The following is a 115,343-nucleotide window of genomic DNA, read 5'->3' as shown; positions in this document are numbered from 1 at the left end:
ATTGCGCTCGTACTAATCGTTGCGATCGGCTCGATTGCTGACCTTATCGGAAAATGGATTAAAAGTAAAGAACGCTCGAAAAAATATGACATTGAACTGTTACAAGAACAAGTTAAACTCGAACAATTAAAATATGACAATTACGTAATTGAAACAGAAAAACTAAAATTACAATTACAAAAAGATTTACAAGAAGCACCTTCTAAAGAAGACTTACTACAATTTCACTCTCAAAAAAGATATTTTGCGCATAAAGATTCCTAAACATTTCAGACGTAAAAAAACCTTCCATAATAGGAAGGTTTTTTCGTTTAAACCGGATAAACACCGTGTTTTTTCGTAGATTGAATGACATAATGATTGCGATAGAAATCAAAGCGTTTAATGAGCGTTTCTCGCAGTGCATTCGGTTCAATAATATCGTCAATAACGAGCTCAGAAGCTAATTTATACAAGTCAATTTCCTCTTGGTACGCTACACGTTTCTCTTCGATATAAGCTTGACGTTCTTCTTCTGGCAATGCTTCAATTTTATTCGCATATACAGCATTCACAGCTGCTTCAGGACCCATGACAGCAATTTGTGCAGTCGTTAACGCAATACAAGCGTCTGGTTCGAATGCTGGTCCTGCCATTGCGTATAAACCTGCACCGTATGCTTTACGTACGATGACTGAAATTTTCGGTACGGTCGCTTCACTCATTGAAAATAACATTTTCGCACCATGACGAATAATGCCTGCTTTTTCAACTTGTGTTCCAATCATAAAGCCCGGTACGTCCGATAAAAATAAAAGTGGAATATGGAATGCATCACATAAGTGAATGAACTTCGCTGCCTTATCTGCCGAATCCGGGAATAAGACGCCACCTTTTGCTTTCGGTTGATTCGCAATAATGCCGACCGCATGACCATCTATTCGGGCAAGTACGGTAATTAATTCTTTTGCAAATAATTTTTTGATTTCAAAAATAGACTGCTCATCGACAATGTTTTCAATGAGCTTCATCATATTGAATGCGGCATTTTGGTTTTTTGGAATGAGTTGTTCATTCGTTTCATTAGAATGCAACGGATTTTTTACAAACTCAAGTGGCGGTAGCCTTAAATGATTGTCTGGCATGAAGCGGAAATAATTTTTTGCTGCGAGTAACGCTTCTTCTTCTGTTTTCGCAAGTACGTCTCCACAACCTGAAACGGAACAATGCATTTTTGCACCGCCCATCGTTTCTAAATCTACTTTCTCTCCGATGACTTTTTCAGCCATTCGCGGCGATCCTAAGTACATCGATGCATTGCCTTCCACCATAATCACGATGTCACAAAAAGCGGGAATGTACGCGCCACCTGCAGCAGATGGGCCGAAAAGAACACAAATTTGTGGTACGACACCAGAAAGTTTAATTTGATTGTGGAAAATTCGTCCTGCTCCGCGGCGACCCGGGAACATTTCTAATTGGTCTGTAATTCGCGCACCTGCAGAATCTACTAAATAAAAAATAGGTAACTTTAATTGAATCGCTTGCTCTTGCGTACGAATCATCTTTTCAACGGTTCGCTTCCCCCATGAACCTGCTTTAACAGTCGAGTCGTTGGCGATAATACAAACCGGACGCCCATCAATTTTACCGATTCCTGTCACGACCCCGTCTGCTGGAAAAGTCGGGTCTTGATTGTTCGCAAATGCACCGTCCTCCACAAAGCTATCTTCATCTATAAGTTGTGCAATGCGTTCACGTGCAAACAATTTATGCTGCTGTTTATTTTTTTCGTGATAGCGTTCTGCCCCGCCACGCTCAATTCGACTTTTCTCTTCTCCGTAAAATGACGTCATGTCTACACCTACTTCCCTTCATAGTTCGGTTTTCTTTTTTCTTCAAATGCACGTAAACCTTCTTTACGATCTTCCGTATAAAGTAGCTTTTCATACGCTTCTCGCTCAATGACAAGTCCTTTTTCAATCGGTACTTGCATCCCTTGCTGTAGTGCTCGTTTCGCTTGGCGTAAAGAAAGCGGCGCATTTCCGGCAATTTCTTTCGCTAATTCCATCGCCTTTTCATGTACAAGTTCTTTCGCGAAAACATGTTCTACGAGACCAATTCGATGCGCTTCATCTGCAGAAATACGGCGTGCCGTGTAAATCAATTCTTTTGCGAGACCTATTCCAATTAAACGAGGAAGTCGTTGTGTCCCTCCTGCACCTGGAATAATCCCGAGTGATGTTTCGGTAAGTCCGACTTGTGCAAATGCATTCGCAACACGCAAATCACATGCAAGTGCTAATTCCAAGCCGCCACCGAATGCGCTCCCATTTAAAACGGCAATCGTCGGTTGCTTCAACCTCGCTGTAATATCGACCGCTTCTCCGATTAAAGAAACCGTCTCCATTACTTGCGATTCCGGCATTTTTTTCCGTTCTTTTAAATCTGCGCCTGCACAAAATACATGCTCGCCAGCCCCTGTAATGAGCACAACACGAATCGTCAAATCTTGTTCAATTTTATGCAATGTTTCAATGTATTCATGGAGCAAGTCAATCGATAATGCATTAGCCGCTTCTTGTCTGTTCAAAACGACTGTCGCAATATGTTGGTCAACCGTATACGTAACGAGTGTCATTTAATTTGCTCCTTTCCGAATTTGTAATTGTTTTGATGGCAGTGTGCGTTGTAATTGCATCGCTAACCATTCGCTCACATCAACGATTTTTTTCTCGGTTCATGCCTGTATGAATGTTCATTTTCTCACATAAATAAAGGAGATCTTCTGTTGAAACATTTCCTGCCGCCCCTTTAGCATACGGACAACCGCCAACACCCCCGACAGAACTATCAAAAGTCGTGATGCCATATGGAAAACTAGCAACAATATTCGCAATGGCCATGCCGTAAGTGTCGTGAAAATGCATCGCTAATTGATTCGGTCGAATCGTAGGAATTAGTTCATCAAGTAAAGCTTCTACTTGATTCGGTGTTGCGACGCCAATCGTCTCACCGAGTGACACCTCTCGAACACCACATTCCAATAAAAATTCCGTATATTTTTCGTAATAGCTGGTTCAATATAACCTGCATAGGGGCAAGAGATGACCGTCGATAAATAGCCTCGAACGGTTTTACCTGCACGAGTCGCTTCTTCTACGACTTCTTTCACAATCGGTAACGTTTCTTGAATAGAGCGGTTTAAATTCGCTTGATTATGCGCTTCAGAAGCAGAAAAAAACACACTCACTTCATCAACATCCACTTCCATCGCTCGTTCGAGTCCTTTCATATTCGGAACGAGTGCCGCATACGTCACGCCCGGTTGCCGATCAAGTCGTTTTAGTACGTCCATACCGTCTGCGAGTGGCGGCATCCATTTCGGGTGTACGAAACTTGCTACTTCGACGTACGTAGCTCCGGCATCCGTCAGCTGCTGAATCATCGATAATTTTTGGTCCGTCGTCAAAATCACTCGTTCATTTTGCAAGCCATCACGCGGTCCTACTTCATTGATCTGAATTTTTGTCGGCAGCTTCATACGCTACTCCATTTCAACGAGCGGTAAGTCCACTTCAACAAAGTCTTCTTCATTTACGAACACTTTTGCCACGACGCCTGCTTCTTCGGCCTCTACAGGAATTTCCATTTTCATCGATTCAATAATGACAAGCGTTTGTCCTTCTTCTACTTGGTCCCCTGGTTTCACGAGTACTTTCCAAATTGTTCCTGCCATTTCTGATAAAATTGTTGTCATATTTTTCTCCTCCTAACAGCCTAGTTGTCGCGAAATAACGACACGTTGTATTTCTGATGTTCCTTCGCCAATTTCCATTAATTTAATATCTCGTAAGTGCCTTTCGACATCGTACTCTGCCATATAGCCATATCCACCGTGAATTTGCACCGCTTGATTACACGTGCGGAAACCCATTTCAGAAGCAAAAAAGTTTCGCAATTGCCGCTTCTTTTTTAAACGGTTTATTCGCATCTTTCAGCGTAGCGGCTTTCCATACGTAAGTACGTGCCAATTCAATTTCCATAGCCATATCTGCTAACTTAAACTGAATGGCTTGAAGCTTCGAAAGCGGCTGTCCGAATTGCGTGCGCTCTTTTGAATAAGCAAGTGCTTTTTCAAAGGCCGACTGTGCAATACCGACCGACAATGCCGCAATCGAAATACGACCACCGTCTAATGTGTTTAAAAATTGATGGAATCCTTTTTTTTCATCTCCGAGCACAGAATCTCTCGGTACACGTACATTTTCAAGTACGATTTCACACGTATTAGAGGCACGGACACCTAATTTTTCATAAGGCGTTCGAATCGTCATACCCGGTGTGCCAACAGGAACGATGATTGCTGATATTTGTTTTTTACCGCGGTCATCTTTACCCGTCACAGCCGTTACGACTACTTGATTCGAAAAACTCGCATTCGTAATCCACTGCTTTTCACCATTGATCACCCATTCGTCCCCATCTAAAATAGCTGTCGTCTGCGTACCACCTGCATCCGAACCCGCATTCGGCTCGGTTAACCCGAATGCTCCTAGCGTCTTCCCTTGTGCGAGGGGCACTAAATACTGTTCTTTTTGCGCTTCTGTACCGAAATGGTAAAAAGGTGTAGCGCCTAAACTAACCGCCGCTGCATACGACAAGCCTGTTCCGCCACACGCTTTACCAATTTCCTCTACAGCCAAAATGAACGATAACGTATCGCCTCCTGCACCTCCGTACTGTTCTGGGAATGGAATACCGAGTAACCCAAGCTCTCCCATTTGCTTGAAATTTTGCTCTGGAAATTCATGATGCTTATCTCTTTCTCTTGCAAAAGGTGCTAGTTCCTCCTGTGCAAAATCCCTTGCCAATTTTTGAATCATTTGTTGCTCGTTCGTCAATTCAAACATTTCTTTTCCCCCTTACGAATAAAAAGCGAAATGTAAACGCTTTCATATGTAGCGGCCAAAAAACGAGTGAGACATCCAATAATTGTGTTGCTACTTTATCGTACCCTATTTCGAACAAAAATAGCCTTAAAAAATAAAAAAATTGCATGAATTGTTAAATAATGTATAACAATTCATGCAACGTTATGTTTATTAAGTTTCATACGTTAATTCATCGCACGTATGCTTTTGATTATGCATATTGAAAATTCATTAAAAAACTTCCATCTGTTGAAGATACTTTTTCAGTACGTCTTTAGAATCTTCTATTCCTTGCTTCACTTTCACGTATTGCTCTGTCTGCATCGTTTCCCGTAGTTGATGCCAAATGCGTTCACTAATTGGAACGAATTGATCTACTGTAATACGGGACGGCCAATAACTTGAGAAATAACTTGGAAATTGATGAATCACTTGATCACTAATGAACAACATATTTTGATACGTCAAAATAGCTGTTGCCGCATGTAAATCATGTTGTCCTTCTTTACAAACGAGTACAATTTCATCAATTTCATCATTTTTCACGAGGCGCACATATACGTCTTGTAGCAACTTGTACAATTCGTTTCGCTCCATTACTCGGTCATCCGTTAACGCACCTTTTCTTCTTTCAAAATCAAGTTGATACAAGCGACATTCCACAACGTTCAATGCTTCACCGATACGTTGTTCATTCATAGCATCGAGATTCATTCGTCATCTGCCCCTTCTTGAAAAGTATGTCTCTCATTATACAGGGGTATTGCACAATTCTCTATGAATTTGCTTGAACGACGAGAAAATTCGTCGAAAAAAAGAAATTTTATACACGCTTCATTCATTCCTTCTATTCGTCTAAATTAATAATTAAATAAATATTCCAATTACTATAAAAATTAACATATACTCTAATTATCCCCTCATTGTTTTTTCCAACAAGTAGTGGGTATGTTACAAAACGTATAGAAAATAATCAATCGAGTTACGTGTACGTTAATAAATGGACCATTTAGAAAGGGAGAAGACTATGACAAAACAACAGTTAATCGAAATGATGGAAGCAAATGAATTACAGTTTGAAGAAATAGCGAAAAATATTTGGGAACACCCGCAACTTGGCTATAACGAAACGTATGCCTCTACACTTCAGCAAGACACGTTAAAAGAAGCCGGTTTCCGAATTGAAGCAAATGTTGGGAATGTCGAAACCGCCTTTATCGCAGAAGTTGGAGAGGGTCATCCAATCGTCGGTATTTTAGGCGAATTTGATGCACTTCCAGGTCTTTCTCAGCACGTACAACCGACGAAGAGCCCAATCGTGGACAATGGCCCTGGACACGGGTGTGGCCATAATTTACTCGGCACAGCAGGTGTTGAAGCAGCTATCCACTTGAAAACATATATGGAGGAACATCAAATAAAAGGAACACTTCGCTATTATGGCTGTTCTGCAGAAGAATTACTTTCTGGCAAAACATTTATGGCTCGTGCTGGTGTGTTTGATGATTTAGACGTCGTATATACGTGGCATCCTGGTAGCGTTGCGATGACGACGAATTTATCGATGCAAGCTCTCTCAGGTGTAGAGTTCCACTTTTTCGGGCGTACAGCGCATGCTGCAGCCGCTCCGCATCTCGGTCGAAGTGCCTTAGATGCAGTCGAGTTAACAAATGTTGGTGCGAATTATTTACGCGAGCATGTTCCGGACGGATCACGTATTCATTATCAAATTACAAACGGCGGACAAGCACCGAATGTCGTGCCAGACAAAGCAAGTGTCTTTTATTTCTTACGCGGAAAAAACCGTGCCGAAGTTGATGATTTACTACGCCGTATGAAACTCGTAGCAGAAGGGGCTGCCATGATGACGGAAACACGTGTAGAAGTTGTCATTACAGCTGGTTGCTACGATACGTTACCGAATATGACGTTAAATGAATCGATGTACGAAAATGCGCAACTGCTAAAACCGATTACGTACACGGCAGAAGAACAAGCCTTTGCTAAAACGTTGCAACAAAACATCGAACCAAGTGTTGTAAACGGTTCAAAAAATGCAACAAGCGCAACTCGGTATTCAACAAGATGGCGATTTAATTTCAGGATTTTATCATATTCCGCAAATGTTCCGCATGACGATGCCGGGTTCTTCGGATATTGGAGACGTATCGTGGATTACACCGATGGGACAAGTAACGACCGTTTGCGCGCCCGCTTCTGTGCAGCTACACACATGGCAAGCAACTGCTTCATTCGGTTCTTCTATTGGGATGAAGGGCATGCACAATGCCGCTCAAATTATGGCACTTTCTGCTTTAGATGCTTTTACAACGCCTCAAATTATTGAAGATGCACGTGCCGAATTCATTAAAAATAAAGGAAATCATACTTACAAAGCGGCTATTCCTTCAAATGTCGAAGCACCGAAACCGCTAAACGTATAATATAAAAATAAAAAAACTTACACTCCTACCTGAGCGTAAGTTTTTTATTTATGAAAAAATTGGAAATTTTATCTCAGTTGCTTTTTTACCGATCGGACGTCTTGTATAATGAAAGGAGAACGTATTGGCGTAATACAAATTTTCAAGTCAATGCGATACATTTACTAAGGAGATGCTTATGAAAAAAATACAATTCACCGTCAGTACGATTATCTTACTCGTTCCATTCATTTATGCAGGCATGCATTGGTCAGAGTTTCCAGATTCTGTCCCTATTCATTTCAACGCATCAGGTGAAGCAGATGGTTTTGGCTCAAAAGGTTTTGTATGGCTGCTGCCCATCGTCAATGTCATCATTTGGTTGTTCATGCTTGCAGCTTACAAAGTACCTCGACTGTTAAACATGCCTTATTATAATGCGGACAATGTTACGCACCGAAAAATTGCCGCTCATTTACTCGGTTGGTTTCAAATTCTCACCTCTCTATTTATAACAATTTTGTCGATTCAAACGAGTTTTGCCGCACTCGGCAATGAAACGAATATCGCGATTATGCCTATTATTTTATTTTTAATTGTTTTAACCGGGCTTATCATTTATTACGCGCGACAATTTAAAAAAACACGTTAGAAAGAAGGCCTGAATATGGACGGCTTCCGCCTTTATGATACATATCATCTCAGCTGGCTCGCATTCACTTTACTCGCGGTCTTCATTTCTTCTATCTTTTATAAACACGCACCTACAACTAGGCGGACAACAATACGCAAAGTACTCGCATGGAGCCTCATTATTGGCGAATGTATTAAAAATGTCTACGTCGCTATTTTTTCTACTTTAACAGTCGACCATTTCCCTTTTGCCCTTTGTAGTTTCGCGATGTTTTTCGTTTTACTTCATGCGTACTATCCTAATCAAACAGTCGGCAATATGCTTTTTAATTTATTTTTACCCGGTGCTCTTTCTGCACTGCTATTTTGTGACTGGACGATGCAGCCGATTTTCAGCTTCATGACGATTTTTAGCTTCGTCTATCATATCGTACTCGTCGTTTACATTACGATGGTACTCATAACGAAAGAAGTCATTCTAGACATACGCAAAATAGGGGGTTCTGTTTTATTTTTATGTAGTAGTGCCCCGGTTTTATATAAATTCAATAAATTGTATGATACGAATTTTATGTTTTTAAATACCCCATCTCCTGGCTCACCACTCATTCCACTTGCGAATATTTTTGGCAATCCAGGCTATATTTTCGGACTAGTACTCGTATTATTCGCACTTTGGATCATCATGTATACACCGGTTGAATTAAAAAAATGGATTACTTCTTATCGGTTAAAAAAATCACAATCCTAAACAATCGCCACGATACGACGTTTACACTTTTTTAGCATTACTAAGACTTAGTAATGCTTTTTTGTATGTGCGAACTAAAGCCCCCTCCAACGACATACTATCGCTAGAAGGGGCATTCATTTTTATTTTTCGAGTAATGCAGCCGCTTCATCATACGTCGCCATCTCATTTACCATTGCGAGTGCCGCATCTAAAATAGGAAATGCGAGCGCTGCACCAGAGCCTTCACCTAAACGCATATTCATGTGCAGCATCGGCTCTACACCGAGGCGCGCAGCCGCTATTTTAGCACCTGGCTCTTCGGATGCATGAGAAGCAATCATATATTGTTTAGCTGCAGGTGCGAGTGTCGCTGCGATCAATGCTGAAATCGTAGAAATGTACCCGTCGATTACTACCGGTTTTCGTGCAGCGGCAGCCGCAAGCATAACGCCTGCCATCGCACCGATTTCGAGTCCACCTACTTTCGCTAATACGTCAATGATGTCAGTCGCGTCTGGTTGATTTTGTGCAATAGAGCGGTCGATCACCGATGCTTTGTAAGCAATTCCGCCTTCTCCAACACCTGCACCGAACCCCGTCACGTCGATGGCAGGACGGTTTTCTAATACCGCTAATATCGCTGCACTCGGCGTCGTATTACCGATTCCCATCTCGCCTGTCGCTAATACGTCCGCACCAGCAGTAATTTGGTCCAAAGCGGTTTCAATTCCAACTTCAATCGAACGAATGGCTTCTTCATACGTCATGGCAGGTCCTTTTGCCATATTGTCCGTTCCATACTTTACTTTTTTCAAAATAACCCCTGCATCTTCCGGTAAGTCTTCTTTCACACCGACGTCTACAACGACGACATTCGCTCCGACCGATTTAGCGATTGCGCAAACGCCCGTCTTCCCTTTTGGAAAGCTAAGCGTTTGGAATACGGTAACAGACTGTGGATTTGTCGTCACACCTTCCTCGCAAACACCGTGGTCGCCTGCACAAACGATGACAGTTTTATTCGTCAACTTCGGAAACCCTTCTCCGTGAATGCCCGCTAATTGTGCAGCAAGCTTTTCTAATTTTCCTAAGCTTTCTGGCGGCTTCGCTAACGAATCAATATAGGCCTTTCCTTTTTCGTACGCGTCTGTATCCAGCGGTTTAATTTGAGCAATTGTTTGTTGTAATAATGACATCTTCGTTCCTCCTTTAATGCTACAAAAAAGCATAAAAGTCTGTAGTTTATCCGTTACAAATAAACTACAGACTTTTCCATCATCTATACCGTGCAGCGATTAGGCAGGTCTCCTGGCTCCAGTTCATCGTCTACTAACACCTTCCCGATTTTTCAGTGGTATGTCGTTAGTGACTCGCTGTTACAGTGGCGGGTCCGCTAAAGTTTTTCACTTTATTCCCTATTCTCTCTTCATGTAAGAGCACCTAATGCTTTATGTAGTTGCATTTAACGTATCGAAAAATTTGTCTTTCGTCAATACTATTGTAAGAATATTCTTAATTCAAAAAGAAAATACGTACAATCCTATGAAAAAGTTATTTTTTTCGTATACTTAAAATAAGAATTTTTTCATAAGATGGAGGACATTTTGATGAACAAAAAGTTTACGATTGGTGAAGTGTCTAAAATCGTCAACATGCCGATTCGCACACTACACTACTACGATGAAATTGGTATTTTTAAACCTGCAGAAGTCGATAAAATAACGAACTATCGCTATTACAATGAGTCACAAATCGCCAATATGGATTTGATTAAATCATTAAAATACATCGGAACGTCTTTAGCGAACATTAAAAAAGCACAACAAATGACGCCGAATGAATTGCTTCACTTTTTATCCGAACAAGAAGAACTCGTTCAAGTCAAAATGAAGCGGATGCGTGACATACAAGACATGTTAATTAAAACGAAAAAACAGCTGCAAGAACAAATTAGCATTCCGAAGTTTCATGAAATTTATTTTACGACAGAAGACCCACAGCGTGTTTTATCGCTAAAAGTGGAAAATGCGACGCTGATCGACGTGCCTTCTACGTATTTTAGTGAAATGACGTATACGATCGAAAAAGGTGGGAGCGTCCTATCCAATCGGTACGGCGCCATATTCCCGCTTAAGAAATACGAAAGTGGTGAACAATTTGTTTACACACATCTTTATACAGCTTTATTGACAGAACATAGGATAGGTCAACTTTCTGACCAAATGACGATTAAAAAAATGGAGGGGGGCAACTACATTTGTATTGCTTTCCCGTTTACAATCGAAACTTACGTAGAAAACTATCAAAAACTATACGATTTCATTATTAATCATCAGCTACATGCCGTTTCAGACGTTTACGAACTGTTTTTGCCGACGAAATTCTCGCCAATTGAAGAACCTGATTACGTCGTTGAATTAAAAGTGCGAATAAATTCATAATTTTTCTTGACCCTACAGTTACTGTAAGGTTTATGATGATGTACAGCAACATCAACTTAAGGAGAACACATACTATGAAAAAAACAGGATCATTAACGCTATTTTTACTTTTATTTAATTTGTTTATTGCGTTTTTAGGAATTGGTTTAGTCATTCCCGTGCTGCCAACGTTAATGAACGAATTAAACATTAGTGGGCAAGTCGTTGGTTATTTGACAGCTGCCTTCGCTTTAACACAACTAATCGCTTCCCCTCTTGCAGGGAAAGCTGCTGATAAATTTGGACGAAAACGTATGATTGTACTCGGTTTATTCATCTTCGGCTTATCAGAATTACTATTCGGTTTCGGGAAAACCATCGATGTCTTATTTATTTCTCGAATTTTAGGTGGCTTAAGCGCAGCTTTCATGATGCCAGCTGTGACAGCTTTCATCGCAGACATTACAGACGAAACATCTCGTCCGAAAGCACTTGGTTACATGTCTGCGGCAATTAATACAGGGTTTATTATCGGTCCTGGTATCGGTGGTTTCTTAGCGGAAATTGGCACGCGTGTCCCGTTCTATTCTGCAGGGGTACTCGGCTTAGTTGCTGCTCTTTGCTCCACTATTTTATTACGCGAGCCTGAACGTCAAGAAGTACCAAAAGACGATCGTCAACAACAGTCAAGCATTCGTAAGCTACTTATGCCGATGTTTTTAATCGCTTTTATCGTCATCTTCGTTTCAAGCTTTGGACTAGCAGCATTCGAATCATTCTTTAGCTTATACGTCGATCATAAGTTTAGCTTCACGCCTTCTGATATTGCGATTGCTATTACAGGCGGTGCCATTTTAGGTGCTGTATTCCAAGTCGTTTTCTTCGATCGCTTAATTAAATGGCTCGGTGAAATTAAATTAATTCGTGTAATGCTCGTGTTATCTGCCATTTTAGTTTTCTTAATGACGGTCGTTCACACACATTGGCTTATTTTAGGCGTAACGTTCGTTGTCTTTATCGGTTTTGATTTAATCCGACCAGCTGTCACGATGTATCTTTCACGAATTGCAGGAAGTGACCAAGGGTTTGTCGGTGGGATGAACTCGTTCTTCACATCACTCGCTAACGTGATTGGACCCGTCATCGGGGGGATTTTATTCGATATCGATATCGACTATCCATACTACTTCGCAACCGTATTTATTATTCTCGGTCTCGTATTTGCGATGTTCTGGAAAGAACCAAAACGTCAGTTTTAACCTCCAATAAAAAGGCTAAGTAAAAATGTTAGCCAAACAAAAAGGGCCGGTATGCTATTAACAGCATACCGGCTCTTTCATATTGTTCATCATTTGCCTAACAAACGATATAGCTGATGATTTATTGTTTACTTTGAGGTACGTCTTTTTTAATGACGACACCACCAATAAGTAAGAAGATAATACCGATGACGCCTCCGACTAATTCATTCATACCTACTTCACCGTGACGAAAATAGTTCATAATGAAGTTCCCTCCGAAAATAACGAGTAACAATAAGCCGAGTGTATTAAAAAACTTTTTCATTTTTTTCTTTTTTCTGCATTCATTTTGTTCACCTCTTTAATGGACGAGCGCATTTTGTTGCATGCGTAATTGTCTTTTGTTAACGATTGAACGAATGATTCCGACAATCGGTAATAAATATAAGTAACAAGCAAATAAAATACTCTCAATTGGCGCCCCTACTGTCGTAAGTGGCACGACACTTGCGATGCTCCAAGGAATTAATGCCGGAATGACAATCGCTGTGTCTGCTAACATACTCGCCGTCTTTTGATCATCTTTATACAGCTCTTTGTTCAATTGGTACGTTAACATAACCGCTAACGTTTGGTTACATGAAATCATAATCGCTACAATCGATACGAGCGTACTCGTCACAAAATTTGTCGTCTTATGAGCTAGCTTTTCAATTTGTGCTTCTATTTGTTTCAACATGTTCGTCCCATTGAATATACCAAAATAAGACGACGATAAACAAATAATCGCAATAATTTTAACCATGGACAAAATACCACCGCCATTTAACATCGCACCGAGTTCCTCCGTCGGTGCAACGTAGCCACGCCATAATGTAAGTAGCCACTCACTCACAGCCATATGTTGGACGAATAAACAAATCATACTACCTACTATAATACTCGCTAACATCGTCTGCTTAATCGATACGCGTGCTGCTAAAAGAAGTACGATGACAATCGCTGGCAGAAGCGTCCAAAAACTCAATGAAAAATGTTGTGAAAACAACAGAGAAACACTGGAATCAGCTAGATGACCTTGATCAACAAACCCAAGAGCGACATAAATCACAACCGTCATAACGAGCGGAATCCAAGCCGTACGAATCATTTGCCGAATGTGGTCAAATAATTTCATATGGGTTAATTCACAAATTAACAGCGCGCTCGTAGACATTGGTGAGCAGCGGTCCCCAAAATAAATCCCCGATAAAATGGCACCTGCTACAAACAGCGTATTTTCCCCCATAACGTTGGCAATCGTCATACTAATAACGCCGACGGTCGCCACCGTGCCAAATGCCGTACCCGTTAAGACCGATACGAGACAGTTCAGTAAAAAGACGACGATAATAAACAACGATGGTACGAGTAACCCCATCGTACTATCAATAATTTTAGGAATCGTCCCTGCTCCTCGCCAAACGGCTGTCATCATACCAATTAAGAAAAAGATCAACAGCATACTTTTCACTTGGCGAATACCGTCCCACGTAAACTGAAACATTTGTTTCATCTTAAATTTCTTTAACAACCCATATGTAAAGAACAACATAAATCCTACTGCTAATGCGTATAAAATCGGTAATTGAAAGCTTACGCAGCCGATTAAACATAACGCAAATAACCCGAGAATTATAAACTCCATTCATCCCCACTGCTTTCTTATTAGAATGACGGTATCATAGCATAGTAGCGAAAGAATGCGAGGCAATCGGTGAAAAAAGGCGAATTTCCGCATAATTAATGCTTTTTTCATCCATTGGAATCCGTTCCATTCACATAGAAGTATTTTTCGTGTTACGATAGCTATTATAGTAGACATAAAGGAGTTTTGAACATGGCAATTGTACAAGCAACCGACCAAACATTTTATGAAGAAACGAAAGAAGGCTATATTTTAGTCGACTTCTGGGCGACATGGTGTGGACCGTGTAAAATGTTAACACCCGTTTTAGAACAATTAGATGCAGACAATAGCATTTCTAAAATCGTCAAATTAGAAGTAGATGCGAACCCTGTTATTGCACAAGAATATGGCATCATGTCTGTTCCGACCATGCTTCTTATGCGCGACGGTGAAATCGTTGCTAAAACGATGGGTTACCAACCGAAAGAATTGTTACAACAATTTATCGCCGATCACCAATAAAAAAGTTCTACATCACCTGTTAAAGTGACATGATTTGAAAAACCAAATCATGCCACTTTTTTATTTATTTCGGACGAATACGTTCCGTTAGGCGTTCTCGTCCTTTCCGAAATAAATCATGTACATTAAAAAAACGCCCTATACAAGGCGTTTTTTCCATCTATAAAGAAACGTTACACTTTCGCCAATTTACTCATACAAATTAAAGTACAAATGACTTGGTTTTCTACGTACACACGATTTGGCGACGTATTATATTTTTGAATTAACTGTTGCTGAATGAACTCCGCTTCTTCATTTTGTAGTCGAAACTCGACCATCGTTAAAATCAATTGACGTAAATCGTCTTCACATTTCATTTCAGAATCTGTTGCTTGTGTTAACAAATCAATTTCAAACCATTTCATTTGTCTTAATTCACCCATTGTCACTTCAATCGCCGCATTTAAATCTGGAACTTCCGAAAAATAGAGGTTTTTCTTCAATAATTCAAATTCACGTTCCGTTGACTTTTTCCATAAATAAGCAAAAACAACTGTATTCGTACAAAATTCATCAATTAATTCAATCCACAAATCACTCAGCCTGTTCCACTCGAGTTTTCCAACATATGTATTAATTCGTTGAATTTGATGTTGATGATCCACTTTTTTTCATCCCTCCACTCTATTTAAATTGTCGAACTTTTTCACGTTCCCCCATTCTACAATAAATTCGCTATTTTTTGTACATTTTTTCTAAAAAACAATCCATTTCACTTACTTACGCTCTTTTTTAAAATGCTATTAGGCATATATTTTTTCTAAAAAAGAATCTTTTGTCTCGAATATTTTAAATTATTAATGAGTAAATAAAAAACTTATATGGTAAAATATTCAATAAAATGATTGAGGAGGTTTCGCCATGTTTTTACGTACTAAAGCGGTCCCAGTTGTACAATCTACCGATTTTCAGAACGCCGTTTCACACATTATTCAGCGACAGAAAGTTGTTTTTACAGACTATGAACTCACAGAAGAACAACAGATACTACTACAAGTCCTTTCTACTACATTTGAACAAAAAGAACGTAATACGACACAGCTTCTAGCACTTTGTGAAAAGGTGACGAACAGTTTTTGCTGGTCTGCAACGCTTCATGACGGTGATTTATGGAAAAAAGAGACTACTTTTACGTTTAGCGATGCGATTTTACCGTTGCTTCCTACGCAGCAAGAAGACATATCCATTTTAGAGCTCATTCATCCGAGTGACCGTGATCTGGTACAACGAGCTATTCACGCATGCGTAGCTCAGCAACAAACCGATATTTCATTGAAATATCGATTTCATCTACCGAATGATCAATGGATTCATGTAAAAAATGATTTTGAGTTTACATATGAAGAAAACATCGCGACAAGCTGTTACGGAATTATACAAAATATATCCAATGAAATTTCTCAGCAACTGCAATACGATCGTGAAGTTGGGAAGTATGAACTCATTACAGAAGTAATGCACGAATCCCCTTGGCATGTCGCTATTGAAAATGCGCAAAATTTAAATGACCCGAGCAATCACGTTTGGTTTTCTACTCAATTTTTAAACGCATTTGGTTTCACAAATACGACCCGTCCTACGAGTTATGCGGATTTTTCTCTTCTTATTCATCCAGAAGATACAGCTAAAATGAATCCGCTTTTCATTCAATGTTTGCGCGATGCGAAACAAAATGGCAAAGCTGTTTGCGAACTCATTTATCGCATTCAAGATGCGGTCGGTCATTATCACCCGATTAGCAATCGTGTACTAATAACAGCGCATGAAGAAGTCATCACACAAATCGTCGGTGTAATGCGTGACGTTCGTCTCGAACAACTTGAAAAGGAACGGACTACTCAAATGCAAGCAGGCATTCAACAATTGAATAGTAGTATTGAAGAAATGAGTGATGCGATGCGAAATATGAGCAATCACGTATCCGAATTAACTATCGCCCAACAATTGTCTGCCCATGCTGCGAATGAAGCACACCAAAGTGCCGACAATACGAAAAAGATTTCGACGCTCATTCGAAACATTGCCGATGAAACGAATTTACTCGGTTTAAATGCAGCAATTGAATCCGCACGAGCCGGCGAACACGGAAAAGGATTCGCTGTTGTTGCCGACCAAGTACGTAAACTCGCTTTAAATAGTGCCGATGCTACAGGCGAAATCGAAATTAGTTTAGGTGAGATGAAGTTATTAATTGATACGATTTTGGAACATATGGCGAGAAGCAATGAACTCGTCTCTACTCAAAATGAATTGAGCCATTCTGTAAACGAAGCCGTTCAACAAATTCAAAATATGAGCAGACAATTAGCACAAGCTGCAACGATTCCTTAAACAATATATTGACTTAAAATAGCATATAATGGTAAATTAGAGAAAAATATTAGGTGGCGATTATATGGTAGTAGCGGTAGATCGATTTTTAACGAAGATTTCAAATGATGGAGAAGGATTACGCGGATACAATTCGATTATTCAATTTTATTTCAAAGATATAGATGAAACAGTGAACGTTTCTTTTGAGGGGACATCCGCTTCACTCATAGAAGGTGTCGAACATCCCGCTTGTAAAATTGTCGTTTCAACGCAAAATTTCGAAAAGTTAACGAACGGTCAACTCAATCCTCAAACTGCTTTTCTTATGGGGAAACTCAAAGCAAAAGGTGATATGAGTCATTTGTTGAAATTAAGCCAAATTTTATCGTATTACGCTTAATCGTACTAAACATAAATAGCTAAAGCGTATGACATAAAATGATGTCCTACGCTTTTATTTTGACCTTTTTCCATCTATTTTTTAAATTATTTTCCATTTCATCATATTTTCCTTTGTTTTCCCTATTATTTTAGTTTTATTTTTAGTATTTTAGGAAATGTACCAATTAGTATAGTTTTTCTAAAGGAGTGTGCAAATGGACTATCTGTTAAACCCTAAGCTTTGGAGCTTCCTCATACTCGTCGTTAATATATTGTTAGCGATTACGGTCGTTTTTTGGGAACGCAAAAAACCAACGTCTGTCTGGGCATGGATTTTAATTTTATTTTTCTTACCTTATCTTGGCTTTATACTATACATTATTTTCGGGAAGCCACTTCGCAAAAAACATTTAAAGCGCTGGATTCCTCAAAAAAGTATCGGCATTCAGCAAATGATCGACGAACAAAAAGAAAAAGCCACAACGAGTTCGCTCCATGTAGAAAACATTGAACAAGCACATCAGCTCATTCATATGAACCTCGCAACGAACGATGCGATCGTCACAAAAAATAATGATATTCATCTTTTCCATGATGGTGACGATAAATTCAACCAACTGATCGAGGACATTAAAAATGCCAAAGACCACATTCATATTCAATATTATATTTTCAAATTAGACGGTCTCGGCAAACGAATTTTAGACGCTGCAACAGAACGTGCAAAAGCTGGTGTCGAGGTGCGTATTTTGTACGATGAACTCGGAAGTCGAAGTACGAAAAAAAGACATTTCAAAGAGTTAATCGAAGCCGGTGGCGAAGTAGAAGTGTTCTTCCCTTCTATTTTACCGGTCATCAATTTACGACTTAATTATCGAAATCACCGAAAAATCGTCGTCATCGACGGTACGATTGCCTATTTAGGTGGTTTCAATGTCGGAGATGAATACATTAGCTTAGACCGGAAATTTGGTTATTGGCGCGATACGCATATGCGCATTCAAGGACATGCTGTTTATGCACTACAAGCTCGTTTCATGGCTGACTGGAACCAAGCCGGTAACAGCTTGCAACTGGAGTACGAAGATCATTACTTCCCTACACCAGTCGTAACGGGAACTACGGCGATGCAAATTGTTTCTTCTGGTCCCGATACGAAGTACAAATCGATTTTAGATACTTACGTCAAAATGATTTTGCAAGCAAAAAAATACGTCTACATTCAGTCTCCTTACTTCATACCAGATGAAAGCTTTTTATCGGCCATTAAAATTGCACTGCATTCAGGTGTCGACGTACGCATTATGATTCCAAATATGCCCGACCATCCTTTCGTCTATCGTGCCACATGTTCTTTCGCCGGGGAATGTATGCTTGAAGGGGCGAAAGTGTATCATTATGCAAAAGGCTTTTTACACGGCAAAGTGATGATTATCGACGATCAAATCGCCTCTGTCGGTACAGCGAATATCGATAACCGAAGCTTTGAGCTTAACTTTGAAGTCAACGGTCTCATTTACGATACGAAAATTGCGACAGAACTTGCCGATGTTTTTATGGAAGATATGAAGCAATGTACAGAAATGACAAAAGAGACACATCAACAACGTTCTCTTTGGTTACGCTTTAAGGAAAGTATTTCTCGCCTATTAGCGCCTATTTTATAAAAATAGCCCATGAATTCTATTTTTGAGAATTCATGGGTTTTTATGTGTATTTTTTACTTTAAAGCAAGTAATTAGTTTAGTTTTTAAAATGGCGACAATAACTTAAAATTCTCTTTCACACATTTTTTTATCGTTATATCAAAAAAAATCACTTTGTGTCATTTTCACTGATTTATTATTATTTTCACGCAATTTTCAATATAAATAGTATTTAAAATAGCGTTTTTATCAGAAAACATTTACTTTTTATCATTTATTTATTTTTTTGTGAATTGTATTGAAACTTTATTCTTATAATTTTAATATAGTTAAAGATTCGTTTTTTTTACATAAAAAACGGCGACAAAAAAATAGAAAAAAGATTGAGGTATTTAAACAAATGTCCATTTTAATCGGAATTATCGGTCTAATTCTTGTATTAGCTGTTGCGTATGCAATGAGTAATAACAGAAAAGCGATTGACTTCAAAGCGATTGTTATCATGATTATTTTACAAATTATCTTAACGCTCGTTATGTTCAAAACATCAGTTGGTTTGAAAGTAATTGAATCAACAAGTAATGGCTTAACAAAAGTTCTTGACTATGGTCGTGAAGGAATTAACTTCATCGTAGGTGGTTGGATTCCTGAAGGTGGTTCACCTTTCTTCGTCAACGTATTATTAATTTTAGTATTCACTTCCATGTTACTATCATTACTTACGTACTTACGTATTTTACCGTTAATCATTAAATACGTCGGTGGATTTTTATCAAAAATTACAGGTTTATCTAGCGTTAGCACTTTCCATGCAATCAATAATATTTTCTTCGGTCAATCTGAAGGGATTTTAGCGATTAAAAACCACGTTCTTAAAATGGATACGAATAAATTAATCGTCATGTCTGTTACATCTATGGCTTCTGCTTCTGCATCCATCATGGCATCATACATTACGATGTTACCTCCAAAATATGTTCTTGGTGCAATGGCATTAAACGCATTATCAGGTTTAATCATCGGTATTATGATTGCTCCTGATACATCAAAAGAAAAAGAAGTTATTTCAATTAAAGATGCAAGCCCTGCTAAATCACTTTTCGATTCTATTTCTTTAGGTGCATTAGACGGCGGTAAAGTAGCATTAATCGTCGCTGCAATGTTAGTTGCTTACGTCGGCTTAATGGCTGCAATCGATGCTCTATTCAATGCAGTTATCGGTATGACACTTACTGAAATTTTAGGCTACATCTTCGCTCCAATTGCTTGGATTATGGGGATCCCTGCTTCTGAAGTTCTCGTTGCGGGTCAAGCAATGGGTACGAAACTAGCAACAAATGAATTCGTAGCGATGTTACAATTCAAAGATCAAATCCCTCATCTTACAGAAAAAACAGTCGGTGTTGTTTCTGTATTCTTAATCAGCTTCGCTAACTTCAGTTCAATCGGTATCATTAGCGGTACTTTACAAGCAATCTCTGGAGAAAAAGCAGCGATCGTTACGAAAAAAGGATTAAAAATCTTAATTGCTGCAACACTTGTTTCAGTTTTCACTGCAACATTAGTTGGTTTATTTATTTAATTTGTATCGCATCAATCTTCTATACAAAAAACGAACTCCGTTTGGAGTTCGTTTTTTTTTCGCCTATAATTACCGTACCATTTTTGGAATATCTACTTTTTGTGTTAACTGTAAGGCGATTCGTTTCGCAAATACACGGTCATCTTCTTTCGTATCGTGTGCCCGTTCAATAAATGCACCGTACAATCCCCAACTTAGAAAAACAGCAATTAGCTTTTCATCTGCAGGTAATTTCTTTTCAAACAATTCAATGAGCTGACTTTTAATTTTTTCCTCAATCATATGATTAAACGTCGCATACCCTCTTCTACAGCCAACATTCATTTTTTCATGAATATGCATAATCGATAATAACACTTTTTCAAGCAATTCATGATCGAGAGGTGCATCATCTTTAAAATACGGTTCTAAATCATTCCACGTAATCGCATGTAATGCCGTTTCTAATAACTCGTACTTATCGATAAAATGGGCATAAAACGTCGCACGATTAATGTGCGCAAGTTCGGTAATATGCGTTACGGTAATTTGTTCAAAATACTTCGTTTGAATAAGTTGTTGGAAAGCATCAATAATTTGTTGACGCGTTTTAACAGCGCGTGGATCTAATTTTTTATTCATTATGGCATCCTTTCTACAACAATTTTCATCTTTTGTCGTTTAGCTCCTACAAAAAAGGGAGCATTCTTTGTTCTTTTCCTTCTTCCCTTATATGATAAACACATACCAACAAACAAGCAAAACTAAAGGAGGAAACAAATATGTTACACATTCAAAAACTACAACAAATCGTACTTCAAGATGGAGATGGTCGCCACCTTCGTTACGTTTTACGATTAGAAGATCCGATGCAAAATGACCCGTTCTTAATTTTAGCAGACGACCGCTTTGCACATAATACATTTGCAGACCACCCTCATAAAGGGATGCAAACTGTCACATATGTCGTAGACGGTAGCTTAGAGCATTATGACAATGCAACAGGCGGTGGTGGACGATTAAAAGAAGGTGATTTCCAAATTATGAACGCTGGTAGCGGCATTATTCATAATGAAAATCCAGACCGCGGTGAAGATGTTCGCGTACTCCAACTTTGGGTAAATTTGAGTAGTGAACATAAAAAAACACCTGGTAGTTATCAAGATTTACTGAAAGAAAATGTACCCGTAAAAGAAATCGAAGGAGGACGTGTTGCCGTGTATGCAGGACAAGTAGAAGACGTCGCTTCTCCTCTTACACTCCATACACCGTTCATCTATAGCGTAATCGACTTAGAAGCGGGTGCAAGCTATCGCTTCCCGATTCCCGCAAACTATAACTCATACATGTATAGTTTAGAAGGTGACAGCATCATTGACGGTCAAACGGTTCGTGCTTTCGATACAGCACATTTCGATACTCGTTCAGAAGATGACTTCATTGAAATTCATGCGACAACCGCGACACAAATCGCTTTATTTAGCGGATTGCCAATTCAAGAACCTGTCGCTGCAAGAGGACCATTCGTTATGAATACAGACGATGAATTACGAGATGCTTTCCGCTCTTACAGAGAAGGTAGCTTCTTAGGTGGCAAACCATACCCCCATTAAGTAAGGACATACGTAAAAATTATAGCCTCTACTAGAGAAGGTGATGTCGAATTTGACACTCCCTTCTCTATTTTTATGCGCAAAACAAAGAACAATACAAATGCGCATATGAAAAAGACACTTCTTTTAAGAAGAATGTGACGGACGCTTTGGCTGGGGCATGGCGTGGAACGTTTCAATTAATTTTTCTTCAAACGGTCCTTTTCCAATACGATCTTGTTTACCGAGTAGTTGTTGTAAACGATATAACTTTCCTTTGATAAAGTTGCCTGTCATTTTTAATCCCACATTCGTTCATCATTTCATCTTCATTACTTTCATTTTTGTTTCGTATGAATATTTTTTCCCATCAAAAAACACTTCCAAAGATTTGATCCCTTTGAAAGTGTCTTTTTCTTTTTATGTTGTCTCAGATTTTAGGTCAGTTCCTGATTTCAACATCATGACGACCCTTTCTATTTGGCTAGGATTTTATCCCGTCTACCATTTGTATATTTGTTTACAAATATACTTATTTATTTGTAATCACTTTTTTATAGTAGCGTACAGACATCCAAGCGAATGCTCCGTATAAAAGTGCATAGACGATTAATACGGTTATAAATGGCAACTCAAAATCTGTTCCGAATAACATCCAGCCCGATCTCACAGCAAAATAACTATGGGCAATACCGATAACGAGTGGGATACCGAAGTTGAACCATTGTTTTTGACGAACGCCACGCATCACTTCCTCTGTCGTGAAACCGATTTTGCGTAGCATTTCGAATTGCGGTGCTTCTTGGTCTGCTTCACTCATTTGTTTAAAGTATAAAATACTTCCTGTCGTTAATAAGAAAGCTAAGCCAAGGAATGCCGCAACGAAAATAAGAAGTCCCATCATTTGGAAATTATTTTCATAATACGCGCTTTGCGTTTTCAAATCGTATGTGACCGTATCATTGGAATCTTTCAACTTAATAATCATTTCTCCGTCATTCGTCTTTTCACGATACAATTTTTCCGCTTGATCTAAATCTTCTTCATTTAAAATCGTATACCCTGTGAAACTTGTCACTTCTGCACCCTCAGTAACATCTTGCATTTGTGCATACACATCATCTGTTACGACTGCGACAGGACTTCCGAAAGATAAAACATTCGGTACAAACATGTCTTCTGACAGTGTTGTTAACGTAAATGATTGCTTTAACTCAACAGCTTCTACTTTTTTGTCTGTTTGCATAGGTGCGAGTAAATTTTGCATTTTCGTATAATTGTAAAAAGCAATTTCATTTTCCTTCAATGAAAGGTTCTTTACTTTTTGTTGGACTTCACTTTGTTTCATGACATTCATCGTAGAAGTCGTTAGCTCTTCTTCTGTTTTAGATAATTCATTTTTCATAATGTCTTTGTAATTAAATTCAACCGTTTTGAAATGATACGTATTTTTTTCAAAAGCGATGTCTTCTTTTGAAAGTGCTTTTTCAAATTCTTGTCCTAATCCGTTAAAGACACCCATATCATATGGCATACTTTGTTGACTAGACGTTTTGACAGATGAGTATGAAATGTATGCAAGTGATAATACCCCGATAGCAAGTGCTGTTAACGTCGTAATAAGCGTTAAAGATAAGGCACTCGATTTCATACGATGCATCATCGGCGTCAACGCGACAACGTCCCCTACCGTCACATGCCCATTTCTTCTCTTACGAATAAAGTTCGCAATCGTAGCAACCGTATAGCGGAAAAATAAAAAGCTCCCAAAGATGGTTGAAAATAAAATAAGACCCATACGAAACAGCAATTCATTCATCGTTACCGCTTCAGTCAGTGTGAATAAAATTGTTGCACGATAATAACCGAAAATCATTAAGGCAATACCGATTAGCCCCATAACGGTACTAAATAAAGACCATTTTTTGACACGTTGTTCCGTTTTATTCGCGGCATGGAACAAATCAATTAATTTCGAACGCCATACGTAGCCAACGGATTGTACGTACATTAAGGCAAATAAAACGATGAAGACAATGATCGATTGTACGACTGAATGCGTCGTAAATTGTAATGAAATAACGCGTTCCATATGCGTCACTTTCAAAAATAGTAAAGCAAAAAAGCGACTGAAAATAAAACCACAGCTAATACCAATCGCAATCGCGAGTATCCATAATACGCTATTTTCTAAAAAAGCATACGTGCAATACGCGGTTTTGATAAACCGATTAATTGATAAAGACCAAATTCTTTACTACGTCGTTTTAAAAATAATTGGTTCGCATACAATACGAAGAAAAAGACAATCGCTACGAGTAAATATGAAGCAACTTCAAAAACAGCGCCTGCTTTCACGCTTTCTGAGTTCATTTTAATAACGCTCGGATTGTCTGCTAGCGTTAAAAAAGCAAAATAAAGACCGCTACTAAATAACAGCGCGAAAAAATATAAGCTATACAACTGGCTATTTTTTAGCATCGTACGAAAGACGAGTGTTCTAAGCTTCATTCAGCTCACCGCCTAAAACTGCTTGCGTTTGTAAAATATGTTCGAAAAATTGTTTGCGTGACTGTGTTCCTTTGTATAACTCGGTATACAATTTACCATCTTTCAAAAACAATACGCGGCTACAATAACTTGCGGCAATCGCATCATGTGTCACCATTAAAATCGTCGTTTTTTGGACGGTATTTAAACGTTCAAGATGTTGTAGTAAATTCGTTGCTGACTTCGAATCAAGTGCGCCCGTCGGTTCATCTCCGAAAACAATCGCCGGCTCTGTAATTAAAGCACGTGCTGCAGCTGTTCGTTGTTTTTGTCCACCTGATAATTCATTTGGATAATGATCTGCTAATTTTTGAATATCAAATTGTGTCATTAACGTTTGAACGCGTTGTTCGGCTTTTTCTTTTGAAATTTTACTAACGGCTAAAGGAAGCAAAATATTTTCTTTTACCGTTAATGTTTCGAGTAAATTGTAATCTTGGAAAATAAAGCCCATTTCCGTACGGCGAACGTTCGCTAATTTTTTCGCTGACAGTTGTTGCAGTGATTTTCCATTCAATATGACTTCCCCGCCCGTTACTGTATCAATCGAGCAAAGAACGTTCAATAATGTCGTTTTCCCCGAACCGGATGGCCCCATAATTCCGACAAATTCACCTTCTGTTATCGTGAAGTTAATGTCTTGTAACACTTCTATTTGTTTTTTTCGCTTTCCGTAATTTTTATAAATATGTTTGCTTTGCAATACGTCCATGCAAATTCCCTCCAGTTGTTTCGATCTATTGCTAGTTTAACTGGAAATGCCGAGCGTTACCTTCGATTGACGTGACAATTTGAGCTTCGTAAGTGACATTCATGTCACATTAGCGTATTCGTATAGTCATTTTGCTTCGGTAGTTGTAAATAAACGGTCGTTCCGACATGAATTTCGGACGTCGCAAACAGTTTTGCGTGGAGTTGTTCGGCAGATTGTTTCGCTAAATACAAGCCCATCCCTGTTGATGCCGATTGCTTGCGACCATTCGTTCCTGTAAAACCTTTGTCAAAGATCCGCGGTACATCTTCTTCTAAAATGCCCATGCCCTCATCTTGAATCGCTAAACAACGATTTTTATACGTAATCGTTAGCGTGCCACCTTTATTGCTATATTTCAAACTATTCGATAAGAGCTGTCGAATAATAAAACTCAACCATTTCGCATCCGTCACGACCTCGTCTTCTTCAATGTCTAAATCAATCGCCACGTCTTGTATACGACACCAGCTTTTCAACATTTTCACTTCATCAATTAAAATACGTTTCATATCAATTTTGCGAAATAATAAATCATTCTCTGCAGCATTTAAGCGTAGCGAATGTAGCGATTGGTCGACGAGTAAGTTCATGCGCATCCATTCAAGTTGGAGCAATTGCTTTTGTTCAGATGCCGGGAGTTTATCGATAAGTAACTGCATCGTCGTCAACGGCGTTTTTAATTCGTGCCCCCAAGAAAATTGAATGTCCGCACGTTCCTCGATGGCTACTTTCGTCTCTAACAACTCTTTCGTCATTTGGCTTTCTAGTTGTTCGGTATACTGCTGAAATACAGCGATATAATTCGCTTCTTCTTTTTGTTCAAATGACTCGAGTTGACGTGCGTCTTTCCAAAATAGGCGTCCGAAAAAAAGAAGTGCGAAAAATAGTAGCGTCCCATTTAAATAACTAAATCGGGCGAAGCCAAATCCGTTGTCAATTAGTAATAAGACGTTCATCCATACGGCACAAAATAATAAGAAGGCAATATACGATAGACGTTCTCTTAAAAAAGTTTAATCATTTGTCTTAACCAACTTATACCCTACACCTTTTTCGTTTCAATCATTTGCGGTGCGCCGAGCTCTGTTAATTTCGTACGAAGACGATTGACGTTCACGGTTAATGTATTGTCATTCACGAAGCGGGCATCGTCCCAAAGTTTCGTCATGAGTGTATCGCGTGTTACGACTTCGTTCGGTACGTCTACTAACACATTTAAAATAAACGCTTCATTTTTCGTCAGTGAAACGACTTCCTCCCCTTTCGATACGGTCATACTTGCCGCATCAATTTGCAATCCATTGATTCGTTGTGTAGATGGTGTGCTCACTTCTTGATAATCGTACGCTCGTCTAAGCAGTGCTTGCACTTTCGAACGGAGGACGTCCATATGAAATGGCTTTTGAACGTAATCATCTGCCCCCATTTGCATTGCCATCACCATATCCATCGGTTGGTCGCGCGAAGACAAAAATAAAATAGGTACGTTGGAGTTTGCACGAATTTGTCGGCACCAATGGAAACCGTCGAATGCAGGTAGCTGAATGTCGATTAATACGAGATCCGGTTGTAAGCGTTCATATTGTTCATACACGTGTTGAAAATCTTCCACGAGATGTGTTTCTAGTTGCCAATGCGAAAAATCTTCCGCAATTTGTTGTCCGATGACACGGTCATCTTCTATTAATAATAATTTCACGTCATTCACCTCTTTTATTAATCGTAAAGCGTGTAGCGAATTGTGTCAAAGTAAAGTCGCTACACGTATAATGCGATTCACTTTATTACGAATTACGAATCAATAGAAACTTTAAAAAGGATTAAATTGTTATTTTTTTGATGTAAAGGGTATATCATTTTTACAAACAAAAATGAAGGATGTGATAAAGATGTCGCTGATCGTTCATCGATTGCCACCCATTCACCAAAAATTAACGATTATCTCAACGATTGTATTCGTAATAGAAGTAGTATGTATCACGGCGTTTGAGCTCCCACTCTTCGTTGTTTTTTTATTGATTGTTGACGCTGTTCCTTTCGTTATGACCACTCTTTTATACGCGCTTAAAGGAAGTGTCGCTGCTATTCCGCTCACAACGATTTTCAGCATCATTTACATGCTTTTAGACAGTTTTTATCAAAAATTTCAAAGTGAGCGTACGTTAATTCGTCTATTCGTTATGCAAAGACAAGCAAATGAAACGAATGAACAAATCATGCCGCTTCAACGAAACTATCCAGATATCGTTTATACGTATCGCTTGCTACAACTTATTGGAAAAGAATCCTTAACGAAACAAAAGACCGTTCTGCATGCTTTTGAAAATCAATTTGAAAATTGTCATCGCCAAAACTTAAAAGTACTCAATGATTTCGGGACGTCTGCGAAGATGATTTTATCTTTCTTAACGAATGGGCAGACGAGTGTTTTCATGTACCGAAGCTTGTATAAAAAAGAAATTATTCATTGGTATGAAGCGCTTGAAGAAACGCTTGAAAAGTCCGTAAATCAGATTGCTTCTTAGCATTCCCTTACAAAAAATTGCGCTCGCATTTTACAAAGTGAAGTGGTAGCATTAAAGTATATTTAGGAGGTGCTTTATGGGCAGAGAAAAGAAATTTTCTAAGCAACAATTATGGCAAGTAACCCACGACCTCATATTAGAAAAAGGCTACCAAGGATTCACGATGAGCATTGTCGCATCGCGCCTTGACGTTTCCCGTGCCGCCATCTACAAGCAATACCCAAATAAGGAAGAGTTAATCGGTGCTTTTATGATTCATGAGATGAAAAGAAGTGTTGATTTATTACAAGGTGTCGATCGTACACAATCGTTTGAACACCAATTACGTGACTTATTAACGCGTATGTTTTCTATTAAAGATTTACATCATATTTTAGGGTTAGCTTCTACGATTGAAGACGTATCGGATGTCGTAACGAAACAAAAAGAACAATTGTCGAGTATGCACCACGGGCTATATGAACCTTTCCTTTCTTTAATCCAATTAGGAAAAGCGGAGAAATTAATTGATGAATCGCAAAATGATTTCATTTTACTCGGATTTATCTTTCAATCAATCGATATTCCAAACTATGCAAAAATGTCAGATGAGGACTTTTTAAATAGTGTTCAGAACTTACTTTTGAACGGATTATCAAAAAAGTAACACAACTGTCACTTTCTTTAGTTACACAAGTGTAACTTTCATGTATAATACATTGGTATCCTACTTTTAGGGTACCAATTTTTTATTGGAGGTATTCGATGTTTTTAGCTTTAAAAGAATTAAGACATTCCAAATTGCGTTATACGATGATGTCGATCATCATTATTTTAATCGCTTGGCTCGTGTTTATTTTATCGGGTCTCGGTAATGGACTTTCTACACTAAGTGCAGCAACACTTAAAAACATTCAAGCAGAACATGCCGTATTTGAAAATACAGCAGATTCTACTTTTGCGAAATCAATTATTTCAGAAACAATTATCGATGACTTGAAAAAGGTTGACAACGTAGAGGACGTAACACCATTTGGTGCTTCTACAATCTCTGTCGGTAAAACAGACTCAAAAAATGCAGAGGATAAAGAAGATATCGCTTTAATCGGTTTAGAAGATGAAGCATTTATCATGCCGACAATTACAGAAGGCAACACGATTGTTAAAAGTCATGCAGAAGGTGCTGTTGTCAACGACACACTGAAAGACGCTGGCTATAAAATCGGTGATAAATTAAACGTATCTAACTCAGAAATGACGCTACGTATCGTCGGCTTTGTAAAAGGTGAAACGTTTAACCATTTACCTGTCGCATTCGTTCCAATGGACACATGGCGTGCGTATCAATACGCAGCACCTGGTTCTGATAACGGGATTAAAAAACCTATTCAAGCTGTTTTCATTAAAGGTGAAAACGTCGATCCTGCGGCAGTTGACGCAGCAGCAAACAACATTAAAACCGTCGAAAAAGCAACAGCCGTCAACAAAATGCCTGGTTACACAGCAGAAAACGGTACGATCTTAATGATGTTAGCATTTTGTATCGTCATCTCAGCATTCATCATCGCCGTATTCTTCTATGTTATTACGATGCAAAAAACACAACAATTCGGTGTTATGAAAGCAATCGGCGCAAGCAATGGCTTCATCGCGAAATCTATCGTAGCGCAAGTAGCATTCCTTTCAGCTTTCGGCATCCTTGTCGGTATCGGACTTACGTACTTAACAGCAATGGCGCTTCCAGAAGGGATGCCTTTCAACTTAGATCCAATGCTCGTTACGACGTATGCAATTGTACTATTCATCATTGCCCTATTAAGCTCACTCATTTCTGTACGTCAAATCGTCAAAATTGATCCGCTTACGGCATTAGGGAGAGTGGAATAATGACTGTTTTATCATTAAAAAATATTTCAAAAACTTACAAACAAGCTGGCAATGAAGTGCACGCATTAAAAAATACTTCTCTTGAAGTAGAAGCAGGTGAACTCGTAGCAATTATCGGACCATCTGGTTCTGGTAAAAGTACATTGCTTTCTATCGCCGGTGCTCTATTGCAACCGTCAACAGGTACAGTCGAAATTAACGGTCAAAACATCGCTGCTTTATCAGAAAAACAATTAGCGAAATTCCGTTTGAATGAACTCGGCTTTATTTTACAAACATCTAACTTAATCCCTTATTTAAACGTCCTAGATCAATTACTACTCGTGAAAAAAATGGGTGGTTCTGTAACGAAAGCGGATCGCCAATTCGGTATCCAATTACTTTCAGAGCTTGGCTTAGATGCTAAAATCAAAAAAATGCCACATGAACTATCTGGTGGTGAACGTCAACGTGTCGCAATCGCACGTGCGTTCATGAACAACTCAAAAGTAATTTTAGCCGATGAACCGACAGCAAGTTTAGATTCAAAACGTGCCGTTGAAGTCGTTGAATTGTTAGCAAAAGAAGCGAAACAACGCGGGAAAGCGGCCATCATGGTTACACATGATGAACGCATGCTTCCTCTTTGCGATCACGTTTATCGTATGGAAGATGGCAATTTAGTTCAACAATCTTAAATATGTAAAAGAGGCTTAGACGTAAGTAAAAATTTCGGTCTCTACTAGAAGAGATGCCGTCGAATTTGACAGCACCTCTTCTATTTTTATACGCGATACTGGAATTAGCTTTTTTGATAGGAATATACAAAAGTTGTTCGTAATGTCGGTCAAAACACCAAAAACAACTGTTAACAACCTCTTTTCCTCATCACTATTCCGATAAAAAACATATCATTTCCAACTTAAATGACGTGAATAATTGATTTCCATACATTTTACTGATATAATGAGTCGTTAATCTTATCAGGTATATCCTGCAAATATATTGAGATAGGTGGAAAATTATTATGGATTATCGCGTTTTACTTTATTATCACTATACTACAATCGAAGACCCTGCTGCCTTTTCACAAGCACATTTAGCTGCTTGTAAAGAGATTGGCTTAAAAGGACGTATTCTCGTTGCGACTGAAGGCATTAACGGAACCGTTTCTGGTACAGTCGAACAAACAAATGCTTACATCGCTATGATGGAAGCTGATCCACTATTTGATGGCATCGTATTTAAAATCGATGAGGTAGAAGGTCATGCATTCAAAAAAATGCACGTTCGCCCTCGCCCTGAGCTTGTCAACCTTGGATTAGATGAAGATGTCAATCCGTTAGAATTAACAGGTCGTCACTTATCACCTGAGGACTTCTTAGCTGAAATGCAACGTGAAGATACAGTCGTTCTTGACGTTCGTAACACATATGAATATGATGTCGGTCACTTCCGTGGCGCGATTCGCCCTGACGTTCAAAACTTCCGTGACACACCTGAATGGGTGCGTGAAAACCGTGAACTATTTGAAGGCAAAAACGTTCTTACGTATTGCACAGGTGGTATTCGCTGTGAAAAATTCTCTGGTTGGATGAAACGTGAAGGATTCGGCGATGTCGGTCAACTTCACGGCGGTGTTGCTACTTACGGTAAAGACGAAAAAACAAAAGGTCAACTTTGGGACGGTAAAATGTACGTATTCGACGAACGTTTAACTGTGCCAATTAACCATGTTGAACACGTAATCGTCGGTCGTGACCACTTCGATGGAACACCTTGCGAACGTTATATTAACTGCGCAAGCCCTGATTGTAACAAACAAATTTTAGCGTCTGAAGAAAATGAAGCGAAACACTTAGGTGGTTGTACAATGGCTTGTACAACAGACCCTCGTAACCGCTACATCGTGCGCCACAACTTATCAGAAGAACAAGTTGCTGCGGCAATTGAAGCGTTAAAAGAAACGGCGAAATAAACGATTGTACATCGTATACTAGTAAAAACTCCTTTCAATTTGAAAGGAGTTTTTGTTTTAACTGGAACTTTCTAGCATACAACTTCGTACTTACTTTATAAGGAGGCGAACGATTTGTTAAAAAAGACGACTTGGTTTCACTATATGATTTTTGCCATCATCTGTGCAGTTGCCCTGCGCACCTTTTTGTTCTCACCGATTACCGTACTCGGCGCTTCTATGCAGCCAACGTATCATAATCAAGATAAGGTGATGATTATGAAAAATATTCCACTCAAACGTCAGGACGTAATCGTTTTTTCATCCGCTTCGACAGATGAAAATTTCATTAAGCGTATTATCGGTGTTCCTGGTGATACAATCGAAGTAAAAAACAATACGATTTACGTTAATGGTAAACAACAAAAGGAACAATATTTAAAAAATGTCCCTACTACGTATGAACAAACGACAGGCAATGCTTACACATATGACTTCACCTTAAAAGAAGTTACTGGAAAATCTATCGTACCGAAAGGACATTATTTCGTTCTCGGAGACAATCGACCGAATAGTGAAGATAGCCGATCGTACGGATTCGTTTCTGAAGAGCAAGTGTACGGGAAAGTTATTTTTAAATATTTTAAAAATGAATAATTGCATACGAAACGCCCCCTTTTCGAAATGAAAAGAGGGCGTTTTTTTTACCATTCATGCAAAAAGAAAAAAGTATAAAGCGCAGCGATACATGCCGCAATACATGTTAAAAGAGAACCAGTGTAATAAAATACGGTCAGCGTACAAACGAGACAAATGAGCGAAATGCCATACAACAGTTCTAACCATACTGTGGAAACGTACGTCAGCTGAATTTGCCACATAATAAACCCAATTCCCCCAATAAAAGCGACGAGTAATAGAGCAGGCACGAGCCAAATAGACGTCCCGTTAAAAAAAGAGCCACTTAAGAGAAGCGTCGCTGCAACGAGCGTGCCGATGAATAAAAATGTCACCGGTATTTCCCATTTCGCCACAAGAAATCCTATTTTTTGCTGAATAAAAAAGAGGCTGCCTGCAAAGAAAATAGCACCGACTGCGAGACAAAGTCCAACCCATGACCATTCCTTTATGTGACGAATGAGCATAAAGCCCGCAAAGAAAAATAAACTAGCCATAAGGAATGCTCTTTCCATGACGACCGACGTACGCTCTTGAAAAGCATGTGTGTCAACGAGTCCATACAAAGCAATGATCACCGCACATACACTTACCCATTCTAATTGATGCGTGTCAAAAGAAGCAGTTTGTTGTTTTGCACCTACGTACAAAAAGGCAACGAGTGTGTTCAAAACGAGGCTGACCATGAAAATCATGCGAATCATTCGTAAGCTCTGTTCACGTAAAGAAAGGTCGTACTTCCGGTGCAATATGGCCCACGCAATCGCAACGCAACTTGCCACTACGAGTACGACGATTACAAGCGTCGACGTATGTGGACGAGAAAGGCTATAAAGCGGAATGAATAAAAGTGCCGCCAAAATCACGACTACACAATACGGCAGCCACCGTTTAAGACGTATCATTACGAACCACTTCCTTTCGTATACGTCACATATTCGGGGTTGCCCGTAAGCCATACGTCCGGTGCAATGCGATACCACGTACCGCGTTGTTCATATACGGGATAACTGAGTCCTTCATACGTAATACCGACGATTTCCGCTGTCGTTGTCGGTGCAGAACGCACGTTTAGCGGTGCATTTAACCGCACTTGAACCGTTCCATAAACAACTTCATCACTCACTTGTTCTTTATAGACAGAAAGGACATTCATCTCCGCTTCCTTTATAGACGCAATCGAGACAAATTGCCCATTTTGAAGTTGATACGTTTCGTTCGTCTCTTTCATAACACCGTATGTATCTTTCGCAAAAATATGTCCTGAAAGTACTTTTCTATTCGAAGCGGTATACGTCGGAATTTGTTCTTCCGACTGTCCATCCCCTTGTAGTAAATACACCGCGTCTACACTGTAAGCGTGGTCCCCCGCGTACGTTTGTAATTTTTGTACTTCCGTTACCGTTTTTTTCGACTGTTCTGCCTGTTGAAAAATCAACGTTGTCGGCATCGCATAACTTTTTAGTAAAAGCGCCATTCCGATACCGAGTACAAACAAAGCAATATAGAGCCACTTCAATGAATACGTTGCACGTTCTTTTTTGATCGAACGCGGTTTTTGTGCTTTTTGTACGCGTTTAACGGTCGTTACATTTTCTGGCACTTTTGTTTGTTGTTTTTTCACAGGAGGCTGTGTCATTTTTTTCGGCAAAGCTGTTTTCTTCGGCAACATACGCGCAGTCTTTGCTGCCTCTATTTCTTTTGCTTTTTGAGTCGCTTCTTGCTTTTGACGCTTTTCGATTAACGAGTCTGGCGTTTTTTTATCTACTCGGCGTAGCGGCTCTTCTTTCGGTTTCACTTCTTTCTTCGGTGTTTCTATTTGTTGTTGATGCAACATCGGCTTTTTAAAAGGTGGAATGCGCTTCTCTACTTGGTCCAGTTCTTTTTTGATAAACCACGTGCTTAGTTGGTACGCTACACTTAGTAGAGCGACCGCTTCATCTGGTGTCCCGTACATCGCATTATGCGCTGCTTTGTTTCCTTTCACGCGCAATTCATGAAAGTAAAACGTCACTTGTCGGTCAATCATATCGTTTTCTTCCAGTTGTCGAATTCGTTCAAATTGCGAAATCGACTCAACGACCGGAAATTGATGACGTTGCCACAGTTCTTGTGCCATCATTTCACCGAAAGAACGCAATTTAAACATCGCCGCATTCGGGTCGGTGAATACCATTTTTTCTGCCGCTTCTGCAATTTCACGATAGGGCAGCCATGGCCCATCAAACATATCAAAATTTCCCATGCCTTGCCCCCTAATCATTTACTTTCTTCTATTTTCGCATATTTTCAAAAAACAATATACCGATAAACGGCTCATTTTCACGCAAAAAACATCCTTAAACAAAAATTCATTTAAGGATGTTCAATGAGTGAACTTTTTTCCATGTAAAAAATAATAACTAATACGTGCAAGTAAACCGATACATGCCATCATGTCATACATTACTGTAAATCCGACGAACGGAATAATTAATAAAATTTATGAAATGGCTGTTTCTAAAATCTATCGTAACGAGTGTTATGCTCGAGAATGACCATTACATCGAAACGAACAAAATAAAAGCGATTCCGCTTACCAGAACACCGATTAACTATTCGTTAACTTCTTATACCGCCTACGATGCCAATAACGGGAAACGGGCACTTATTGAAAAATTTTTATCGTACATTCATTCTTACATTGCATACGAAAAGGCTGAGACATCTAATTGTCCCAGCCTTTTTATAATGTATTTAATTAAATTTCGTATTCGATATTTGCTGCTTGGCTATTGCGGATATTCGGTGATGGTTGCGAGTTATACACACGTGAATACGGAACGACCGTATGTGTTAACCAAATGTTTGACCCTAAAATAGAGTCGTGACCGATTTTCGTATTCCCACCTAAAATCGTCGCATTCGCATAAATAACGACATTGTCTTCGATATCTGGGTGACGTTTAATCCCTTTAATCGGATTCCCATCATCATCAAGTGAGAAGCTCAATGCACCGAGCGTCACCCCTTGATAAATTTTAACGTTATTCCCAATCGTACACGTTTCTCCGATAACAACACCTGTTCCGTGGTCAATAAAGAAAGAATGACCGATTTCGGCTCCTGGGTGAATGTCGATGCCTGTTAAGTCATGCGCGTGTTCAGACATAATACGTGGAATAATTTTCACATTTAATTTGTACAATTCATGTGCAATACGATGTGTGCACACAGCTTGAATAGAAGGATAGCTCAGTAAAATTTCTTCTGTTGACGCTGCTGCAGGGTCCCCGTTATACGCCGCTTGAATATCCGTTTGAATTAACGTACGAATTTCAGGGAATTTATTGATTAATTGCATGACGATCTCATCTGCACATTGACGGGCATCTGTTTCGCATGCGGCATCTTTATTATAAACAAGTACTTTCTCTACCATATCACGCAAATCAACTGCCGCTTTGCGAAGGTTATTACTTACCGCCATATTAAGTCGTACTTCGTCCATTGGATTTTGACCGTAAATTCCAGGGAATAAAGCGGTTCTAAAACTTTCTAAGACGCGTACGATCCGGTCTCTTCCTTTAAAGCCGATGGAATTTTCCATATCAAAATGTTCTTGATTAATTTTCGTTAATTCCCGTGCAAGTGTCGGTACTTTATTATCTAGCCATTCATGTAACTCCATAAACTTAGTGGCCCCCTCTAGTTTGTCCTTCAACTGTTACTACGAATCAGTCCTTCTATTTTAACCCATTTTCTCTGTACTTCCAACTACTCGCTGTTGGAAAAGTCCTTTAATAGCTGAAAATTCTGCGTTTAATTTTAGAGACTATTCAAATGAAATAAAAAAGGAAACAAAATAATCCTATTTTATGAGATGATAGTCATAATAAAAACTACAAAAAACTGTTATTCATTTAAAAAAATATGTAAAATGGCATATATTATGTTTTATAGGGTATGTTTTAATAAATACGCAATACATAAATTCATGTTATGTACGGAGGTGTCCATATGGTTTCATTGTTAACAAAAAGCGAACAACAAACAATTTTAGGGCAAGTCATCGAAAAAATTAATAGTGGAGATCTTCGTCATACTGAAATGAACATTCAACTCGTCATGGAGCACGCACGTAAATCCGAACAATTGGATTGCTACGCTCAAAGTTTGCTATTACAAATTCGATTGTTAAACTATACGCATCGTTATAGTGATGTATTTTTATATTTGGAACGATTAAAACCTTATGTAACGACGCATTTAACAGAAGAAGAACAATATATTTTTCATATTCAACAAACGATCTTTAACTTTGCACACGGTATTGGGCATCCCGTAGAGGATTTTATGCACCTATTAAACGAGCTTGAAACGAAAAATTTTGCTTACTTGCAAAAAATTATTATTAATCAATTATTATCAATCAACTTCCAAGAAGGTCACTTAGAGAATAGTCTTGAACTTTACGAGCGCTATGAAGCACTCTTTTATGAAGACCATTTATCGAAAATTTTATCGAATAGTACGTTACAATTTCAATTCAATGCATTTCGGCTCTTTTATGCACAACGTGACTTTGAAAAATGTACCGATCTTTTCGACCATTTCAAGACCGTACCAGAAAGTAAGCAACCCCCCATGCACGACCCCCTTTATTGGAGTTGTAAAGCATTGCTCGAAATTGCGACTGGTAACGTTCAAGAAGCAATGGCATATTTCAATCATTTTTTAGAACGACTGGAAACACCGTATTTCTACATTTCAGATATGGAACTTTGGATTACAGCACTTGAAAATAAACAGTTAACGAAAGAAGTCATCTTCTATCAAAAGAAAGTCATTCAGATTATGAAAAAACATGCTCATTTTGAAGAACTAACGAAACGCTCTCAAATTATCGAAGAAAAATCCCGCAAATATTATGAAGAACGACTGTATAAAGACCATTTAACCGGTGTGAAAAATCGAAGCTACCTCGACCATTTTATGCAAAAAGACAATCATCATCCGTTTACTTTATGTATACTTGATATTGACTGTTTCAAAACGATTAACGATACGTACGGTCACACGGTGGGTGACCATGCCATTCGTTTCATTGCCAAACTTATGAAAAATTGGATCCCGAATCAAAACGTTGAAATTATGCGCTACGGTGGCGATGAATTTATCGTGACACTTCCATTTAGTTACGAGGAAGCCTTACCGCTCATTCAACAGTTGCACGACATCATTTTAAATACACCGTTCCAATTAAGGGAAGGGAGAGGCACAATTTTCTTATCTGCTAGTATCGGTATTGGCTATAGCGAACGCCCTCAATCTCTTGAAATACTTTTCCAATTAGCTGATGCTGCTTTGTATGAAGCTAAAAATAAACGTGGCATCGTATATTCTAAACACGCCCTTTCTTAACGAATCAATTTTCTTGCTAATTCGTATAAAACTCGATACAATAATTAAACGTAGTTTTTTTATAATTTCAGTCAGTTGCATGCCAACTGACTTTTTCTATGAGAATAAATAAAATGAAAGGAGGAAACGAATGGGCACATTGGATTTGAAAATGCATATGGAACAACCTATTTCACATGAACAATTGAAAAATGATGCAATCCGTCACTTAGCGCCCAACCAACTGTACACATTGTGCGATGATCTTGCTATTCAGCGAGAAGTTGGGTCGCTCGTAAACGTTTATATAGACGAAATACTTTCTGAAGAAGTAGAAGCAGATTTATATGAAGAAGCTTTCATTGAAGAAGTAAAAAAACATAGTTCTTTAATCGCCTACGCTAAAACGACACAAGATACACACACAATGGTTCAACTGAGCATTTCCCTTCAAGTAGCCGAACATGACACAATAGAAGATATTCAATCTACTTTGGTCACTTTACGTGCGTTCATTAAAGAACAAGCAACGTATGCTTATCGTCGTAAATGCATTTACAAACATAATACACATCGTTAATTAATCGATTTTTATTCATATCAGCATGTTGACTCGCTCAACATGCTCTTTTTATACGTTAAATAATCTGAAAATTTAATCTTTTTAAATCTCATAAATCTCATATTTTAAACGGATGTACCCAATAAATAAACTGTAACGTGTACATCTACCCGATATTATGTAGAAAACGAGATTTGTATACGTATTTATACGATAAAATCGAGATTTCATACGTAGATTTAACGCTCGGATTCTTACGTCAACATGCGTTCAGATTTTTGCATTCGTTTTTTAAATGATGCAACGAGCCTTTTCCCCGTCAAAAAGACACTTCCAAAATTTTTACACGTTGGAAGTGTCTTTTGATCTTGTTTCTTTTTTAACTCGTGCATGCTTTTCTTCATTCAGTTTAAGAAACAATTTATTTTATTCTTTTTATAAACGCCTGTTATTTCTTCGTTAAAATGAGAGAGGCTGATAAAACGGAATTAGGAATTGTCAGCAAGTATTCTTTCACAATCGTATTCCCTGTTGCCTTCTCTTTTGCAACAACTTGCAGCGTCACATATTTATCAACGAATGCGCGTGTGACATCCCAGTTTTTAGTCGTTTTATTCAGATTTACGTATACATTTTTATCGACCGAGCTATTGTTCGTAAACGTATACTCGTACGTAAAGTCCGTATCATCTGCAAGTGATTGAATCGTCGTACCTGAAATTTGAATTCCATCCATTTTATCTTTTGCGATTTTATATTGTGCAATGCGTGCTTTTTGATTCGTTAATTTCGTTTGGGCACTCCCTGTTAGAGTCGCATTCAACGTCGCTAACCATTTCACTTTCAAGTCGACTGCCTCTACTTGAAGTACAGCAAACACATAAGCGACATCATTTTGAATAAGCTTGTCACTATACGTCAAACCATCGATTAGATTTTGAAGTTTCCCGTCAGCTTCTTCCTTGGAAATACTTGTACTTCCTCCAGACATTTCATACGTTTCGATGTTCATTTGCTGTGTCGTATACGTACTGTAATTTGACAACTCACTTACATTCCCACCAGATAATGCATACGTATTAACGGCTGCTTGTACGATCGTCCACTGCATTTTAGCTTCAATAATATCGGCCGGACTTTGAATGGTTGAAGGGATTGCTCCGTATGTCAACGTATGGGCAATTAACTTTTCTACCGTTCCTTTCTTCGCTGCATTTATTTCTGCGAGCGTTTTATTTTGGTTTTCATAAGCTTCAATAATAGCTTGCTGCTGAATGTAGTTGCTGTAATGCTCTACTTGAACCGCATCGCCTCCGAGCACGACATACAGCTGAATCGCACTAACGACTGTCATTACTTCCGCTTTTGCGGCAACTAATTGAATGCTATTTTCGATTGGTGACGTCGTATAATGTAAGTTTCCTAGCAAATCTTGCAACACTTTTTTCTGTGTCGTAAGCGCTAGTGCTTTGGCATTTGCATCCGCAGAAGCTAAAATATTTCCGATATCGTATTTTAAAAAATCACTATAATTGGAAATGTCCGCTAAGTTCCCACCGAGTAACACGTATTTTGAAACGTCATTTTTCACTTTCGTGATCTTCATTTGGTCAAATGACGCACTTGCCAAAATCGTACCGATTTGTTCTATAATAGACCCTTTTAACGTCGCGATTTCATCCTTTCGCTTCGTGATAAAATCATTTAACGTCTGTTCTTGACCATTCAACAATGATAAATTGGAAATATCGTTATCTCCCCCACCTGCTATTTTGTATGTGGCTAGCTTCGCGCGAATATCTTCAATCGTCGTTCGAACGTTGACGAGTGATTCTTTACTCAAATCGTTTAACTTCGCTACGTATGCCGCATTCGACTGAATCATCGTCTCAATGCTCGTACGAATCGATTCTAATTGCAATGATTGCGAAATTTCGTATTGTAAAATCATCGTTTTTTGTTGAACATATTTTACATAATCTTGTTGAATAGCCGCGATGCCTCCTGCTTTTTCAAAATCCGTTATAGCACTTGTCGCATCGTCTACTTGTTTCTTCGCCGTCGCATAGTCTTCTTTCGATTGAATCGGTGTAGAAGAATACGTTAATTTATTAAAGCTTTCCGCCACTTTCGTCGTTGCTTCTTCTTTATTGTCTTCAAAGGCACGTAGCGATGCAAGTTGATTCAAATACGTCGTATAGTTTTTAAGAGAAGATTCTACCCCACCGACTGCTTTAAACGACTCTAATTTATTTTCGTAATACGTCAATTCCGCTTTCGCTAATACATAATTGGCAGCGGTGATTTTTGAATAATTAAGCGGTGCGATATTCAGCCCCGCTTCTACTAAACTACGGGTCGCTTTTTCAGTATCTTTCTTACCTTCATACGCTAAAATCGCCGTCTTCTGTGCTAAATAATTCGCATAGTTCGCTAATACGAGCGGGTTCCCACCAGCATCTGCATAAGCTTCTAATGTTGTACGCATCACTTCTACTTGCGCTTTTGCAGCAGCAAGATGTTCATCCGTTTGAATCGATGCCATCGTTCCATACGTTAGCAGTTTATTTAAATTCGACTCCGCTTGCGTTTTCAAATTCGTCAAAACAGCATCTTTACTTTCAAAAGCTGCAATGGCACGTTTTTGATCTTCATACAACGTATAATTCGTTAAATTCGCTACGTCACCATGTAAACTTTTGAAAACGTTTAATTTCAAATCAATAATCGCAATTTGTGTTTTAGCAATGCTTAATTCTAAAATATTTGCAATGCCATTCGTATACGATAAAGATGTTTTCGTTAATAAATCTTGTACGTCTTTCGATACTTTCGACAAGGTCGGTTGCTCGTTCAAAAAGTTTGAAATAGCGATTTTTTGATACACAAGTTTCATATAGTTTGAAAGTGTGGATGCACTCCCCCCGCGATCTTCAAAACTTTTAATTTTTGATTCAACGAGTGCTACTTCTACTTTCGCATCAAGCAGTGCCTCGCTACTCGCTATCGTCGCTTGGTGCGTCAAATACGTATCAGATAACGCTTCTTCCGCTATTTTTTTCGTCGTATTCAACGGTGATTTTTGTGCACTATATGCTGCAATCGCATCTTGTTGTTTCGAAAACTTCACGTAATTCGCTAACGTTTCCTCGGCTTCGCCTAGCGCGACATACATGTCTATTTTACGTTTTGCAGCCGCAAGTTGCGCTTCGGCTTTACCGAGTTCCGTATCTGTCGTAATATTTTTTTGATACGTCAAATACGTATCGTTTAATAACGACTCCGCTTCTTTTTTCACGAGTGCTAGTTGCTCTGCTGAAACTTCCGGTAATACGTTTACGACAACCGCTGCCTCGCTCACATTTCCACTTTTATCTTTCGCTGTGTACGTCACCGTGTACATGCCTGGGTCGTCCGATTGAATAGACGAAACGACTTGCGTTCCTTTTTTAACCGTAAAAGTCGATGTCATGACTTCATTCGAATTGTCTGTCACTTTCGTCACGAACGTCATCAATGAAGGAACCGTACCTTTATATTTAATCGTTTGTGTTCCTACAACCGTTATAATAGGCGCTTCTTCGTCTTTAGCCCCTTGAACGTAAACAATGCCATCTTTCGTTCCTGTCAATAACAAACCTTTCTCGTAAAGAAGTCCATTCTTCATGCCTTCAACGAGTATCCCTTGCTCATACAATGCTTGATCTTTCATGCCACTCCAAAGCTTGCCGTTCACGTACAATTTTCCTTCTCGTAACCCGTTAAACAATTGACCATTTTCATATAACGTGTCATTTTGAGCGCCGTCAATTGGTTTCCCTTGTTCGTACTGGATGCCATCTTTCATTCCTTCGAATAAAACACCATTTTTATAAAAAAGCCCTTCATCTAAGCCATTAAACAGCTCACCATTTTTGTAGCGCGTACCTTTTAAAACACCTGTAAATAACTTTCCCTCTTGATAAATCAGTTCTCGTTCCAATCCGTCTAACGTCTCACCATTTTTATAAGTGATGCCGTCTTTCGTTCCTGTCAATCGTTTGCCCGAAACATAGAGTAAATCATCTTTCCAGCCGTCTAACAGCTTCCCAGACACGTACGTATAACCAGCAATTGTTCCCGCAAATGGAATGCCCGCTTTATAAAGCACGTCCGAAAAGACCCCTTCTACTTTTTTACCCGATGCGTAGCGCACGTTGCCAATCAATCCATTGGCACGAAGCCCGTTCACATAAAATGTTTGCGCATACCACTGATTCGCAAGCTTTCCTTTTACATATTGCTTTTTATTCCAAACACCCGTATGAAGAACGCCATTTTTATAATATTTCTTTTGTTGAATACCTTGTGCCAGTTTTCCTTTCACATAATGCTTCCCTTTATAAGAACCTGAAGCCGGTTTTCCTTGTTTGACGTATTGATTTTTGTACAGTTTAGACGTTGTGGCGATGCCCTTATGCTTTTTCCCTTTGTAGTAATACACGTTACGGTAATCGCCCGTGCCTTTTTTACCTACCTTGTAATAAATAGACTTTTGAAGTCCCGTTAATTTCTTTCCTTTTTTATAAACGATCCCTTTTTTCGTCCCCGTATATTTTTTACCTTGGCTATAAAATGTACGTTGAAACGTCCCTGTATATTTTTTGCCATTTTTGTACAAATTGTTTTTATACATTTTATACGATTGAACGACCTTTTTCGTCTTACTATGGACGAGTTTTCCTGATTTCAGTTGATACTTCGTTGTCGCAAATGCTGACGTAGCAGGTACTATCGCGGAAGCCCCTAAAACAAATGCGCTTGCAGCGGCTGTAATTTTGTATTTTTTCATCATCAAAACCCCTCTCCTAAATAGGTCTAAATACATCATTTGTATCAAGAGCTCACTTTAATTACTATGTATATGCCCATTTTTTATAAAAAATAACCTTTTTTATAAAACTTAATTATCACTTATTTTATATTTTTAGTTATAAAATACTATTTTAAACGAATTAGAATAAGAAAATAAAGATACGATCATTTTATCCAAAATAAAAAAGGCTCCAATAATCGGAACCTTTTACGTTATATATCTATTCCTTCTGCATAGTTAAGAGATTCAGCGAATTTTTTTATGTAACTGCCGATGGTGTCTCGAACTTTCCGATAGCTTTGCAGCTGTGCAAAATAATCGCCCTCGCGTAGCGGATCTTCTACTTGAATATGAACATGCTTAATATGTGGTGGCAAGTCAATGACTTCCCCGACAGGATTTTCGCAAATGCTAATAAGATAGTCAGATTCGAGTAATTTTTCTAATACAAATGGTGGGGATTCAATCGTTGATATATCAATACCAATCTCGCGCATAATCGCCACTGGCATCGGTAAAATTAATTTTCTTCTGGATAAGACGTACTAATAAATGAAACATCTTCCCTTAAGTATTCTCGCGCAAAGCCTTCTGCAATTTGTGCTCGATTAGAATCACCACTACAAAAAAGTAAATTTGTTTCACTACAGAGGAACCACCTTTCGATAATGAGTACTTAGATATACCTTTATATAAATATATACCCAAAAAGAGTACTTTTAACTTAAAAACAAAAATAAAATATTTTACTTTATTGTTATTTTGGAAAAATGTCGTAAAATAGCTCATTTTCCTTATGTATTATTATGTGTAAAAAATTTATAATAATGATATGAAAGGAGTTGTATTTATGAATAAAACCGTAATAAAAATATGCCTTGCGCTCGTGTTCCTTTTTTCAGTAACTTTCATTTCTTCTACAAGTTCTGCCGCAACAACGAAAACGTATACATATTATGCAACAAACAATACTGTACTTTATAAATCAACGAATACAAAATCTGCCAAATTAGCTTATTTTAACTTAAACCAAAAAATGACAACGACGTCGAAACCGACAGCAAAATTTTACAAAGTAACAGTCGGTTCGAAAACAGGTTATGTCGACCGTACGAAAGTTTCAAAACTTAAAACGTGGTCATATTACACGAACTATACGTTCGTTCACTTGTACAATAGTAAAAATAAACTCGTTCAAACAGCGAATGTAAAAGTTGGCACGAAACTCATCAGCCATCAAACACCTCAATCAAGTAAATCCGCATCAGCTGCTGAGCGTGTACTCGTTTATTACAAAGGGAAAAAATATTACGTATACGAATACCAATTGAATGCGAAGGTTGCCTTTAAATCGGTTTCAACGTACTACAAATCATTAAAATCGACTGGTGCTACTTCTTCAACGAATGGCAATGTCGTCACAATGAATATGAAAAATAAAAAGACGCCGCGTTCATTGAGAAAAAATTAAAACGTGTCGGCTTTTTAGCTGTACCGAGTACGAATAAAACATTCCATCTTTATACGTACACGAAAAAACGTCCGGCAAAACGACGACATTTAAAATTTATAAATAACGAAAATGCGTTGAAGTGACAATCTTCAACGCATTTTTTAATACACTATTGCCATGCTCGTTCATACACAGGAATAGCTGGTTTCATCGTATGGCCGAGTTGTTTCGCTGCATGATACGCAAAATACGGATCTCGCAACAACTCACGACCAATAAGAATCACATCTGCCTGTTGTTGCTGCAATACGTGTTCTGCTTGCTCGGCTGTCGTAATTAATCCGACTGCCCCAACAGGTAAGCCTCCTTGGCGTACAGTCGCTGCATGAGGCACTTGATACAGTGGGAACGCATCAATTTTGGCATGTACGACCGCGCCTGTCGAAACGTCGATTAAATCGACCCCTTGTGCTTTCATCCACTGTGCAAATGGCACATAATCTTCTGCCACTAAACCGCCTTCTGTATAGTCATCTGCTGATACCCGTACGAATAAAACACCGTCCCAAATGTCTCGAATCGCATCGATTATTCGTCCTAACAAACGGTAGCGGTTTTCTGCACTACCACCGTACGCATCTTGACGCTTATTCGCTAGCGGTGATAAAAATTCATGGATTAAATAGCCGTGTGCCGCATGTATTTCTAACACGTCGAAACCAGCTTGAATCGCTCGTTCTGCAGCACGTTTAAAATGTAAAACAACCTCATCTATTTCATCTATTGAAAGTTCATGCGGTACGCGACTTTGTTCATCAAAAGCAATTGCAGACGGTGCGACAATTTGCCCTTCAACCGTCGCTTTTCTACCAGCATGAGCCAATTGAATGCCTGGAATCGTGCCGTATTTTTTCAGGGACGTCGTTAATTTTTGAAGTCCTTCTATTTGCGCATCTTCCCAAATGCCAAGGTCATTCGCAGAAATACGTCCTTCTGGTACTACGGATGTTGCTTCTTGAATAATTAAACCGACGCCACCGATTGCTCGGCTCTCATAATGGGTGAAGTGAAAATCTGTTACACGTCCATCGTTTGCCGCTTCATACGTACACATCGGCGCCATAACGAGACGGTTTTTCAGTTGTAATTGACGAATTGAAAATGGTTCAAATAATAAACTCATATTGCCTCCTCCTCAAATACCAAGTATACAGCTATGATATATAAAGGGTGGACTAGATGCAACTGAAAAGTAATTATTGCGGTTCCTCGATACGCAACGACAACTTTTCATCTGTCACCTGCGTCAAAATAGCGAGTGTTTCTTCTAAAAATCCGCTTGCATCGCCTCGTTCAATGCCCAAATCAACGCGATCATAACGAAAAGCACGAATAATTCGAAACAGTGCATCACTACACCGCTTCTCAAGTGGACTCCGTTTACGATAATTCTCATACGTTTCGATAAATACATCGTACCGCTCATTCGGAAGTAACTCGCCTTCATACGGATAATGCCAACAAACGTATACTGCTACTGCAATACATTCGTTCACTAACACTTCATCACCTGCTAAATTAAAATCAAAAAGAGCTGTCAAACGATTGTCATTAAAATACATATTGTATGGACAAAAGTCTCCTTGTGTCGCTCCTTTCGGAAGTTGCGACCAAACGGCTTGCAATGACGCCCGAAGCGTATTATACGCCTCCTCTACTTGACTAAATAACATTTCGTTTTGAAAAGCTTCTTTTACTTCCCAAAAACTACGCTCATTTTCGTCATAATCACCGATTGCTTCGGTCTTATTTCCTCCAAATAAACTCCATGTTGTCGGCTGATTCAACTGTCTTTTCGTCGTTTCTGAAAAGAGATGCATTTTTGCTAGTGCAAGCGCGATTTGTTCGATATGATACGTTTTTAATATAGGTACCTCTACGCCTTCAAGCTGCTGTTCTAACGTAAACGTCAGCTCTTCTTCTACGACCGTATATGTTCGATTAACCGTTTTTATGTATAAAGGTACCGGTAGAACTGCCCGTAATTCCGATGCAAAGTGACACACCTCTTCTGGGTCTTGCAAGAGCGTTTTTTCACCTTTCACAACAAACTGCCCTTCCGAACAATGTACAGCGACAATCCACTTCCCTTTTTGCGAAATGATTTGAATATCTCGAATCGTCACGGGCCAATTTTTTTCAATCAGTTTATGCAATTGATGTACGTCCATCTGTGCCACCACCTATACTTTTTTATTTTATTATACCCATTTGGAATTATTTCTCAAATCACAAAAACAAAAAAAGCATCACGATGCGTAGATAAACACACCGCAGTGCTTTTCAATTTAAAACCTACTTATTTTTCTTTTCAAGCTTCGGTAAAACGTACGCAACGAGACGATCATAATCAAGTCGTTCATAATCTTTCTGTCCACGTATGAATTTTTCTTTCAAATTATAAAAACAAATTTCTAAATACTCATCGTTATGATGGTTCACAAAAGGATGTGCTACTGGAACGTCTGCAACTCCTGAAAAATAATTGTTCATCTTATCAAATGAGCGAATGCGATAACCTCTCTTCCCCATCTCATCCATAATCAATTTCGTATACGCACGTAAATCCGTTCGGTCGTATTCATACACGTAATTAATTAATACGTGTCGGTCCTCTTTTGCGAAAATACTATTTAATTCTCTCCACTGCGACAACAATTGTCCTTTCGGTAAAAAAGGAATAATTTCATAATGCCATAAACGCACAAAATCACCTAACTTTCTCTTCTTATTATCTCATTTTGCGACGCGCAATCGCAAATCGAAAGCACTTCTATGCTACAATAAAGCGACTAAAAAAGGAGTGATTTAAATGAACACCGTTGAAATTTTATGGCGTGAACAAAAATATAACGTTCTCTTTCACAGTCAGGCTTACTATAATGACATTCGAGGCCTCATGCGCGACCGTGCTTCTCATGAACAAGTCGAGCGCACGATTCAAAAAGCGCTCAATGAAATACCAACTCCCGGTAGTATGCGCAATGCGATTCAACATATGTGGGGCTACTTCAAAAAAATCGCAACAGCCGAAGAAAAAGCACAGTATGAACAATTGTTTCAAGCAGATGACTTTTCGCAGCTATTGCTCTATTTAAAACAACTTGCCCATCACTATGACGTGACATATTTAATCGAAAGCCGTGTTTTAAGCGACATATAAAACAACTTTATAAATCCGCTTTAATGCCAACCAATTAATTGAACCGTCACACGATCACTTTCAACAATTGGCTCATATGGATTATTCAATTCAACCGTAATACGACCACTGTCAGCGACCGGCTCATTTGTTGCTTCATGCTCTGTCGTTTTTTGTGCATTCGAAAAAACAACGCTGAGTGCTACAGCAGCGCTCACACCGACAATCAGTGCTGATCCATTTCTTTTCATTTCCATTCCTCCCATTTTAGCTTATCTACTATTAGGATACACGAACGTAAAAAAAGCGACCCCTGAAAGGAATCGCTTTTTTTATAAATGTGTGCGTTATGCGTTCTTTTTAATCGTAATCGTCCAAGAAGCTTCACCAAGTTGTTCGTAATTCGTTACTTCGTGACCTGCTTCTGCAGCCCAACGAGGTAATGATTCTGTTCCTTGTGTACAGTCGAATTGTACTTCTAATTCGTCGCCTAGTTGTAGTTGCTGCATCGCATCTTTTGCTTCGATTAACGGGAACGGACAAACCATTCCTAATACTTCTAATGTTTTTTTCATGTGTATACTTCCTTTTTTAAGCGTTCGCAGACGATTGTGCGCGAGCCGCCATTTTTTGTTTTGCTGGACGAACGAATACGAAATACGAGGCGGTCCAAACACCTAAAATCATAAAGATGAGGGCAATCCAGCCAGACCATGACATCATTGCCGTCATGACAAGACCGTTCCCGATGGAACAACCGCCGGCAAGACTTGCACCGAAGCCCATTAAAACACCACCGGCACCTGAGCGAACGACGGTTTTCGTATCGGGTGTGCGCAAACGGAATTCTCCACTCATTTTCGCACCGAAGAATGAACCGAGGAAAATACCGAGTACTAAAAAGACACCCCAGTTAATAAAATCTAAATTTCCTGAAACGAGGTATTGTAAAATATTCGCAGATGGCGTCGTTACACCAAGTCCGAATACACGTCCTGTCGCGGCACTTAACGGCCATGCGATGATCGCAATAAGTCCGATTAAAGAAGCGGTCACAAATGGATGCCAACGCTTTTCGAATAAAACGTGAGCGATGCCTGTTTTTTTCGGTTTTAATCCTGGGATTTTGACGCGTGGTTTTTTCAATTCACAGAATACGATGATGGCAACGATGACGACTAATAAACCGATTAACCACCAAACGTTAATCCCAAGCGTATCTGCCATTGAATCTGTACCGATTGTATTTGAACGAGCCGTCGTCGTAAATTGACCGAGTGGACCTGATTTCATAATAGCAGCGACTAACATGTAAAAAGCGAGGGCAATCCAACTTCCGATTAACCCTTCCCCTGCACGATACCACGTTCCTGTCGCACAGCCTCCTGCAAAAATGATCCCAATCCCAAATACGTACGCCCCAATAACGGTTGCCCATAATGAGAACGGTGTTGCAGCGTAATCAAAAACGCCAAAGCCAATCAGTGCATATACACCGACTGCTTGTATCGCAATCGCAATTAATAATGCGTAAAAAATGCGATTGTCTTTCGCAATATACATATCACGGAAACCACCTGTTAGACAAAAGCGACCACGTTGCATAACGAAGCCGAGTAATGCCCCACAAATTATTCCGGTAATAGCCATTTGAAGCATGTAAATCCCCCTTAAACCTAGTTGTTTTCAATGAATTAAACAGAAACTTGTTATTTCTTTACGAATATTGTCGAAATCCAAGCATTAAGTAGCATATTGTGTGAAAATTCACATCTTATGAAACCCATGATAACTTTATTTTATGCAACATAAAACGAGGCTGGGATATACGTGTAGAAATCACCTCTCATATGAGCATAAGAAAAACCGGAATCGCGCTGTGGCGCGGTTCCGGTTTTTCGTTGCGAACGCTAAAAAAGAAAAATGACATGTTTTGTCCCAGTCTCGTTCAAATGAAAGCTTACCTATTTACAATAGTGCAAGTAGCGCATCGACATCTTCTTCTGCTGTTGCCCAGCTCGTCGCGAAACGAACGACTGTGTGCGTCGCATCGTACGGTTCCCAAACGCTAAATTGAGCTTTTTTTGCGAGTTGTGCCATCTGTTTATTTTCTAAAATAACGAATTGTTGATTCGTCGGTGATTCAAATAAAAAAGCATATCCTTTTTCGCGTAAGCTCGCCTTTAATTTTTCAGCTAAACGAATCGCATGTGCCGAAATATCCTGATATAAACCGTTTGTAAATAACACGTCAAACTGAATGCCGAGCATACGCCCTTTCGCAAGTAAAGCACCGCTTTGTTTAATCGTCGTAAAGAAATGTTTAATCGTATTCGCTTTCGTTACGACGACCGCTTCCCCAAACATCGCACCGACTTTCGTACCACCGATATAAAAGACGTCACAGTTTGCGGCAATGACAGGTAGTGTCACATCCGTATCAACTGCCGCAAGTCCGTAACCGAGACGTGCCCCGTCTAAAAATAGCGGCAAATCATACGTACGACATACGTCTTTAATCGCTTCTAATTCTGCTTTTGAATACAATGTGCCGTATTCTGTCGGATGAGATACGTACACCATTCCCGGTTGTACCATATGTGTGTGGCTTCCATCTGCGAAAAATTGTTCCATATATGTACGAATATTTGAAGCAGACAGCTTGCCGTCAACTTGTGGAATCGTCAATACTTTATGACCACCTGCTTCGATTGCACCTGCTTCATGCGTACTAATATGACCTGTATCTGCCGCAATGACCCCTTCATAAGGACGAAGCATCGCGCGAATAACTGTCGCATTCGTTTGTGTTCCGCCTACTAAAAACTGCACTTCCCCGTCTGGGCACTCACACGCAGCGAGTATTTTTTGTGCTGCACTTTTCGTATAAGGATCTTGTCCGTATCCTGATGTTTTTTCCATATTTGTTTCCATTAACTTTTGTAAAATGAGCGGATGCGCTCCTTCTAAATAATCACATTCAAAATTTAACATTCGTTTACCACGCTTTCTATTTTTGTAATACAGATTGAATCCAATTCATCTTTTCGACTAATAAATGACGTTCTTCAGAGGAAAGCTTCGTCATCATATGCGCCGCTTGGTCGTCAGAAAGACGCTCTAATTCATCGAATAATCGTTTGCCACTTGCTGTTAATTGAATACATTTTTTTCGTTGATCGTCTCGATGTGCTACACGAATGATATACTTTTTCTTTTCGAATTTTTGCAGTAGGCGACTAATATAACTTTTATCGACGTGTAAATGCTCGGCTATGTCATTCGCTGTCCAGTTTGGATGGCGTCCGATGTCGCCGATGATGCGCCCTTCCGTGAGCGTTAATTCGGTTCCGAGTGTATGGCGATCAAACAAATTTAATTGCACGGCAAAAAAACGATTAAACGCTCGGACTTTTCGCAATTGTTCGTCCAAATCCCTTCCTCCTCAAATAGTTGACTTTATCAACTATTTTACTAAATTAGTTGTAATTGTCAACTAGTTAAATGCTGTGGAATTAATGACTGTGCGACTTCTTCGAATGCTTTTGCTGCAAAAGATGGTGTCTTTTTCTGTTTTGTCACCATCCCAATTTCCCATTGAAACTTAGCATCTTCCGATAAAGGTAATACCGTCACGTGTTCGCGATGCATCATTTTTGCAATAGATTTTGGTAATAATGCGATACCCATTTTTAATGCAATCAATTCGACCATCAAATCCCACTGAGACGTTTCGAAGCTAATATTTGGTGCGAACCCGTGGCGATGGCAATGCGCAATGACCGAATCATGCAGCGTAAACCCTTCTGAAAACAAAATAAACGGCTCCCTCTTCAACTGTTTCATCGTCACTTGATTTTTATTTGCGAAGCGATGGTCAGATGAAATAAATACGACAAAATCACTCGCTACATAAGCAGTCGTTTTTAATGAATCGTCTTCTACTGGCATGACACAAAAACCAATATCTGCATCTTCATTTTTAATTAAATCTGGAATTTTTTTGCACCAAGCTCGATCAAATTCATTTTCACATTCGGATAACGCTCGCGAAAATGTTTCGACAGTTGCGGCAATACGATCGTCCCGACAAGTGGTGGAATCGCAATCGTTACTTCCCCGCGGTGAACGTCTTTCACTTGCTCAAGTAATACTTTCGTTTGCTCCATACAATGCACCATTTTACGTGCCTGCTCGTAAACGACCTCCCCTGCGTCCGTTACAGAAAGCGTCCGCGTCGAGCGATTTAACAATTGCACGTCATATTCTTTTTCAAGTTGCTTCACGAGTTGGCTTAAATACGGTTGTGTCACGAAACACCTTTCTGCTGCTTTCGTAAAACTTCCCTCTTCTACGACCGCGATATAGAGCTGTAATGCTTGTAAATTCACGTTTCTCACTTCTTTCATAAGTAATTACTAATAATATTTATGTTTTTTATTTATTTTACTTATAATTCTATTAATTGTAAACTTTTACTACATAAGGAGGCGTTTTCATGACTTTAAACATCTATCATTCATTCAAAGAAGCAACCGCAGACATTCCAGATGGTGCAACACTCGTCGTCGGAGGATTTGGGCTCTCAGGTATTCCTGAAAAGAGCATCCAAGCATTGCGCGAGCATGGCACGAAAAACTTAACAGTCGTAAGTAATAATTGTGGCGTCGACGACTTTGGACTCGGTATTTTACTCGCAAACAAACAAATTAAAAAAATGGTCGCTTCTTACGTAGGCGAAAATAAAATTTTTGAACAACAATATTTGTCAGGAGAACTTGAAGTAGAACTCGTTCCTCAAGGGACACTCGCTGAAAGAATTCGTGCAGGTGGTGCAGGCATTCCAGGGTTTTATACAGCAACAGGTGTTGGTACACCAATCGCTGAAGGGAAAGAAACGAAAGAATTCAACGGACAAACGTACTTATTAGAAGAAGGCATCGTCGCAGACTTCGCACTCGTAAAAGCGTGGAAAGCCGATACACTCGGCAATCTCGTATTCCGAAAAACAGCACGTAACTTCAATCCAATTGCTGCAACAGCAGGCAAAATCACAATCGTTGAAGTAGAAGAAATCGTCGAAGTAGGCACACTGGACCCAGATGAAATCCATCTACCAGGTATTTACGTACAACGCTTACTCGTAGCGGAAAATTATGAGAAACGAATCGAAAAACGTACTGTTCGTAAGGAGGCATAACAAATGAAATATGACGTATTAATTAATCGCGCAGTAAAAGAAGTACGAGATGGCATGTTCGTCAATTTAGGAATCGGGATTCCAACACTTGTAGCAGATGCGCTACCGGAAAGCGTCAACGTCCTCCTGCAATCTGAAAATGGGATGCTTGGCATCGGACCGTATCCGACAGAAACACAGTTAGATGCAGACTTAATCAATGCCGGGAAAGAAACTGTAACCGCTGCAAAAGGCGCTTCATTTTTCGATAGTGCGGAATCGTTCGCAATGATTCGTGGTGGACATATCGACTTGGCGATTTTAGGTGGAATGGAAGTATCTGAATCAGGCGACCTTGCGAATTGGATGATTCCTGGAAAGATGGTCAAAGGAATGGGCGGTGCGATGGACCTCGTCAACGGAGCGAAACGCGTCGTTGTTGTGATGGACCATGTGAGTAAATACGGGGAATCGAAAGTGAAAAAAGCGTGTTCTCTTCCATTAACAGGGCAACGTGTCGTACATCGTTTAATTACGAATTTAGCAGTTTTTGATTTCACCGAAAATGGGATGGAATTAATTGAGCTGCAACCAGGTGTTACGGAACAAATGGTTGCGGAAAACACAGAAGCACACTATACAGTCAACTTAGCGTAGGAGGTTTTTCTTATGGTTCAATCTGTCACTGGATTTTTTACTCGATTAGTTGATCGGTACTTACCCGACCCATTAATCTTTGCGATGCTTTTAACGATTATCGTGTTTGTTGTCGGCATTTTCACAACGCCGACTTCACTAATGGACATGGTATCGATATGGGGAGACGGTTTTTGGGGATTACTTGCCTTTGCGATGCAAATGGCACTCGTTCTCGTAACCGGACACGCACTTGCGAGTTCTCCCCTGTTACGTAAAGGAATGAGCCGTCTTGCTTCGGTAGCACGTACCCCGTCACAAGGCGTCATGCTCGTAACGTTCATGTCAGCGATTTGCTGTATAATTAACTGGGGATTCGGACTCGTAATCGGGGCTTTATTCGCTCGTGAAGTAGCACGTCGCATTCCTGCATCAGATTATCGTTTATTAATTGCGAGCGCGTACATCGGCTTTTTAACGTGGCACGGTGGCTTATCAGGTTCTGTTCCGCTTGCTGCGGCAACACCTGGCAACCCGGTCGAAAAAATTGCTGGTCTTATTCCGATTAGTGAAACGCTCCTGACACCGTACAACATTTTCATTACGGCAGTTCTTCTTTTCACATTACCGGTTTTAACACGTCTTATGCAACGTCCGCAAGATCAAATTCCAGTCATTGATCCAGCGATTTTAAAAGAAGAGCCTTCTACAGCTCGGCAACTTCCCAAAAATGCGACGCCGGCGGAACGTTTAGAAGAAAGCCGGATCATCGCATACATAATCGGGCTTTTAGGTGTGACGTACATCGTTTACTACTTCATTCAAAATGGACTGAATTTAAACATTAATATCGTCAACATCGTCTTTTTCACACTCGGCGTTATTTTACACGGAACACCGATGTCTTATATGCGGGCAGTGCAAGCGGCGATTGGTGGAACAGCGGGTATTCTCGTACAGTTCCCATTTTATGCGGGCATTCAAATGATGATGGAAACGTCCGGTTTAGGTGAAAAAATTACGCATTGGTTCATTAGCATTGCGACAGCGGAAACATTCCCTATTCTTGCGTTCTTAAGCTCCGGCTTAATTAATTTGGCAGTTCCTTCCGGCGGCGGACATTGGGTCGTCCAAGGACCTTTCGTCATCGAAGCGGCCCAAGCACTCGGAGCCGATCTCGGGAAAGCGACGATGGCCATTGCTTACGGAGAGGCCTGGATGAATATGGTACAGCCATTTTGGGCATTGCCGGCACTCGCCATTGCAGGTTTGAAAGCACGGGACATTATGGGCTTCTGTATTACGGCCCTCTTGTACTCTGGTATCATTTTCATCGTCGGCTTACTATTGTTTTAAATAGCGGTCGTCCCAAAGCACGACACAAACATGTTCATAACGAAACAGGCAGCGATGAGGCGAAAATCATTGCTGTCTTTTTTCGTCTTGCTTACTATAAAAATGGACGTACAATATTTTTTTCATTTTCTAGCGACAAATCTTAAGAATTTCTTCATAATTGATAGGAGCAAATGTTAAGAAAGTTCGTTTAAAGTAAAAGTATCAACGACGAGGAGGACAAAGGATGTATACGATTTTAGTAGTAGACGACGATGAGGACATTCGAAATGGCATAGAAATTTATTTAAAAAATGAAGGGTACGATGTCATCCAAGCTTCTGATGGTGAACAAGCACTGAACGTACTTGAAACGACGACCGTGCATCTCATTATTTTAGACGTCATGATGCCAAAAATGGATGGCATTCAAGCGACGTTTAAAATCCGTGCGAAACAAAATATTCCGATCATTATGCTGAGTGCAAAAGTCGAAGAAACGGACCAAATTTTAGGCTTATCAGTCGGTGCAGATGATTATATGACGAAGCCATTCAGACCGCTTGAACTGTTAGCGCGTGTCAAATCCCAACTACGTCGCTACATAACACTCGGTACGTATCAACAAGAAGCGGCAGCTCTAACGGTCGGTGACTTAACACTCGTGTCCGAAACGAAACAATGCATAGCACACGGACAAGAGGTCAAACTCACACCGCGCGAGTTTCAAATTTTAGAGCTTCTCATGCAACATCCCGGTCGCGTCTATCCAATCGACAGTATTTATGAAGCGGTATGGCAAGAACCTGCCTACAATGCGGCGAATATCGTTGCCGTACATATTCGGAAAATTCGCGAGAAAGTTGAAGTGAATCCGAAAAATCCACAATACGTAAAAGTCGTATGGGGTGTTGGGTATAAAGTCGAGCCACAATAAAGCATCGCTCGCTGCACTCGCCCTTGGCATAGCCGTCATTTTATACTGTACCGTCCATTTTCTGTCGTTAGAAATGTAGAGGTGATTCGATGAAAAAAATAGGATTTGCATTAACATTGGCACTTGCATGCATCGGTTTATGTGCATGGATTGCCGGTATTCATTACGAAAAAGATTATCAAAATAGCCGTGAATTCGCAGCTAATAAACAACAGCTCTTTCAAGATATTGACGATCAAATTATTAAACAGTTAAAAGTAGCAGAACTCGTTAAAAGCTATCGTGTAACGGATACGGATATTCAACGATACCGCGATGAGTTGTTTACGTCAGAAGACGACCGTGCAGAAGATATTAAAGCCCAGTATGACCGTCTGCTATCGTACAAAATGTCACTCAAACAAAAAGAAGAATTAAAAAACAACGTGCAGAATCATTAGCATTTAATAAAAAGCTTTACCATGACGATGCCTACGTTCGTAAAATTTTATTGAAACAAAATCGAAAAGAATTACAAAGCCAATTAGAAAACTTCCGTGCCCCAAATGATATTCAAGCCGTTTATCGACTTGAAAATATCAAAACGGGTGACGTATTGACGAATGAAACTGCTCAAGATAAGCCGACAAAATTCGAATTTAAAAGTACGGAAAGTCATCCGTACAAACTTGGTGAATTTGACTACTATGACGAAACGTATTTCAACTACATTTCCGAAGATTTTAAAAACTACGTAGGAACGGTGTATGTTTCAACAGAAAATGAACCAATCTATTTCCACGAAGCGGATTACCATACGAAATACGTATTCCTTCAATGGTTAAAATGGCTCGGTATTGCGGCACTTGCGGTGGCTATTTACTTTAGCATTACTACTCGAAAACAATTCAAACCATTCGGTCGACATTTTGAGCTACAACTTCTTGCAGCACTTGTCATTATAGCAATCGGTCTTCTCATAGGTGCTTCATTTACGAGCACACTCGATTACCATACGAATATGCCGAATTTATACTATAAAACAGCAATGACGCTCGTTTTTTCTACGCTGCTTATTTACATGTTATTACACCTCGTTTATAGCATCGTCTATACGTGTACACGCCATGAATGGAAAAAACGTTCATGGATCGGACGCAACCAAACGATTTTTAAAAATAGCTTTTACGAACCACGCCAAGCGTTCTTATTACTGTTTTCTTGGTTGGCATTTTTCCTAGCGGGTCTGGGCATGATGATTATTAGTATGGATGGGACGGCTGGACTTCTTTCCATTTATTTCATTTTATGGCTTGTCGTCATGCTTCCGACGATGTTCATCGCATGGCGTAATATGGCGGCGACGAACACGGTCATGCGCCAAACCGAACAACAAATGAAGCCGCTTCAAGGTCAATTTCCACTAGCGAAACATTCACAGCGCATTGCTTCGCTCGAAGCGGGTGTCGACCATTCGTATGCCGAGCAACAAAAAAGTGAACGCATGAAAACCGAATTGATTACGAATGTCAGCCACGACTTGCGAACGCCACTTACGGCGATGATGACGTATACGGATTTATTAAAAAATCCTGCTTTGACAGCGGATGAGCGAAAAGAATACGTCGACGTACTCGATTTAAAAACACAAAAACTAAAAGTGTTAATTGATGATTTATTTGACGTTTCAAAAATGGCATCTGGACAACTAGAACTTCATAAAGCATCGATTGATTACGTACAAATGGTGCAACAACTCGTCGGTGAACAACAAGAGCTTGCCGAAGCGAGACATTTAACGATTCGTACGCAATTCGACACAGAAAGTTACCCAATCACAGTGGACGCTGCGAAATGGGCACGCATGATTGATAACTTAATCGGCAATGCAATCAAATATAGTACGGAACATACACGCATTCACGTACAGCTACAAAATGGCACGTTGACGATTAAAAATGTCACTGCCTTCGAACTCCCCGAAGAATTAGACGAATTAATGGACCGCTTCACACGTGGCGATGATTCTCGTCATACAGAAGGCTCTGGTCTTGGCTTAGCAATTGCTCAATCGATTGCTAATTTACACGGCACAGCCGTCACATTACAAGTCGACGGTGATTTATTTAAAGCAACGATTAAAGCACCTTAACACATCTAAACCATTTCCTTTTGAAAGGAAATGGTTTTTTCTATTAATTGGTAATAGGATGTCGTGCATTTTCTATCTTTTTCAGCTAACTTGACTTTACTTTTATATTAAAAAAATATTTTAAAACGTCTTTAAGTAGGGTATACACTATTATATGTCTTAATACCCCCCTTTAAAATTATTATATATTTGCGTATATTCCGACGAATTCAGTTATTTTCTCTAAATTATTAAAAAAATCATTAGATGGGTATCAAAGTATTTATTTTTTTAATGGATTTTTATGTTATATTAAGATAGGAAGAAAGGTAGGTCATTTTATTTTGGGTTCTTTAGATCAATTTATTTTATCACTTAACGACTTTTTATATTCAAAATTAATTATTATTATTATTTTAGTCGTTGGTATCGTTTTTACCGTTCGAGGTCGCGGAATGCAATTTACATTCATTCCAGAAATGTTCCGTGTCCTAACAGATAAAGCGACAGTCAATGGCAAAGGAAAAAAAGGCGTTTCTTCTTTCCAAGCATTTACAATTTCCGCTGCATCACGTATCGGTACAGGGAATATTGCCGGTGTCGCAACAGCAATCGCACTTGGTGGTCCTGGTGCTGTATTTTGGATGTGGATTATGGCACTCATAGCAGCAGCCAGTTCATTCGTGGAAAGTACATTAGCACAGCTCTATAAAGTACAAGATGGGGACAACTTCCGAGGCGGTCCCGCTTATTATATGGAACGTGGTTTAAAAGCGCGTTGGATGGGGATTATTTTTGCGATTGCGATTACGCTTTGTTACGCATTCGTCTTTAATGCCGTTCAAACGAATACAATTGCCGCTTCAATGGACAATAGTTTCGGTATTAATAAAACGGTTGTCGGCATCGTCGTCGTTTTATTAACTGCTATGATTATTTTCGGTGGTGTCAAACGAATCGTCAGTGTGACACAATGGCTCGTGCCGATCATGGCAATTGCTTATATCGCCGTTGCACTATTAATCGTTTTTTTAAACTTCACATCACTTCCTAGCGTATTCGCGCTTATTTTTAAAGAAGCATTTAACTTCGAAGCCGGCATTGGTGGTTTAATCGGTGGCGCAATCGTACAAGGTTTCAAACGTGGATTATTCTCCAATGAAGCCGGTCTCGGTTCTGCACCAAACGCCGCTGCAACAGCAAACGTTTCACACCCTGTTAAACAAGGATTAATTCAAACACTCGGCGTATTCGTAGATACGATGCTCGTATGTACGTCTACGGCTGCCATCGTATTATTAAGCGATGTGTACAAAACAGCCGGTACGAACGAACGAATCGACATTACGCAACAATCCCTCGTGACACAACTCGGTGATTGGGCAGGTATTTTCCTCACATTTGCGATTTTCATGTTCGCTTTCAGTTCGGTTATCGGGAACTATTACTACGGTGAAACGAACTTAGAATTCATTAAAAAATCAAAAACGTTAATGGTTGTATATCGTATTCTCGTTCTCGCCTTCGTCATGTTCGGGGCACTTGCAGAAGTATCACTCGTATGGGATTTAGCCGATTTCTTCATGGCTATCATGGCACTGATTAACTTAATCGCTATCTTCCTTCTACAAGGGAAAGCTTTCCGCTTGCTGAAAGATTATCGAAAACAACGTAAACAAGGAAAAGATCCTGTGTTCCATGCAGAATCAATGCCTGATTTAGACAATATCGATATTTGGAAAAAAGAAAACAAATAATCATTTTATAAAAAATGACGCTATCAATCGGCAGCGTCATTTTTATTATCTGTTTTTTCAAAAGGAACTCTTTTTGCTTATTTAAAATGAGTTTGTACGAAGCGAAAGGTGCGACTTCTGTGAGAACGACACGAACGTAAAAATAAGTTGGAGCCGTGCCCGCGAAAAGCGTCGCGCCAAACAAAGAACCATACAAGTACGCATATGAAAAAGGGGTGTCATGATGTTGAAATCATGACGCCCTTTCTATTTGGCTATGGTTTTATCCTAGCCTCGTTTTTATTTATTTTGAATTCAATATGTTCTAAAAAGAACGCAAGAAAAAGGGTAAATTCCTCTATAACTTGCCCTTTTTCTTACGCTCATTTAAAGAGAATTTCAATCCAAATTTTCACGGCTGTTGCGCTAATTAAAATGGCTAAAAAAATACGTAAATATTTCGTATTCATCGCCTTCCCTATTTTCACTCCGAGTGGTGCAGCAACAAAGCTGACGACAATTAAAATGAGTACGGGAATATACTCCACTTGCCCTGTGACGAGCTTTCCGATACTACCACCAATAGATGAAATGAACGTAATCGCTAAACTTGTTGCGAGCGTAATACGTGTTGGAATGTTTAAAATGGTCAACATAATCGGCACAATTAAAAAGCCCCCACCCGCTCCGACAATACCAGAGCCAATTCCGACGATGAATGCCAAAATCATCGCAAGTGGTTTATGAAACACGATGTCTTCATACTTCGTTGCTACTTCTTTTTTCTTCGGCAAAAACATTAGCACAGCTGCAAGTAATGCTAATATACCGTATATAATATTAATCGTACTCGTCGATAAATAACTGGAACCGAAACTACCGATTAAACTACCGACGACAATCGCACTCCCCATATAAATCGTTAATTGTTTATGAATGTAATGATCTTTACGATATGCCCACATGCCGATGAACGCAGAGAAAAACACTTCAACCGCAATCATCCCCGATATTTGGTGTGCTGAGAAGGCTGCAAGACCAAATAAAGGGGGTACGAATAAAAGAAGTGGGTACTTAATAATTGCCCCACCCATACCGAGCATCCCCGATAACAAAGAGCCGACAAAACCAATCATGACGAGAACGATAATAAGCTGATACGTGATCTCCATCCGATCCCTTCTTTCGTCCTTTATTTTACAGCATGATGACACAAAAAGCATCGTTATCGTATCGAACTTACGTCTTTTCTACGCAAAAAAGGTCGAGATGCCTCGTGACAACTCGACCTTTTTTCATACGAATGTAGGATTTATTTTACTTTGATTGTGTAATCTTCAAAATATGAACTGTTGTTATAGACGTTCACATAGTACGTTCCTTTTGATAGTGTCGTGCGAATGTACGATGCCCCGCGCAAATCAGAATCCGTTTTAAACGTTTCCATACGTTTGCCTGTAGGGCTTAACAATTGAACGTTTTTGTCCGAATTCCCATTCGATACGTAGACGTAGACCGTTTTCTTTTTCTTCACTGTAAATTTGTAATAATCGCGGTCTTGTTTCCCTTGTAAAGTCGCTTTATACGTTTTGTTGAGTGTGACACTATTTGCGGTACGAATCGTATCGTTCGATTCTTTTTCAAAATAATTACTTGCCGTAAACTTCAACTGCATCGTATACGGGACGACCGCCTTTTTCGCCGTCGTTACTTTCGTATAATACGTCCCTTTCGGTAAACCTACTTTCGCAACTGCATCGTTTAATTGACGATTATTCGTCGTAAATTTTGCGAACACTTTATTTTGACTATTCAATACCGTCACCGTTTTCGCTTCGCCCGCTTGGTCCATCTTCACTTGAATTTGTCCATTTTTCTTCAATGTGAATCGGAAATAATCTTCGTCATTCTTCCCTTGTAATGTCCCGATTGTTTTAGACGTCGGTGCAATCGTATTCGCAAGTCGAATCGTATCATTCATTTCTTTTTCATATTGGTTACTTGCTTTAAACGTCGTTTTCAATACGTACGGTTTTTTGGCACCTGCTTTATTTGTCGTTACTTTTATGTACACTTGCTGCCCTTTTTTTAATCCGATTTCACGCTTCGGATGAATGAGTGTACTCGGGTTCGATTGCATCGTCGCTAATGTGTGCGTTCCTGTTTCATTCAACAGCTCCACTTTTTGTACGTGTCCATCATTTTGAAGTTGGACTGTAAATAAACCATTTGCCGGCATTGTCGCCTTATAGTAGTACACAGATGTTGCTCGTTCAAATATGCCTGTCGTTTCGGTACTGCTAGGAATTGAAGAAGCCTTTTCAATTGTTTGGTTGTCCACACTTGCAAAAGCAACTGAATCGTTGATCATACTTGCTGCCATTACTGTCATTGCCATTGCACATACACTCATGATTTTTTTCATTCTAAATCCCTCTTCCCTAATACTTTTGTCATCTTAATTATGAAACGAGTATATCATTGTCCCTACTCTTTGTATATGTATTTTCACGAAAAAAATAGTTTTTTCTTTTTTATATTAATTTTTTGTTTTAAAATAGCATTTAATCAATAAAAATAAGTATTTGTGGAATTAATATGAATTTCTATCGCCCATACTGAAATAGTCCTTTATAACTACTTATATTTCAAAAAAACATCCCTCTAATTGGAAAGGGATGCTTTACTTTATTTATTTCACAGCGATTGCGTAGGCATTTTTAATTTCGACGTATTGTCCTTTTGATAACGTGAAATACGCAAAATTATCAAAATCAGCGTCTAACGTAAGCCCTTTTTTGTTGCTAGATGAATATTGACGGACTTGTCCTTCTTTGGAAGTCGTCGCATAAAATTTGTACTCACCTGCTGGTAAATCCGTTCCTACTTTGTACATGCCAGCTGTATACTTTTTCGCTGTCGTTTTGTCAGCGGTCGTGTTTGATGTCGTTGTCGATGTTTTTACATAAGCAGCTGAAACGTAAACGGTTTTGCCACTATACGTAATTTCGTACCAATCACCAATTTTTTTCTTCACATTTAATTTTTCACCTTTTGGAATCGTACCGAGCACGATCGAATCCATGCTGCTCGTTGAACGATAGTTAACCGCACTCGTTGTCGTATACACTTTTGACTTATTCGTTGCTGTCGTTGTTGTACCTGTTGTTGTCGATGTCGATGAATTTGATTTCACCGTCGTCACCGTCACATACCAATCCGCAACGTAGCCTATTTTGCCATTGAACGTAATTTGATACCATGAACCTGATTTCTTTTTCACTGTCAACGTTTGATTTTTCTTCAATTTACCGAGCGATTTGAACGATGTTCCTGCACCGGAACGAACGTTTACGACGTCTTTTGCTTTATATACTTTTTTCGTCGTTGTCGTGTTTGGTTTTGTAACAGTTGTTGGCTTCGTTTTGACTGGTTTCACCGTCGTTGTCGTTACTTTTACGTATGAAGCTGCAACGTATGCTGTTTGTTTTTTATATGTTACTTGATACCAGTTGCCAACTTTTTTCTTCACGGTTAGCGTTTCGCCTTTTTTCGTTTTACCGAGCGATACGTATTGTGTGCCTGCCCCTTTACGGACGTTTACGGCATCGGTCGTTTTGTATACTTTTTTTGTCGTTGCTTTCGTCGTCGATTTTGGAGCTGTTACTTTCACGTATGAAGCTGCGACGTACGCTGTTCTACCGTTGAACGTAATTTGATACCAATCACCGACTTTTTTCTTCACGGTTAGTTTTTCACCTTTTGGTAATTTACCAAGTGATACGTATTGTGTACCCGCACCGACACGAAGATTAACGGCATCAGTTGTCGTATATGTATTTGTATCGGTTGCTGCTGTTTTAACCGTTGTTTTTGCTTTCACGGTTGAAACAACGACATATGAAGCTGCGATATAACCTGTTTTTCCTTTATAAGTAACTTGGTACCAATCGCCAACTTTTTTCTTCACGGTTAGCGTTTCGCCTTTTTTCGTTTTACCGAGAGATATGTATTTCGTACTTGCCCCTTTACGGACGTTTACGGCTGTTTTCGTTTTATATACTTTTTTCGCGCTAGTTGCTACCGGTTTCGTTATTTTTTTAGCTGTTGCTTTTTTAACGTACCAATCTGCGACATAGCCAGTCTTACCGTTAAATGTAATTTGATACCATTGACCAGATTTCTTTTTCACATTTAGTGCTTGACCTTTTTTTAATTTACCAAGAGAAGCGTATTTCGTACCTGCTCCTTTACGTACATTCACTGCGTCAGTCGTTGTATACGTTGTCACGGTTTTCGTCGCTGCGTACGTTGTTGTTGGGTTAACGAATACTGGAATTGATGCAAATAATAACCCACTACTGAATATAATCTGTGCGAATCCTTTTTTCATCTTTTTCTCCTTTTTTTGCATATATTTGCTAAATAAATACGTTTAACAATAGAAAAGTATAATGGAAACGCTTTAAAAAATCAGTAAAAATCGAATAGTCCTACTAAAATTGATAGTATAGACCTTTTAAACTATATCTTTATAAGTACATAAGTTTTACTAGTATAAGAAAAATTCCCCTTTCTCTCCCTTCTCATAAATAGTTCTATTTTCAATTCATCCCATAATCGCAGAAGATTGATGGCATTGCCTATGTGTTTTTTCTTACAGATTGGTACACTTTCGACAAATACTAACAAATTATATTGTTTCGGTTTCGACATCATTATGTGCCCGTGCTAATTCTTCTACTACTTTTATCTACTAAAATAGCGTGCTTTTATGCGACGTAATCATTTTTTACTATATCGATAGTATAAATAAGAAGAAACACGTGTATAATCTCGGAATTTTAGCATACAAAAAGCCTTGAAATACATTCGTATCAAGGCTTCACTGTCTTATTTCACATATTTTTGTGGAATGGGTACGAGTTTTTTCCCTTCCGCATACGACGCTAAATCGTATTGATCGAATTGTACGTTCAATCCTTTTTTCGTCCACACATATTGATGACCGGCAATCGTCGACTTATTGTCCGCAAATGGATAATGCGTTGGTCTACTTAAAATATAGTTTTTTGCATACGCTTTTCCAGCTTTATAGGCCGCTTCTGATTTGAAAGCATTTTTCAAAGAAAGCTGCTTGCCATTCAGCGTGTTGTAGCTCACCGATGTAGAATAGCCGTGCGCCCCACCTGTATATTCGTACACTTCACACGCAATGCTCACTTTTTTCTTCGTTTTATATGCTGTCGAACAATTTTGCGCAAAGACGTATGATTGATTTTTAGAAGCCGTTCCTCGCTTCACATCTGCTGCGTATTGTTTCAACAATTTTTGACGGTATGCGTAGTTTACTTTCGCATCTTGATACATTTTTGCATTCACTTTTTGATATGCCGTATTGTGAATAACCGCATATTGAATATCTTTTGTTTTGTACGTTTTGTACGTAATTTTCGGTGCTGTGGAAGTCGTTGCTGCCGATGTTGTCTGTGTCCCAATCGTTAATGCTGCCGCGCAACAAATAGCGGCTAAACCGTACCCTATTTTTTTCATTCTTCTCACTCCTTTGTATACTATTCCCCTTCCACAAGAAAAATCACCTATGCCGTTTGCAGCGTTGTCCGTAAAGAGCGTTGCTTTTCAAAATAAGCAAAGCCACTACACGCACTAATCGCAATCAAACAACCAACAACTTGCATCCACGTAATAGACTCTCCTAAAAAGACAAAGGCGAGCAGCGCTGTAAAAATCGCATCCAAATTAATAAAGACCCTCGCTGTCGTCGCTCCAACTTTTTCTACACAAATCGTCCAAAGTAACGTGCAGACGACTGTCGCAATGATACCTATATACAGAACACCGAGTAGTCCATGTATCGTCAAATGAAGTGCTCGTAAATCCCCAATGCTAAACGGTGCGAGTAAAATTACAAATTTTTTAGAAAATATCGCGACAGCACTGAAGCGGTCGATGCCGTAGTCTATCTGATATAAAAAAATAACGATGAAAAGAGAGCTTTCGCTACTTTTTTCATCGTTATTTTTATTAAGCTTTTCCTATTCACAACCGTCGACAGAACAGTTTGCGCCTTGCTCTCCTTGAATTTGTAAGCTTTGTTCCTTCGTCACATACGCTTTCGTTTGTTGGAGCGTTTCGACGAAAATTTTGAGTGGTTCGGCTCCTTTAATGCCGTATCGATTTTCGAATACGAAAAAAGGTACGCTCGTCACAGGAATTTGTTGTACGTCGTATCGATCTTGTGCGAGTTGCTCTTGAAATGCCGTCACGTCTTCTAAAACAGCTGCCGCTTCCTCTACAGGTAACCCGGTAGATGCTACGACGTCTAATAGTTCGGCATGGCTATTCGTATTTAAGCCTTGTGTAAAATAGCGATGGAACATTTCTTCTATAAACGCTGCTTCTTTGCCTTGCGTCTTCGCCCATTTCGCTAGACGATGGGCATTTTCTGTATTGCCAATTTGGACGCGGTCAAAAGCATACGTAAGTCCGACTTCCTTGGCATGTTCGGTAATTTCAGCTGCCGTCTCTTTTGAAAATTCCGTTTCGTAAAGTGGAATCGTTTTTTCTCGGTCCGCCTCCGGATTCAGTTGATACGATTTATACGTTATATGGACGTCGTCTTGCAAACCTAGCTGCTCGATCGCCATCGCTAATTTCCGCTTGCCAATATAGCAAAATGGACACGCAAAATCTGTAAACACTTCAATGTTCATACGTACACGCCCTCTCTTTGAATGGGTTCTATTTTAGCACATACCCAAAAAAGTGCCTATAAAAAGGAACGGTGATTTTTCACCGTCCCTCTTCATTTAGCCTTTCCACGAGAAGTTCGTCCACATACGTAACACTTTCTCGACAGGTCCTCTTGAGAAGCGACGTATATACCACTGACTCCATAAAAGTTGTAAGCTATAAACGACGAGGCCAAATAATAAGCCGAGTGTCACGCCCATCTTATCGTAGAAGCCGAGGCCATAACCATAAAAGACGAGCGTACAAATGACACTTTGCATTAAATAATTCGTCAGTGACAGTTTACCGACTGCGCCAAATCCATTTTTCAATAGCTCGGCCATTTTCGCATGATACCACCATGCAAATGCCCCGATATACCCGATTGATAAAATAGGTCCGCCGATTGTCGTGAAGAAGTCCGCATACTTCGTATCAAATTCTCCGAGTATTTTCAGTACGATGCCGACGACAATTAACGATGTCAACTTACGATAAATTGGCATTTCGCGCTCTGGTGATTCGAAAAATTTCAGCTTCGCACACGCCATCCCGAGTAAAAATAACGGCATATACATAATTAATACGCCGAGCATAACGACTAACTGTCTGAGGCTCAACTCGTCTGACACCGGCAACTCGTCTGAAGCGCGAAAATCTAACACTTCTGCATACGTACCAGTGCTATTTACCGTATGCTCCTCTATCAGATATGTATCTAATTTTTGCTCATCGTACAGCTCAATCGGCTGCCCGAAAACGAGCGCCCCAATGCCGATAAATAACACCCCTGCCCAAATGAATAACGTCTTCGGTTTACGATAGATGAAAAATAATAGGACGAATAAAAATCCGCCATAAAATGTTAAAATGTCGCCGTCCCAAATATATTTCGCATGCAAGCCACCGAGTACGAGCAGCCCAATGGCGCGACGAATTAGTACCCAGCGCGTTTTTTCTTGACGCTTTTTAATCGAATCGACTAATTTAATTAGTGAATACCCGAATAAAAATGTGAAAATCGGAATAAACGACGCCTCGATCAACACTTTCGTCACATAATAACCGCCGAGATCCCATTTCGCCAAGTTTTCTTTCATAAACTCTCTCCCAATCATGCCATACTGAAAAATTAGCAAATTGGCTACTAAAATGCCGAGTAAACTAAATCCTCTCAGCCCATCTATAACTTCTACTCTTTTTTTCACACGTGTTCCCCTTTTTATTTCGTATTTATACTACTTTTATTTTACAATAACTTTGTTTAAAAAAGGGTTAAAGAAACCTTAACGTTTACTTATCATTCTAAAAAATAACGTTCATAATTTTATTTGTTAAATACGTCATTTTAGGTTGCATCGCTTCATCATTAAATGTTTGAAGTCTGCTTTCCTTAAACAGTTGTTGTTTTTGTCAATTATAAAAATCAGTTCTTCTGTAGCTGGCACACATTATTAAATACGACAATGAAAAAAGCTAAGATCTGCCATACCGGCACATTTTGGCTTTTTCATTTAAGTTGTTTTTAAAGGGGATTGACTAAAATGAGAGAATCATATGATAAGATAGATTAAATTGGAATAGGAGGTAAAAAATGAAAAATTATATGTCTTCGTTGATTATTGGTTTCGCAATTATAATAGGTTTCACAATAGTAGGTGTATGTTTAATGTTTTCCTCTACTAATGAATCATCAAATGTAGGTAATGAAAACAACGAACATAGATATGAATTATTACCTGCAAACGAAAACAATATCATCATTTTTGATAAGGTTTCTGGAGAATATTGGACGAAATTTATTTCAAATAATGAAGGGCCAACAAACTGGGAAAAAGGCGACTCGCCAATAAAAATAACGATAAGTAGATTAGCACGCTAACCACCTTGCATAGTCGAGGTGGTTTTTATATTGCCCTCAATATCCCCACAGTTAAGTCGTTCATTTACGGTTGCGTATTGCACCCCTTGAATGCTTGCAAATCCCCCACAACATAAATCGTGCTTCCCGAATACTTTTTAGCAGTTTCATCACGTTCTTTTGGAAACTTCATCGCTTTAAATCATACCTTAATTTATCATTCTTCCGTCACGAGCAATCGCTCAAACGGATGCGCGCTTCGATTCGATAAAAAATCCCAGCATTCGCCGTCGAGCTGGATAATTAAGAAAAACATCGCATGCTCTACAGACGTAAAATCAATGACAGGTAGTTGTCGTTGCTGTGATGGATGGCTTGTCGTCGGCAAAGCGGTAGCTTCGGATGTGAGGATAACTGTTTCCCCATTATAAACGTCCCGAGCAATCACTTTGTATGCTTCTTTTAGCTGTGCACAATCTGTTATTTTTCGAACGACGTGCCATGTACCATCCACGATCCTTTTAGATGCTTCCGCTTTTGAAAGGTTTGGCTCATACTCGCACAAAATATGCGCATAAAGTGGAAAGACGTTTAGCTCCTTTAAAAAGGACTCACTCGTTTGTACGATTGTCGGATTATGATAACAATCCACATCCCACTCACAGCAAAACGCTACGAGCGCCGATTCCCCGTCACGCCGAACGACATATTCTTCCCCTTCTCCTGTCAATTCTCTGCGAACATTATAGTTCATGATGCACTTCACTCCTCTTTCTCTCTATGTTCTAGTATAAAATCATGCCGGTTCATATTCTATTCATATTGAGTAATTACACTGAGTACAATCAAAATGATTTGGAGGAATCACTTATGAAACTCGCAATAAAAGAAATGAAAAAAATAAAATGCGCTTTATGATTTTAGGATCCATCATCTTTCTCGTTAGCTTCCTAACACTTAGTATATCCGGACTCGCCAATGGACTTTCTCAAGACAACGCATCCCTCATTAAAGATTTACCAGAGGGCCATTTTTATTTAAGTGCGGATGCAGAAGAAACGTATAATTTGTCAAAAATTGACCCATCTATACAAAAAGATGTCTTAAAAAATCATGCGGATGCTACAGCACTCTCTATTCAAATGGGCTTTTTGCATAACGCAGAAGAGAAACAACTAAGCGCCGCATTCGTAACAACTTCTGATTCACCGCTCTTCCCAAAAGTACGACAAGGGGAAATCATCGTAGACAATTCATTTAAAGAAAAAGGGGTTAAAATCGGCGACCAACTTACGAATGATCAACTGAATCGTTCGTTAACAGTAAAAGGGTTCGTCGAAAAGAAAAAATTTAGCCATAGCCCTGTCGCCTTCGTCAATACACAAGATTACACACAGATGTACGGACAAAAAGAAATGCAAATGCTCTTCATCCCTGGCGATACAACAATTGCAAATAAAGACTTACAAACTTTTTCGAATAAAGCATTTTTAAAAGCCATTCCAAGCTACAGTGCCGAACAACTGTCTTTAACGATGATTATTTGGTTTTTAATACTTATTAGTGGTCTGTTATTCGCGATTTTCTTCTATATGATGAACGTGCAAAAAATCGGATTGTACGGCATTTTAAAAGCAATTGGAATAAAAATGACGTCATTATTTGCGATGATTTGGACACAAATGTTCGTTATTACAGCAATTGCCCTTCTACTGTCCGCACTCGGTAGCCAATTATTTAGTCTACTCGCACCCGATGGCATGCCGTACCACTTGCCAATTAACGTAATGACACAATTGAGCATCGTATTTTTCATCGTCGGCTTTATCGGCGCAACCCTTTCTGGGCTTCAAATTAAAAAAATCGATCCGCTACAAGCGATTCAAAAAGGAGATATGTAACATGACAGTATTTTCAGTAAACGACATTCGCAAAACATTTTCAAACGGTGAAGTCGAAGAGGAAATTTTAAAAGGTGTACATCTTTCTCTCCAAGAAGGTGAATTAACCGCTTTAATCGGTGCATCAGGTTCCGGAAAAAGTACGCTCCTTACGATTGCAGCAGGCTTACAAACTGCTACGAGCGGGAATATTTTATTCGACGGCCGCAATTTAAGTACACTGTCTGCAAATAAAGTACGCGATGTTCGGGCAACACAATTTGGCTTCGTCTTTCAATTTGCGCATCTCGTTCCTTTTTTAACGGTTGAAGAGCAACTTCTCTTAATGCTCGATGTAGCTGAAGTGAAGCAAAGCAAGAAAGAAAGAGCAGCAAACGTACAAAAACTATTACAACTCGTCGAGATGGATCACCGAAAAGATGCTTATCCAAGTACGCTCTCTGGCGGTGAGAAGCAACGTGTTGCCATTGCTCGTGCGCTCATTCATAAACCGAAAATATTATTTGCAGATGAGCCGACTGCTAGTTTAGATTCTAAAAAGTCAAAGCAAATTATCACACTGCTTCACAACTTGACGAAAACACTACATTTTTCTACACTAATTGTTACACATGATGAAGAAGTGTTGCCTTTCGTCGATCACGTCATAAAAATGCAAGATGGTGTCATTTTACCGACAAAAGACGACATGTACACAAAATAAGGTGGGTATAGCATGACAAAAATAGTAATTGTTGACGACGATCTTCACATTTTAAATTTAATCGCCATTCACTTAAAAGAAGCCGGGTATGAAACGGTTCAAGCGAAAGATGGTTTGGAAGCGTTAGACATTCTTTCAAAAGAAACATGTGATCTCGCTGTAGTCGACGTGATGATGCCTTTCATGGATGGCTTTGAATTAACGAAAATCATTCGAGAAAAATGGGACATCCCAATTATTTTATTAACGTCCAAAGGGCAAATTGAAGATAAAGAACGCGGCTTCCAGTCTGGAACGGATGATTATTTAGTAAAACCATTCGAGCCGAAAGAGTTATTATTCCGAATTCAAGCGATGCTGCGCCGTTTCGATCAACACGTTGACCATACAATCGTGCGCATAGGACATGTCACAATTAACAAAGAAAGTTATGAAATTCAAGTAGATAATCGGACAATTTTATTACCATTGAAAGAATTTGAACTTTTGTACTTTTTAGCTTCTCATCCGAAACAAGTTTTTTCGCGAAGTAGCTTAATTGAACAAATTTGGGGCCTTGATTACTTAGGAGATGAACGCACCGTTGATGTGCATGTGAAAAGAATCCGCGAACGATTTTCTAAATTGACGGACGATTTTCAAATTAAAACAGTACGCGGGATTGGTTATTCGTTGGAGGCGAATACTATATGAAGTCCCTTTATGTGAAGTTTATTTTCATTACGATTAGCATTATGATTTTTAGTAGTATTTGCAGCTTCGTCTTATCGAATATGTATTATCAACAAAAATTAAAGCCTGAAAATGATGCGAAAATCACGAAAATTGCGCTGGAGATGGCACAGTTTACAGAAAAGCACCCGAATATGAACTTAGATGATTATTTACACAATCTGTCTTCTATCGGTTACCAATTATTAATTGTCGATGAAGCGGGCAACGAACAATTTTTCGGTGCCCCCTTTCGTGAGAAAAAATTGCCTGACGCTGTGAAACAACAAGTACTTGCAGGCGAAACGTTCCATGGCATTCGAAATTTCCCGAATAAAACGTTCGTGACGGGCTTTTTTGCGAATGAATTAGACAACTCAATCGGTATTCCCTTGACGCATAAAGGACAAAAGTATGCGCTCTTTATCCGACCTGACATTAAACTCATGTTCAATGAAATGCACATCTTATTCGGTTGGTTACTTGTTCTCATGATTTTATTAAGCATTGTGATGGTCATCATTAGTACGAACTATTTAGTGAAACCGATTTCGAAACTTACAGCCGCTACGAAACGCCTAGCACGCGGAAACTTCGATGTCGAATTGGAAACGAAGGGAAAAGACGAAATTGGTGAGCTTTCTGACAGTTTTTTACGCATGGCACACCAACTCCAACGGGTGGAAGAAACGCGAAAAGAATTTATTTCCAACATTTCGCATGACATCCAGTCCCCGCTTTCTAACATAAAAGGCTATACGAACCTTTTAGAAAATACGTCGCTTCCTTTAGAAGAACGAAAAAACTACATTGCGATTATTAATAGTGAAATTAATCGATTAACCTCATTGACGAAGCAGCTTCTCCTACTCGCACGATTAGATCGCGATGAGACATTCATGGATGTAAAAAGCGTCCATGTCGGAGAACAACTCAAGCAACTCATTCGTAGCTATCAATGGCAAATCGCCGAAAAAGGGATTACCCTCGAATTGGCATTATCCGATGTAGCGATCGACGGGGACCCCTCTCTTTTAAATACGGTTTGGGACAATTTATTAAGCAATGCAATCAAATACAATAAAGAAAATGGGCATATCGAAATTACAGCCGAACATGAAGATTCCATGCTCACGATTACGTTTAAAGATACCGGCATCGGGCTAAACAGCCACGAAATCGACAAAATTTTTGACAACTTTTATCGTGTGGACTCCGCTCGTACGAGTACGGTTGCTGGCACGGGTTTAGGGCTATCCATTGTCGACTCCATCGTGCAACTGCATGACGGCCATATTTCAATTCAAAGTAAAGAAAACGAAGGCACGTCATTCACGATTGAACTGCCGATTTCAAACAATCACATACGCAAAAATTAAAAAAGAGACTGGGACAAAACACGTCATTTTCCTTTTTTAGCGTTCGCAACGAAAAACCGGAACCGCGCCACAGCGCGATTCCGGTTTTTCTTATGCTCATATGAGAGGTGATTTTTACACGTATGTCCCAGCCTCTTTTTGTCTATTCTCCCTCTATAAATCTTGAGAAAGACGAATCCTATCTCGACATACAATACCATTTTCGACAATGACTTCCACATAATGTTTCGTAAAGTAATCTCGGTCGACACGCGTTATTCTGAATCCACATTTTTGGTAAAGTGCCAACTGCCCAATACTCGAATTGCCGGTACAGACTTCGATTGTTTTGTAGCCTTTCTCTTTTGCTACTCGTATCGCATCCGTTACTAAACGCTTCCCGATACCGCTTCCTTGTTGCTGCTCTGCAACGGCTACGTTCATAAGTTCGATCGTTTCCGCTTTTGTCGGAAGCAATACGTAAACACCGATGATGTGCTTGCCTTTTTCCGCTATAAAGCAGTCACCTCGGTCAATATACGATGCAATCATTTCTTTTGATGGATCGGCTAATAACAATAGCGCATAGGGCGGTGTTTCTTCTGAATTTAACTTTCTAATTTCCATCAAAGTTCTCCTTTTCTACGCTTTCAAAGTATAAACTGAACCATCTTTATTGCGCTCCATAAAACCGTATTCAATGAGGTGTCGGCGTAATGAAACGAAATCCGCATGAACCGTTTTCAATATCGTATTCACTTCTTTTTCTGTATAAGCCTTCCCGACTTCAAAACGTGTCACAATGTGTTGTAAAAGAATCAATTTTTTCTTTTCTTTACTCGGTATGAGCGTGATTTCCCCATCAAGGTTCACTTCTTTTATCTATACAATTCTACACTACTTTTAATCGTTTAATATGATTTTTTCAAAAAGGATAAATAATCCATTTTATGGTACACTATGCGTACAAAATATGAAAAGAAAGTTAGAGGGCATGAATGAGCAATTATGAGTTTTTACTAGCAAAGCACGAATGTTTGGAAACCGAACGACTTTTTTTAAGACCGGTCAAAATGAAAGATGCAGCAGATGTATTTGAGTATACGTCAGATGAGGAAACGACACGCTTTCTTTATGAGCCACATACCGAGTTACAGCAAGCGGAAAAAATGATTGGCAATTATTTCATGAAAGAGCCACTCGGTAAATACGCACTCGTTGTAAAAGAAACAGGCAAGATGATTGGTGCCATCGAATTTCGTATAGATAGTTGGAATAAAAGCGGCGATTTAGGTTTCACACTCAATCGACATTTTTGGGGTAATGGCTATATGACAGAAGCGGGAAAAGCTGTCCTGCATATGGCATTTACGATTTTACAATTGGAACGTGTCCACGCAGCACATGACGTGAAAAATCCGATGTCTGGTAACGTGCTGCTTCGATTAGGTATGACAAGAGAAGGTACGCTACGCAAAAGTGAAATGATTCGTGGTACACTCGCGGATAGTGCGTACTATTCGATTTTGAAAGACGAATATAACTATTAAAAAAATCGCTAAATGTGGTCACGCACATTCAGCGATTTTTTTAATAATTAGATAGAAATCAAATAGGCTGTACGGCAGCTCGCTTAAAGAAAATCTCGTAATCCGGCAACTCTTTTTGTAATGCCTTCATAAGCATCTGCCCCGTCTCATTGTGCCGAGCGACGTCTTCATGCGCATTACTTTTCGGCGTTTCTGTATCCCAGTCCACCCACTCACCGTATGCATGCGCCCAGTCATAGAACGCTTCTTTCAAACTCGGTGAAATCTGGATTTCTGCTAAATCGAGATTGTATCCGCACACATCGCACCACAACGCATCTGCCCCGTAATCGCCCTCGATTTTTATTTCACGTAAGCTCGAACACGCACATAATTTCTCCATGTAAAAACCCCTTTTTCATCTATAATTTCTTTCTAATCTTTTTACCATATTTAACAACCAAATAATCAAAGTCATCTTCATAACCTTTATAATTAATCATCACTTCAGATAATTCAAGCAATAAATTTATAGGCCACTTTTCTGAAGGTACGTTATCCATTTTAACTAAAGTAGATTTACCGATTGAAACAGCCAATCTCTCAAATTTTTTCAGTTTTATTCCTTTCAAAGCTAATGTAATATACCATTCCATATCACATTCTTCTCTCGCAAACTGATAAAATCCATCAGCTATTTTAATAAATGATTTTCCTTTAGAAACATTTTTTTCGAATTCTTCTTTTGTATACAGATCTTCATCTTCATCTTCATCTTCAAAATCGACTTCTTCAGGCTCTTTTAATTTCTTTAAAAACAATTCAAATGTTTTCGCTACTTGTTTTGGTTTATTCTCTGCATCTTCTTCTATGTATACAACAGCTGGTTCATTTCCGACATCATTACGGTAATCAAAAGCTAGCCAATAATTCCCATCACCAGAAAAAATGACGAATCCTTTATCTAATTCCCATTCTTCGACAAGCTCAATTGATTCAATGATTCCATCTTCTAAATCAATGCCTCGAATATTCTCAATTTCAACTTCGCCATCAGGAACTCTGCCTGAATGAAGAATACGATAAGCTAAATCTCCACCATTATGTAATTTCATCAATTCTATATAAGAATCTGGTAATTTTACACCTAAATCCTTTTCAACCTTATTTAATTTTTCTAACGAAAAATCATCAAATTCAGCTTCACCATCAAAAATATATTCAAACATTTTATCATTCCTTATTTGTATTTTCACAATACCATTCTTACGTGACTTAACGTAAAAAATGGAAACAGCCGCTTTCTGTTTAAAATCCATTCCAATACATTTTTCACTTACGATTCAAGCAAACTCACCTATTTTATATTGCAAACGAGATAATCGAATATTTTCCTGTTTTCATCATTTCAATAAAATAATCGAGTTTATCAAATTGCGCATGTAATTCTTCTTTAGTGTACAAGTTGGCATCTTTACTTGGCTCAAAAGCGATTGGGTCTGTTGGCATTGCATTGACGAGTTCTCTATATTTTTCAATGCATTGGATAAAAGACGGCATAGATTTTTCCAACAATACGGTAGGTTTTAAATAATCTAATGTCGTATTGATTTCTTTGTAATCACTCTGTTCATCCGCTGCAAGAATTTTTAATAGGTAGTACTGATCTTTGTACGAGACTAAGTCATCCGGAAAACTCATCACTCTATTCCAGTCTACTCTTTTTTCGTACTTTCATGAAACATGTCTTCTGTCCAATCAGAAAGATCCGTCTCGAATTTCCCTATGTATTTCTGTATTTCTTCCAATGCTATATCTTCTACAAAAAAAGAATATTCGTATTCGTCTTCCCCTCCATATATCTCTCGAGATATAACTTTATATTCCTCTTCACTTTTATGCTCATATAAATATAGAAGATAATCGTCACCCATACCTATCATCTATTACATCGCCCCTTTTTTAAATCTGTTCCAATACATTTTCTTCTGATTTCAATTACTGACTCATCGTATAGTTTGTTATAAAAACCGATTCAACGAACGAAATAGCTTATTTTCAATAAATAATATTGAATACTTCAAAATAGCATAATATTACCATTTTAACATATAACAACAATTTTTTACGTTCTCTCAACCTTAACGACATAAATAAAAAAGAGCCATCATTTTGATGACTCTTTTTTCATTTTTTAATACATTCTAATTGATAAATGATTGCAAACAATCCACCAAGACCGAATCCAGCTAGCAATACTATACCGACGTCCTCAAATACAACGACTAAAAATAAAGTTAATAAAATACCTAGTACGAACAATGCCATGATTTTCAAAAATAAGAACCCCTCTACTATCAATATTATATTTCTGATAGTTTAATTTTACCAAATTTTCAAATTATGAAGTAGGGTTAATATTACTTTCTTTTTTGTATGAATGATGCTAATAAATATACAATTATAACAAAAACAATCATCCCGATAGTCTCAAAAATCGTATAATTTCTTATAAATTGCGTAAATACCCATACGAAAACACATAGAAAAACCATTACGATCATATCTTTCAAACCGATAGGCATTTTAAACATCCCCCTTTACGTCATCGCTATACTAATTAGGCTGCTTTTCATTCTCAACATAACAATCATCTGACTTATTTTCAGACAATTAATACCATTTTTTTATTTATACGCTAAGTATAATACATTTCCACTTTTTCTTGCGTACTTTCTTGAACTAGAAAAATTCGCATGAGGGACGTTTATTTGTATTTACTTGTATAAATTTTTCAAAAGAGGTTTCCTGAATTAGTCGTATGAAGGCGAAGAAATTCTGTCTGTATTCGTATCTATCACAAAATCAACTTCTATATCTTCTGAATAAAAGTGATGAACTCTACCAAAAATAGCAGGGAGCTTCCCTGTATCCAAGTCAACTCTTTTACTTGGAAATACATTTGTTTTGAACACTGTCTTCTCGTAAAGATTTCTTGGTTGAAATAGCCCTCCATTTACTAATCATACATATAGCGCCGATTTGGGAATTTGCAAATCACCTATAAATCATTAATAAATAACAGCATTGCTTTAGTGCATTACGCTTTCACTTGAATTTCCTCTTCTTTCAAAGAGTCAACGAGTTGTTCATGCAATGTCACATCCGTGTTCATAATTTCGCATCCTCGATCATCATAAACATGAAATATGCACCTGTACCTTTTTATTATTTTAATGAAGCTGCTGGATTAATTGTTTCTTTAACCCGTTCACTTTTACGATAGCACATCCAATGACCACTGTAATTCATAACTCCAAAAAGCCACGATTTCAAACTGAAATTCAATACGAAACAGAAGAACGCTATCGATAAATCACACACATAAAATTAAATTCATTTACATAATTTATAACACATACTACAATTTATTGAATTGGACTGCTACTGTTCCATAAAATAAACTATACTAGAATCAGAGTGAGTAAGATATAAAGACGAAATACTATACATTTTCATAAAGGAGTACACTACATAAAATGAAAACATTACATGCATGTGCAGTTTGCGGATTTGAAGGATTGGAAGAACCTCTATTTGTAGATGGCGAATATTTAAACACATTTGAAATATGCCCTTGTTGTGGGTTTGAATTTGGATTTAGTGAAGATCATGACGTCGTTCACGGTTTTATCACTATACCCGAAGAATTTTTAGAAGTTGCTTTTCAGTTGTATAGAAAGAAATGGATAGAGGCAGGTATGAAAATTTTTGATCCTGAAGCAATTCCTGAAAGTAAAAGAAAGCACGACGTTTTAAAATTTGACGTTCTAGTAAAACAACTGCAAAATTTAAAATTAGATTTATCTAATTTTGACATTAACGGTTTTGAAGACTTTGAATGATAATTAAAAGAGGCTGGGACATACGTGTAGAAATCATCTCTCATATGAGCATAAGAAAAACCGGAATCGTGCTGTGGCGCGGTTCCGGTTTTTCGTTGCGAACGCTAAAAAAGAAAAATGCCGTGTTTTGTCCCAGTCTCTTTTTTCTTGGATTAGCACATATATTCGGAAGAAAAATGAACGGTTGAAAACGAACTATTCATCATCCTCATAAAAACCGAATAATTTTTCTTCTTCACTTTCATAAAATCTACCAAGATTTTCAGTATCTCTTTTTGTTTCTAAAACGATTTCATATTTTCGTTCGTTCATCGTATTTGTCGTTTCTGTGAAGGCTACTACAGTCACTTGATCATGTTCGTATTCTTTCGTATACGCTTTGATTTCTTCCATCAAATCATTTAAATCTTCTACTGTACCTTCATTAACATCGAGTATGATTTCCGTTTTAACCTTTTCTATCATGTTTCCATCTCCTTCTTATTTTATTCATTACATACGGTAGTCTCATTCAGTTCAATGATGTAATATTTTAAAAATAAAAGCAACAAGCCTCTCACTCTAGTTTACGGAGTGCGGGGCTTGTTTGATTTTCTAAAAATAAAAAGCTTCCCCGGTTGAACGATTCGCTGCTTACATTTATAAGTAAACGACCGCCGTCCCCTCCTTCTTTCTCGTAATGAGAAAAGCCGATGTGCTAAACTAACCCTACAAACGTTACGGATAATCCCGTATAAAAGGAGAACAATTGTATGAAAATTATTGTATTTGGTGCAACGGGTGGTGTAGGTCAACAAGTTGTCACGCAAGCATTAGCAAAAGGAATCGAGGTCACGGCATTTGTACGTACCCCTTCTAAAATGAAAACAACAAATGCGTCGTTGCAAATCGTTCAAGGCGATGCTTTTAATAAAGAAGAAGTCGCTGCCGCAATCGCAGGTCATGATGCTGTCGTGTCATGCTTAGGTTCAAGTCAAGGTATGAAAAAATCAACGGAACTTGCAGAGATGACGAAAAATATTGTAGATGGCATGCAAACGCATCATATGAAACGCATTGTTTACGTCGCTTCTGCCGGAATTCATAAAGAAATTCCCGGAATGAGCGGGAAAATCGTTATGATGCTGCTTAAAAATGCGCTCATCGATCACCGCAATGCCGTTGATTATATTCAAGCAAATGAATTGAATTTCACGATTGCGAGACCGATGAGTTTAACGAATGATGCGTTCACAGGAACGTACAGAGAATCAAAAGAAACGGTTCCAGAAAAATCACGCTCGATTTCACGTGCCGATGTCGCACACTTTATCGTGAAAGCATTAAGCGATGCGCAATATGAATATGCTTCAATCGGGATTGCTTACTAAACGAACGAAAAGAGGTACATAAAATGGATCAAGAAACGTGGGAAGCGGTTCAAGAAGCGATTGATGAAGGACAAGAATTAAGTTTCGACTACAAAGGTGACGAATGGTGGATTAGTAGAGTCGATGAAGAAAAAAGTTTTTTATTAACGCGTTCTTCCGATAGCTATACACAATACTTTGCAACAGCTGAAGAACTTTACCAAAAAGGAAGCATCGACGGAAAACCTTTTATTGAACGAATTGAACAATTGGAATAAAAAGGTACGTCCAACGTTGGACGTGTCTTTTTTTGAAGTTAATTTCCATTTAAATAAAAAAATGATTTTTTATCCCAAAAACAATAAAACGATGTTATATTTATACTATTCATGCATATTTATTAAAATGACAAATGGGGTTTAACAATGAAAAAAATCGGTATGTATATCGGGATATGCACATTATTAGTAAGTGTTTACGGTTGTTCTTCATCAGATGACGCCACGACTTCTACTACATCTAAACATATGGTGGCGTATAATTCTTTAGATGAAAAAGAACAGTCTTTAACTATTTCACCTGCCAATTCGACTGTAGAAGAAATAAGTGTAAAAGATGTCCCTGAAAGTGAATTAGATGCATCTTATGATGGAAAAAAAGTTTATGTTGTAACGTTCTCTGACACAGCCAATTCAAAACATGGCGATTTAGTCGTTTACTTAGATGAAAATGGCAAAAAAGCGATCGGTAAAAGTTTTAAATAGCTACAATCAAAAGCCCCGACAAACATTGATTTGTCGGGGTTTTTGATGCATGTTTCAGCTTAAAATTTTGCAAATAGACTATTTCTAGCTTATGAATAAATTTTTTCTTCACATGAATCACAAAAAAAGGCACCATTCCTATTTCGCTTATAAAATTTATACTTTTTGATTTATTTTAGTTCCCCGATAAACCAAATTTCACTTTCATAGCGGTCTCCATCTTCATCAGTAATCACTTCTTTAAAACCTGATACTTGCAAATCATTAGGAATAGATAATTCCCATTCAGTTTGAATATTTCTATCCTCTGATAAATGAAGCCATTTTTGATATTCGTCGTTTCTGTTAAAGAAATCTTTAAAATGGGCGTCCCCTTTAAATATGATTATTTGTGAATCCGATAAATGAGGTAAATTAACTGCAACTACTATTCGATAATTTTCATTGTCATTTGGTTTCAAACTAATTAGATGTTCAGCTCTATCCAATAGTATTTGAATGCAGCATCGTTTGATTTTTATTGGTGTTTTGTCGGAATCTATAACATCTTGAGCAACTGGTAGGTGCAAATGCCAATAACCATTATAAAATTCTGTTGGGAACGCTAATGTATGTTCTTCAATACGCTCAATCATCTTGTTAAACTTCTGTTTAATTCCTCGAACTTTTTTCTCTCGCATAATAATTCTCCTCATTTTAATTACAATAACTTAAGGTTCTAAGTTCTTCATATGTTGTTTTGATAGAGAGCAAACAACGATGAATAATGACGCTATCCGTAATCGAACTTTTTTATTTCAAATCACGTAACCTTCATTTCTATCGGGTTGCTTTTTATTATGTCCAATTAAGACTTTCAAAATATAGTTTATAAAATGCCCTTTATCTTACATAAAACTATACACTATCACTAATTGTTATTATTTTGATAAAATTTTATTAAAAATAAAAATAGGAAAAATCCCCTATTACTATTCGTCTACGTTATAATTTAATTGTAGCATTTAAATCGTTTACATATCCAATTTAAACATATAAAGGGGAAGTATTTATGCCATTTAATAATGAACATATACCTGTAAAATCCACTCAAAAAATAATTCTATCCAATCATTTCGACGAACAAATTTCATTAGAGAAAATTCCAAACAATCAATTGGAGCAAAATAAAAAATTCAAAGAAGTATTCGTACCTGATCTATCTTTAGTTGGTGGTGCTATATCACAATCATTTTTACAAGTGTCTAATCAGGCAATGACTTTAGCTGAAATTGCAAAAAAAGCACCGAATGGTTTGTTTACTTCAACACATAGCCCAGAATTTTTGGCGAAATTTAAAAACGGTACATTCTCAACTATAGTTCGCGATGTAAACGGAAAAATAAAAGAACAAGCTGGATTTTCTCAAATCGATTTAACACTATCCGTAAATCCTGCTATGGTTCTTTCTGCAGGAATGCAAGCGATGGCAGCGATTTCCGGAACATATTATCTAAAAAAAATCGATTCTCAAATCGAAATGATTAACAACCGCCTTGAAGAACTCATTTCTCTTCATCATGATAAAAACATCGGTATACTAATGGCTACAAAAAAAGGGTTATCTGAGATTTCTAGTCGTGAGTACATAGATGTAGTTGACTTAAATGCAATTAGAAATTATAAAAAATCTGTTGATGAAGTGCATGAAGAATATATATATCGTCTACAAAGAATGAAAAAAGACTTTAATCTCACGAAAAAAGTTAAAATCGAAGAAGAAAAAATCGATGATATTGATTTTACAATTACGATTGCTTTCGAAGCGAACAAACTCTCATTACTTGCAGAACTCATCGAAATTAGTATTCGTTTAAAAATGACTGATCAAATGAATATTATTTCAAGCTTAACGAAACAATTAAAAATGAACTACGAAAATAGTTTCTATTATAATATCGAAAATAGAATTCAAGATGTTTTTTTGGATAAAATCAATGAAAATGCGGAAAGTCTTTTAACAAAAAATGAAAAACACAAGAAAGCGGTAAAAAATTTAAAAGAAACAAACTTTTTTAATAACCCTAAATATTTGATTGCAGAAGTTGGAGTAAAAACAGCTGTTGTTCTTAAACAAAAAAGTGATGTAGTCAAAATACAAAAAGAAATCGACTCAAAAGATAAAAAAATTAAAGCTATCTTAGAAAATGTTATGGAAAATCAAAAAAATCTTGAAATTGAAACAATGATAAAAGAACTGACTGAATTGCCTCATAAAGAACATGAATTACTTTTAGTTCCAAGTGATTCAAATCAACAACGCCTCTTTATACCATTTGCTGAGGAAGAATAAAAATATTAGCCCGTATCCAACTGGAAGCGGGCTTTTTTTATGGAAACGCGTAATTATTTTCAACTAATTATCAATTGCATCACTTTTCATTTATACTTAATATATATAATTACGGAAGTTTTTGGAGGATAAAAATGACAACAAAAGGTGAGCGCACAAAACAACATATATTACAGCAATCTTTACTTTTATTTAGTAAAAACTCATTTAAAAATGTAACGATGCGACAAATTGCTAAAGAAGCTAACGTTTCTCCCGCTTTAATTTATAAATATTTCCCTACTCAAGAAGAACTGTATTACGCTACGATGCAGACAGCAAGTCATGAGCTACTTGAAAAGCTTCAATCAAACGATACATTAGAAGATATTGTTGATGCGTATTTAGAACATATGCTTACGACAGAAGTTCTTTTTGAAATCATGGCATACTTTTCACTAGATCGCGATCAAGCAGAAAATGATTTGCCTATTTTAGATGAGGTGAATCAATTTTTGACTTTATTAGAGCCTAAAATTTCTAGTACACATGCTAAAATTGAAGCCCAATTACTATTTTCCACTTTAAATGGATTAATCATTTCTTATAAGAAAATTCCTCATCGCAATATAGAAACCAAGATTGAAGCTGTAAAAAAACTTGCACATTACTACGTCAGTCATTTAAAACAACGCATATAAAAGGTGATAGAGTAAACTCTATCACCTTTTTCATTATATTGAATCGGCTTTTACTAAATGTGTTTTTAAAATTTTTCCTATAGCATTTCTAGGTAGCTGTTCTAAAAATACAATTTCTTTCACACACTTATAACTAGCTAATCGCTCTTTATTAAACGCAATTAGTTCTTGCTCTGTCACTAATTGCCCTTCTTTCATAACAACGTACCCCCTTGGAATCTCGCCCCATTGCTCATTCGGCACACCAACAACAGCAATTTCCGCAACAGCTGGATGTTCGCCTAAAACGGCTTCTAATTCAGCAGAATAAATGTTTTCTCCTCCGCTAATAATCATATCTTTTAATCGATCGACGACATATAAAAAACCATCGCTATCAAAATAACCGACATCTCCTGTATAAAGTTCTTCATTTACAACGGCTTGTTGATAGCTTTCTTCGTTCTTATAATATCCAACAAACACTTGCGGTCCCGATAAAACAATCTCACCTACTACACCAGGTGCAACAGATTCCTTCGTGTCAATATCGACAACTCGAATCGTTGCTTGCATAACGGGTTTCCCCATCGAAGTGAATTTTTCTTTATGTTGCGATTCTTTCCAAAAAGATACGCCACCGGTAAATTCCGTTATACCATATACTTGTTGAATCGGTATACCTAACTGTCTAAATCCTAAAATTAATGGAGCTGGTACGGCAGATGCTCCACAAGAAATATTACGAATGCTCGAAATATCGGTCTTCACTGCAGGATATGTCTTTAACATAAATGCCAACATCGCTGGGACAGTCATCATTGTCGTAATTTGATGAACTTGAATGGCTTTCCATGCTTCTACTGGATGAAAATCTTCCATAAAAATCATCGTTGCCCCGACATGTATATTCGTTATTAGCGGCGCAAATCCTCCAATATGGAAAAATGGTGCGACCATTAGAAAACGATCTTGTTCCCACCAATCAATAGTATGACTTAAACCAATTGAAGCGGCTTGTAAATTAATATGAGAAAGTAGCGCCCCTTTCGGTTTTCCAGTAGTTCCCGAAGTGTACATCATTAAAATCGGTTCGTGATTTTTCGTTACATAAATAGGCTCTCTTGCTACTTCTTTATAAATTATTTGTAATTGTTGCGTGTGAAGTGCTTTAATCGACAATTGTTTAGCTACATCTACGAAAACCGTATCATGAATTAAAAGCACCATATCACTATGATTTATAATGTAGTTTAATTCAGGTATTTGAAGTCGATAATTTAACATTACGGTTATGACACCAATCTTTGATGCCCCAAAAAAGGCAGCAACTGCATGTTCATTATTTTTACAAAGTAGTCCAATCTTATCGCCTTCTTTTATTCCTTGCTGTAATAAGTAATCCGCAAAACTATTTGCTCGATCATTCATTTCTCTGAATGACAACTGTACATCATTATGAATAAATCCTATCTTTTCCCCTTGTAAATTAGCGCGACTTGCTAAAACTTGACCAATGTTCATATTCCTATCCCCTTTGTTTAGAAAATTGGTAAATCTTCGTATGGCTCTGTTACAAATTGTTGATATGAAACAAATAATTCTTCCCATAAAATTTCCCACCGTCTTGCGGCTCTTACATTTTCTTTATTTGGTAAATCCACTAAATTAATTTTAATAATCGACTGAATTTCTAACGTATATTGTTCAACTTCCTCTGAATCTAACTGCGGAAACATCTCTGTTAATAAGTCCTGTAACGAGAATTCTGATTTTAGTAAATCTCGATAAATTTGAGCTAATAATACATTACGTGGTCCTTCCCACAATTCATTTACCATGCTATCTCTAAATAATCTTGGTAAATCACTAAAATCTTCAATTGCGCCATTCCCACCAAATAAAGAAATAGCCAATCGCAATTTCTCTACAGTTTCTTTAGAAGCATAAATTTTTTGGAGTAAGATGAGTTCACGCAGCGCAAATGATTTTAAAGGTGTGCTTTCCTTTTTCTCATACAATGTATAAATGTGAAAAGCTGTTGCAACAGTACGCTTTGCCGCTTCTTCTAAATCTGCAATTTGTACTGCTGCCATTGGAAATTCACTAATTTTCCTTCCAAATACATCTCTAAAACTCGTATATAACTTAACTTCTCGGGCTGCACGCATTAAAAATGCTGCGCTTCCAAAACCAATATCAAGTCTAGATTTTGTCAAAACTAAGCTAACAGCGATAGCAACACCACGATTTTTCGGACCAATTTGATAAGCAACCGCTCCATTATATTCGATTTCTCCAGAAGGCAATTCAGTCGTACCTAACTTCCATTTCAAACGATTAATTTCATAATTATTTCTTTTTTCTTTCTGCCGATCTCCAGGCAACCATGATGGAACGATAAAAGCCGCTACTTGATTACTGTCTTCAATTCGTGCTGTTACGACCGCATAGTCTGAATGAACAGCTGAACAGAAAAACTTATGACCATATAGTCGATAATTCTCCCCATCTGGGACAGCTTTCAGTACATTCGCTGGAATATCAGAACCACCTTGCATTTCCGTCATATATTGTGCGCCGATACCAAAATCTCCAGCAATTCCTTCTTTCACATGATGATGAATCTCTTTTACTTCATCCGACACTTCGTCATAAAAAGCTTCAATTAAGGCAATCAATCCGTCTGTACATACTAATGGGCAAGAAATACCCGCTTCTCCATTTCCTTGCAATAAGAAACGCTTAATAATTCCTTCATATAAATGATTTTCATTTGAGAATATGCCCTCTTGAAAAACTTCATTTGATATTTGAACGGCCTCCTGTGGTCGTATAATTCGGTCGATTCGATGATTATATGCATCAAAATGTCGAATCTTTGGATGGTTTTCTGGTCGAGCATATTCACTAATAATCGGCCGCCACTTGTACGATACTTTTTCACTAAATTGCTGTAATGATGGTAAAAGCTTCGTAAAAGAATCTCCCATCATATTTTCTATCACTTTTTGAAGAAATGGATTCTCTATATCATTTAACAATGACCTCTGTTTCAAAAAATCATCAAAAGAATATTGTTCATTTTTCTGTACTTTAAACATATAATCATCTCCTTTATACAGAATTTAACATACAACAAGCGAAAAGTAAACATTGTTCACTTTTTGTTTTTAAATAGATTTCACAGAATATAAATAGACAATTAAAAACTCGTACCAATTTGCACCGTTACGAGCTCAATGTATAATTTCATTCCTCAACTGTTGAAACCTTTTAATACTCATCTTCTACTACTAAACTTCAAATCGCCCGCATCCAACTGGAAGCGGGCTTTTTTTATGGAAACTTCCACATCCAAAAAACGTCAAATTGTAAAAATTAGGATTTGGCGGTGTTCGTAATAGAACTCATTACAGAAAAACTCATTATGATTGCTTTGTTTATATTAATTATTCACTCGATTGAAACGCTCGCCTATGCGGTTCGTCTTGCAGGTGTGCGTGTACGTTTACTCGCTTCAGCATTATCTCTTTTTAACGTGATGGTCATGGTTTCAAGACTGTCCAATATGATGCAGCAACCATTTACCGGTAGTTTAGTCGATCAAGCGGCTGGTCAGCATACGCTTCACTTTGTCGAAAGTCAATTTCGATTCATTATTAGTGCCGCTTCCGTCGGTACACTACTTGGTATGCTGTGCTTACCTACGTTCATCGCCCTTTTTTCGAGAGCAATTGTTCATTTAGCAAAAGAGCGTGGTTCGATTCCTGCTTTAGTCAAAAAAGGCTTCAGCCCTGCCTATATTCGTAGAGGGTTGAAGCATATTCGAAGACCGAGTTTCTCTTATTTACGTGGGATTCGTATCAGTGATATTCCCGTTCAATTGTTTTTGATTAATATGGTTATTACTGGTGTTTATACGATTGGTGTTCTTTCCGCTTTATATGCGAGCCTACTCGTTCCGGAGTACAAAACGACTGCCATTATGGCTTCTGGACTCGTAAACGGCATTGCGACCATTTTACTGATTGTATTTATCGACCCTAAAATTTCGATTTTAGCAGATGATGTTCTCAATAAAAAAGGCAGTTACTTAGACTTAAAAAGAGCGTCTGTCATGATGATGACATCCCGCTTCTTAGGAACATTGTTTGCGCAACTTATTTTCGTTCCCGCAGCCTATTACATTGCATGGTTTGCTAAATTCATTGCGTAACATACGTAAAAAAAAAACAGCTTCATTGAGCTGTTTTTTTCATTTCTATTCCGCTACTAAACTTCGAATCGCCTGCATTACTGCTTGTTCATTCGCTTCTACTACTTTAGATGTGACAGCAGTAAAGGAAGATTCATGCCGATGTTAATCATTATTTCATTTTAATAGTGTAGCGATGCATCGCAGACGGAACACCTTCCATATCGAATATGCCGTCTACAATAAGACGCAGCACGCGGTATTCAATAAAATACGTTCCGATCTGTTGCGGTATATGCCCCATCACTTCGCCGATGACTCGCACACATTTGACAAATTCTCCTTGTTTGCTTTGCGTTTGAACCATTTCAATAATGTCGGCATCGTAATGATTTTCCGGTACGTGTATCACCGCATCATTTTCCCAAATGCGTAACACACCGTGTTGTTCACTAAGCTGTAGCCATTGTCGCTCAAAATCACGGCGTTCTTCCGTCGTCAATACGTGCAGATTTTGCGGTTGTACGTATAGTTCTTTTAGTTGCTCGGATGCCATTTCTCCCATATGACGGGTGTCGTCCCGCTGGAAATGTCGTGTGTACGCGGCATGACTATTTATGATTGTAATCGTATTCTCTTGTTCTTTTAGTACGTAAACAATGAAGCGCAGCGCTGTTTGCTCATGCGCATTGTCACCAAACCAAATGACGATGTTTTGGTCTTTGCGTATGTTTTGAAGTTTTTGTATAGAACGTTCGATCGTTTGTTCATATGCTAATAATGCCGCTTCCTCTAAGTTTAAATGCGTTCGCAGCCAGTCGTAGCGATTTTGCATGCCTTCTCGTGTATGCAGCTGCCAAATAGGTCCAATAGAAAATAAATCTGCCACGTTCAAAATCGTCTCTTTTTCCGTTACATTCAATGCCTGTAATGCTTGTTTCAAACTTCCCGCAGCCGCATCGCCGAAAACGATATGTACCGTATCGTGCTGCATCTGTTCATGATTTTTATGATCCGCTACGAGTGTTCGATACGTTTCTTGAACGTTCGAGAAAAAATGTTGCTCCGAATAATGCGCCTCTTCTTCCACCGTTCGCATATCCGAAAAAATTTGCTCAAGTAAAGACTTTGCTTCTCCCTCGTCCAACTCGTTCATGATTCGATTCATATCCGTCATCATCCATTCTCCTCACTTTTGTTGAACTCTTTTTTTCCACATACGTTTCACGTCAAAAAAGGCAAATGTACGACAAACTATAAAGCCTATGAATAACATGATTGCTAGTAATTTATGCTGTTCCCAACTCGTGATGAAGCCATACGCACAGCCGATTATGACGACAATCGCAAAATAATCGTTACGCCACCGCTCAAGTGTAGGCATCCCCATTTCCCTCACGCTCCCTTACCGCTCAAAATCTTCTATACCGATAAATAATCTTCCTTTAGTGTACCATCAACGGAAAAGCTTCGCCGTCCTCAGCATAAGTGTGCTATAGTACGGGTTAACGATGAAAGGAGGTCACGCTATGACGTATGACATCATTCTTTTTGATTTGGACGATACGTTGTTCGATTTTACGAAAGCGGAGCAACACGCTTTTTCTGAAGTGTTTCGCGCGCATGGATTACTCGCAAATTTAACGCAGTACGAAAAAAGCTATGAAAACATTAGCAGCGCGCTCTGGCAAGCACTTGAACAAGGCGACATCACCCTCACCAAATTAGGTTCAGAACGATTTAGACGGTTGTTTGCGCAACATGACCTAGACCTCGATGCTGTCGCATTCAATGAAGCGTATTTAACGTACCTCGGAAAGCAAACAGAACTCGTTGAAGGCGCTGAACGCGTCATTCATGCTTTGGCTCATAAACGACTGGCGATTATTACGAACGGCTATACGGACGTTCAAACAGCGCGCATCGCAAATTCTCCATTCAGTGACGCATTTGAACAACTCATCATTTCAGAAGCGATTGGCTTCCAAAAACCACATGCCGGCATTTTTGATGCAGCATTCACCCAATTACACATTACCGAAAAAGCCAACGTCCTCCTCGTTGGCGACTCTTTAACGTCCGACATACGAGGCGGCCATAACTACGGCATTGCGACATGTTGGTTCAATCCGTACGAAAAAGAAAACCACACATCCTTTACGCCGACGTATGAAGTGAGGAAGTTGGAAGATGTACTTGAGATTGTTGGATAGCGTAAGAACGTTAAACGAAGTTACATAAAAACTGCATAATTTTCAAACAAAAAAGGAGTAGCCTGAGCTACTCCTTTTTACTTATTTCACAGCTTTAAAATTTATTGTCCACAAGTTTAAAACCGTTATATTTGGCTTCAATTGAATTAGAAAAATCATATGGTGTAATCATTGCTGGTGTTGACCAAGTAATGTGATCAAAATTATTTTTAAATGTTACGGAATTCGTTTTAAATGTTTTGCCCGCTTTATAGTATGAATACCATACAAGTTGGCTACAATATGTTTTCTTTGTCCCTTTTAATGGTGCTTTTAAAGAATACGGAATTTTTTTACCTTTAAAATATTTTTTCGCATTATTTGCAGCTTTTTTTCCTAAATTTGCATTGTTAGGACGAACGACTTTTACTTTATTGCCATAACGTTTGTACCAATTTTTAATTGTCATTACTTTAGGGTATGGCTCACTTTTCCAACCAGATGTGTGCAAAACATGTTTAGAGTCAATCACGATTGCGCTATGTCCAGCAATTCCGACAAAACTAGTTTTATTCGTAACTAAAATGTCACCCGGCTTATGCGTTAATGCTTGAGCTTCCTTTGCATTATAAGAAATGCTAATTAATAATGCTGCACAAGCAAGAAAACATGTAAATACTATTTTTTTCATTTTAAAACCCCTTTACTATTTAATCTAAATGGTAAAGGGGTTTTAATTATTTGTGTATAGTTCCAAAATATCGAATACCTTATTTTTCTATAGTTTAAATTTTGTATTTTTATATACTTTTAAGTATATTTATTTATAAAGATTTGCATGTATACTTCTAATAAAGAGGTAAAAAATTAAAGTTACGTCTGACATTCTGCAACGAAGAAAAGTGTATAAATAAAGAATTTTTGGTATAAATTTGGTATTTTTTCAAAAAAATGATATTATTATGATATTAAAAAGAAAAGGAGACTGTTAAGTTGTTCAACAAAAAGAAAATAGTTGCATTAGGATTGGCTAGTTTGTTATTACTCGCTGGTTGTGGAAAAGATTCCGATACAAATGATAAAGAAACAAAAAGTAACGTAACGAGCAATCAAGCGTTCTCTGAAGAAAAGCCACTTAGAATCGGTGAAGATTTAAGTAAAAATAATAGAACTTGGTTCATCGTTGAAGTGGATGGGGATACAGGGGCCGTATCTAAAGATTCTTATATAAAAAATGTCTTAACCGTGAAAGACAAAAAAATACAAAATGTAGAAGCACATAAATTTTTAACTGAGGAAGAAGCACAACATCAATTATCTTATTATAAATTGAAAGACTTACGCGATTTTAAAAGTACCGATGCGTTTATTGAACAAAATATAAAAGATAACGAAAAAATTTGGAAACAAGAAATTGCGAAACACACGAAACCTTTCACTCAAACGCAAGAAAATATAGGGTACAACGATGAAGAATGGGCGGTATATGAAAAAGATGAGAAAAGAAAAAGAGAACTTTATAAAACCGTCAAATACTTACCTCCTCAATTTTTAAGATATAGGATATTCTTAGATACAGATGATAGTGGCAATAATGTAGCTCGTGAAGGAATCGCTATTCACGAAACGACGAATGAAATGCCCTCTGCAGAAACTGCCGATCAGCTCGAAAAATATATTAAAGAGTTGAATGAAGATGAAAGTGTCCACGATGATTATACGTCTTATACGCTCGCTGTTTTTAATGCCTTCGAAATATATGACGATGCCTACGCTGGTTATTATTTATACCGCTCTGGAGATTTAAAGGGCGCGTTAATAACGAAGACGGATAAAGACAATGTTGCGAAAATTGTAACAGGTTTAGACGATTTAGATTTAGAAGGTGCTATAATCGATCAAGATTGATTGTACGCACATGTATATAAAGTAAATTCCATCAAACGTACGTCACACTCTTTATGAAACAAGCGACAATCCATCATTGTCGCTTGTTTTATTTTTATGTAAACAAAAAAGCTACGTCCCATAACGTAGCTTTTTCCCTTATTGCACTTTCTTGCGTGTGAAGTAATAAGCCGTAATCCAAGACGTGATTGGAATGACGAGGACAACGCCGAGCCCTGAGCAGCAAATCGTAATGACTTCCCCGCTAAAAATTTTGGAATTGACGATGTCACCGAACGAATAGTGAAGGTCTTTGAACCAAATGAGGAGCGCTAAATAACTTCCGATGAATGCGAAGAATAGCGTATTCATACTCGTTCCGATAATGTCCCGACCGATGCTCATGCCGAAGCGGAATAATGCTTTGCGGTCGATTGTCGGTTGATGCGAATACATTTCTTGCATAGGCGACGAAATCGCAATCGCCGCATCTGTAATCGCCCCAATCGTACTCATAATAATGACGGAAATGGCGATTTTCATAAAATCGACGCCGACATAAAGTGAATAAGCGCCGAGTTCTTCCGTTTCTTCTTCGCCGAATCCTTGAATGAGCGCAAATTGCGAAATGAATGTAATGACCCCTACGAGAACGAGCGTTGATATAATGGAAGCGACGAACGCTGTTTGCGTTTTTTTATTGATTTTATTAATGAAAAATAAATTAATCCAGCTTATGACGATACACGCAATGAGCGTGACGACAATTGGATTAAGCGATGGAACGTTCATAAAAAATAATAAAACGATGACGACGATGAAATTTAAAAATAAGGCGATAAATGAGCGAATGCCTTTTTTACCACCAATGGCGAACATTAGTACAAATAAAATGAGCGCAAGAACGACGATTGCATTCATTTAACCACCTTCTTACTTTTCAAAATAAATAAAATGGTCACATATAAAGCGACAGGAATCGTCACGACAATGCCGATCCCACCTGCAAGTGCCCGGACAATTTCTAAAGATAAATTAATGGACAATGTATAACCGAATGCCCCCGCATTTTTGAAATACAAAATCAAAATCGGAATCGAGCCGCTAATATAAGCGAAAAATAAAATATTCGTCATCGTCCCCATAATGTCTTTGCCGATTTCGAGACCGGATTGTGTCAGTGCTTTGATCGAAATGGTCGGATGTTCCTCGTAAAGCGTTACTAATGACGAGGAAATTGTAATGGCGACGTCCATTACTGCGCCAAGTGCGCCTAAAAATAAGCCGGCAAAAAAGACCGTTTTATAGGGGCGCGTTAAAAATTGCAGCTCTTCATAATATAAACCTTGCTCATTCGTCAGCTTTAAGACGAGGAACGTAATCGCGAGTGAAACGGCGGTCCCGATGAGCGTCGCGATAATCGCCGCAGCGGTTTTTTTGTTGACGCCGTTGACGACGAGTAAAGAAAAAATAGTAAAAATTAAAATACATATACTGCATATGAATAAGAGAGATGCTTGCTCGTTTGCGATGTAGAGGTCGAGTGCGTATGATAAAATAAACGCATTCGTACAAAGCGTCACAATCGCAAAGACACCTTGCTTTTTACTGACGACAATTAACATGAGCAGCAGCATCCAAATGATGATTGCTAAATATTTATCACGCTTCACACCATCAATCGTTGCGCTCTGCGTACCGTCTTTTGCCTCTTTCATCGTGACGAACAGCTCTGTTCCTTTTTTCAATTCATAATCATTCGCCTGCGATGTCGAATACCCGTTTTCAGCGATGACTTCTTGCCCTTGATGTGCCCCATTTTTTAATGTGAGCGTAAGTTGCTGCGTGTATAACGTATCTTCATTTTCGTATTGATCGATTGTGTTTTCTTGATTGAGCGTCGTAACAGACGTCACTTCCCCAATCGTCTGTTCATACAATGCATGATTGTGAAAAACAAAATAAAGCGAGCTTACACAAAGAACGCCTAATAAGCTAAACCACATCATACGTTTTCGATTTATCATCATATTTTTACCTACCTGCATTCATTCATTAGAAAATTTTATTATAACAAACTTTCCCACACCGCTTCGCCGTCTTTATGACGAAAACATGGCGAGCCATTCCATAGACCTAAAAAACGAGGTGAACACGATGAAAACAATAGTATGTACAACGATCAAATGGATTGCTGCGCTTTATTCAATTGGCTATATTCTATTTGGGTATCCGAGCGACCCCTTTCTCATGCGCGCACTGAATAGCCTCATGTTTATCATTTTTTCGGTCACCTTGCTTATGTATGTAACGAAGCGGATCGAACGGTAGTGGTATCATTAAATAACGGCAAAAAAAGACTTAGGAAATCAAACTCTAGGGAGAGATGAATTTCATGAATGATAACATGAGAAAAAATAAAAACTTCTTATCGATGGAAGTACCGTTTAAATTTAATGAAAAACCACACCGCTTCTTTTTATATATTCCCCGACTTTCGATTTAATCATATATCAATATTCACTCCACTCTCAATGATTTGGATTTTATAGATTACACAATCTACTAGAATTCCTTATACATAGTCTAGATAATCAGCTATTATTTACACAATATTTAATTAAATTATTCTGATATGATAATAACTGAGGTGATGAAGTTGGACAGACACAATAAAATTGGACAGACGATCAAGTTTTTTAGGCAATTACATCATATGAATCAAGATACATTGGCTGTAGGTATATGTACGACATCTTATTTAAGTAGAATTGAAAATGGCTTAGTAGAGCCTAATGAAATCGTATATCAATTATTGTTTCAACGATTAGATTTGGATTTTACATCTTACTTTGAAAAAGATAGTCAACAAGAACAATTGATTGAACAAATTTATGAAAATTTACTGTCTAATGAAACAATCAATGAAAAAGAGTTAGAAACACTTCGATTGATTTATGAACAACGTACATCACCAAGTTTACAAATACAAGTAGATTTAGTGTATGGTCGTTACTTATTAAGCCAAGAATGTATAGAGGAAGCAGCTACCATTCTCGCTTCTTTAAATGATTCATTATTGCCGAGTGATTCAAGAGAATGGCAATTGTTTGTGGCAACTAAAACGTATTATGAGTTACTAATAGGCAATTATGATGCCATCTTAAATAGAGAGTTTCAGTCAAATAGTAAGTTTCATTTAGCTAAAAGTTCTACGTTCGAACAAGCAAACTATGCATACCATTTAGCATTTGCTAGTCATCGAGCGTATCAATTTTCACTTGCTAAACAATATATCGAAGAAGCCATTCAGTTATTCAAACATCGATATAAGCCACTTTTTCAAGTAAAGCTTTATTCGATGTATGGTGTGATATTAAATGCTTTAGGCCAGACAGACGGTGCATTGAAAGAATACCATGCAGCTATTGAACTATTAGAATATGTTCCTACGATTGCCACAGATAATCAGTGGTCGTCTATCTATAATAATATCGCGTTCACCTATGAATCAAATAAACAATTCGAGCGCGCAGTTCACTATTATGAAAAAGCATTAGCTTTCAAAAATGATATTCACACACGTATAAACTATACGCGTACGTTGTTATTTGGGGAGAAAAAAGAGTTATTTTCTAAAGAAATACACGAGCTTTCAAAAAAGCAATTTTCAGAAGGTACGCACCACCATATGCAATTTTTATTAATGAGAGCATTCGAAAAAATAGATACATTAGAATCCCTAGATACGTTTTATAAAATCGAAAAAACGGTATTTAACTATTTTTCAGAAGCTGAACATATCGAATTGATGTTGTCATATGGCCCTCTCGTTGCAAAAGTACATGAAGAAGCGAAACAATATAAACGCATGGGAGAACTGTATCAAATTTTATTTGAAACGAGCGAGAAAATGCGCCAAAGAATTTCCAACGGGCATCACGTATGAAATGGCCTAGACATTATGCGTATTTACTAATAGGTTTAGGTATATCCCAATTAGGTAACTGGGTGTACTTGATTGCTTTAAACGTCTTCATTTGGAATTTAACGCATTCCCCTGCAGCAGTAGCGATGCTTTTCGTTATTGGCCCTGTTATTCGCATCATTTGTAATTTTTTGTTGGTTCTTATATTGATCGTTGGAACAAAAAGAAAATCGTGATTGCCACAGACATAGTACGAGGCATCTTCGTTTGTCTCATGCCATTTATGGATCAACTATGGCTTATTTATGCTTTAGTTGGCGCAACGAATAGTGCAAGCACATTTTTTGGTCCAAGCAGCACGTACTTAATCACTGTGCATATACAAGAAGAGCATAAGCAGCGTTTTAATGCGCTTCATTCTACACTAAATTCTGGTTCATTTATGATTGGTCCAGCATTTGCAGGCATTCTTTTAGCAATCTTTCAGCCAGGCGTGGCGATGTGGCTGAATGGCGTAACTTTTTTTCTATGCGCTGTTCTATTAACTTTCCTTCCAAATGAAGCTAAGTTGCTTCATAGTAGCTATTCAAAAATAACATGGCGAACGATTAAGAAAGATTGGCAGAGTACCCTTGTTTACGCCAAAAAACTTCGTCTATTCACACAATTAATTATGCTGTATTCGATTGCGTTGATGATCGCGTTTGCTTTAGATTCACAGGAAATGACTTTTTTATTCACACATCTTCGTATTTCGGAAAGCTTATATGGCCTCACTGTCACCATCGCAGGTATCGGCGCTATTGTTGGAGGATTTTTAGCGACGGCTCTTACTAAGAAGTTGAGCAGTGTGTTTTACCTTAAAGTTGGATTTTTTTTACGATGCTTAGTTATTTAGGTTTTTATTTAGCCAATTCTTATAGTATAGCCGTCGTTTGTTTTGTCACGTTGGGCTTATTTATGGCTTTCAGTAATACAGGATTCGCAACACTTTATCAAACTACGATTCATCCAGATATGATGGGCCGATTTAGTAGTATGTTGAACGTAATACAAAGTCTTCTTCAAGTAATGTTTACACTGTTAATAGGATTTTTAGCAGAATGGTTCTCATTGCAATGGACAACAGTTATTTTCGCTAGTATCGCTGTAATCTTAGCGATTTTGCTTTCACTTATGCCACTAAAACCCAACAATCTACATCATTTTAAAAATCTGATTGAAGATGGAGGGACAAAATGATTTCATATAAAGCTACTTGTATTTTCTGCAAAAAGATTTTCAAATTTTAGAAGGAACGAACAAATATCGTATATTTAAACGAAATATGCGTGGCCAATATTCCTGTGATAATTGTGACCGTACAATTCAACATGAAGCCAAACGAGCTTTAATAGGTAAGTTTCAATAAGTAAAAAAATCTGAACATTCCGTTATATACTATGAATTAAATAGGAATGCATGGGAGTGACTACAGTGGAGAAAATAAATGCGAAAGAAGCAGCTTATACGTTTATTGAAAAATCTTTTCCTGATTGTCAAGGCGCTTTGTTGGCTGGAAGTGTGGTCAGAGGTGAAGCCACAGAAACATCTGACCTCGATATTGTCGTTTTTGATAACGCGCTATGCTCATCATATAGAGAATCTTTAATAGATTATGGATGGGCTATAGAGGTTTTTGTACATAATTTAACCTCTTATAAACAGTTTTTCGAAATGGATTGTAAACGTGCTATGCCCTCAATGCCCAAAATGGTTGCAGAAGGAATGATTCTAAAAGATGATGGGATCATTAACGCAATTAAAAAAGAAGCGATACAATTATTAACTAATGGTCCAGAAATTTGGACAGACACAATAATTAATACAAAGCGATATTTTATTACGGATGCCTTAGAAGATTTTATCGGTTGCGCTAATAGAGCGGAAGATATATTTATAGCCAATCATCTTGCAGAATTAATTAGTGAATTCTTTTTAAGAACGAACGGTCAATGGGTTGGATCATCAAAATGGGTCGTACGAGCATTAAAAAATTATGATGAAGTGTTCACAACTACTTTCGTAGAGGCCTTTGATACTTTTTATAAAACTGGCAACAAAGCTTTAGTGATCCAATTAGTTGATGATGTTTTGAAACCATTTGGAGGACGGTTATTTGAGGGATTTACTTTAGGAAAAGATTAATTAATTATTATGATTTAGAAAAATATATACGAAACAAATTAAAACAACGTTCTTGAATGAAAGTTGGGAATGTTAAATCAAATAGCTAGAACAACGGCTTATTTATCAAAATTTTGATTTTCTTTTGGAGGCTATTTGTTGCTTATAAAAACTATTTAAGAGGGGTTGTCGGTAGTTATGAGATGAAAAATAAAAAATTGTTATTATTTTAACAATCGTTTTTATTGTAGTGATTGCAATGTCTGAAGCATTTTCTCCAGCATCACACAGCTTACGAATTTGTCTTTTTTATCTGCATCTATTACAGATGGCTTCCGATTTTACCACGTTTTTTAGCAACTTTAAGACCGACTTCTGTACGCTTTTGGATAATGTCCCGTTCAAATTCTGCGAATACGGCGAGTATGCTCTTGTTTTGTTTACGTTTCTCTTTAACGTTGTAAATTCGCATTTTTCTGGCGGGACATCTATTAGTGAACCATCGTAATATAATAAAGGCTATAAAATGCATCCATTCATACGTCTTACTGATTGTTTTCATTAGTATCACAGATAATAAGATCTACACAAATGTAAAACCCACTTCAACCGAAGTGGGTTTTTATTAATCGACAAGGTCATCTAAATACAAACGTAATATATTTTTTAGCTCATTAATTGCTTTTCGCCAAAGATTTGTCCAATCTTCTTGTAATAAATAAGCACCTTCTGCACATAATAAAATATGCACATGCTGATTGTAAGAACCTGATTTTTATTTAAGGTTCCCTCGGTTGAATGCACAAAGCCAATTATATTTTTTGCTACTTTTTTGCACTTCATCAAACGATTAAAACCAATCGCTGCTTCAAAGCTTCACATTCCATAAATAAAGCATTCTTCTTTTACCTGCTACTATATTTATAAATTTAATCTTCGTCACAAATAGGAAGTTTTTTAAAAGGATGATGATCCCTATTCGAAATAAAATCCCAACAATCTCCATCAGCATGAATAATTAAATGAAAAATCGGTTCTAAAAAGGTATTAAAATTAAATTCAAATTTTAAACTGGACTTCATCGGATTAACCGAAAGAATGTCTTTTTCTGATGAGATTACAACCATTTGACCGTTTGTAGCGTCTGAATATGCATAAGGAAAGCACTCTATGAATTCTTCTAACGTTTTAATTAAACCGATTGTATATTCATATTCAAAATGCAGCGTATTAATAATTTTTGTAGTTGAATGGTCACTTGAAAAGTTAGTCCACGCAGATGCCACTACATGAATATAGATTGGGAAAAAATCTAATTTTTTTATATAGGAAAGAAGAAGTTCCAACATATTTTCCTCTGAATAACTATTATAATTTGGATAGACACCAAATTTGATTAATTCTTGTTCGTTCGGATTAATGATTTTATAGTCATTCGAACTGCTTAATATGTTGCTTAAATAAAATTCCATAATATCTCCTCACCACACGCTTAATTTATAATTGTTATCTTTTTAATATAGACATTCTACCATTTTTCATAGTGGATTCGATATAAGAAGTAGCAACAGTAAATGGGACAAAAAGACCGACATAATAGACAAAATAAAAAGCCGCCCCAAATGAACGTTTGAAGCGGCGTTAGATCATACTCATGGCAATGGATGCACGTGATTTCACCGGCTGCAGTTTACCCGGTCAACATCTTCCGCCAAAATCGCCAAATAGTCCATATCTTCGTACACATCGTCTTTTAAAAATTCCTGTCTATGACGGCCTTCATAACGCATGCCAGACTTCTCCATGACTTTTCTTGAAGCGGCATTTCGTACCATGCAGCGGCTATAAATACGATTTAACTGATGCTCTTTGAAGCCGTATTCGATGATTCGTTTACACGCTTCGGTCGCATAGCCTTTGCCCCATTCCGCCACATCAATGAAATAACCAACTTCCGCATTTCGATGGTTTTTAGACACGGCAACTAAGCCACAGTTGCCGATATAGCGGTCATCTTCCTTTAAAAACACCGCAAACTCATAAGCTGATCCATTTTCAAAACTATGCTTCAAATAATCAATCCAACTGTCCACGACATCACGCGGATATGGGTGTGGAATCATAATCATCGTGTCCGCAATTTCCTTATGCTTTACAACCTCATAAATCGCATCCGCAAAATTAGGCTCATACGGCTTTAATCGTAAGCGCTCTGTTTCTAAAATCATTAATCTCTCCCCCTTTTGATTATGCATTAGACTACCACAAAATGGTAAATGAAAGCAATCACGTTTTCGCGACAAAAAAACACTACCCCTAATAGAAGTAGTGTTTCCTACATTATTTTGCGTGTATTTTCCAGAAAGCTCGTATACAAAAAAAGCAGCGTGTGCTACTTTTTGTCGTTCGGCCATTACGCGTCCATTTCCTTCTGCATCTCTGTCCATCTCGCCTTATATTTGGCTTTCGGAATGCCATGATACTGCTCATAGCGGCACATACGACACGAACAACGGATTTTATTCTTGCTAAGCGTCCCCTTTATAGGCATATGCTCGGGCTCTCGTTGCCACACATATTTTAATATAAACCATTTTCGTTGAATCGTTCTTGCTCGTTGTTGACGCGTATACGCTCTCGTTCGTTTGTTCATTTGAAACCGCTCCCTTGAAAGAAAACCGAGCTTGCAAAGCATATCAAGGGTTTACATAGCACGCCCTACAAGCTCGGGGTTTTTCTATTCAAAGATTCAAATAGATTCATCGCTTCGCTTCCATTCTATAAAAAATTTGATTCATACATTTTTCTATTTTCTCAAAAAATCTCTGACAATGCGAATAAAATAAACGCCCGCCAATAGTAAAAATAAAGCAATAATAAAATAAGTCATACTCGTCCTATAATATCCATCAAATGATTGTAAAAAAATAAATAAGAAAGCAAATGATAAATAAATAGCTGCTGCGATATGTTTCATTGAAGCATTCCCCCAACTTCCTAAATGGTCGCTATATTCTTCCATCGATAACGAAACAGAAACCATCTCCTATTTTCATTATAAACAGTTCCATTATGGAATGAAAGCTTCGTGTTGGATGCTTTGTATGTCAATTTGACATATACTTACATTATGAGAACGGAAGTTTCTAAAGCTTCACAACAAACATCTTATAGCTCTCGCCTTCTTCTTCCATCGTTTCATAACTGTTTATTTGATAATGGCGTACGTCGATCACATCCGTTACATAAGAAGGTAAGTCCCGTTTTACATCCACCGAATTCAGCGGCTGTTCATACGGGAAATTATTTTCATTCGGATTAGGTGAATGGATAAATAACGCATCCATAGAAGAATCTTCAGGAGATAGTTCAATCCATAGTTGATATGGCTTATCCCAATTTTCCAATTCTTTATTAGCCTCATGAAATAGATTAAATAAAGCTTGTATGTGTTGCTTTCTTATTTTTATCGAATCATTTCCATAGCCACAAAAATCTATATGGGTATGCCAAAAATCAAACCAGCTGTCCGTACTAAAATCTAAATCGTAATTCTTTACATGTGCCTCTTCTTTTAGATTGCGAAAATAACGTCGTTTCCCTCTAAATTTTTTCATTCGTAAACTCCTTTTAACATAATATAGAACGCAACTTCGTAGTGTATGCCCACTCCTCAAATAACGCGTATTAAGTTATTCGTTCGTTTCTTTTTGTTGTAATTTCAAACAAAGATAACCTACTATATATTCTCTTGATGTCATTTCTTCAATATCTTGATTTTCAACTAATTCATCAAATGTCTCCCATAGATTGTTCCATAATGCTGTGTCGACAAATTCTTGATATGGATGTTTCATTTATAAAATTCTCCTTCGATCATCGTTTCTGAATTGGCTCCAAACGCCTTTACTATAATAAGTAAAACATACTTTATTTCCTTTTCATACGTCTGTATAAAGAACTTTCACGAACTAAAAAAACCACGAATCTCAGTTCATGGCTTTTTCGTATTGCAGATATCCATCTAAAGAAAAGATGCAGCGCTTATTTAAAACCTTGACCGACCACTTTTTTTCCATGTTCATCTAAGTAAACGACGAGATCTCCATGTTTTGCGTTAGCTGTATCCAAGAACGTCACAACATAAACTTTCTTGCCGTCATAAGATGCAGCTAATGTACTTTTCGGGGCATCTTTCACGCTTATTTTTTCTACAGTAGAATTTGAAGGTGAAATCGTCAAATCTTGTTCTTCTTCATCTAAAGCCTCATACGCAACCATCTGTTTAGATGTAGTAGAAGTCGTTTCATCATCTGATGAAGCACAACCGTAAACACCTAATATCATGACGAATAACGCAATAGACATACTCATTTTTTCATTATAAAACTCCATTCTTCGTTATTATAACTATTTATTATAGACTTTTCTTCATTCATTTGGTTCCCACGTTGATTTTAAAATAGGCAGATTTTCATTTAAAAAACGGCTTTCTGTACGCTACTAAAAATAAGCATAGTGAACATTTCGATTTTAGAACATTCATCTCTATTCGAATGCTTATCCCATTACGTAAAAAATAGCTCGTATCGTAGATTTTCATCAGAACCGGGGTAAACAAATACAGCTATGACTGTTTATTTCATAGCTGCTTTTATTTTTTCAGGTATCATGACTACTTCCGTTTTTAAGTCCAATGAGCCAAACGTTTCATCGATGCATTCATCCCAAAATGCTAAATGCTTTTTATCAATCCAGTGTTCAGAATGTTCTACGTCTTCCCCACCTTCGCCTTGAACGGAATACCAATATAAATATTCCTCCCCATTTAATACTTCTCTAAAAATCGTTTCAACATACATTTTTTCACCTTCAAGTGTGACTAAAACATCTTTCATATGGTCGTTCAAGAAGGCCAACCATTCATCTACTCGTTCCGATTTATTTTTTTTAACGCGATAGCGTGTTAATTCTACGTTCATGTGCCTACCTCCTCTATATTTTCAAAGTCTATTTCGAATGTTCATTCTAAAATAACCATTTCATCATTCGTACAATTTGACGTGGTAGAAAGAATATGATGTCAAACGCAAAATTAAATCGGTCATTCTTTTTATATTTATCATTTTGTTCTGCTTTATACATTCGCTTTATGCCCCCTTTTGTTCTTGCTAAACTTTATAAAACGGGATGATTGTATTTCAGTAACAAGCTTCTTACATAAAATAAATAATCCGTCCTATTTCGAATAAACCTTCTTAAACGTTTCGCAAACGACTAACAGATCGGGCGTGAAGTCTTTCTGATAGTCTTTTAATAACTCGCTAAAAAAGGCTTCATGTGCATCCCACCAAAATGAGTAATCGCCTTCTCCTTCTGCTAGAGCAAATTCTTCGGATACTTCATTCATCGGCATCACGTCAACGGATTGGATTTGAATAATAGCTACCGGCTCGTCCGCTCCGTTTAAAACAATATAATATTCCCCTACTTGCGGTAATGCTTCTTTTTCTAACTCATAAAAAATGTAGCCCGACGTCGTTGCGGTTTTCTTTCCTTCAACGACTAAATCTGCGAGCCAATCTGCTGAAGCTCCAAACTGAAAGGCTTCTCGATAATTCAGATGTTCTTGCTTCGTAGCTACACAAAACTCATCCCAAAACGGTTGAATCGTATTCATTTCCACTCACTCCTTTATGTACTGCCTACTCTAAAAAAAGACACCGTATACGCCGAATGCGACTAATACCGCACCGGAAACATAATTTACGCACTTAAAAAACGATTCCCTACTCGCTTCGCTAACAGACCGGCCATCTGGCTCAGTAATAACCATCAGAAAACCGAGCCTAAGAAGACACCAGCGACTAACAAAAGACCGGCGATCGACGATTCATTTTTCGCCATGTCAAGACTAGAAAAGATTGCGAGGAAGGAAAGAATCGTCACCGGATTCGTCATCGTTAATAAAAACGTGGACGCATACGCCTTGAAAACATTCCGCCCTTTTCCTTTTGCCTTTGCCGCTTCTTCAGACGGTTTCGAGAAAAAGATACGTATGCCCAACTAGCATAAAAACACACTGCCGATTACGTGCAGCCAAGACTGCTGGTCGATTAAAAAATTCGTCACAATCGTCAACCCAAGTCCCGCTACTAAACCGTAGAATGCGTCAGCTGTCGCCGCCCCCAGTCCCGAAACGAAACCAATCCATCTGCCGTATTCAAGCGTTCGTCGTATGCATAAAACCCCAATCGGCCCTACAGGTGCAGCGATGCTGAAGCCGATAATGAGACCTTTTACGAATATTTCCAAAGTCATAACACATCACTAGATTTTTCAAAGTATTCTGTTTTTTCATACTACCATACATATGCTGAAAGAAAACCCCGCTTTTGAATGAACAGCATAAAAAAACCGCCCCCAATAAGGAGCGGTTTGTTCATTTACTTAGTTATAGTATAAGTTATCAGTTGGATAAACGGGATCATTCGTTAAATCGATGCCGAGTTTTTTGAAGGTTTGTTCATTTTCCGAATTTAATAACACGGTAGAATGCGCTTGTGTATCTTTTAAGTTTGGTAATTGTTTGTAAGCTAAATCAGAAGTAGGGTTTGTTACCGCACTAATGGCTAAGGCGATCAGTACTTCATTCGCAGTTAATGTTGGGATCCGGCTGTTCAAGTCATCTGTTTTCAAACGTTGAATCGTTTGTAAAATGACTGGTGATAATAAATCGATTTCATCGGCAATGTTCGCTAATTTTTTCAATCCATTTAAAATCGCAGCTGCAGAAGCATCCATTAAATTGGTCGTTCTACCTGTAATCATATCACCGTTTAGCAATTCGATCGCAATGACAGCTTGTGTATTCGTGCTATCTGTGCTCGCTTCGATTGTTTTTGCGTAATTACGCGCTGGTAATACAGGGGCACGGTCTTCTTTTTTCAAATTAATTTCTTCTAAAATGACTTGCATACGACTGACGCTATCTTCGTCAGCAAGACCTTTTTTTGTAGTCGTTTTCCACACGGAAACTACGACGAATAATTTCTTGTTTCGCCGCTTCTTGAACGACTGCATCGTCTGTAATACCTGATTTTAAGCGGTTAACGCCCATATCCGTTGGTGAAAGATAAACAGACTCTTTGCCTGTGATTTTTTCAATAATACGTTTGATGACAGGGAAAGTTTCCATATCACGGTTGTAATTGACCGCTACTTTTCCGTACGCTTCATAATGATAGTTATCAATCATGTTCACGTCTTTCAAATCAATCGTAGCTGCTTCATACGCAATGTTGACTGGGTGTTTCAGTGGTAAGTTCCAAACAGGGAATGTTTCAAACTTCGCATAGCCGACTTTATTCCCTCGTTTATTCTCGTGGTACATTTGGTTAAGACATGTTGCCAATTTACCGCTAGATGGACCTGGTGCTGTTACGACAACGATTGATTTTGTTGTTTTAATGTAAGGATTTTTCGCAAAGCCATCCTCGCCCATAACCGCTTCCACATTTGTAGGATAGCCATCGATTGCGGTATGTGTGTAAACGTTAATGCCGCTTCTTTCAAGCTTCGTCATAAACACTTTAGCTGTTGGTTGACCTTGGTAACGCGTCACTAAAACACTGTTGACAGAAATGCCACGTGATCGGTATTCATCGATTAAACGCAATACATCTTGGTCATACGTGATACCGTAATCTTCACGAACTTTATTACGCTCGATGTCTCCAGCGTACACGCAAATAATGATTTCAGCATTATCTTTTAATGTATCCAATAATTTGATTTTCGCATCTTCATCAAATCCAGGTAAAACACGCTTAGCATGTTTATCCCCGATTAATTTTCCGCCAAATTCCAAGTAAAGTTTATCGTACTGCTCTACACGCTCTAGGATATAGGCAGATTGTTCTTGTAAATATTTGTCTGAATCAAAGCCAATTTTTTTCATTTACTTCCGCTCGCTTTCTACACGTAAAACTTTCTCTTAAACCGATAGATGAAAACACCTTAAGAGAGAACATTAATGAAACTACATTCTTTATTATTTTGAACCATTCAACATTGAAAATCAATAATTTTTGAACGTTGCAATCGAATAATCACTCATACGAATGACCGTTTCTTCTATTTATTTACATTGAAGCATATTGATAGGAAATTTATAGCGGAAATAGGGTTATACGACCTTGACTCCGTCAATAGCTTTTCGCTCCTTATGCTCACTTTAAGGTCAGCAAAGAACGCTGATTTTTCGTTCCGCTACTGCGAAAGCTATGTGTCAAACGCTCAGAATCGTTAGCGTGACTAAAACTCTTACATGCTCTTATACAATCTTATAGGCATAAAAAAAGAGACAGCATATATCTCTTTTTATCAACTATCTAATTCTTACTTTATTCAATAAAATTTTTATGATTTTAATCTCCTAAATCATATTCTAACTTCGAAAATTGATAACTTGTATCAAAATCAAGATTGATTAATTTGCCTAAATCATAACTTTTTTGTTTATAAATTTCTTTCATGAATTGTAAGAAAATATAACGACAAGCATACAACTCACTTATTGAATCCTTTTCTTCTCTTAAATCGTTATACTCAATTTCTTCATTAAGAGAATCATGTGTAATTGCTTCAAATTCTAAATTCGTATGCCACATAAAATCTAAAAAACTTTGTAACACCGTTTTTTTATACTCATCTAATGTAAAAGTAGCGAATACTTGGTTTTCATAACGAAATTCAACTAATTTTTTATGATACAAAACTACGATTTTATAATTATTCAGAATATTATAGTCTGTATAAAACAACAAATATTCATTTATTTCAATAGATTTCTCTTTTGGTAACAAACTTAAAACTAAATTAAACCAAAACACATATAATTCATCTACATCTGCATTAAAAGGCAAAGGTTTTCCATCTATACAAATAACTACTTTCCCTCTAGGATATCCAGAAGTTCGTCCAAACTCATAATTAAATACATCTACATCTTCCAAATGCGTCATTTCTATATAACCTGGATACTCTTGATCGACATCTAATTCTTCTTTTTCTGGTGGTATGTTAATGTACGATTTAATTTCTAATTTCATATTTTTACTCCTTATCGTTCTTACTATTTAACATAAAAAAGACGCTACCGATTGGCAACGTCATTTTTATTTGAGAAATAAGACAATGATGTCCTAAGTTTCACTCATTCTCTAACGCAATTCTTCGTCTAAAGGCGTAATATGTTCGTCCAGACTTTTACGCCATTGACGTTTCATTTCCGGACCGTATTTCAACGGTTTAGCATCGGGATGTACCGCTTTATATTGGTCAAATCGCTTACTGTCGATAATTCCGCCAATATTTGGAATGGGATCTGCGCCCAAAATGTACTGCATAGCGGATGTATGAAGCTGTTCTTCATCGACAAACCAATTTTTCGCAAATGCTGTAATGACTTCATTACGTGCCTTTGTGAAGAAACTCCGTTTAACGACAAAAATATCTTCATCCTCATCGATTTGTTTCGTATCAATTCCGTGTAAAATTTGACGATAAATGTCTTTCACGACATCAGATTTTTTCATCTTTTGAAGTGCCGTTTCAATTTCTTCACGAATGTCTGTATTGTTAGCAGAATACGTACCTAATAATTGGTCAATATATGCTGAATCAATGTCATAGAGATTGCTAACGCCATCACTATAAAATTCGATTTCAGAAAAACGATTCGTCGTATACGTTTCGGCTTTTTCATTTATGAGCGCACCTTTTACCGTATTGTAAGAGCCGACATACACTTCCAATGCTCTCGCTTGATCGGCTAATGCCGCTGATTGTTCAATGTCATTGTTGTATTCATCATAAGTAACGAGTGCTTCGTACGAATTGTTGAATTCTTGGAACGCTTTCACAAAGTCGATTTGATCTTCTAATGAAGAATGCTCATCGACATCTGTCGGTTCGGTCGCTACGTGTTTCAACGCACGGTATGCTTTTTTAAAGCGCTTCTTCGATTCCTCATACGTTGGATAAACTAAATTCGTTTCTTCTTGTTCATGTGAATACAATTTCGTCGCAGCCGCTACGTTTTCTTCCATTGTAAAAGGTTTTCTAAATGTGACGATTAACCCTTTTGTCTTTTCTGGATATGTGCGGTTTGTTCTGGAGAATGCTTGAATTAAATTCGCATAACTTAAATTACGATCAACAAATAATGTTTGAATCGTAGGCGCATCAAAGCCCGTTAATAAACGATCGACGACGATAACTAGGTCGACCTGCTTCCCGAATTGTTTGAACTCGGCTCGCTTACGTGCTAGGCGATTATTAATATCGCCATTGTACCGTTCGATATCTTCAATAGACCACGCTGTATGATAGTACTCATTGTAGTTTTGAATGATGTCTTTCATTTCGTCTTGATTATGATTCGCATCTTCTTCATTTTCTTGTAGAGAATACGTAATCGCAATACGTGGGAAGTCGGCATCTACGATCGTACGCCCATTTCGAATAGGACGGTCTTTAAATTCTTTCTCCATCCAATCCGGCTCTTTCGTCATCTCTTTAATCGCATGATAATAACGTTTCGCCATATCAATGGAACTCGTCGTTAAAATAGCAGACTTTTGCGGACGACCATTTTTAAAATCAAATTTCATATACGCATTGTCTGGACGGAAAATTTTATGCAGCACTTTTTGAATATGCTCATCCGTTTCATAAATCGTATTTTCAATATGAGATTCCTTTTCTAAAGGGTCCATTTGATCAATTTGTTCATTCGCCGCATTGCACGCCGCTAAATAAGCGTCTCCTGATAATTCGCTATCTTCTGTCGGCGCTAATTGATTGTAAATATAATTGTCTAAAGAAGTCGGTTCGATTGTAGATTCATGTTCTACTTGGAACCCTAATACAGCCCCGTCATCTAACGCATTTTTAATCGTATACGTATGTAACACTTCTCCGTACTGGTCGAACGTTGTGCGGGCTAACTTCCCTTTCGCTTGTTTCTTATTTTCTTCAAATATGGGTGTGCCGGTAAAGCCGAACCACGTAGAATTCGGGAAGAACTCTTTAATCGACTGCATCCCTTCTGCACTTAATGCTCGGTGACATTCATCGACGACGAAGACGATATGCTGACCTAATAGTTTTTCAAAACGATTCGTACCACTCGCTTCTTCTTGTTTTTTCGCATAACGCAGTGCCGCATCTAATTTTTGACGTGTTGTGACGATAACTGTACTAGAATTCGCATCTGCCAGCAAAATTTTGCTTAACTCTCTCGAACTTCCCGTACCGACGATTAAACTATTCGATTTCGCATTTCCGGATGAAATGCCCGTGTTGTATTCCGAAGCAAACTTCGTAAATTCACTCGTCGTTTGGCTGTCTAAATCTTTCCGGTCAATGAGCATAATCGTGCGGTCGACACCTGATTTACGTGCTAATAATTTCGTCGATACGAAACTCGTTAACGTTTTACCTGAACCGGTCGCATGCCAGACATACCCCGACTGATGTTTCGAAGCGGCTGTAAATAACGCCTCAATCGCATGAATTTGATACGGATGTAAGACCATTAACACTTTATTATCTTGGTCTTCGCTCACGATCGTATAATTCGCAATTAAACGATGCGCATCTGGAATGTTTAACACTTGCTTCACAAATTCATAAAGGTTATCGACTTTTCGGTTATTCGTCGTACGCCAGCTGAATAAAAATTTCTTATGCATATTTTTCGGCAAGGCATTCGCAAAATAACGTGTCGTCTGTTCATTGGAAATGACAAAGAGCTGTAGCGTAGAGAAAATATTATTACGGAACATCCCTTCCTCCGCATACTTTTTCACTTGGTTAAATGCTTGGTACACGCCGTCTTTTGCGGTAGCTTGCTTCAACTCAATTTGCACAATGGGCAAGCCATTAATTAAAAGCGTCACATCAAAACGACGATCCCGTGCATCCAACGTCGATTTTTGTTTCGCAATTTGGTGGACGACTTCATACGTTGAAATACCGCCCCCAATATCTTGATTCGAATATAAAATAACCGACAGAGAGCCAAGCGAACTATCTTCACGCTCAATCGTAATACGTGAAATGCCATTCTCCCCTTTGAGCCATTTTGCCGCTTCAAAAGGTGTTTTGGTTTTGGATAGTAATTCTGTTTTAATCTTATCGAATTCGTGGTCAGTGAGTGGATGTTCGCCAATTTCGGCTAAATTATTTTGCGTAATCTTTTGGCGTAAGTTATTCCAAAGTGCTTCTTCAGACTTTAAATCCGGACGATAATTCCACTGATTATGCCCCTCACCTAACACCTCAATTAATCGGCGTTCAATCTCTAACTCATCTGTATGTGTAATAGTAGCCATCTTTTCTCCCCCTCCCAATTTGAATTAATTAAACAAACATTTTCTGTAGAAAAGCCTTCTTCGTTTCTTTTAATGCATCCAGTTCTTGTTCGTGTAAGGCGATGGTGTCATCTAGTTGTTTGAAGAAAGAGCCGATTTTGGTTTGTTCTTCAATATTTGGCGAAGTGATTATCACATCAGCGATTATTTGTTTGTTTAGACCACCTCTTGTTCCATCCCCAGATGAAATCATTCGAAGTTCCTCATAACGTTTAACAAGATTTTGATAGACAAACTCATAATGTAAACTTTTATTCGGTTCAATTGCTGCAATAGATTGATTTGTAGTTATTGCAACATTATTTATCGCCACAGTCCCTCTGGTTTTACCTTGTCCAGCTAATGCTATCAAAATTGAATATGGTTTAACCCATCGTGCACTAGAATTCTTCAACCCTTCTAGTGAAATCATGTTATCTGTACTATCCAAACGGTGCTTATTTACTTCGCCTGATGACATCCAAGGAACTTCTTTTGGTTCCCAATAACTTGTAATAGAAGTTTTAGGGGTTCCTCCGGTTAAAATCTCAGAATGTTCACCTAATTTCCGTTCTTCCCACGCCCCACTAAACCCTGGGAACCTCAATTCAGGAACGGTTTCGCCTTCTTTTGGAAACATTTTTTGCAAGAACCCTTGTTTTGTTTGTTTTAAGATGTCGAGTTCTTGCTGCTGTAGGGCGATGGTGTCGTCTAGTTGTTTGAAGAAAGAACCGATTTGGGTTTGTTCTTCGAGGGAAGGTATGTGAACTTTTATTGATGATAAAGTAGAAAATTGAACTCTTTGTTTCTCAATCAAAGAACCTGTTGCATATAATTTATATTTTTTGATGGCATTTGCAGATATTAGCCAAGTTCCAAAATAACTATTGCTAAATCCTTCATTCATATTCATAGTAACGTAGTATCCCGAAACAGCAACACTTTTATTCAGACTATTAAATCCAACAGCTCCTATTGTAATGTTCATTGGATTGTAAACTATTTCTCCTGAATGAACTATTTTAAATTTGTCATTTTTTTTAACCAAAGCATCCCTATTATACCTATCAGTTTTAGGCGTTAACCCATTTTGGACTGTAACACTCCATAATTCTAAATTAGATTTACTAGGATTTACATATTCGACAGTTTGATTAAAAACCTCTCCTAATTTCCGTTCTTCCCATTCCCCACTAAACCCTTCAAACCTCACTTCTGGTATATTATTCGCCACGTTTAAACACCTCTAATGCGCCGTTGATCCACTCTTCATTTTCTTTATCGTATTGTAGGGAAGAAATCATATCGAAAAGGCTTGATTGTAGTGCTTCTTTTTCTTTGCGGATGCTTTGGATATTCGCACCAACTGCGGCCATATCCACTGGTTCTTCTTCTTCAAACGTATCGACATAGCGTGGAATGTTTAAGTTAAAATCATTTTCTTCAATTTCAGCAAATTCCGCAACATGGGCGTATTTCTCCACATTTTCGCGCGCTTTATACGTTTCTACTATCTTATTAATATGCTCATCCGTTAATTCATTTTGGTTTTTGCCTTTTTTGAAATCATTACTTGCATCAATAAATAACACGTCACGTGTCGTACGGTTTTTCTTCAAAATAATAACAGTCGTTGGAATCGATGTACCGAAAAATAAGTTCGCTGGTAAACCGATAATCGCATCAATACTACCGTCTTCTAATAATTTCTTACGAATGACGCCTTCCGCTGCACCGCGGAATAGCACACCATGTGGTAAAACAATCGCCATTGTGCCTGAATCTTTCAAATGATAGAAACCATGTAATAAAAAGGCGAAATCTGCTTTTGATTTCGGTGCTAATTTACCGTAACGGTTGAAACGAGAATCATCTAAAAATGTATCGTCTGCTGACCATTTCGCAGAGTACGGTGGATTCATTAATACCGCATCAAATGTATACGGTTCACTCGTTGGCCAGTCTTTGTTCAACGTATCCCCATTACGTAAATTCATATCTTCTTTATCGACACCGTGTAAAAGTAAATTCATTTTCGCTAAATTGAACGTTGTCGTATTTAATTCTTGCCCGTGATATTTCATGCTTTCTGGGTGGTTAATATAGTTTCTAACATTGAGCATTAATGACCCAGATCCCATCGTTGCATCAAATACGCTAAATAGCTTCTTCTCTTCTTGTCCAATGGCTACAATTCGTGCCATCATGACCGATACAGCGTGTGGTGTATAGAATTCACCCGCTTTTTTACCCGCTTCCGAAGCGAATTGGCTAATTAAGAACTCATAAGCGTCTCCGATGACATCTCCATTATGTCCAAGTACGTCGACATCATTTAATTTTTTCAACACTTCCGTAATCGTAATATTACGTTGTTGGTCATCTGAACCTAATTTTTTCGACTGTAAATCGACATCATCAAATAGCCCGTTGAACTGGTCAAATTTCGTTGAAAGGTCGATAAATGCTTTATTCAAATCATTTAATTGGAAAATATTTTGCTTCGCTTGATCTGTTAGGACATTGAATAAATAATTCGGCTCGATATCATAGCCTAATGTATCGATTAACGTTTCGATTAAATCGTCTTTAATGTCCGCATCCGCTAATAAATCGCGGTACAGTTGCACTTGCTTGTCTGGTGTATCAAATGCTTCGATTGATTCATCCGCTACCTCTACGACTTTTACGAGTAATTTATCTGATAAATACTTATAGAAGATTAGTCCTAGTAAGTAGTTCTTGTATTCTGATGCATCCATTTTACTGCGTAAGTTATCCGCAGCACTAAACAATTTTGTATGTAAATTATCCATGTTAAACCTCACTTATTGTTGTATTTCTTTAGGTGTTTGTTCTATTTATATAGAAGCTCACTCACTGATTAGTATATCATTTTTATGTCATTACGAATGTAAAATTACATATTTCATATGCCTCGTCCTATGAAAAAAGAGACTGGAACAAAACACGTCATTTTCCTTTTTTAGCGTTCGCAACGAAAAACCGGAACCACGCCACGATTCCGGTTTTTCTTATGCTCATATGAGAGATGATTTCTACACGTATGTCTCAGCCTCTCCTTCTTAATATCCTATAACGTCTTTTTTCACTTGTTCGATTATTTCAGAATCAATGCTATCAATAGCAAGCATATACACTTGATTCAACCGAGGATTAAATATCCCTAAATTTTCGATTTGATCAAATTCGGGGTGAATCGAATGAATTCCCATTAAGTAATACATCATTAATTGCAACGTATGTTTGTTCGTTGGCATATTTTTGGACACTTTAAAATCCCACAATGTATGTTCTGTTAAAAAGTCGCCATCCCCTGTACGAACCTTATCCGTATAACCTCCTTCAAACGTAAATCCATCTTTTACAACAGGACCATACTGTTCAAAAAAATGAATCCCACGATTGACCATAATTCTTATGTTGGAGATTGTTTCTTTATTAGGATTAATTTCTTCTACAGGTTTATAAGAATTTATACCGCCGCGATAAACTGTATCAAAACCTACCAACTTACACGTACTAATAATCGAATCATCATCTACACCTCGTATAGAGTCCAACAAGTCATTTGCTAAATCTAATTTTTGGATATTGTATGCTCCTTGCAGTGAAAATTCAAATACTTTTTGAATAGGCGTACCAGTCAAAAACCTTGTTAAATAATCGACCGCTATCCCGATTAAAGTGGCATGAACATTTTCATTTGGATATAGCTCCTGCATATCCGATAAATCCGTCACTGTAAATGCTTTAGGTTTAATGTAACCGCCTCTCGGTTGTTTAATTTCTTTAATTCGATTTGTCACAGATACCATCTAAAACGCCCCATTTCATTTTTTGTAAAACCTTTTACTCTATTACAGTCCTTTCAAATAACCATATTAAAAAAACAATGCATACACGCCAAACCCGAGCAAAATAAAGCCTGATATGTAATTAATGACGCGTAACGAACCGTCGCTGATGCGCTTCGCGAATATTCCGGCGATATTGCTAAGAAGTAGCCACCATAATGCTGAACCGACAAAGACGCCGATGACTAGAAGCAAGCCTTGTGACGTCGTATGATTCGTTGCCATTCCGAGTCCCGAAAAGATAGCAAGGAACGCTAAAATCGTGACCGGATTCGTAATTGTTAGTAAAAAAGTTGACGCGTAGGCTGTCAAAAGATTGCCATCTTTTGCTTTCGCTGCTGTTTGCGAAGATTTTGACGCAATGATGTTGATGCCTAAATAACATAAAAATAACCCGCCGATCCAATGTAGCCAATCTTGTTGACCGATTAAGAAATTCGTAACGATTGTCAACCCGAGCCCCGCTATGAAGCCATACAATGCATCGGCTGTCGCAGCCCCTAATCCCGAAACAAAGCCCATCCGTTTTCCATGTTCAAGCGTTCGGCGAATACATAAAATCCCGATTGGTCCTACTGGCGCAGCGATGCTGAAGCCGATAATGAGTCCTTTTATTAACATGTCCAAAAATCTGTCACCCCTGCCTATTCCCCCAAAAATTTAACGTGATTTATCGTCTTTTCATACTAGCACATATTCATAGCGTTCAAGAAAAACAGTGGGCTTATTTTTTAATACATTTTGTACTTTTAGTAATGAAATGAGGAGATAATTTGTATTTTAAAACCATTTATGGAACTTTTTACAAATATAAGCCGTTCCTCTATAATGCGAGCTATTAAAGGAGGAGAGAATTTGAAATTAGAAGAAATTGTTCGTATGTTACAACAAAACTTATTACTCGGACTTGTTGCGACAGCCATCATCTGTTTGATTCTTTTTTTATCGTATCGTTATATTTATGTAAGAAAATTTGCAAAAGGGCATCGAGTCTCTCGGAAAAAAATGTTCCTATTCACCCTACTCATACTCTACATCACCTCTGTTTGTGCACTAACTTTGTTA

Annotated in this window: 123 protein-coding genes, 3 pseudogenes and 1 riboswitch (2 of these 127 cut by a window edge); of the genes and pseudogenes, 50 read left to right on the top strand and 76 right to left on the bottom strand. The window is 38.1% G+C overall.

Annotated features, from left to right (window positions below; translation table 11 throughout):
• Window positions 1-264 carry the 3' portion of a hypothetical protein gene (locus tag KSHG_RS09280; RefSeq protein WP_010304937.1) on the top strand. The gene continues 9 nt to the left of window position 1, outside the view, so 264 of the gene's 273 nt are visible here — the last part of the coding sequence; the start codon falls outside the window, past its left edge; it ends in the stop codon at window positions 262-264.
• Between the two features lie 47 nt (window positions 265-311).
• Here KSHG_RS09280 and KSHG_RS09275 read toward each other — a convergent pair whose 3' ends face one another.
• From KSHG_RS09275 to KSHG_RS09250, 7 genes and pseudogenes are all read right to left on the bottom strand, one after another.
• Complete coding sequence (locus KSHG_RS09275; protein ID WP_010304934.1) at window positions 312-1,835, bottom strand: acyl-CoA carboxylase subunit beta; 1,524 nt, start codon at window positions 1,833-1,835, stop codon at window positions 312-314.
• Window positions 1,836-1,843: 8 nt separating this feature from the next.
• The gene (locus KSHG_RS09270) at window positions 1,844-2,620 is read right to left on the bottom strand and encodes an enoyl-CoA hydratase (protein ID WP_010304932.1); all 777 of its coding nucleotides are present in this window, start codon (window positions 2,618-2,620) and stop codon (window positions 1,844-1,846) included.
• Between the two features lie 79 nt (window positions 2,621-2,699).
• Complete coding sequence (locus KSHG_RS19125) at window positions 2,700-3,005, bottom strand: beta/alpha barrel domain-containing protein (protein WP_315970520.1); 306 nt, start codon at window positions 3,003-3,005, stop codon at window positions 2,700-2,702.
• Window positions 2,960-3,523 (bottom strand): beta/alpha barrel domain-containing protein, encoded by a 564-nt coding sequence (locus KSHG_RS19120; RefSeq protein WP_010304926.1) that lies wholly within the window; start codon window positions 3,521-3,523, stop codon window positions 2,960-2,962. Before KSHG_RS19120 ends, KSHG_RS19125 begins: the two co-directional genes overlap by 46 nt.
• A gap of 3 nt (window positions 3,524-3,526) precedes the next feature.
• Entirely contained in the window at window positions 3,527-3,739 is a 213-nt protein-coding gene (locus tag KSHG_RS09260; RefSeq protein ID WP_010304923.1) for a biotin/lipoyl-binding carrier protein, read from the bottom strand.
• An 81-nt stretch (window positions 3,740-3,820) separates the two neighbouring features.
• Window positions 3,821-4,865: pseudogene (locus KSHG_RS16655) on the bottom strand (acyl-CoA dehydrogenase family protein); the annotation flags it as partial.
• Window positions 4,866-5,144: 279 nt separating this feature from the next.
• Entirely contained in the window at window positions 5,145-5,627 is a 483-nt protein-coding gene (locus tag KSHG_RS09250; RefSeq protein ID WP_010304920.1) for a hypothetical protein, read from the bottom strand.
• 313 nt (window positions 5,628-5,940) lie between these two features.
• Between KSHG_RS09250 and KSHG_RS16650 the strand changes: the two genes are divergently transcribed.
• From KSHG_RS16650 to KSHG_RS09235, 4 genes are all read left to right on the top strand, one after another.
• Entirely contained in the window at window positions 5,941-7,260 is a 1,320-nt protein-coding gene (locus KSHG_RS16650) for an amidohydrolase (protein WP_010304917.1), read from the top strand.
• Window positions 7,193-7,357 carry a hypothetical protein gene (locus KSHG_RS18785; protein WP_235728360.1) on the top strand — a complete coding sequence of 55 codons (165 nt, stop codon included), beginning with the start codon at window positions 7,193-7,195 and terminating at the stop codon, window positions 7,355-7,357. The genes KSHG_RS16650 and KSHG_RS18785 overlap by 68 nt, the downstream gene beginning before the upstream one ends.
• 178 nt (window positions 7,358-7,535) lie before the next feature.
• A complete protein-coding gene (locus tag KSHG_RS17545; protein ID WP_010304911.1) occupies window positions 7,536-7,988 on the top strand; it encodes a DUF1648 domain-containing protein in 453 nt (150 codons plus the stop codon).
• A 15-nt stretch (window positions 7,989-8,003) separates the two neighbouring features.
• On the top strand, window positions 8,004-8,720 hold the full coding sequence (locus KSHG_RS09235; RefSeq protein WP_010304909.1) for a YwaF family protein: 717 nt from the start codon (window positions 8,004-8,006) through the stop codon (window positions 8,718-8,720).
• Between the two features lie 122 nt (window positions 8,721-8,842).
• On the opposite strand, the gene cobT is transcribed toward KSHG_RS09235, so the two are convergent.
• Window positions 8,843-9,898 carry a nicotinate-nucleotide--dimethylbenzimidazole phosphoribosyltransferase gene (gene cobT, locus KSHG_RS09230; RefSeq protein WP_010304906.1) on the bottom strand — a complete coding sequence of 352 codons (1,056 nt, stop codon included), beginning with the start codon at window positions 9,896-9,898 and terminating at the stop codon, window positions 8,843-8,845.
• An 85-nt stretch (window positions 9,899-9,983) separates the two neighbouring features.
• Window positions 9,984-10,161, bottom strand: a riboswitch (cobalamin riboswitch).
• Window positions 10,162-10,309: 148 nt separating this feature from the next.
• Between cobT and KSHG_RS09225 the strand changes: the two genes are divergently transcribed.
• Entirely contained in the window at window positions 10,310-11,143 is an 834-nt protein-coding gene (locus KSHG_RS09225) for a MerR family transcriptional regulator (RefSeq protein ID WP_010304904.1), read from the top strand.
• Between the two features lie 74 nt (window positions 11,144-11,217).
• Window positions 11,218-12,381 carry a multidrug efflux MFS transporter NorA gene (norA, locus tag KSHG_RS09220; RefSeq protein WP_010304902.1) on the top strand — a complete coding sequence of 388 codons (1,164 nt, stop codon included), beginning with the start codon at window positions 11,218-11,220 and terminating at the stop codon, window positions 12,379-12,381.
• Between the two features lie 121 nt (window positions 12,382-12,502).
• Here norA and KSHG_RS09215 read toward each other — a convergent pair whose 3' ends face one another.
• Both KSHG_RS09215 and KSHG_RS09210 read right to left on the bottom strand, forming a co-directional pair.
• Window positions 12,503-12,688 carry a hypothetical protein gene (locus KSHG_RS09215; RefSeq protein ID WP_010304900.1) on the bottom strand — a complete coding sequence of 62 codons (186 nt, stop codon included), beginning with the start codon at window positions 12,686-12,688 and terminating at the stop codon, window positions 12,503-12,505.
• Between the two features lie 36 nt (window positions 12,689-12,724).
• On the bottom strand, window positions 12,725-14,050 hold the full coding sequence (locus KSHG_RS09210) for a Na+/H+ antiporter NhaC family protein (protein WP_010304899.1): 1,326 nt from the start codon (window positions 14,048-14,050) through the stop codon (window positions 12,725-12,727).
• A 192-nt stretch (window positions 14,051-14,242) separates the two neighbouring features.
• Here KSHG_RS09210 and trxA point away from each other — a divergent pair, with 192 nt between their 5' ends.
• Complete coding sequence (trxA, locus tag KSHG_RS09205) at window positions 14,243-14,554, top strand: thioredoxin (protein ID WP_010304897.1); 312 nt, start codon at window positions 14,243-14,245, stop codon at window positions 14,552-14,554.
• Window positions 14,555-14,727: 173 nt separating this feature from the next.
• Here the strand turns inward: trxA and KSHG_RS09200 are convergent, their stop codons facing one another.
• Window positions 14,728-15,201 (bottom strand): hypothetical protein, encoded by a 474-nt coding sequence (locus KSHG_RS09200; protein WP_010304895.1) that lies wholly within the window; start codon window positions 15,199-15,201, stop codon window positions 14,728-14,730.
• A 256-nt stretch (window positions 15,202-15,457) separates the two neighbouring features.
• On the opposite strand from KSHG_RS09200, the gene KSHG_RS17540 reads away from it, so the two are divergent.
• The 4 genes from KSHG_RS17540 (at window position 15,458) to KSHG_RS09180 (ending at window position 20,518) form a co-directional block, all read left to right on the top strand.
• Entirely contained in the window at window positions 15,458-16,927 is a 1,470-nt protein-coding gene (locus KSHG_RS17540; protein WP_010304893.1) for a methyl-accepting chemotaxis protein, read from the top strand.
• Window positions 16,928-16,991: 64 nt separating this feature from the next.
• Window positions 16,992-17,309 (top strand): SCP2 sterol-binding domain-containing protein, encoded by a 318-nt coding sequence (locus KSHG_RS09190; protein ID WP_010304891.1) that lies wholly within the window; start codon window positions 16,992-16,994, stop codon window positions 17,307-17,309.
• A gap of 196 nt (window positions 17,310-17,505) precedes the next feature.
• A complete protein-coding gene (gene cls, locus KSHG_RS09185; RefSeq protein WP_010304888.1) occupies window positions 17,506-18,957 on the top strand; it encodes a cardiolipin synthase in 1,452 nt (483 codons plus the stop codon).
• Between the two features lie 379 nt (window positions 18,958-19,336).
• Window positions 19,337-20,518, top strand: coding sequence for a NupC/NupG family nucleoside CNT transporter (locus tag KSHG_RS09180; RefSeq protein WP_010304884.1), 1,182 nt, complete (start codon window positions 19,337-19,339; stop codon window positions 20,516-20,518).
• 69 nt (window positions 20,519-20,587) lie between these two features.
• On the opposite strand, the gene KSHG_RS17535 is transcribed toward KSHG_RS09180, so the two are convergent.
• On the bottom strand, window positions 20,588-21,139 hold the full coding sequence (locus KSHG_RS17535) for a TetR/AcrR family transcriptional regulator (RefSeq protein ID WP_010304879.1): 552 nt from the start codon (window positions 21,137-21,139) through the stop codon (window positions 20,588-20,590).
• 140 nt (window positions 21,140-21,279) lie between these two features.
• Between KSHG_RS17535 and KSHG_RS09170 the strand changes: the two genes are divergently transcribed.
• On the top strand, window positions 21,280-22,110 hold the full coding sequence (locus KSHG_RS09170; RefSeq protein WP_010304874.1) for a pirin family protein: 831 nt from the start codon (window positions 21,280-21,282) through the stop codon (window positions 22,108-22,110).
• A 126-nt stretch (window positions 22,111-22,236) separates the two neighbouring features.
• Here the strand turns inward: KSHG_RS09170 and KSHG_RS18045 are convergent, their stop codons facing one another.
• The 6 genes from KSHG_RS18045 to KSHG_RS09145 form a co-directional block, all read right to left on the bottom strand.
• Window positions 22,237-22,386, bottom strand: coding sequence for a hypothetical protein (locus KSHG_RS18045; RefSeq protein WP_235728359.1), 150 nt, complete (start codon window positions 22,384-22,386; stop codon window positions 22,237-22,239).
• A 235-nt stretch (window positions 22,387-22,621) separates the two neighbouring features.
• Window positions 22,622-24,181, bottom strand: coding sequence for an FtsX-like permease family protein (locus tag KSHG_RS16630; RefSeq protein ID WP_010304871.1), 1,560 nt, complete (start codon window positions 24,179-24,181; stop codon window positions 22,622-22,624).
• 98 nt (window positions 24,182-24,279) lie between these two features.
• Window positions 24,280-24,600, bottom strand: coding sequence for an FtsX-like permease family protein (locus tag KSHG_RS18040; RefSeq protein ID WP_010304868.1), 321 nt, complete (start codon window positions 24,598-24,600; stop codon window positions 24,280-24,282).
• Window positions 24,590-25,351, bottom strand: coding sequence for an ABC transporter ATP-binding protein (locus KSHG_RS09155; RefSeq protein WP_010304863.1), 762 nt, complete (start codon window positions 25,349-25,351; stop codon window positions 24,590-24,592). The genes KSHG_RS18040 and KSHG_RS09155 overlap by 11 nt, the downstream gene beginning before the upstream one ends.
• 104 nt (window positions 25,352-25,455) lie before the next feature.
• A complete protein-coding gene (locus KSHG_RS16625; protein ID WP_010304860.1) occupies window positions 25,456-26,349 on the bottom strand; it encodes a sensor histidine kinase in 894 nt (297 codons plus the stop codon).
• An 86-nt stretch (window positions 26,350-26,435) separates the two neighbouring features.
• Complete coding sequence (locus KSHG_RS09145; RefSeq protein WP_010304858.1) at window positions 26,436-27,092, bottom strand: response regulator transcription factor; 657 nt, start codon at window positions 27,090-27,092, stop codon at window positions 26,436-26,438.
• 190 nt (window positions 27,093-27,282) lie between these two features.
• On the opposite strand from KSHG_RS09145, the gene KSHG_RS09140 reads away from it, so the two are divergent.
• The 6 genes from KSHG_RS09140 to lepB all read left to right on the top strand — a co-directional run bounded on the left by KSHG_RS09140 (window position 27,283) and on the right by lepB (window position 32,377).
• Window positions 27,283-27,918: a hypothetical protein gene (locus KSHG_RS09140; protein ID WP_010304855.1), complete on the top strand. Its 636-nt coding sequence runs from the start codon at window positions 27,283-27,285 to the stop codon at window positions 27,916-27,918.
• A gap of 76 nt (window positions 27,919-27,994) precedes the next feature.
• Window positions 27,995-28,564 carry a TetR/AcrR family transcriptional regulator gene (locus KSHG_RS09135; RefSeq protein ID WP_010304851.1) on the top strand — a complete coding sequence of 190 codons (570 nt, stop codon included), beginning with the start codon at window positions 27,995-27,997 and terminating at the stop codon, window positions 28,562-28,564.
• A 98-nt stretch (window positions 28,565-28,662) separates the two neighbouring features.
• On the top strand, window positions 28,663-29,784 hold the full coding sequence (locus tag KSHG_RS09130; RefSeq protein WP_010304848.1) for an ABC transporter permease: 1,122 nt from the start codon (window positions 28,663-28,665) through the stop codon (window positions 29,782-29,784).
• Window positions 29,784-30,461, top strand: coding sequence for an ABC transporter ATP-binding protein (locus tag KSHG_RS09125; protein WP_010304845.1), 678 nt, complete (start codon window positions 29,784-29,786; stop codon window positions 30,459-30,461). The genes KSHG_RS09130 and KSHG_RS09125 overlap by 1 nt, the downstream gene beginning before the upstream one ends.
• A gap of 329 nt (window positions 30,462-30,790) precedes the next feature.
• On the top strand, window positions 30,791-31,741 hold the full coding sequence (gene trhO / locus KSHG_RS09120; RefSeq protein ID WP_010304842.1) for an oxygen-dependent tRNA uridine(34) hydroxylase TrhO: 951 nt from the start codon (window positions 30,791-30,793) through the stop codon (window positions 31,739-31,741).
• A 114-nt stretch (window positions 31,742-31,855) separates the two neighbouring features.
• Entirely contained in the window at window positions 31,856-32,377 is a 522-nt protein-coding gene (gene lepB, locus KSHG_RS09115; protein WP_010304840.1) for a signal peptidase I, read from the top strand.
• A 47-nt stretch (window positions 32,378-32,424) separates the two neighbouring features.
• On the opposite strand, the gene KSHG_RS09110 is transcribed toward lepB, so the two are convergent.
• The 3 genes from KSHG_RS09110 to epsC all read right to left on the bottom strand — a co-directional run bounded on the left by KSHG_RS09110 (window position 32,425) and on the right by epsC (window position 36,068).
• Window positions 32,425-33,303, bottom strand: coding sequence for a hypothetical protein (locus KSHG_RS09110; protein WP_010304837.1), 879 nt, complete (start codon window positions 33,301-33,303; stop codon window positions 32,425-32,427).
• On the bottom strand, window positions 33,303-34,643 hold the full coding sequence (locus tag KSHG_RS09105; protein ID WP_010304834.1) for a DUF4145 domain-containing protein: 1,341 nt from the start codon (window positions 34,641-34,643) through the stop codon (window positions 33,303-33,305). Before KSHG_RS09105 ends, KSHG_RS09110 begins: the two co-directional genes overlap by 1 nt.
• Window positions 34,644-35,138: 495 nt before the next feature.
• Window positions 35,139-36,068 carry a serine O-acetyltransferase EpsC gene (epsC, locus tag KSHG_RS09100; protein ID WP_010304831.1) on the bottom strand — a complete coding sequence of 310 codons (930 nt, stop codon included), beginning with the start codon at window positions 36,066-36,068 and terminating at the stop codon, window positions 35,139-35,141.
• Between the two features lie 329 nt (window positions 36,069-36,397).
• Here epsC and KSHG_RS09095 point away from each other — a divergent pair, with 329 nt between their 5' ends.
• Together KSHG_RS09095 and KSHG_RS09090 are read left to right on the top strand one after the other, a co-directional pair.
• On the top strand, window positions 36,398-37,801 hold the full coding sequence (locus KSHG_RS09095) for a GGDEF domain-containing protein (RefSeq protein ID WP_010304828.1): 1,404 nt from the start codon (window positions 36,398-36,400) through the stop codon (window positions 37,799-37,801).
• 130 nt (window positions 37,802-37,931) lie between these two features.
• Entirely contained in the window at window positions 37,932-38,360 is a 429-nt protein-coding gene (locus KSHG_RS09090; protein WP_010304824.1) for a hypothetical protein, read from the top strand.
• Window positions 38,361-38,790: 430 nt separating this feature from the next.
• On the opposite strand, the gene KSHG_RS09080 is transcribed toward KSHG_RS09090, so the two are convergent.
• Together KSHG_RS09080 and KSHG_RS09075 are read right to left on the bottom strand one after the other, a co-directional pair.
• Window positions 38,791-43,176 carry a hypothetical protein gene (locus KSHG_RS09080; RefSeq protein ID WP_010304822.1) on the bottom strand — a complete coding sequence of 1,462 codons (4,386 nt, stop codon included), beginning with the start codon at window positions 43,174-43,176 and terminating at the stop codon, window positions 38,791-38,793.
• Window positions 43,177-43,409: 233 nt separating this feature from the next.
• Window positions 43,410-43,709: a low molecular weight phosphatase family protein gene (locus KSHG_RS09075; RefSeq protein ID WP_010304820.1), complete on the bottom strand. Its 300-nt coding sequence runs from the start codon at window positions 43,707-43,709 to the stop codon at window positions 43,410-43,412.
• 338 nt (window positions 43,710-44,047) lie between these two features.
• Here KSHG_RS09075 and KSHG_RS09070 point away from each other — a divergent pair, with 338 nt between their 5' ends.
• Window positions 44,048-44,668 carry a hypothetical protein gene (locus KSHG_RS09070; protein ID WP_010304817.1) on the top strand — a complete coding sequence of 207 codons (621 nt, stop codon included), beginning with the start codon at window positions 44,048-44,050 and terminating at the stop codon, window positions 44,666-44,668.
• 151 nt (window positions 44,669-44,819) lie between these two features.
• Here KSHG_RS09070 and namA read toward each other — a convergent pair whose 3' ends face one another.
• The 3 genes from namA to KSHG_RS09055 form a co-directional block, all read right to left on the bottom strand.
• Window positions 44,820-45,833 (bottom strand): NADPH dehydrogenase NamA, encoded by a 1,014-nt coding sequence (gene namA, locus KSHG_RS09065; RefSeq protein WP_010304814.1) that lies wholly within the window; start codon window positions 45,831-45,833, stop codon window positions 44,820-44,822.
• A 73-nt stretch (window positions 45,834-45,906) separates the two neighbouring features.
• Complete coding sequence (locus KSHG_RS09060; RefSeq protein ID WP_010304810.1) at window positions 45,907-46,881, bottom strand: phosphotransferase; 975 nt, start codon at window positions 46,879-46,881, stop codon at window positions 45,907-45,909.
• Between the two features lie 124 nt (window positions 46,882-47,005).
• The gene (locus tag KSHG_RS09055; RefSeq protein ID WP_010304808.1) at window positions 47,006-47,416 is read right to left on the bottom strand and encodes a pyrimidine dimer DNA glycosylase/endonuclease V; all 411 of its coding nucleotides are present in this window, start codon (window positions 47,414-47,416) and stop codon (window positions 47,006-47,008) included.
• Between the two features lie 106 nt (window positions 47,417-47,522).
• Between KSHG_RS09055 and KSHG_RS09050 the strand changes: the two genes are divergently transcribed.
• The gene (locus KSHG_RS09050; RefSeq protein ID WP_010304805.1) at window positions 47,523-47,873 is read left to right on the top strand and encodes a YbgA family protein; all 351 of its coding nucleotides are present in this window, start codon (window positions 47,523-47,525) and stop codon (window positions 47,871-47,873) included.
• 20 nt (window positions 47,874-47,893) lie between these two features.
• Here the strand turns inward: KSHG_RS09050 and KSHG_RS09045 are convergent, their stop codons facing one another.
• From KSHG_RS09045 to KSHG_RS18035, 7 genes are all read right to left on the bottom strand, one after another.
• Window positions 47,894-48,103, bottom strand: a complete 210-nt coding sequence (locus KSHG_RS09045; RefSeq protein WP_010304802.1) for a hypothetical protein — start codon at window positions 48,101-48,103, stop codon at window positions 47,894-47,896.
• Window positions 48,104-48,199: 96 nt separating this feature from the next.
• Window positions 48,200-48,427, bottom strand: coding sequence for a sulfurtransferase TusA family protein (locus KSHG_RS09040; protein WP_010304799.1), 228 nt, complete (start codon window positions 48,425-48,427; stop codon window positions 48,200-48,202).
• A 16-nt stretch (window positions 48,428-48,443) separates the two neighbouring features.
• Window positions 48,444-49,511 carry a YeeE/YedE family protein gene (locus KSHG_RS09035; RefSeq protein WP_010304797.1) on the bottom strand — a complete coding sequence of 356 codons (1,068 nt, stop codon included), beginning with the start codon at window positions 49,509-49,511 and terminating at the stop codon, window positions 48,444-48,446.
• Between the two features lie 309 nt (window positions 49,512-49,820).
• On the bottom strand, window positions 49,821-50,846 hold the full coding sequence (locus tag KSHG_RS09030) for a threonine aldolase family protein (protein WP_010304795.1): 1,026 nt from the start codon (window positions 50,844-50,846) through the stop codon (window positions 49,821-49,823).
• 16 nt (window positions 50,847-50,862) lie between these two features.
• A complete protein-coding gene (locus KSHG_RS09025; RefSeq protein ID WP_010304792.1) occupies window positions 50,863-51,285 on the bottom strand; it encodes a MarR family winged helix-turn-helix transcriptional regulator in 423 nt (140 codons plus the stop codon).
• 59 nt (window positions 51,286-51,344) lie between these two features.
• Window positions 51,345-51,929 (bottom strand): LysR substrate-binding domain-containing protein, encoded by a 585-nt coding sequence (locus KSHG_RS17760; RefSeq protein ID WP_083844870.1) that lies wholly within the window; start codon window positions 51,927-51,929, stop codon window positions 51,345-51,347.
• On the bottom strand, window positions 51,839-52,243 hold the full coding sequence (locus KSHG_RS18035; RefSeq protein ID WP_010304788.1) for a LysR family transcriptional regulator: 405 nt from the start codon (window positions 52,241-52,243) through the stop codon (window positions 51,839-51,841). Before KSHG_RS18035 ends, KSHG_RS17760 begins: the two co-directional genes overlap by 91 nt.
• Before the next feature lie 107 nt (window positions 52,244-52,350).
• On the opposite strand from KSHG_RS18035, the gene KSHG_RS09015 reads away from it, so the two are divergent.
• The 7 genes from KSHG_RS09015 to KSHG_RS08985 all read left to right on the top strand — a co-directional run bounded on the left by KSHG_RS09015 (window position 52,351) and on the right by KSHG_RS08985 (window position 59,806).
• Window positions 52,351-53,052 carry a CoA transferase subunit A gene (locus KSHG_RS09015; protein ID WP_010304786.1) on the top strand — a complete coding sequence of 234 codons (702 nt, stop codon included), beginning with the start codon at window positions 52,351-52,353 and terminating at the stop codon, window positions 53,050-53,052.
• A 3-nt stretch (window positions 53,053-53,055) separates the two neighbouring features.
• Window positions 53,056-53,688, top strand: a complete 633-nt coding sequence (locus KSHG_RS09010) for a 3-oxoacid CoA-transferase subunit B (RefSeq protein ID WP_010304784.1) — start codon at window positions 53,056-53,058, stop codon at window positions 53,686-53,688.
• A gap of 12 nt (window positions 53,689-53,700) precedes the next feature.
• Complete coding sequence (locus KSHG_RS09005; protein WP_010304782.1) at window positions 53,701-55,023, top strand: TIGR00366 family protein; 1,323 nt, start codon at window positions 53,701-53,703, stop codon at window positions 55,021-55,023.
• 226 nt (window positions 55,024-55,249) lie between these two features.
• Window positions 55,250-55,939 (top strand): response regulator transcription factor, encoded by a 690-nt coding sequence (locus KSHG_RS09000; RefSeq protein WP_010304780.1) that lies wholly within the window; start codon window positions 55,250-55,252, stop codon window positions 55,937-55,939.
• 89 nt (window positions 55,940-56,028) lie between these two features.
• Window positions 56,029-56,379: a hypothetical protein gene (locus KSHG_RS08995; protein ID WP_010304779.1), complete on the top strand. Its 351-nt coding sequence runs from the start codon at window positions 56,029-56,031 to the stop codon at window positions 56,377-56,379.
• 50 nt (window positions 56,380-56,429) lie between these two features.
• Window positions 56,430-58,070, top strand: coding sequence for a histidine kinase dimerization/phospho-acceptor domain-containing protein (locus tag KSHG_RS08990; protein WP_010304777.1), 1,641 nt, complete (start codon window positions 56,430-56,432; stop codon window positions 58,068-58,070).
• 323 nt (window positions 58,071-58,393) lie between these two features.
• Window positions 58,394-59,806 (top strand): alanine/glycine:cation symporter family protein, encoded by a 1,413-nt coding sequence (locus KSHG_RS08985; RefSeq protein WP_010304775.1) that lies wholly within the window; start codon window positions 58,394-58,396, stop codon window positions 59,804-59,806.
• Between the two features lie 362 nt (window positions 59,807-60,168).
• On the opposite strand, the gene KSHG_RS08980 is transcribed toward KSHG_RS08985, so the two are convergent.
• The 7 genes from KSHG_RS08980 to KSHG_RS08945 form a co-directional block, all read right to left on the bottom strand.
• Window positions 60,169-60,957, bottom strand: a complete 789-nt coding sequence (locus KSHG_RS08980; RefSeq protein WP_010304772.1) for a sulfite exporter TauE/SafE family protein — start codon at window positions 60,955-60,957, stop codon at window positions 60,169-60,171.
• Between the two features lie 140 nt (window positions 60,958-61,097).
• The gene (locus KSHG_RS08975) at window positions 61,098-62,210 is read right to left on the bottom strand and encodes a pre-peptidase C-terminal domain-containing protein (RefSeq protein ID WP_010304768.1); all 1,113 of its coding nucleotides are present in this window, start codon (window positions 62,208-62,210) and stop codon (window positions 61,098-61,100) included.
• A 267-nt stretch (window positions 62,211-62,477) separates the two neighbouring features.
• Window positions 62,478-64,178, bottom strand: coding sequence for an SH3 domain-containing protein (locus KSHG_RS17515; protein ID WP_010304763.1), 1,701 nt, complete (start codon window positions 64,176-64,178; stop codon window positions 62,478-62,480).
• Window positions 64,179-64,678: 500 nt separating this feature from the next.
• Entirely contained in the window at window positions 64,679-65,338 is a 660-nt protein-coding gene (locus KSHG_RS08960; protein WP_010304755.1) for a PdaC/SigV domain-containing protein, read from the bottom strand.
• Between the two features lie 47 nt (window positions 65,339-65,385).
• Entirely contained in the window at window positions 65,386-65,712 is a 327-nt protein-coding gene (locus KSHG_RS08955; protein ID WP_235728367.1) for a DMT family transporter, read from the bottom strand.
• Between the two features lie 129 nt (window positions 65,713-65,841).
• A complete protein-coding gene (locus tag KSHG_RS08950; RefSeq protein ID WP_010304747.1) occupies window positions 65,842-66,519 on the bottom strand; it encodes a DsbA family oxidoreductase in 678 nt (225 codons plus the stop codon).
• Between the two features lie 96 nt (window positions 66,520-66,615).
• Window positions 66,616-67,746, bottom strand: coding sequence for a DUF418 domain-containing protein (locus KSHG_RS08945; protein ID WP_042231628.1), 1,131 nt, complete (start codon window positions 67,744-67,746; stop codon window positions 66,616-66,618).
• Between the two features lie 386 nt (window positions 67,747-68,132).
• Between KSHG_RS08945 and KSHG_RS08940 the strand changes: the two genes are divergently transcribed.
• Window positions 68,133-68,420: a hypothetical protein gene (locus KSHG_RS08940; protein ID WP_010304738.1), complete on the top strand. Its 288-nt coding sequence runs from the start codon at window positions 68,133-68,135 to the stop codon at window positions 68,418-68,420.
• A 196-nt stretch (window positions 68,421-68,616) separates the two neighbouring features.
• Here the strand turns inward: KSHG_RS08940 and KSHG_RS08935 are convergent, their stop codons facing one another.
• A complete protein-coding gene (locus KSHG_RS08935) occupies window positions 68,617-69,153 on the bottom strand; it encodes a hypothetical protein (protein WP_010304734.1) in 537 nt (178 codons plus the stop codon).
• A 151-nt stretch (window positions 69,154-69,304) separates the two neighbouring features.
• Here KSHG_RS08935 and KSHG_RS08930 point away from each other — a divergent pair, with 151 nt between their 5' ends.
• The 4 genes from KSHG_RS08930 to KSHG_RS08915 are packed head-to-tail and all read left to right on the top strand — an operon-like array spanning window position 69,305 to window position 73,093.
• The gene (locus KSHG_RS08930) at window positions 69,305-70,300 is read left to right on the top strand and encodes an ABC transporter permease (RefSeq protein WP_010304730.1); all 996 of its coding nucleotides are present in this window, start codon (window positions 69,305-69,307) and stop codon (window positions 70,298-70,300) included.
• 1 nt (window position 70,301) lies between these two features.
• Window positions 70,302-71,003 (top strand): ABC transporter ATP-binding protein, encoded by a 702-nt coding sequence (locus KSHG_RS08925; RefSeq protein WP_010304727.1) that lies wholly within the window; start codon window positions 70,302-70,304, stop codon window positions 71,001-71,003.
• 12 nt (window positions 71,004-71,015) lie between these two features.
• Entirely contained in the window at window positions 71,016-71,696 is a 681-nt protein-coding gene (locus tag KSHG_RS08920; RefSeq protein ID WP_010304724.1) for a response regulator transcription factor, read from the top strand.
• Window positions 71,693-73,093, top strand: coding sequence for a sensor histidine kinase (locus tag KSHG_RS08915; RefSeq protein WP_010304721.1), 1,401 nt, complete (start codon window positions 71,693-71,695; stop codon window positions 73,091-73,093). The genes KSHG_RS08920 and KSHG_RS08915 overlap by 4 nt, the downstream gene beginning before the upstream one ends.
• Window positions 73,094-73,246: 153 nt before the next feature.
• Here KSHG_RS08915 and KSHG_RS08910 read toward each other — a convergent pair whose 3' ends face one another.
• A complete protein-coding gene (locus KSHG_RS08910; protein ID WP_010304718.1) occupies window positions 73,247-73,699 on the bottom strand; it encodes a GNAT family N-acetyltransferase in 453 nt (150 codons plus the stop codon).
• 15 nt (window positions 73,700-73,714) lie between these two features.
• Window positions 73,715-73,945, bottom strand: a complete 231-nt coding sequence (locus KSHG_RS08905; protein ID WP_235728358.1) for a DUF2087 domain-containing protein — start codon at window positions 73,943-73,945, stop codon at window positions 73,715-73,717.
• Window positions 73,946-74,070: 125 nt separating this feature from the next.
• Here KSHG_RS08905 and KSHG_RS08900 point away from each other — a divergent pair, with 125 nt between their 5' ends.
• Entirely contained in the window at window positions 74,071-74,622 is a 552-nt protein-coding gene (locus tag KSHG_RS08900; RefSeq protein ID WP_010304712.1) for a GNAT family N-acetyltransferase, read from the top strand.
• 58 nt (window positions 74,623-74,680) lie between these two features.
• On the opposite strand, the gene KSHG_RS08895 is transcribed toward KSHG_RS08900, so the two are convergent.
• The 6 genes from KSHG_RS08895 to KSHG_RS19325 all read right to left on the bottom strand — a co-directional run bounded on the left by KSHG_RS08895 (window position 74,681) and on the right by KSHG_RS19325 (window position 77,812).
• Window positions 74,681-75,004, bottom strand: coding sequence for a hypothetical protein (locus tag KSHG_RS08895; protein WP_010304710.1), 324 nt, complete (start codon window positions 75,002-75,004; stop codon window positions 74,681-74,683).
• A gap of 19 nt (window positions 75,005-75,023) precedes the next feature.
• Window positions 75,024-75,920: an SMI1/KNR4 family protein gene (locus tag KSHG_RS08890; RefSeq protein WP_083844865.1), complete on the bottom strand. Its 897-nt coding sequence runs from the start codon at window positions 75,918-75,920 to the stop codon at window positions 75,024-75,026.
• Window positions 75,921-75,963: 43 nt separating this feature from the next.
• Window positions 75,964-76,302 (bottom strand): hypothetical protein, encoded by a 339-nt coding sequence (locus KSHG_RS08885; protein WP_042231623.1) that lies wholly within the window; start codon window positions 76,300-76,302, stop codon window positions 75,964-75,966.
• A 14-nt stretch (window positions 76,303-76,316) separates the two neighbouring features.
• A complete protein-coding gene (locus tag KSHG_RS08880; protein WP_010304707.1) occupies window positions 76,317-76,544 on the bottom strand; it encodes a hypothetical protein in 228 nt (75 codons plus the stop codon).
• Window positions 76,545-76,788: 244 nt separating this feature from the next.
• A complete protein-coding gene (locus tag KSHG_RS18330; RefSeq protein WP_154646892.1) occupies window positions 76,789-76,938 on the bottom strand; it encodes a hypothetical protein in 150 nt (49 codons plus the stop codon).
• Window positions 76,939-77,701: 763 nt separating this feature from the next.
• Window positions 77,702-77,812, bottom strand: coding sequence for a DUF3885 domain-containing protein (locus KSHG_RS19325; protein WP_369008782.1), 111 nt, complete (start codon window positions 77,810-77,812; stop codon window positions 77,702-77,704).
• 328 nt (window positions 77,813-78,140) lie between these two features.
• Between KSHG_RS19325 and KSHG_RS08865 the strand changes: the two genes are divergently transcribed.
• Complete coding sequence (locus KSHG_RS08865; RefSeq protein ID WP_010304706.1) at window positions 78,141-78,506, top strand: hypothetical protein; 366 nt, start codon at window positions 78,141-78,143, stop codon at window positions 78,504-78,506.
• Window positions 78,507-78,701: 195 nt separating this feature from the next.
• On the opposite strand, the gene KSHG_RS08855 is transcribed toward KSHG_RS08865, so the two are convergent.
• Window positions 78,702-78,971, bottom strand: a complete 270-nt coding sequence (locus tag KSHG_RS08855; RefSeq protein WP_010304705.1) for a hypothetical protein — start codon at window positions 78,969-78,971, stop codon at window positions 78,702-78,704.
• Window positions 78,972-79,258: 287 nt separating this feature from the next.
• Here KSHG_RS08855 and KSHG_RS08850 point away from each other — a divergent pair, with 287 nt between their 5' ends.
• The 3 genes from KSHG_RS08850 to KSHG_RS08840 all read left to right on the top strand — a co-directional run bounded on the left by KSHG_RS08850 (window position 79,259) and on the right by KSHG_RS08840 (window position 80,619).
• Entirely contained in the window at window positions 79,259-79,876 is a 618-nt protein-coding gene (locus KSHG_RS08850) for an NAD(P)-dependent oxidoreductase (protein ID WP_010304703.1), read from the top strand.
• A gap of 23 nt (window positions 79,877-79,899) precedes the next feature.
• Complete coding sequence (locus KSHG_RS08845) at window positions 79,900-80,133, top strand: hypothetical protein (protein ID WP_010304701.1); 234 nt, start codon at window positions 79,900-79,902, stop codon at window positions 80,131-80,133.
• A gap of 147 nt (window positions 80,134-80,280) precedes the next feature.
• Window positions 80,281-80,619 carry a hypothetical protein gene (locus KSHG_RS08840; RefSeq protein ID WP_010304700.1) on the top strand — a complete coding sequence of 113 codons (339 nt, stop codon included), beginning with the start codon at window positions 80,281-80,283 and terminating at the stop codon, window positions 80,617-80,619.
• A gap of 170 nt (window positions 80,620-80,789) precedes the next feature.
• Here the strand turns inward: KSHG_RS08840 and KSHG_RS08835 are convergent, their stop codons facing one another.
• Window positions 80,790-81,299 carry a DUF3916 domain-containing protein gene (locus tag KSHG_RS08835; RefSeq protein ID WP_010304697.1) on the bottom strand — a complete coding sequence of 170 codons (510 nt, stop codon included), beginning with the start codon at window positions 81,297-81,299 and terminating at the stop codon, window positions 80,790-80,792.
• A 371-nt stretch (window positions 81,300-81,670) separates the two neighbouring features.
• On the opposite strand from KSHG_RS08835, the gene KSHG_RS08830 reads away from it, so the two are divergent.
• Entirely contained in the window at window positions 81,671-82,951 is a 1,281-nt protein-coding gene (locus tag KSHG_RS08830; RefSeq protein WP_010304695.1) for a hypothetical protein, read from the top strand.
• Window positions 82,952-83,085: 134 nt separating this feature from the next.
• On the top strand, window positions 83,086-83,631 hold the full coding sequence (locus KSHG_RS17510; RefSeq protein ID WP_010304693.1) for a TetR/AcrR family transcriptional regulator: 546 nt from the start codon (window positions 83,086-83,088) through the stop codon (window positions 83,629-83,631).
• Window positions 83,632-83,664: 33 nt separating this feature from the next.
• On the opposite strand, the gene KSHG_RS08820 is transcribed toward KSHG_RS17510, so the two are convergent.
• Both KSHG_RS08820 and KSHG_RS08815 read right to left on the bottom strand, forming a co-directional pair.
• A complete protein-coding gene (locus tag KSHG_RS08820) occupies window positions 83,665-85,134 on the bottom strand; it encodes a class I adenylate-forming enzyme family protein (protein ID WP_010304691.1) in 1,470 nt (489 codons plus the stop codon).
• A gap of 17 nt (window positions 85,135-85,151) precedes the next feature.
• Entirely contained in the window at window positions 85,152-86,714 is a 1,563-nt protein-coding gene (locus KSHG_RS08815) for an acyl-CoA dehydrogenase family protein (protein ID WP_010304689.1), read from the bottom strand.
• Window positions 86,715-87,040: 326 nt separating this feature from the next.
• Here KSHG_RS08815 and KSHG_RS08810 point away from each other — a divergent pair, with 326 nt between their 5' ends.
• Complete coding sequence (locus tag KSHG_RS08810) at window positions 87,041-87,829, top strand: lipid II flippase Amj family protein (protein WP_042231727.1); 789 nt, start codon at window positions 87,041-87,043, stop codon at window positions 87,827-87,829.
• Window positions 87,830-87,980: 151 nt separating this feature from the next.
• Here the strand turns inward: KSHG_RS08810 and KSHG_RS16600 are convergent, their stop codons facing one another.
• Both KSHG_RS16600 and KSHG_RS18485 read right to left on the bottom strand, forming a co-directional pair.
• On the bottom strand, window positions 87,981-88,988 hold the full coding sequence (locus tag KSHG_RS16600) for a DUF1835 domain-containing protein (RefSeq protein ID WP_083844864.1): 1,008 nt from the start codon (window positions 88,986-88,988) through the stop codon (window positions 87,981-87,983).
• A gap of 9 nt (window positions 88,989-88,997) precedes the next feature.
• Complete coding sequence (locus KSHG_RS18485) at window positions 88,998-89,198, bottom strand: hypothetical protein (protein WP_010304682.1); 201 nt, start codon at window positions 89,196-89,198, stop codon at window positions 88,998-89,000.
• Window positions 89,199-89,337: 139 nt separating this feature from the next.
• Between KSHG_RS18485 and KSHG_RS08795 the strand changes: the two genes are divergently transcribed.
• Window positions 89,338-90,021: a YjjG family noncanonical pyrimidine nucleotidase gene (locus KSHG_RS08795; protein WP_010304679.1), complete on the top strand. Its 684-nt coding sequence runs from the start codon at window positions 89,338-89,340 to the stop codon at window positions 90,019-90,021.
• A 94-nt stretch (window positions 90,022-90,115) separates the two neighbouring features.
• On the opposite strand, the gene KSHG_RS08790 is transcribed toward KSHG_RS08795, so the two are convergent.
• Entirely contained in the window at window positions 90,116-90,691 is a 576-nt protein-coding gene (locus KSHG_RS08790; RefSeq protein ID WP_010304676.1) for a hypothetical protein, read from the bottom strand.
• A 302-nt stretch (window positions 90,692-90,993) separates the two neighbouring features.
• Here KSHG_RS08790 and KSHG_RS08785 point away from each other — a divergent pair, with 302 nt between their 5' ends.
• On the top strand, window positions 90,994-91,908 hold the full coding sequence (locus KSHG_RS08785; RefSeq protein ID WP_010304674.1) for a hypothetical protein: 915 nt from the start codon (window positions 90,994-90,996) through the stop codon (window positions 91,906-91,908).
• Between the two features lie 138 nt (window positions 91,909-92,046).
• On the opposite strand, the gene KSHG_RS08780 is transcribed toward KSHG_RS08785, so the two are convergent.
• Together KSHG_RS08780 and KSHG_RS08775 are read right to left on the bottom strand one after the other, a co-directional pair.
• Window positions 92,047-92,808, bottom strand: a complete 762-nt coding sequence (locus tag KSHG_RS08780) for a YibE/F family protein (protein WP_010304672.1) — start codon at window positions 92,806-92,808, stop codon at window positions 92,047-92,049.
• Window positions 92,805-93,935, bottom strand: coding sequence for a YibE/F family protein (locus KSHG_RS08775; protein ID WP_026022551.1), 1,131 nt, complete (start codon window positions 93,933-93,935; stop codon window positions 92,805-92,807). The genes KSHG_RS08780 and KSHG_RS08775 overlap by 4 nt, the downstream gene beginning before the upstream one ends.
• Before the next feature lie 668 nt (window positions 93,936-94,603).
• Here KSHG_RS08775 and KSHG_RS08770 point away from each other — a divergent pair.
• From KSHG_RS08770 to KSHG_RS08760, 4 genes and pseudogenes are all read left to right on the top strand, one after another.
• Entirely contained in the window at window positions 94,604-95,836 is a 1,233-nt protein-coding gene (locus KSHG_RS08770; RefSeq protein ID WP_010304668.1) for a tetratricopeptide repeat protein, read from the top strand.
• Window positions 95,837-96,014: 178 nt separating this feature from the next.
• Window positions 96,015-96,713: pseudogene (locus KSHG_RS18025) on the top strand (MFS transporter); the annotation flags it as partial.
• Entirely contained in the window at window positions 96,698-97,057 is a 360-nt protein-coding gene (locus tag KSHG_RS18020) for a major facilitator superfamily protein (RefSeq protein WP_010304663.1), read from the top strand. The pseudogene KSHG_RS18025 and the gene KSHG_RS18020, both read left to right, overlap by 16 nt.
• A gap of 234 nt (window positions 97,058-97,291) precedes the next feature.
• The gene (locus KSHG_RS08760; protein ID WP_010304661.1) at window positions 97,292-98,002 is read left to right on the top strand and encodes a nucleotidyltransferase domain-containing protein; all 711 of its coding nucleotides are present in this window, start codon (window positions 97,292-97,294) and stop codon (window positions 98,000-98,002) included.
• A gap of 301 nt (window positions 98,003-98,303) precedes the next feature.
• Here the strand turns inward: KSHG_RS08760 and KSHG_RS19115 are convergent, their stop codons facing one another.
• The 18 genes and pseudogenes from KSHG_RS19115 to KSHG_RS08660 all read right to left on the bottom strand — a co-directional run bounded on the left by KSHG_RS19115 (window position 98,304) and on the right by KSHG_RS08660 (window position 114,899).
• Window positions 98,304-98,453, bottom strand: coding sequence for a recombinase family protein (locus KSHG_RS19115; protein ID WP_315970518.1), 150 nt, complete (start codon window positions 98,451-98,453; stop codon window positions 98,304-98,306).
• Between the two features lie 457 nt (window positions 98,454-98,910).
• Window positions 98,911-99,453, bottom strand: coding sequence for a hypothetical protein (locus KSHG_RS08745; protein WP_010304655.1), 543 nt, complete (start codon window positions 99,451-99,453; stop codon window positions 98,911-98,913).
• A gap of 204 nt (window positions 99,454-99,657) precedes the next feature.
• Window positions 99,658-100,209: a GNAT family N-acetyltransferase gene (locus tag KSHG_RS08740; protein WP_010304653.1), complete on the bottom strand. Its 552-nt coding sequence runs from the start codon at window positions 100,207-100,209 to the stop codon at window positions 99,658-99,660.
• 185 nt (window positions 100,210-100,394) lie between these two features.
• Window positions 100,395-100,634, bottom strand: a complete 240-nt coding sequence (locus KSHG_RS08735) for a hypothetical protein (RefSeq protein ID WP_010304651.1) — start codon at window positions 100,632-100,634, stop codon at window positions 100,395-100,397.
• A 493-nt stretch (window positions 100,635-101,127) separates the two neighbouring features.
• The gene (locus KSHG_RS08725; protein ID WP_010304647.1) at window positions 101,128-101,598 is read right to left on the bottom strand and encodes a hypothetical protein; all 471 of its coding nucleotides are present in this window, start codon (window positions 101,596-101,598) and stop codon (window positions 101,128-101,130) included.
• 75 nt (window positions 101,599-101,673) lie between these two features.
• A complete protein-coding gene (locus KSHG_RS18545) occupies window positions 101,674-101,838 on the bottom strand; it encodes a hypothetical protein (RefSeq protein WP_010304645.1) in 165 nt (54 codons plus the stop codon).
• Between the two features lie 187 nt (window positions 101,839-102,025).
• A complete protein-coding gene (locus tag KSHG_RS16590; RefSeq protein ID WP_235728356.1) occupies window positions 102,026-102,349 on the bottom strand; it encodes a hypothetical protein in 324 nt (107 codons plus the stop codon).
• Between the two features lie 269 nt (window positions 102,350-102,618).
• A complete protein-coding gene (locus KSHG_RS08710) occupies window positions 102,619-102,963 on the bottom strand; it encodes a DUF6176 family protein (RefSeq protein ID WP_010304641.1) in 345 nt (114 codons plus the stop codon).
• 257 nt (window positions 102,964-103,220) lie between these two features.
• Window positions 103,221-103,661: an ASCH domain-containing protein gene (locus tag KSHG_RS08700; RefSeq protein WP_010304638.1), complete on the bottom strand. Its 441-nt coding sequence runs from the start codon at window positions 103,659-103,661 to the stop codon at window positions 103,221-103,223.
• A gap of 155 nt (window positions 103,662-103,816) precedes the next feature.
• Window positions 103,817-104,296: pseudogene (locus tag KSHG_RS19110) on the bottom strand (LysE family translocator).
• Between the two features lie 135 nt (window positions 104,297-104,431).
• Window positions 104,432-105,013, bottom strand: a complete 582-nt coding sequence (locus KSHG_RS18980; protein ID WP_261797765.1) for a DUF1846 family C-terminal domain-containing protein — start codon at window positions 105,011-105,013, stop codon at window positions 104,432-104,434.
• Window positions 104,979-105,941 (bottom strand): DUF1846 domain-containing protein, encoded by a 963-nt coding sequence (locus KSHG_RS18975; RefSeq protein ID WP_261797764.1) that lies wholly within the window; start codon window positions 105,939-105,941, stop codon window positions 104,979-104,981. The genes KSHG_RS18980 and KSHG_RS18975 overlap by 35 nt, the downstream gene beginning before the upstream one ends.
• Window positions 105,942-106,410: 469 nt before the next feature.
• A complete protein-coding gene (locus KSHG_RS08685; RefSeq protein WP_010304635.1) occupies window positions 106,411-107,094 on the bottom strand; it encodes a hypothetical protein in 684 nt (227 codons plus the stop codon).
• A gap of 111 nt (window positions 107,095-107,205) precedes the next feature.
• Window positions 107,206-110,382 carry a type I restriction endonuclease subunit R gene (locus KSHG_RS08680; protein WP_010304633.1) on the bottom strand — a complete coding sequence of 1,059 codons (3,177 nt, stop codon included), beginning with the start codon at window positions 110,380-110,382 and terminating at the stop codon, window positions 107,206-107,208.
• Window positions 110,383-110,410: 28 nt separating this feature from the next.
• Window positions 110,411-111,634 carry a restriction endonuclease subunit S gene (locus tag KSHG_RS17750; RefSeq protein ID WP_010304630.1) on the bottom strand — a complete coding sequence of 408 codons (1,224 nt, stop codon included), beginning with the start codon at window positions 111,632-111,634 and terminating at the stop codon, window positions 110,411-110,413.
• On the bottom strand, window positions 111,624-113,216 hold the full coding sequence (locus KSHG_RS08670) for a type I restriction-modification system subunit M (RefSeq protein ID WP_010304627.1): 1,593 nt from the start codon (window positions 113,214-113,216) through the stop codon (window positions 111,624-111,626). The genes KSHG_RS17750 and KSHG_RS08670 overlap by 11 nt, the downstream gene beginning before the upstream one ends.
• A 270-nt stretch (window positions 113,217-113,486) precedes the next feature.
• Entirely contained in the window at window positions 113,487-114,239 is a 753-nt protein-coding gene (locus KSHG_RS08665; protein WP_010304625.1) for a hypothetical protein, read from the bottom strand.
• Between the two features lie 66 nt (window positions 114,240-114,305).
• A complete protein-coding gene (locus tag KSHG_RS08660; protein ID WP_042231718.1) occupies window positions 114,306-114,899 on the bottom strand; it encodes a LysE family translocator in 594 nt (197 codons plus the stop codon).
• Window positions 114,900-115,133: 234 nt separating this feature from the next.
• Here KSHG_RS08660 and KSHG_RS08655 point away from each other — a divergent pair, with 234 nt between their 5' ends.
• Window positions 115,134-115,343, top strand: partial view of a VanZ family protein gene (locus tag KSHG_RS08655; protein ID WP_010304621.1) — the 5' portion only. Its footprint extends 1,164 nt past the window's final position; the window shows 210 of its 1,374 coding nt (coding positions 1-210); it begins with the start codon at window positions 115,134-115,136; its stop codon lies off the right edge, out of view.

The organism is Kurthia senegalensis, assembly GCF_000285595.1.
Lineage (GTDB): Bacteria > Bacillota > Bacilli > Bacillales_A > Planococcaceae > Kurthia > Kurthia senegalensis.
This window is presented reverse-complemented; position numbering and strand designations above follow the sequence as displayed.

What these genes read in the sequence shown, in the direction of transcription:
- KSHG_RS09275 (WP_010304934.1), bottom strand. Translation starts at nt 1,835, where the DNA reads ATGACGTCATTTTACGGAGAAGAGAAAAGTCGAATTGAGCGTGGCGGG.
- KSHG_RS09270 (WP_010304932.1), bottom strand. Translation starts at nt 2,620, where the DNA reads ATGACACTCGTTACGTATACGGTTGACCAACATATTGCGACAGTCGTT.
- KSHG_RS19120 (WP_010304926.1), bottom strand. Translation starts at nt 3,523, where the DNA reads ATGAAGCTGCCGACAAAAATTCAGATCAATGAAGTAGGACCGCGTGAT.
- KSHG_RS09260 (WP_010304923.1), bottom strand. Translation starts at nt 3,739, where the DNA reads ATGACAACAATTTTATCAGAAATGGCAGGAACAATTTGGAAAGTACTC.
- KSHG_RS09250 (WP_010304920.1), bottom strand. Translation starts at nt 5,627, where the DNA reads ATGAATCTCGATGCTATGAATGAACAACGTATCGGTGAAGCATTGAAC.
- KSHG_RS16650 (WP_010304917.1), top strand. Translation starts at nt 5,941, where the DNA reads ATGACAAAACAACAGTTAATCGAAATGATGGAAGCAAATGAATTACAG.
- KSHG_RS18785 (WP_235728360.1), top strand. Translation starts at nt 7,193, where the DNA reads ATGCACAATGCCGCTCAAATTATGGCACTTTCTGCTTTAGATGCTTTT.
- KSHG_RS17545 (WP_010304911.1), top strand. Translation starts at nt 7,536, where the DNA reads ATGAAAAAAATACAATTCACCGTCAGTACGATTATCTTACTCGTTCCA.
- KSHG_RS09235 (WP_010304909.1), top strand. Translation starts at nt 8,004, where the DNA reads ATGGACGGCTTCCGCCTTTATGATACATATCATCTCAGCTGGCTCGCA.
- cobT (WP_010304906.1), bottom strand. Translation starts at nt 9,898, where the DNA reads ATGTCATTATTACAACAAACAATTGCTCAAATTAAACCGCTGGATACA.
- KSHG_RS09225 (WP_010304904.1), top strand. Translation starts at nt 10,310, where the DNA reads ATGAACAAAAAGTTTACGATTGGTGAAGTGTCTAAAATCGTCAACATG.
- norA (WP_010304902.1), top strand. Translation starts at nt 11,218, where the DNA reads ATGAAAAAAACAGGATCATTAACGCTATTTTTACTTTTATTTAATTTG.
- KSHG_RS09215 (WP_010304900.1), bottom strand. Translation starts at nt 12,688, where the DNA reads ATGAAAAAGTTTTTTAATACACTCGGCTTATTGTTACTCGTTATTTTC.
- KSHG_RS09210 (WP_010304899.1), bottom strand. Translation starts at nt 14,050, where the DNA reads ATGGAGTTTATAATTCTCGGGTTATTTGCGTTATGTTTAATCGGCTGC.
- trxA (WP_010304897.1), top strand. Translation starts at nt 14,243, where the DNA reads ATGGCAATTGTACAAGCAACCGACCAAACATTTTATGAAGAAACGAAA.
- KSHG_RS17540 (WP_010304893.1), top strand. Translation starts at nt 15,458, where the DNA reads ATGTTTTTACGTACTAAAGCGGTCCCAGTTGTACAATCTACCGATTTT.
- KSHG_RS09190 (WP_010304891.1), top strand. Translation starts at nt 16,992, where the DNA reads ATGGTAGTAGCGGTAGATCGATTTTTAACGAAGATTTCAAATGATGGA.
- cls (WP_010304888.1), top strand. Translation starts at nt 17,506, where the DNA reads ATGGACTATCTGTTAAACCCTAAGCTTTGGAGCTTCCTCATACTCGTC.
- KSHG_RS09180 (WP_010304884.1), top strand. Translation starts at nt 19,337, where the DNA reads ATGTCCATTTTAATCGGAATTATCGGTCTAATTCTTGTATTAGCTGTT.
- KSHG_RS17535 (WP_010304879.1), bottom strand. Translation starts at nt 21,139, where the DNA reads ATGAATAAAAAATTAGATCCACGCGCTGTTAAAACGCGTCAACAAATT.
- KSHG_RS09170 (WP_010304874.1), top strand. Translation starts at nt 21,280, where the DNA reads ATGTTACACATTCAAAAACTACAACAAATCGTACTTCAAGATGGAGAT.
- KSHG_RS18045 (WP_235728359.1), bottom strand. Translation starts at nt 22,386, where the DNA reads ATGACAGGCAACTTTATCAAAGGAAAGTTATATCGTTTACAACAACTA.
- KSHG_RS16630 (WP_010304871.1), bottom strand. Translation starts at nt 24,181, where the DNA reads ATGGAACGCGTTATTTCATTACAATTTACGACGCATTCAGTCGTACAA.
- KSHG_RS18040 (WP_010304868.1), bottom strand. Translation starts at nt 24,600, where the DNA reads ATGAAGCTTAGAACACTCGTCTTTCGTACGATGCTAAAAAATAGCCAG.
- KSHG_RS09155 (WP_010304863.1), bottom strand. Translation starts at nt 25,351, where the DNA reads ATGGACGTATTGCAAAGCAAACATATTTATAAAAATTACGGAAAGCGA.
- KSHG_RS16625 (WP_010304860.1), bottom strand. Translation starts at nt 26,349, where the DNA reads ATGAACGTCTTATTACTAATTGACAACGGATTTGGCTTCGCCCGATTT.
- KSHG_RS09140 (WP_010304855.1), top strand. Translation starts at nt 27,283, where the DNA reads ATGTCGCTGATCGTTCATCGATTGCCACCCATTCACCAAAAATTAACG.
- KSHG_RS09135 (WP_010304851.1), top strand. Translation starts at nt 27,995, where the DNA reads ATGGGCAGAGAAAAGAAATTTTCTAAGCAACAATTATGGCAAGTAACC.
- KSHG_RS09130 (WP_010304848.1), top strand. Translation starts at nt 28,663, where the DNA reads ATGTTTTTAGCTTTAAAAGAATTAAGACATTCCAAATTGCGTTATACG.
- KSHG_RS09125 (WP_010304845.1), top strand. Translation starts at nt 29,784, where the DNA reads ATGACTGTTTTATCATTAAAAAATATTTCAAAAACTTACAAACAAGCT.
- trhO (WP_010304842.1), top strand. Translation starts at nt 30,791, where the DNA reads ATGGATTATCGCGTTTTACTTTATTATCACTATACTACAATCGAAGAC.
- KSHG_RS09110 (WP_010304837.1), bottom strand. Translation starts at nt 33,303, where the DNA reads ATGATACGTCTTAAACGGTGGCTGCCGTATTGTGTAGTCGTGATTTTG.
- KSHG_RS09105 (WP_010304834.1), bottom strand. Translation starts at nt 34,643, where the DNA reads ATGGGAAATTTTGATATGTTTGATGGGCCATGGCTGCCCTATCGTGAA.
- epsC (WP_010304831.1), bottom strand. Translation starts at nt 36,068, where the DNA reads ATGGAGTTACATGAATGGCTAGATAATAAAGTACCGACACTTGCACGG.
- KSHG_RS09095 (WP_010304828.1), top strand. Translation starts at nt 36,398, where the DNA reads ATGGTTTCATTGTTAACAAAAAGCGAACAACAAACAATTTTAGGGCAA.
- KSHG_RS09090 (WP_010304824.1), top strand. Translation starts at nt 37,932, where the DNA reads ATGGGCACATTGGATTTGAAAATGCATATGGAACAACCTATTTCACAT.
- KSHG_RS09080 (WP_010304822.1), bottom strand. Translation starts at nt 43,176, where the DNA reads ATGATGAAAAAATACAAAATTACAGCCGCTGCAAGCGCATTTGTTTTA.
- KSHG_RS09075 (WP_010304820.1), bottom strand. Translation starts at nt 43,709, where the DNA reads ATGCCAGTGGCGATTATGCGCGAGATTGGTATTGATATATCAACGATT.
- KSHG_RS09070 (WP_010304817.1), top strand. Translation starts at nt 44,048, where the DNA reads ATGAATAAAACCGTAATAAAAATATGCCTTGCGCTCGTGTTCCTTTTT.
- namA (WP_010304814.1), bottom strand. Translation starts at nt 45,833, where the DNA reads ATGAGTTTATTATTTGAACCATTTTCAATTCGTCAATTACAACTGAAA.
- KSHG_RS09060 (WP_010304810.1), bottom strand. Translation starts at nt 46,881, where the DNA reads ATGGACGTACATCAATTGCATAAACTGATTGAAAAAAATTGGCCCGTG.
- KSHG_RS09050 (WP_010304805.1), top strand. Translation starts at nt 47,523, where the DNA reads ATGAACACCGTTGAAATTTTATGGCGTGAACAAAAATATAACGTTCTC.
- KSHG_RS09045 (WP_010304802.1), bottom strand. Translation starts at nt 48,103, where the DNA reads ATGAAAAGAAATGGATCAGCACTGATTGTCGGTGTGAGCGCTGCTGTA.
- KSHG_RS09040 (WP_010304799.1), bottom strand. Translation starts at nt 48,427, where the DNA reads ATGAAAAAAACATTAGAAGTATTAGGAATGGTTTGTCCGTTCCCGTTA.
- KSHG_RS09035 (WP_010304797.1), bottom strand. Translation starts at nt 49,511, where the DNA reads ATGCTTCAAATGGCTATTACCGGAATAATTTGTGGGGCATTACTCGGC.
- KSHG_RS09030 (WP_010304795.1), bottom strand. Translation starts at nt 50,846, where the DNA reads ATGTTAAATTTTGAATGTGATTATTTAGAAGGAGCGCATCCGCTCATT.
- KSHG_RS09015 (WP_010304786.1), top strand. Translation starts at nt 52,351, where the DNA reads ATGACTTTAAACATCTATCATTCATTCAAAGAAGCAACCGCAGACATT.
- KSHG_RS09010 (WP_010304784.1), top strand. Translation starts at nt 53,056, where the DNA reads ATGAAATATGACGTATTAATTAATCGCGCAGTAAAAGAAGTACGAGAT.
- KSHG_RS09005 (WP_010304782.1), top strand. Translation starts at nt 53,701, where the DNA reads ATGGTTCAATCTGTCACTGGATTTTTTACTCGATTAGTTGATCGGTAC.
- KSHG_RS09000 (WP_010304780.1), top strand. Translation starts at nt 55,250, where the DNA reads ATGTATACGATTTTAGTAGTAGACGACGATGAGGACATTCGAAATGGC.
- KSHG_RS08995 (WP_010304779.1), top strand. Translation starts at nt 56,029, where the DNA reads ATGAAAAAAATAGGATTTGCATTAACATTGGCACTTGCATGCATCGGT.
- KSHG_RS08980 (WP_010304772.1), bottom strand. Translation starts at nt 60,957, where the DNA reads ATGGAGATCACGTATCAGCTTATTATCGTTCTCGTCATGATTGGTTTT.
- KSHG_RS08975 (WP_010304768.1), bottom strand. Translation starts at nt 62,210, where the DNA reads ATGAAAAAAATCATGAGTGTATGTGCAATGGCAATGACAGTAATGGCA.
- KSHG_RS17515 (WP_010304763.1), bottom strand. Translation starts at nt 64,178, where the DNA reads ATGAAAAAAGGATTCGCACAGATTATATTCAGTAGTGGGTTATTATTT.
- KSHG_RS08960 (WP_010304755.1), bottom strand. Translation starts at nt 65,338, where the DNA reads ATGAAAAAAATAGGGTACGGTTTAGCCGCTATTTGTTGCGCGGCAGCA.
- KSHG_RS08950 (WP_010304747.1), bottom strand. Translation starts at nt 66,519, where the DNA reads ATGAACATTGAAGTGTTTACAGATTTTGCGTGTCCATTTTGCTATATT.
- KSHG_RS08940 (WP_010304738.1), top strand. Translation starts at nt 68,133, where the DNA reads ATGAAAAATTATATGTCTTCGTTGATTATTGGTTTCGCAATTATAATA.
- KSHG_RS08935 (WP_010304734.1), bottom strand. Translation starts at nt 69,153, where the DNA reads ATGAACTATAATGTTCGCAGAGAATTGACAGGAGAAGGGGAAGAATAT.
- KSHG_RS08930 (WP_010304730.1), top strand. Translation starts at nt 69,305, where the DNA reads ATGCGCTTTATGATTTTAGGATCCATCATCTTTCTCGTTAGCTTCCTA.
- KSHG_RS08925 (WP_010304727.1), top strand. Translation starts at nt 70,302, where the DNA reads ATGACAGTATTTTCAGTAAACGACATTCGCAAAACATTTTCAAACGGT.
- KSHG_RS08920 (WP_010304724.1), top strand. Translation starts at nt 71,016, where the DNA reads ATGACAAAAATAGTAATTGTTGACGACGATCTTCACATTTTAAATTTA.
- KSHG_RS08915 (WP_010304721.1), top strand. Translation starts at nt 71,693, where the DNA reads ATGAAGTCCCTTTATGTGAAGTTTATTTTCATTACGATTAGCATTATG.
- KSHG_RS08910 (WP_010304718.1), bottom strand. Translation starts at nt 73,699, where the DNA reads ATGGAAATTAGAAAGTTAAATTCAGAAGAAACACCGCCCTATGCGCTA.
- KSHG_RS08900 (WP_010304712.1), top strand. Translation starts at nt 74,071, where the DNA reads ATGAGCAATTATGAGTTTTTACTAGCAAAGCACGAATGTTTGGAAACC.
- KSHG_RS08895 (WP_010304710.1), bottom strand. Translation starts at nt 75,004, where the DNA reads ATGGAGAAATTATGTGCGTGTTCGAGCTTACGTGAAATAAAAATCGAG.
- KSHG_RS08890 (WP_083844865.1), bottom strand. Translation starts at nt 75,920, where the DNA reads ATGGATTTTAAACAGAAAGCGGCTGTTTCCATTTTTTACGTTAAGTCA.
- KSHG_RS08885 (WP_042231623.1), bottom strand. Translation starts at nt 76,302, where the DNA reads ATGAGTTTTCCGGATGACTTAGTCTCGTACAAAGATCAGTACTACCTA.
- KSHG_RS08880 (WP_010304707.1), bottom strand. Translation starts at nt 76,544, where the DNA reads ATGATAGGTATGGGTGACGATTATCTTCTATATTTATATGAGCATAAA.
- KSHG_RS08865 (WP_010304706.1), top strand. Translation starts at nt 78,141, where the DNA reads ATGAAAACATTACATGCATGTGCAGTTTGCGGATTTGAAGGATTGGAA.
- KSHG_RS08855 (WP_010304705.1), bottom strand. Translation starts at nt 78,971, where the DNA reads ATGATAGAAAAGGTTAAAACGGAAATCATACTCGATGTTAATGAAGGT.
- KSHG_RS08850 (WP_010304703.1), top strand. Translation starts at nt 79,259, where the DNA reads ATGAAAATTATTGTATTTGGTGCAACGGGTGGTGTAGGTCAACAAGTT.
- KSHG_RS08845 (WP_010304701.1), top strand. Translation starts at nt 79,900, where the DNA reads ATGGATCAAGAAACGTGGGAAGCGGTTCAAGAAGCGATTGATGAAGGA.
- KSHG_RS08840 (WP_010304700.1), top strand. Translation starts at nt 80,281, where the DNA reads ATGAAAAAAATCGGTATGTATATCGGGATATGCACATTATTAGTAAGT.
- KSHG_RS08835 (WP_010304697.1), bottom strand. Translation starts at nt 81,299, where the DNA reads ATGCGAGAGAAAAAAGTTCGAGGAATTAAACAGAAGTTTAACAAGATG.
- KSHG_RS08830 (WP_010304695.1), top strand. Translation starts at nt 81,671, where the DNA reads ATGCCATTTAATAATGAACATATACCTGTAAAATCCACTCAAAAAATA.
- KSHG_RS17510 (WP_010304693.1), top strand. Translation starts at nt 83,086, where the DNA reads ATGACAACAAAAGGTGAGCGCACAAAACAACATATATTACAGCAATCT.
- KSHG_RS08820 (WP_010304691.1), bottom strand. Translation starts at nt 85,134, where the DNA reads ATGAACATTGGTCAAGTTTTAGCAAGTCGCGCTAATTTACAAGGGGAA.
- KSHG_RS08815 (WP_010304689.1), bottom strand. Translation starts at nt 86,714, where the DNA reads ATGTTTAAAGTACAGAAAAATGAACAATATTCTTTTGATGATTTTTTG.
- KSHG_RS08810 (WP_042231727.1), top strand. Translation starts at nt 87,041, where the DNA reads ATGATTGCTTTGTTTATATTAATTATTCACTCGATTGAAACGCTCGCC.
- KSHG_RS16600 (WP_083844864.1), bottom strand. Translation starts at nt 88,988, where the DNA reads ATGATGACGGATATGAATCGAATCATGAACGAGTTGGACGAGGGAGAA.
- KSHG_RS18485 (WP_010304682.1), bottom strand. Translation starts at nt 89,198, where the DNA reads ATGGGGATGCCTACACTTGAGCGGTGGCGTAACGATTATTTTGCGATT.
- KSHG_RS08795 (WP_010304679.1), top strand. Translation starts at nt 89,338, where the DNA reads ATGACGTATGACATCATTCTTTTTGATTTGGACGATACGTTGTTCGAT.
- KSHG_RS08790 (WP_010304676.1), bottom strand. Translation starts at nt 90,691, where the DNA reads ATGAAAAAAATAGTATTTACATGTTTTCTTGCTTGTGCAGCATTATTA.
- KSHG_RS08780 (WP_010304672.1), bottom strand. Translation starts at nt 92,808, where the DNA reads ATGAATGCAATCGTCGTTCTTGCGCTCATTTTATTTGTACTAATGTTC.
- KSHG_RS08775 (WP_026022551.1), bottom strand. Translation starts at nt 93,935, where the DNA reads ATGCAGGTAGGTAAAAATATGATGATAAATCGAAAACGTATGATGTGG.
- KSHG_RS08770 (WP_010304668.1), top strand. Translation starts at nt 94,604, where the DNA reads ATGAATCAAGATACATTGGCTGTAGGTATATGTACGACATCTTATTTA.
- KSHG_RS18020 (WP_010304663.1), top strand. Translation starts at nt 96,698, where the DNA reads ATGCTTAGTTATTTAGGTTTTTATTTAGCCAATTCTTATAGTATAGCC.
- KSHG_RS19115 (WP_315970518.1), bottom strand. Translation starts at nt 98,453, where the DNA reads ATGCGAATTTACAACGTTAAAGAGAAACGTAAACAAAACAAGAGCATA.
- KSHG_RS08745 (WP_010304655.1), bottom strand. Translation starts at nt 99,453, where the DNA reads ATGGAATTTTATTTAAGCAACATATTAAGCAGTTCGAATGACTATAAA.
- KSHG_RS08740 (WP_010304653.1), bottom strand. Translation starts at nt 100,209, where the DNA reads ATGATTTTAGAAACAGAGCGCTTACGATTAAAGCCGTATGAGCCTAAT.
- KSHG_RS08735 (WP_010304651.1), bottom strand. Translation starts at nt 100,634, where the DNA reads ATGAACAAACGAACGAGAGCGTATACGCGTCAACAACGAGCAAGAACG.
- KSHG_RS08725 (WP_010304647.1), bottom strand. Translation starts at nt 101,598, where the DNA reads ATGAAAAAATTTAGAGGGAAACGACGTTATTTTCGCAATCTAAAAGAA.
- KSHG_RS18545 (WP_010304645.1), bottom strand. Translation starts at nt 101,838, where the DNA reads ATGAAACATCCATATCAAGAATTTGTCGACACAGCATTATGGAACAAT.
- KSHG_RS16590 (WP_235728356.1), bottom strand. Translation starts at nt 102,349, where the DNA reads ATGTCTATTGCGTTATTCGTCATGATATTAGGTGTTTACGGTTGTGCT.
- KSHG_RS08710 (WP_010304641.1), bottom strand. Translation starts at nt 102,963, where the DNA reads ATGAACGTAGAATTAACACGCTATCGCGTTAAAAAAAATAAATCGGAA.
- KSHG_RS08700 (WP_010304638.1), bottom strand. Translation starts at nt 103,661, where the DNA reads ATGAATACGATTCAACCGTTTTGGGATGAGTTTTGTGTAGCTACGAAG.
- KSHG_RS18975 (WP_261797764.1), bottom strand. Translation starts at nt 105,941, where the DNA reads ATGAAAAAAATTGGCTTTGATTCAGACAAATATTTACAAGAACAATCT.
- KSHG_RS08685 (WP_010304635.1), bottom strand. Translation starts at nt 107,094, where the DNA reads ATGAAATTAGAAATTAAATCGTACATTAACATACCACCAGAAAAAGAA.
- KSHG_RS08680 (WP_010304633.1), bottom strand. Translation starts at nt 110,382, where the DNA reads ATGGCTACTATTACACATACAGATGAGTTAGAGATTGAACGCCGATTA.
- KSHG_RS08670 (WP_010304627.1), bottom strand. Translation starts at nt 113,216, where the DNA reads ATGGATAATTTACATACAAAATTGTTTAGTGCTGCGGATAACTTACGC.
- KSHG_RS08665 (WP_010304625.1), bottom strand. Translation starts at nt 114,239, where the DNA reads ATGGTATCTGTGACAAATCGAATTAAAGAAATTAAACAACCGAGAGGC.
- KSHG_RS08660 (WP_042231718.1), bottom strand. Translation starts at nt 114,899, where the DNA reads ATGTTAATAAAAGGACTCATTATCGGCTTCAGCATCGCTGCGCCAGTA.